This window comes from Stenotrophomonas sp. Marseille-Q5258 (assembly GCF_946900935.1).
GTDB classification, from domain to species: Bacteria; Pseudomonadota; Gammaproteobacteria; order Xanthomonadales; family Xanthomonadaceae; genus Stenotrophomonas; species Stenotrophomonas nematodicola.
Window position 1 is genome coordinate 56,379 of record NZ_CAMPPN010000002.1, and the last position, 114,212, is coordinate 170,590.

Consider the following 114,212-nt stretch of genomic DNA (forward strand, 5'->3'; position numbering starts at 1 on the left):
CGGCAGGAAGATGCCGAGGGTGAGGGCGCCCTCGCGGAACATGCGCTGGTAGCCGGCGTGGTGGACGAACGCAGGGGCGGAGGCGCCGGTCAGGGGCGCCGGCATCGCGGCGATATCGGTCAACAGCGTCATCGTTGGAACTCCTGGATCAAGGGCCGGTTGCCGGTTCGGGACGCTGTACGCCACGCTGCACCGCCGGCCGCTGCGACATGCGGTCATGCCACGCGCTCAGGTGCGGGTAGGCACTGAAATCCATGTCGATGATCCGCGCGATGTGGGTCCAGCCGTAGCCGGCGATATCGGCGATGGAGTACGTCTCGCCGGCCAGCCAGACATTGCCCGCAAGGCGTTGATCCAGCGTCGCGAAGAAGGCCGCGCTCAGGTTGCGGTAGCGCGCGATGGCAGCGGCGTTGGGCTGCGCGTCGAACATCTCGAAGTGCACGCGCTGGCCAAGGATCGGCCCGACGCTGGCGGACTGGAACATCAGCCAGGTGATGGCCGCCCAGCGCGCGGCGGGCGTGGGCGGCAGCAGGCGTCCGCTCTGCTCGGCCAGGTACAACAGGATGGCGGCGGACTCGAACACGGTGATGCCGGCCGCCTCGTCCACCAGCACGGGGATGCGGCCGTGTGGATGCAGTGCTAGGTAGTCGGGATGGCGATGCTCGCCCTCGGCAATGCGCACGTGGTGCAGCGTGTAGGGAATGCCGAGTTCTTCCAGCGCGATGGTGATCTTGAAGCCGTTGGGCGAACTGTCGGTGTACAGGTGCAGCGAAGCGGGGGACACGGCGGTCTCCTGTGGGGCAATGGACGGGGGCGGCGGCGTGCCGGGAAACGCAGCTGGACTAACTTCCCGCGTTTCAACATGATCGCGATGCTACGCAGCCCAATGCCTGCTGTAGAACGATTTATCCTGCCCACAAAAGAGAGAAAATCTAACGTCATGGGCGCTGTACTTCCGTTGCTGGCGCTGCGCGCCTTCGTCGAAACCGGCCGTCATGGCAGCCTCAAGGCGGCCGCCGCCGTCATGGGCGTCACCCCCGGTGCCATCAGCCAGCAGCTCAAGCTGCTGCAGGCGCGCACCGGCGTGGCGCTGTTCACGCGCACGCGCCAGGGAGTCGCGTTGACCCCGGCCGGCGCGCAGGTACATCCGGCGCTGCTGCGGGCGTTCGATCAGATCCAGGACAGCATGGCCGCGCTGGAGGCCATCCATGCGCGGCAGACACTGACCATCAGTACGGTGCCCGGTTTCGCTGCGTCGTGGCTGGTGCCGCGACTGGGGCGCTTCACCGAACGGCATCCGGACATCGAAGTGCGGGTGGAAGCCTCCTCGACCCTGGTGGACCTGCGTCGCGACCGCATCGACATTGCGATCCGTCACGGCCTTGGCGAGTATCCCGGGTTGGTCTCGCGACACCTGGCGGCCCCGGTGCTGCTGCCGGTGGCGTGCCCGACCCTGCTCGCCGCCGGGCCACCGATCCGCGCGGCAGTGGACTGCCTGCAGTACCCGCTGCTGCAGGACTCGGACCGCAGCGACTGGTCGCTCTGGTTCAGCGCGCTGGGGCTCCCGCCGGACCCACGCATCACGCGCGGGCCGGCCTTCGATGATGATGTGCTGCTGATCCGTGCCGCTGAAGCGGGCCAGGGCATCGCGCTGGTGCGCGACCTGTACGTGCAGGCCGACGTAGCCAGCGGGCGGCTGGCGATCGCGCTGGACCAGCCGTGGCCCACGCGGTTTGCGTACTACGCGGTCACCCTGCCCGGGGCCGAGGAGAACCCGGCCATCGCCGCGTTCCTGGGTTGGCTGCAGGAGGAAGTCGAGGCGCCGGCGAGCGCGCGCTGAACGCCGCCCCGCGCGCAAAAAAAAAACCCCGCCTTGCGGCGGGGTTTTTCCTGTTTCGTGGCGGATACGTGCCGACCGGGGGTCGGCACCTATCGGACCGATGCGGGCCAGCCAGCGGCCGGCCGTTGCATCAGAAGTCCATGCCGCCCATGCCACCCATGCCGCCCATGCCGGCGCCAGCTGCGCCAGCGCCGTCATCCTTCTTCGGGGCTTCGGCAACCATTGCTTCGGTGGTGATCATCAGGCCAGCGATCGAGGCAGCGTTCTGCAGCGCCGAACGGGTCACCTTGGTCGGGTCCAGGATGCCGAATTCCAGCATGTCGCCGAATTCGCCGGTGGCGGCGTTGTAGCCGTAGCTGCCGGTGCCTTCCTTGACCTTGTTGACGATCACGGACGGCTCTTCGCCGGCGTTGGCGACGATTTCACGCAGCGGGGCTTCCATCGCGCGCAGGGCGATCTGGATGCCGTGGTTCTGGTCTTCGTTGGCACCCTTCAGGCCAGCCAGCGCGGTGACCGCACGGACCAGGGCGACGCCGCCGCCCGGGACCACGCCTTCTTCAACGGCTGCACGGGTGGCGTGCAGGGCGTCGTCGACGCGATCCTTCTTTTCCTTCATTTCGATTTCGGTCGAGGCGCCGACCTTGATCACGGCCACGCCGCCGGCCAGCTTGGCCACGCGTTCCTGCAGCTTTTCGCGGTCGTAATCCGACGAGGTGTCTTCGATCTGGGTCTTGATCTGGGTCACGCGCGCTTCGATGTTGGCCTTCTCGCCGGCGCCATCGATGATCGTGGTGTTTTCCTTGGAGACCTGCACCTTCTTGGCGCGGCCCAGGTCCTTGATCGTCGCCTTTTCCAGCGACAGACCAATTTCCTCGGAGATCACGGTACCGCCGGTCAGCACGGCCATGTCTTCCAGCATCGCCTTGCGACGGTCGCCGAAGCCCGGTGCCTTGACGGCCACGACCTTGACGATGCCACGGATGGTGTTGACCACCAGGGTGGCCAGCGCTTCGCCTTCGATGTCTTCGGCGATGATCAGCAGCGGCTTGCCGGCCTTGGCGACGCCTTCCAGCACGGGCAGCAGGTCGCGCACGTTGGAGATCTTCTTGTCGTGCAGCAGCACGTACGGATCGTCCAGGTCAGCGGTCTGCGACTGCTGGTTGTTGATGAAGTACGGCGACAGGTAGCCGCGGTCGAACTGCATGCCTTCGACGACGTCCAGCTCGTTGTCCAGGCCCGAGCCTTCTTCAACGGTGATGACGCCTTCCTTGGTCACGCGGCGCATCGCTTCGGCGATGATGTTGCCGATCGACTCGTCCGAGTTGGCCGAGATCGTACCGACCTGGGCAATGGCCTTGTCGTCGGCGGTCGGCTTGGAGATGTTCTTCAGCTCGGCGACGGCGGCGATCACGGCCTTGTCGATACCGCGCTTGAGGTCCATCGGGTTCATGCCGGCAGCAACAGCCTTGGCGCCTTCGCGGATCAGGGCCTGGGCCAGCACGGTGGCGGTGGTGGTGCCGTCGCCGGCGTCGTCGTTGGTACGCGACGCGACTTCCTTCACCATCTGCGCGCCCATGTTCTCGAACTTGTCAGCCAGTTCGATTTCCTTGGCGACGGAGACGCCGTCCTTGGTGATGGTCGGGGCGCCGAAGCTCTTCTCGAGCACGACGTTGCGGCCCTTCGGGCCCAGGGTGGCCTTGACGGCATTGGCGAGCACGTTGACGCCGCGCACCATGCGCGAACGGGCGTCTTCACCGAAACGGATATCTTTGGCAGCCATTAGCTCTTACCTCGAATGATTGGGTTGGATCAGAAGGAACGGGCGCGACGCACTCAGCCAACGATGGCGAGGATGTCGTCTTCGCGCAGGACCTTGAATTCGACGCCTTCGGACTTGTAGCTGCTGCCGGCGTACTGGCCGTAGATGACCTTGTCGCCGACCTTCAGCGACGGCGCGCGGACGCTGCCGTTGTCCAGCGGCTTGCCCGGGCCCACGGCCACGACTTCACCCTTGGTGGACTTTTCCTTGGCGGAATCGGGAATCACAATGCCGCCGGCGGAGATTTCGTCGGCTTCGATCGGCTTGACCACAACGCGGTCGTGAAGCGGCTTGATGCTCATATGAGACCTCTTAAGTTATTGATTGGTCTGGAAAAGTCTGGCGATGTTAGCACTCGCACAAGGCGACTGCCAGCACCGCTCACGAAAAAACCCGACAGTGCGGGACAGGGCAGAGATGGTGCTGCCCACCGCCCTTTCAAGGGGGGTCGCACGTAAATTTCGATTCTTGACGCACGTCCCATAAGTGGGGGCCGAATGCGACACATTAGATAAATGTGTCATTTGGATTGGTTAGATTCGGCCAGCAATTCCCAATCACAAGGAGCCGTAGATGAGGTTGCTCACCCCGCTGTCCCTGGGCTGTCTGCTGGCGCTCGCCGCCGGCACCGCCCGGGCCGATGTGTTCATCAATGAACTGCATTACGACGACAGTACCCCCGCCGGCGATGTCGGCGAGGCCATCGAAGTCGTTGCCACCGCCGGGGAGAACCTGGCCGACTACCGGCTGTACCTGTACAACGGCAGCACCCCGTCGGCAGCCACGGTCTACGCCAACAATCCGGTACCGGCAGGCACCGCCGCCGGCTGCGGCAGCGCCACCCTGGCCACGGTCACCTACCCCAGCAACGGCCTGCAGAACGGCGCCAACGACGGGATCGCGCTGGTGGACGCCAGCGGCAAGGTGGTGCAGTTCATCAGCTACGAGGGCACCATCACCGCCTCCGGCGGCCCGGCGGCCGGCCTGACCAGTCAGAACATTCCGGTCAGCGAGACCAACAGCACCGCCCCCGGCACCTCCCTGCAGCTCACCGGCAGCGGCAGCCAGTACGCCCACTTCACCTGGGCCGCCTCGGCGACGCAGACCTTTGGCGCCTGCAACAACGGCCAGACCTTCAGCGGCGGCGGCAGCACCGGGCCGAACACCCCGCCGTCGGTACGCGCCACCACGCCGGAACAGGGCGCCAGCACCTTCCCGGCGGCCGCCGACCTCAGCGTGACGTTCAGCGAGCCGGTCACCCTGGCCAGCGGCGCGTTCGTGCTCAGCTGCGGCCAGTCCGGCACCGTGCCGTTGAGCCACGCCAGCAGCGGCTCGCGCTTCACGCTGTCCACCAACACGGCACTGGTGGCCGGCGAGGCGTGCCGCTTCGACATCCGCGCCACCCGCATCACCGATGCCCAGGGCGCCCGCCCGGCAGCGGACACCCGCATCGCGTTCACCGTTGCCACCACGACCGGCAACCCCGACCCGGGCAATCCGGACCCTGGCACGCCGGGCACGTACTACTCGCGGGTGAACACCTCCACCCCGAGCCAGCTGCGCTGCTCGCTGCATGAAACCATCAAGGGCCATACCGCCTATCCGTACAGCGGTTCAGGCACCAGCACCTGGACCATCCTGGAAATCGCCGACGAAGATCCCAACAACAGCGGCAGGATCCTGGACGCCTACCGCAACCGCAGCTACACCAAGGTCAGCGGCCGCGCGGGCACGGGCAGCGGGCTGACCTACAACCGCGAGCACACCTGGCCCAACTCGCTCGGCTTTGCCAGCACCACCGGTGACAAGGGGCTGCCGTATGCGCCCTACACCGACACCCACATGCTGTACCTGACCGATGCGCAGTGGAACGCCGACCGCGGCAACAAGCCGTTCGGCAAGTGCGACAGCAGCTGCGGCGAGCGCGCGACCGAGTCCAACAACGGCTTTGGCGGCGGCAGCGGCGGCTACCCGGGCAACTCCAACTGGGTGCGCACACCCGACGGCAATGGCGGCACCTTCGAGGTGTGGGGCCACCGCAAGGGCGACATGGCGCGGGCGGTGATGTACATGGCGATCCGCTATGAGGGTGGCAAGGACGCCAAGACCGGCCAGTCCGAGCCGGACCTGGAGCTGACCGACGACCGCAGCAGGATCGTCAAGACCTCCGCTTCGCCGGCGTACATGGGCCTGCTCTCGACCCTGATCGACTGGCACCTGTCCGACCCGCCGGATGCGGCCGAACGCGCCCGCAACGAGGTGATCTACAGCTTCCAGGGCAACCGCAACCCCTTCATCGACCACCCCGAGTGGGCCACCCCGGCCCTGTTCACCTCGGCCAGGCCGGCGACCTGCCAGCTGGCGAATTGACGTATCCGGCATTGCCGGCCAGCGGCCGGCACGACCGGGTTTGAGCGCTGCCGGCCGGTCCCGCCGGGACCGGCCGGTCACGGCCCTATACTTGCGGGTCATGTCGACCGCCGATCCCATCTTTCTGTTGTTCACCACCTGCCCCGACGTGGCCTGCGCCACGCGGCTGGCACACGCGTTGGTGGAGGAACGGCTGGCCGCCTGCGTGACCCGCCTGGAAGGCGCGCACTCGACGTACCGCTGGCAGGGCCGGATCAGCGAGGACCCCGAGGTCCAGCTGCTGATCAAAACCACCGGCGCCCGCCTGGACGCGACCATCGCCCGCGTGCAGGCCCTGCACCCGTATGAACTCCCCGAGTGCATTGCGGTCGAAACCCGCGCCGGTCTACCGGCGTACCTGGATTGGATTCGGGCGCAGACCCGTGAGGAAAGTGATTGATGACGCTGCTTTGTCGTGTTGCCGCGCTGTGCGCGCTGCTGGTGCTGTCCCTGCCCGCCTGGGCTGTCAGTGAGAAAGACCTGCTTCCGGTGGATGAGGCGTTCGGGCTGACCGCGCAGGCGCGTGACCGCGACCGCATCGAAGTGCGCTGGTCCATCGCCCCGGGCTACTACCTGTACCGCCACCGCACCACGGTCAAGCCGGAGGCCGGCTTCGTCGCCGATGCATTGCAGATGCCGGCCGGCAAGAAGCACCACGATGACTTCTTCGGTGAAGTGGAAACCTACCGCGAACGTCTGATTGCGGTGCTGCCCGGCAAGGCCGCCGATGGCGCCGATACCGTCACCCTGGAAGTGCGTTATCAGGGCTGCGCCGACGCCGGCGTCTGCTATCCGCCCCAGAAGCGCACGCTGCAGGTGAAGCTGCCGGGCGCCACAGCGACCCGCACCGATGCTCCGGCCGCGCTGCCTGCCGCCGCGCCAGCGGCGTCCTTCAACACCCCACTGTCCGGCGGCCTGCGCCTGCCCGGCATGGCCGCCAGCCAGGCGCTGCCGCTGCCCTCGGAAAAGGCCTTCGGCTTCGATGCGATCGTTGGCGACGGCAACACCGTGCTGCTGCGCTTCAGCCCCGCGCCGGGCTACTACCTGTATCGCGACCGCACCTCGCTGAAGCTCGAAGGCGCCGCCGGCATCCGTGCCGACAAGCCCCGGTGGCCGGCCGCCCGCTCGCACCGTGACGAGCATTTCGGCGACGTGGCGGTGTATTTCGACCAGATCGACGTGCCGCTGCCGCTGCACCGCAGCCGTCCCGACGCGGCCGATGCCACCCTGGTGATCACCTTCCAAGGCTGCCAGACCGACGGTATCTGCTACCCGCCGATGACGCGGCGGGTGAAGCTGTCGCTGCCGGCAGGCAAGGTCAACGGCACCAGCAGCGATGCCAGCGTCAAGCAGGAGGTGATCGCACCGCTGCCCAGCCGTGACAAGCGTGCGCAGGCGCGCGACCGTGCCGACAGCGGCATCGCCACCCAGCCGATGCTGATCCGCCCCAACGAACCGGTGCTGCCGGTGGCCGAGCAGGCCGCCCCCGACGCCAGTGCCGACAACGCGCTGCGCACGCCGCCGCCGGGCAGCAACGACACCACACCGACCAGCCTGGTGGTGGCGCTGCTGCTGTCCCTGCTGGGCGGACTGATCCTCAACCTGATGCCGTGTGTCCTGCCGATCCTGTCCTTGAAGGTGCTGGGCGTGGCGCAGAGCGGGGAAAGCCGCCAGCGCGCGCGCAGCCATGCGCTGTGGTACACCGCTGGCGTACTGGTCGCCTTCGCCGCGATCGGCGGACTGGTGCTGGCCCTGCGCGCGGCAGGCCAGGCCGCAGGCTGGGGCTTCCAGCTGCAGCATCCGTGGTTCATCGCCGCACTGGTCTACCTGATGTTCGCCGTTGGCCTGAGTCTGTCCGGGGTGTTCACCCTGGGCGGCAGCTTGGGCGGGATCGGCCAGTCGCTGGCCTCGCGCAGCGGGCCGGTGGGCGATTTCTTCACCGGCGTGCTGGCCTGCGTGGTCGCCAGCCCGTGCGTGGCCCCGTTCATGGGCCCGGCTCTGGGATTTGCCTTCACCGCGCCGGCACCGCAGGCGATGCTGGTGTTCCTGGCACTGGGCCTGGGTCTGGCGCTGCCGTTCCTGCTGATCGGCTTCGTGCCGTCGCTGGCACGTCGCCTGCCGCGCCCGGGGGCGTGGATGGAAACGCTCAAGCACGTGCTGGCCTTCCCGATGTACGGCACCGCGATCTGGCTGCTGTGGGTACTGGGCCAGCAGCGCGGCGTGGATGCGATGACCCTGGTGCTGGGCGGCCTGGTGGTACTGGCGTTGGCGCTGTGGTGGTTCGAGCGCAGCCGCTGGCGCAGCCAGCGCGTGGCCGGCCTGCTGGCCACGCTGCTGATCGTCGCCGCGCTCTATCCGGTGTGGGGCGTCACCCGCCTGGCGCCGCCGGCCAAGGCCGCGCAGGTGGCCAGCGACAACATGGTGGCCTACTCCCCGCAGATGCTCGACCGCCTGCGCCAGGACAACCGCGTGGTGTTCGTCAACATCACCGCCGACTGGTGCGTCACCTGCAAGGCCAACGAGCGCACGGTGCTGGCCACCCATGCGTTCGAGGACACCCTGCGCCGCACCAACGCGGTGTACATGCGCGGCGACTACACCAACGTGGACGAGCAGCTCACCGCCTTCCTCAACGAACACAAGGCCGTGGGCGTGCCGTTGTATGTGGTCTACGGCCCCGGCGCTCCGCCGACCGTGCTGCCGACCGTGCTGACCCAGGCCATCGTCGAAGAAGCCCTGCTGCGCACCGCGCGATGAGCATGCGGCTGCCACGCCGGTACCTGGTGGTGGCGGCCGTAGCCGCCGCGGCCGGCATTGCCGCCGGTACCTGGCTGCATGGCACGCCGCCGGACGCTGTTCCGGCCCCATCGCCGCCGGCGCCGGTGGCCGGCCCCGGCGATCGCCTGCCGGCGATCACCCTGCCGGATCTGGACGGACGCCCGGTGGACCTGTCGCAGTTTGCCGGGCGACCGCTGCTGATCAACGTATGGGCCAGCTGGTGCGGCCCCTGTGTGGAGGAAATGCCGGCGCTGGCGGCCTTTGCCGCCAGCCAACCCGCCGACGGCGTGCAGGTGCTGGGGCTGGCGCTGGATACCGTCGAGGGTGTGCGCGGGTTCCTGGCGCAGGTGCCGGTGGACTACCCGATCGTGCTCGATACCCCCGGCCCGGCCGACGCCAGCGTGCAGCTCGGCAATGCCAAGGGGCTGCTGCCCTACACGGTGCTGGTGGATGCACGCGGACGCATCGTCAAACAGAAGCTCGGACCCTTCGCCCCCGGCGAGATCGAGGGATGGGCCCAGCCTTGACCGGGCTGGCTGTTCATGGCCCTCCAGTCCGGTTGCATGGCCGCGGCGGCGGGCGGTGTGCCCGGATCACTCGAACCAGCGGCGCAGGTAGCGCGCGGTCGCACCGTGGCGGGCGCGACTGACCTGCGCGGGCGTGCCCTCGGCCACGATCGTGCCGCCCGCCTCGCCCGCCCCCGGGCCGATGTCGATCACCCAGTCGGCACCAGCGACCACGCGCAGGTCGTGTTCAACCACCACCACGGTGTTGCCTGCATCCACCAGCCCGTGCAGTTGCGCCATCAGCTTGTCCACATCGGCCGGATGCAGGCCGGTGGTCGGCTCATCGAGCACGTACAGCGTGCTGCCGCGCTGGCTGCGCTGCAGCTCGGTGGCCAGCTTGATGCGCTGCGCCTCGCCCCCGGACAGCTCGGTGGCGGGCTGGCCCAGGCGCAGGTAGCCCAACCCGATATCGCGCAGCAGCTGCAGCGGGCGCTGCACGGCTGGCTCATCGGCAAAGAACGCGAGCGCTTCCGCCACGGTCATCGCCAGTACCTGCGCGATGTTGCGGCCGTTCCACTGCACCTCCAGCGTGCGGGCGTTGTAACGCTGCCCGTGGCAGGTCGGGCACGGCGCATACACGCTGGGCATGAACAGCAGTTCCACATGCACGAACCCCTCGCCCTCGCAGGTGTCGCAGCGGCCCTGGGCGACGTTGAACGAGAAGCGCCCGGCACCGTAGCGGCGCGCCTTGGCCATGCGCGTCCCCGCGAACAGGCGGCGCACGTGGTCAAATAGGCCGGTGTAGGTGGCCAGGTTGGAGCGGGGCGTGCGCCCGATCGGCTTCTGGTCCACGTTGACCAGCCGGGTGACCGCATCGGTGTCACCCTGCAGCCGCCCGCGCGTGCGCACGAGCGCGCTCGGCTGGGGCAGATCGCCGTCGCTCTCCTCCACCGCCGGCTCATGGCCGAGGTGCTCGCCAACCAGCTCCACCAGCGCCTGGCTGACCAGGCTGGACTTGCCGGACCCGGACACGCCGGTCACTGCGGTGAACGCACCCAGCGGGAAACGCGCGTCCAGCCCATGCAGATTGTTGCGATGCAGCCCGCGCAGCGCCAGCCAGCCCGATGGTGGTCGCGGCGTGCGGCGTGGCGCCGCGCGATCCTCGAACAGGTACGCCGCCGTCACCGACGCGGCGACCGTGCGCAGCCCGTCCGGCGGCCCGCTGTACAGCACCTGCCCGCCCTGCTCGCCCGCGCCGGGGCCGACATCGACCAGCCAGTCGGCACGGCGCAGCATCTCCAGGTCGTGTTCCACCACGAACAACGTGTTGCCGGCGGCCTTGAGCTGGTCCAGCGCACGATGCAGCGCTTCCCCGTCCGCGGGGTGCAGGCCGGCGGTGGGCTCGTCGAGCACGTAGACCACGCCGAACAGGCTGGAGCGGATCTGCGTGGCCAGGCGCAGCCGCTGCAGCTCGCCCGGCGACAGCGTGGGCGTGGCGCGATCCATCGACAGATAGCCCAGGCCGAGATCCTCCAGGGTACCGATGCGATCGACCAGATCACGCGCGATGCGCTGGGCGGCGATGCGCTTTTCTTCCGACAGGTCAGGGGTGCGCCGCACATCGCTGCCGCCGGCATGTGCGTTGCCACCGGCAGCAACCCGCCGGGCCGTGGCCTTGCGGCCTGCCGCGCGGCTGCGCGTGGCGCTCGCCACCGGCACGTCGAAACGCCCCTCGGCGGCCGGACGCAGCACCTGCGCCATCGCCGCGAGCGACAGCTGCGACAGCGCGCCGATGTCCAGACCGGCGAAAGTGACCGACAGCGCCTCGCGTTTGAGGCGCTTGCCTTCGCACACCGGACAGGTCGCGCCGATCATGTAACGTGCCACGCGCTTCTTCATCATCGCGCTCTGCGTGGTGGCGAAGGTATGCAGCACGTAGCGGCGGGCACCGGTGAAAGTGCCCATGTAACTGGGCTCTTCCTTCCGGCGCAGCGCAGCGCGGGTTTCGGCCGGCGTGAAGCCCGCGTAGACCGGCGCCACCGGTTGCTCCTCAGTGAACAGAATCCAGTCGCGCTGCTTCTTCGGCAGCTCACGCCAGGGGATGTCCACGTCGTAGCCCAGCGTGACCAGGATGTCGCGCTGGTTCTGTCCGTGCCACGCCGGCGGCCACGCAGCTATCGCGCGCTCACGGATGCTCAGCGACGGATCGGGCACCATCGACTGCTCGGTCACTTCGTACACATACCCCAGCCCGTGGCAGTTCGGGCAGGCGCCCTGCGGTGTATTGGGCGAAAAGTCCTCGGCATACAGCATCGGCTGCGCGGCCGGATAGGTGCCGGCGCGCGAGTACAGCATGCGCAGCAGGCTGGACAGCGTGGTGACGCTGCCCACGCTGGACCGCACGCTGGCAGTGCCGCGCTGCTGCTGCAGCGCCACCGCCGGCGGCAGACCGTCGATCGCATCCACGTCCGGTACGCCGACCTGGTCGATCAGTCGCCGTGCGTAAGGTGACAACGACTCCAGGTAGCGCCGCTGCGCCTCGGCGTACAGCGTGCCGAAGGCCAGCGAGGACTTGCCCGAGCCGGAGATGCCCGAGAACACCACCAGCGCGTCGCGCGGCATGTCCACGTCGACATTCCTGAGATTGTGCTCGCGCGCGCCGCGTACACGGACGAATGCGCCGGGCTGCGCCGGTGCTGCCGGCTTCTTTCGTGTGCTCATGCCAGCAGGATAGAGACCACCCCCGCACGCGGCCAGTGAAGGCGCGTGCGGGAACGATCGGCCCGTGTCAGGCGTGCGCCAGACGGGCGCTGCGCGGGGCCTGCGGCGGCTCCACCTCGAAGGCGGCCACCGCCTGGGAGAGATGCCTGGCCTGGCGCTGCAGCGCCTGCGCCGACGCCGAGGCTTCTTCCACCAGTGTGGCGTTCTGCTGGGTGCTGCCGTCCATCTGCAGCAGCGTCCTGCCCACCAGCGCGATGCCCACGCTCTGCTGCTGCGACGCGGCCGAGATGCCCGCCATGATCGCGGTCACCTGCTGCACGCTGCCGACGATCTGCTGCATGGTCGCGCCGGCCTGATCCACCTGGCGCGTGCCCGCGGCGACGGTGTCCACCGAGGCCTCGATCAGACCCTTGATCTGGCGCGCGGCATCGGCACTGCGCTGGGCCAGCAGCCGCACCTCGCTGGCGACCACGGCGAAGCTGCGTCCCTGCTCGCCGGCACGCGCGGCCTCCACGGCGGCATTCAGCGCCAGGATGCTGGTCTGGAAGGCGATGCCGTCGATCACGCTGGTGATGTCGGCGATGCGATGCGATGCCTGGGCGATGTCGCGCATGCTCGCCACCACCTGCCCCACCGAATCGCCACCGCGGACGGCGATGTCGGCTGCCTCGATCGCCAGGCGGTTGGCCTCCTGGGCGGACTCGGCGTTCTGGTGCACCGTGGCGGTGAGTTCCTCCATCGACGATGCGGTCTCCTCCAGGTGCGCGGCCTGGCGCTCGGTACGATCGGCCAGGTCATGGTTGCCGCTGACGATCTCGCCGGCGGCGCCGTTGATCGCCACCGACGCCTGCTGGATCCGCGCGACGATGTCGGTGAGCTGCTGCACGGTGGCATTGGCGTCGTCGCGCATCTGCGCGAATACGCCCTGGAAGTCACCGCGCATGCGCACCCGCAGGTCGCCCTGGGCCAGCGCCGACAGCAGCGCCTGCAGACCGGAGAGATTGCCCTGGAAGGTATCCAGCAGGCGGTTGATGCTCACCGCCAGGGTCAGGACGAAGCCCTCTTTGCCGGCCACGTCGATGCGACCATTCAGGTCGCCCTGCGCGGCGGCATCGACCAGCGCGGCCACTTCGGTTTCCACCGTGGTCTCCAGCGCGCGGCTGCGCCACTCCACCGCCGCGCCCAGCAGTTGGCCGTGATCGGTGATCGGGTTGACCACCAGCTGGTATCGGGTACCGGCGTGCACGATCTCGTGGCAGGCGCTGTCGGGGCCGTGCAACGTCTGCACGACGGTGGCGAACACCGGGTGCAGCTCCTGCGCGGAACGTCCGCGCCAGGCCAGCTCGTCGGTGCCGAGTTCGGCCTGCAGCGCGCGGTTGAGCAGGCTCACCCCGCCATGCGGGTCCAGCACCATCAGGCCGGTCTGTGCGCTGTCCAGCGCCTGCCGCGCACGCGCATTGTCGCGCGCGGCTGCGCGTTCGGCCTCGATCCGTTCACGCAACCGCTGCTGCATGTGCACCAGGCGCTGCGCGAGCTGGCCGATCTCGTCGTACGGGTTGTGCACGGCCAGCACCGTGTCCAGGCGATCCTCGGCGATGTCCTCGGCAAAGCGCAGCGTATCGGCAATGGGCCGGCGCACGGCGCGCAGCACCAGCAGCAGCGTGGCGATCAGCACCAGTGCCACGAGCGCCAGCGTCAGCGCAAACCCCACCGTCATCGCGCGGTCCTGCGCCTGCTGACGCTGGCGGGCGGCATCCAGCGCCGCCCCCTGTGCCTGCTCCAGCTGCTGCAGCGCCGGCGCGATCTGCTCAGCGGTGTCGGCCAGCGACTGCGCTTCCACGTCCAGCCCGACCCGTGCGGCGGTGTAGGCCAGCAGCGCGCCCTGATAGGCGTCCATGCGTGCGCGCAGCGCATCCTGCGTGGCGCCGGGCAGGCCCGCGCCCGGCAGCGCCAGCTCGAACGGCAGGCGCGCTTCGCTGGCGCGGTCGGTATGGGTGGCATCGCCGCTGAGCAGCAGCAGCGCTTCTTCGCGGCGCATGCCCTGCCACTGCGCCTGCAGCAGCGGCGCCGCGGTGGTGTCCAGCACGGTGGCCACGGCCGCGGCCGCCGCTTCCAGCTGCGCGCGCAGGCCCGCGTCGCCGCGGCCCATTTCATCGGCACGGGCATTGAGTGCGGCAATGCCCTCGGCAAACTCGCCGGCGCGTGCGGCCAACGCATGCAGCGCCTCGGCCGTGCCCGGGTCGTGCGGGTCGCGCTGCAGTTGCGCCAGCGTTGCCTGCAGACGGTGCTGTGCCTGCTGCAGCGCGCTGCGGTCGGTGTCGTCGAACGTGAACGCGTAACGGGTCTGCAGCCGCCGTGCGTCGGCCACCTGCGCAGCCAGCGCGGCGGCCAGCGCGGCATCCTGCTGGTGCGCGGCGAACGTCGCCGCCGCCCGTTCGCTGCTGTAGCGGGTGCCGGCGTAGACCAGGGCCACCACCAGCAGGCCGATGCCGCAGACCACCAGGCTGGCCTTCAGTTTGCGTGCGACACTGAGCCGCTGCAGCAGCCCGCGGGCGTGGCCGATGGGAAAGAGGGGCGATGCGCGTCCGCCGGAACGGGCGAACGAGGGAAACAGGCGGCGGGGGATGGCCGACATCACGTACTCCAGGCGGAATGACGCATCGGTATCGGCCGCACGCCGGGAGACTGTAGGCTTTTTTTCATCCCGATCGGCCAGCGCTCGCCGCTGCGCCCGTTGTACCCGGCGCAGGCGACGCCAAGATGACGGCCGCACGCCGCCCACCACCGCGCGACGCAGCGTTCCAGGCGCGCCCGTACCGCCGGCTTGACCTCAACCACGGTTGAGCCGCGACAGTGGCGTCACCTTCCCCGGTGGTGGGCTGCCCATGACCCCGCACGACCTTCACGCGTACCTGCAACGACTCGGCGAACCCACGCCACCACCTCCCACGCTGGCGACACTGGCCCGGCTGCAGCAGCGGCACAACGCCACGTTCCCGTTCGAGACGCTCACCTGCCTGCTGCGCGATGCCGTCGCCATCGACCTCCCCAGCGTGGCGCACAAGCTGCTGCACGAAGGGCGCGGCGGGTACTGCTATGAGCTCAACGGCCTGTTCCTGGCGCTGCTGCAGCACCTCGGCTTCCAGGCCCGCGCGCTGGCCGCGCGGGTGGTGATGGACGCCAGCGACGATTCACCCACCGCGCGTACCCACATGCTGGTGCTGGTGGTCATTGACGGGGTGGCCTACAGCGTGGATGTCGGTTTCGGTGGCAATACGCCGACCGGGCCGCTGCGGCTGGACCAGCGCTTCCCGCAGGCAACGCCCCACGAGCGCTACCGGATGGACCGGTACGAGGATGCGTATCTACTGCGGGTAGACGTGGGGGGCGAGTGGCGACCGCTGTACCGCTTCGACCTGCAGGTGCAGGAAGCCGTGGATCACATCGTCGGCAACTGGTATGTCTGCACGCATCCGGCGTCGTCCTTCCCCGGCCAGCTGCGCGCGGCACTGAGCGGCCCCGGCTGGCGGCGCACCCTCGGCGCCGGCCGTTATGCAGTGCATCGCCACGGGCAGCCGAGTGAGCGGCGCGCGCTGGTCGATGTGGACGATGTGCTGCAGGTGCTGCGCGAGGACTTCGGCATCACCCCACCCACGCACCCACGCCTGCGCGACGCAATCGCCGCGTGGCTGCGCGGCGCGGCCTGACGATGCGGCACCGTCGACGTCAACGTTGTACCGGCAGGGCCAGCACGGCGGCGGTGGACAGGACGCTGCCGAACGCGTCGGCGATTCCGGTCAGCGCGGCGCGGTGCAGCGCGTCGGCGCCCACCACCCCGTTGCCGTCGTACGCCTGCACGCTGCGGGTGGCGACGGCATCGGACGGCACGATCACCTCATAGCCCAGCGGCACCGCATCGCGGGCAGTGGTGGCCACGCAGACATGCGTCATCAGCCCTGCGATGATCAGCGTGCGGATGCCACGGGCCTTCAACTGCGCGTCCAGGTCGGTGCTGGCGAACGAACTCACCGTGGTCTTCCTGACGAGCGCATGGTGGGCCGCCGGCTGCATGCCGGGAACCAGCTGCACGCCCACGCTGCCCTCGGCAAATACGGGTGCAGCAGCCGGGTTGACGTGCTGTACGTGGAACACGGCGATGCCGTTGGCGTCGGCCATGCGTACCAGCCGCTGGCTGTTGGCCAGCGCGGCGTCGCCGTCGGGGATCGGCAGCCGGCCGGTGTAATACTCATTCTGGAAATCGATCACCAGCAGCGCGGTGCTGTCGGCGTGCAGCTGCTGCGGTGCAGTGGCGCCCCCGAGGGTGCGCAGCGTGGGTGCATCGGCGGCCGTCGCAGCGCCGCTGGCAGCGGCCAGGGTCATACCGGCGACGAGGGGAAGAATGAGAGCTTTCATGTGGGGAACTCCGGGGCAGTGACGGGGGGTGGGCGGCGGTGCGCCGACGGCCACCATTGTTCCGCCCCCCTGTTCGCGCCAACAGTGGCCCGGATGCCATTCACTGCTAGGATCGGGCCATGTTGACCGACCCCGCTCCGCACCACGTCGCCGTGGTGGCCTACCAGCAGATCAGCCCTTTTCATCTCGCCGTGCCGTGCATGGTGTTCGGTGAGGACCTGCTCCGCCTCGGCGCGCCCCGCTACCGGTTGAGCGTGTGCGCCGCCGAGCCCGGGCCACTGCGGACCCCGGCCGGCTTCAGCATCGACGTTGCGCAGGGGCTGGAGGCGCTGGCCGACGCCGATACCATCGTGGTGCCGGCCTGGCGCGACCCGGCCGAGCCGGCACCGCCCGCGCTGCTGGACGCCCTGCGCGCGGCCCACGCGCGCGGCGCGCGCCTGGTCGGGCTGTGCTTGGGCGCGGTGGTGCTCGCCCAGGCCGGACTGCTCGACGGGCGCCGCGCCTCGACCCACTGGGTGTTCATGGACGATGTGGCCGCACTGCACCCGCAGGTGCAGCTGCAGCGCGATGTGCTCTACGTGCAGGACGGCACCCTGCTGACCTCGGCCGGTACTGCGGCGGCCATCGACTGCTGCCTGCATCTGTTGCGCCAGGACCACGGCGCAGAGATCGCCAGCCGCGTCGCAAGACGCATGGTGGTCGCCCCGCACCGCCAGGGCGGCCAGGCGCAGTACATCGAACAGCCGCTGCCGGCCACGTTCGGCGACGACCGTCTGGCCGGGGTGCTGGAATGGGCGCTGTTCCACCTCGCCGAGCCGATCGGGATCGATGCCCTGGCCGCGCGCGCCAGCATGAGCCGGCGCACCTTCACCCGGCACTTCCGCAGTCTGACCGGCACCACCTTCAACCAGTGGCTGCTCGACCAGCGCCTGGCCCGCGCACAACGCCTGCTGGAAACCAGTGACACCGCGCTGGAGCGCATCGCCGGCCAGGCCGGCTTCGGCTCGACGGCGTCCCTGCGCAGCCACTTCAGTGCCGCCTACGGCGTGTCGCCTGGCGCCTACCGGCGCACCTTCCTGGGCGCCAGTTCCTGATTGCCACGCGCTAGCGTTTGAGGTCGCGCTCCGGTGCCATCACGTGAACCACCTTGCCCGCCGCATCCAGAAACTCGATCGCACCGTAGCCTTCCGGGGTCACGGTCATCCGCACCCGCGGCTGATTGCCGGCATCGGCCAGCGCCACCATCGGCGTGCCGTCGGCGGCAACACTGAGCTTCACCCGCGTGGGCGCTTCCACACCGGGGACCAGGCGATTGCCGAGCCCGGCCTCGCGGATCAACGGTGGCGCCTGGTTGATCACGAACATCACCGAGCCGTCCGGCGACACCCGCCAGCCCGCCGCATCCATCGCCGGATGATCCAGCGCGAGCACCGCCGCGGTGCCAGCGGGCGTGTCGGCCACGCCGAATCCCCCGCGCTCGCTGCCCGTGTCGTCGTACAGGATCATCCCTGCCACATCGAAGGCGCGCTTGTACTGGATGCCATCGATGATCGGCGGCGGGGTGTTCGCCGACAGCGTCATGCGGATGGTGCCGTCCTCGCCCACGATGTCGATGCGCCTGGCCGTGATCCGCTCGTGATCGACCGCCTCCACCCGCGTCTGTGGCGCGCGGTCGGCGATGATGCGCTGCAGGGTCTCCAGCGACGGCCGTTTCGGCGGGGAACCGGCCTCGGCGGCGGCCAGCGGGGCGACCGGTGCCAGCGCGAGCGACAGAACGGCACGATGCAACGACGTCATCCGGGTCATCGACAACATCCATCAGAGGGGTGAACCCGCATGCTGTGCGCTGGGGGGCGCAACCTCAAGTGTCGGCGCAGCAAGAACGGCGAAACGCCGGGGATGCCCGTGCGCTACCCTCCGCACCGGACCATCACAAGGAGCCGTGCAGGCATGGGGGCGACCGCCAGGGCGCTGTGGTACATCGAAAGCCATTACGCCACCCCGCTGGCGCTGGCCGACATCGCGCACGCGGTGGGACTCTCGCCGTTCCACCTGTCGCGGCTGTTCCAGGCCGGCACCGGCACATCCATCGTGCGCTACCTGCGCGGACGCCGGCTGAGCGAGGCGGCGCGACAGCTCGCCCAAGGCGCCGGCGACATCCTCGCCGTCGCGCTGGCGGCCGGCTACGCCTCGCACGGCAGCTTCACCCGCGCCTTTGCCGAGCAGTTCGGGCAGACCCCGGAGCGGGTCCGTGCGTGTGGGCTGGACGGCATCGCGCTGGTGGACGCCATCAAGCTCGACGACACCGCTCTGCCCTGCGCGGTGCCGCCCCGGGTGATGCGGGCCGGTCCCCTGCGGGTCGCAGGCATCAACGCGCGCTACAGCACAGCGACCGTGGCCGGCATTCCGGCGCAGTGGCAGCGCCTGGCGCTGGCGCACCCTGTGCCGTCGGCGGTGAGCTTCGGCATCTGCCACAACGGCGACGCAGACGGCCACTTCGACTATCTGGCGGGCATCCCGTGCCAGCCCGGCCACCCGACGCCGCAGGGCTGGCACACGCTGGACATCGCCCCGCGCGACTATCTGGTCGCCTGGCACGCCGGGCACATCTCGACCATCCGCGCCACGTGGCGCTGGCTGCTGGACGTGCACCTGCCGGCCTCCGGCCTGCAGCTGGCCGACGCGCCTGACCTGGAACGCTACGATGCCCGCTTCAACGACCACACCGGCCACGGCGGCGTGGAAATCTGGCTGCCCCTGGACACGCTGAAGGAACGCCCCCCATGCGCATGATGCCCCTGCTCCTGTCACTGGCCCTGTGGTCGACGCCCGCGCTGGCCGAGGGTCCCGTCACGGCAGTCGGCGAGCGCCACGGCCAGGCCTTGCGCCCCGGCGCCGGCGTGCGCGACGCCGAGCAGCGCGAGCACGTGCGCTACACCGTGTGGTACCCGGCACAGGCCGGCAGCCACGAACGCGCCCTTCAGATCGGCCCTCCGCAGGCACCGCTGTTCGAGGTGGGCCGCGCCGCCGACGATGCCGTGCCGGCGGCGGGGACGTGGCCGGTGCTGCTGCTGTCGCACGGCAACGGTGGCAGCGCGCGGATGATGGGCTGGTTCGGCACCGCGATGGCACGTGCCGGCTTCCTGGTGATCGCCGTGGACCATCCCGGCAACAATGGCGTGGACGCCATGACCGTGGCCGGCAGCACGCTGACCTGGGAGCGCGCGGGCGACCTCAAGGCCGCGCTGGCCGCCGTGCACGCCGATCCGGCGCTGTCGGCACACCTGGACATGGCGCGCCTGGGCGTGGCCGGCTACTCCGCGGGCGGGTTCACCGCGCTGCTTGCCGCCGGCGCGCGCATGGATCTGCAACGCCTGCTCGACTTCTGCCGTGCCCAGCCGCAGGACGGCGTCTGCCAGCCGCAGGCCGAGTTCCCCACGCTCACTCTGCAGGCGCGCCTGGACGCCGCCGCCACCCCGGCCCTGCAGCCATACGTGCGCCAGGCCGGCGACGATCACGCCATCCCCGGCGTGCGCGCGGTGTTCCTGATGGCCCCCGCCATCGTGCAGGCATTTGCACCGGCCGAGCTGGAGCAGGTGGTGCAGCCGGTGGGCATCGTGGCCGGCGAGCGCGATACCGTTGCCGCGCCGCCCACCAATGCTGATGTCGCCGCCGCGTCGATCCCGCACGCGACGCGGCTGACGCTGCCCGGCGTGGGCCATTACGACTTCCTGTCCGACTGCACCCCGCTGGGCCGGCAGCGCCTCGGGCCGCTGTGCGAAGTGGCCGTGCCCAGGACGCAGACCCATGCGACCACCATCGACGCGGCCACGCGCTTCTTCCGCGACACACTGTGACCGGAGCTTTGCCGCGCCTCACCTGACCCTGCGATGCACCGCGCGCGCGGTCAGATCACCCGCAGCGTGATCGCCTTGAGCACGGCGCGGGTGCGGTCGCGCGTGCCCAGCTTGTCCAGAATGGTGGAGACGTAATTTTTCACCGTGCCCTCGGCCAGGAACAGGCTGCGCGCGATTTCCTTGTTCGAGTAGCCACCGGCCAGCAGGCGCAGAATCGCCACTTCCCTCTCGCCGAAGGTGTCGCTGGGCGGCGCCTCATCGTGGAAGCGGTAGCGTGCGCGCACAGGATCGGTGCTGACCGGCAGCAGCAGGGTGTCGCCCCGCGCTACCCGCGTGATCGCCTCGTACAGATCGTCGGGCGCGGCATCCTTGAGCATGAATCCCTGCGCGCCGGCCTCGCTGGCGCGCAGCAGCAGGTCGCTCTCATCGAAGGTGGTCAGCAGCAGCCACGGCGTACGGTCGCCACGTGCGCGCAGGTGCTGCAGCGCCTGGATGCCGTCCATGCCGGGCATGCGGATATCGCTGAGCACCACGTCCACCGGCTGGGTCTGCAGTCCGTCCAGCAACGCCTGGCCGTCCGCGGCTTCGAGCACCACCTGCACCCCCAGGCCCTGCAGCAGCGCACGCAGCCCGGCGCGGACCAGCGCCTGGTCGTCAGCCAAGGCCACACGCACCGCGATCGCGGCGCTCATGCCGGCAACCGCGCGGTGAGGTGCATGCCGCCGGCATCTGTCCGGGCCAGCTCCAGCTGCCCCTGCAGGTCCGCCAGACGCTCACGCATGCCGGTGATGCCATTGCCCTCGCGGATGCGCTCGGGGCGCTGGCCGTCGTCGCGGATGTCGATACGCACGCAGTGGTCTTCCTTGTTGATGTCCAGCCAGACGGTCGACGCATCGCCGTGACGGGCCGCATTGGTGAGCGCTTCCTGGGCCAACCGCACCACGGCGTCGGCCACCAGCGGGTTGGTGATGCGCACCTGCTCGGCGATGCGCAGGCGCAGGCCTGGGCGCGGGAACGGTGCCGCCAGCGCCTGCAACGCCGTGGCCAGATCCAGGCCACGATCATCGCGCATGGACTGCACCACCTGACGGATGTCGCCGAGCAGCTCGCCGGACAGGCGTTCGGCCAGCAGCAGCGGTTCGCGATGGGCCAGCAGCGGCTCGGTGGCCAGCGCGCGCAGGTTCAGCCGCATCGCCGTGAGCTTGTGTCCGGCGACATCGTGCAGCTCGCGTGCCAGCCGAAGCCGCTCGGCATCGCGGGCGCCATCGGCCAGCAGCGCACGCGTGGCGAGCAGGTCTGCGTTGACCCGGGCCAGCGCATCACGCGCCTGCCCGGCGCTGCGCGCGTAGTGCGCGGTCAGTGCGGCGAACGCCTGGAAACCGGCGTAGATCGTCACAATCAGCAGCGGGTGGCTGAAACCACTGTGGCGCAGCACCGCATACAGGCTGATGTTGAGCAGCAGCGTGGCGGCGAGCACCGGGCGCGGCGGCCAATGCTCGGCCAGGTGCGCCACCAGGACCACCAGCAGCACCGGCACGGTCCCCACGCGCGGCTCCAACCAGGCCAGCCAGAGTGCCAGCAGCGCCTGCAGCACATCGCTGGCCAGGCGCAGCGGCGAGCGCGCCGGCAGGTGGTCGTAGGCCAGGAACAGCGCGATGAACGCACCCAGCACCCCCCAGCGCAGCGCGCCGTTGGCGTCGGACGGGAGGCCCAGCGACAGCCCCACCCCCAGGAGGGTGAGCAAGCCGGCCAGAGACAGCGGGCTGACGAGGGTGCGCAGGAAAGCAGGCATGCCGCATGCTGCCGCCCAGCGCCCCGAACGGCAATGGGCCGCGCGCAGAAAGTGACTTCCGGCACTGCGGATCGATGACCACTGGGCATGGGGCGGCCGCCGTCCGCCCGGCAGACTGGCTCCACACCCACCGGAGCTGCCGCCATGATCCGCACCGCCCTGTTCTGCCTTCCGTTCGCCGCCCTGCTGCTGGCTACCTCCGCCTCGGCCGGCGACCTGCAGATCGACCTGCAGGGTATCCGTACCCACACCGGCACCGTCCGCCTGGCGCTGGTGGACAGCGCCGCCGGGTGGGACGGCAAGGCCGCCCCGGTACAGGGGCAGACTCTGGTGCCCGTCGCCGACGCTGCGCACGTGGTGTTCAAGAACCTGCCCGCAGGCGACTACGCGGTGCTGGTCACCCACGACGAGAACGACAACGGCAAGCTCGACACCAACGTGGTCGGCATCCCGGTGGAAGGCTATGGCTTCAGCAACAATCCCCAGGTGCAGCGCAAGCCCACCTTCGATGAGGCCCGCGTGCATGTGCCAGCCAACGGTGCATCCATCACCATCGCGCTGCGCTGATCCTTGACCCCGCCCTCGCCCGCCTACTGAACCTGAGGCCCCCGCATGGACCGCCGCCGCTTCCTCCGCTCGCTGCTCTCGGCCACCACCACTGCCGTGATCGGCGCCAGTGCACTGCGCAGCCTGCCCGCCTTCGCCGGCGATGCCGCGCAGTTCGCCGCCGCCCGCGACCAGCACCCGTGGCTGACCGGCTGGCGCAGTGTCACTACCGAAACGCTGGGTCCGGCCACGGTGCCGTTGCAGGGCCGCCTGCCGCAGGGGCTGGCCGGCACGCTGTACCGCAACGGCCCGGCCTGGACCGAGCGCGACGGCTTCCGCTACGACCACTGGTTCGACGGCGATGGCATGGTTCACGGCTGGCGGTTCAACGGCGACGGCACACTGACCCACCGTGCGCGCATGGTGGCCACACCCAAGTTCACCCGCGAGCAGAAGGCCGGGCGCTTCCTGTATCCGGCCGCCGGCACCGTGGTGCCGGACGTGCAGCCGGTACGCAACAACGACGATGCCAACGCCGCCAACACCTCGGTGATCCGCATCAACGGCCGTCTGTTCGCGCTGTGCGAGGCCGGCTCGGCGTTCGAGCTGGACCCGGATGATCTCACCACACTCGGCCCGACCACCTGGCGCGCCGATCTGGCCACCGTGCCGTTCTCGGCACACCCGCTGGTGGACCGCGACGGCACCGTGTGGAATTTCGGCTCGCTGTCGCTGCTGGGCGGTACCGGCCTGCTGATCTGGATGATCGGCGCGGACGGCCAGCTGCGCTCGGCCAGTGTGGTCGACACGCCGTTCATGGGCTACCTGCACGCCTTCGCCATGACCGACACGCATCTGGTGTTCATGCTGATGCCGTTCGACTACAAGGAAGACGGCGGCGCATTCTTCGAGCGCCTCCGCTTCGCCCCGGACCGCGCGTGCCGCATCGCGGTAGTGCCCAAGGCCGCTCCGGACACCGCGCAGTGGTTCGAGGCAGCGTTCACGGCCGCCTATCACTTCGGCGATGCCTTCCAGCGCAACGACCGCATCGTGATGCGTACCGTGCGCCACGACAACATCGACGAAGCGCGTTCGCCCATGCGTGAGGCAATGGCCGGCGATGCCGCGCACGCCGTCAACTCCAACGCATCGCTGCGCGAGCTGCACCTGGACCTGCGCACCGGCAAAGCGCATTGGGAAGACACCGGCATCCAGGGCATCGAGTTCCCGCTGTTCGACACCCGCAGTGCCGGCAACCGCGGCGCACGGCTGTACGCCCCGGCCATGCAGGGCGAGACGACTGCGCCGTACTTCAATGCGGTGGCCGGCTACGACGTGGCGCGGGGGCGCCGCGAGATACACCGCTATGGCCGCGATATCCTCGCCGAAGAACACGTGTTCGTGCCGCGCCCGGGCAGCCGCAACGCCGACGACGGCTGGCTGGTCGGCACGCTGCTCGACGCGGCCAACCAGCGCAGCGGCATCGCCGTGCTGGACGCCCAACGCATCGACGAGGGCCCGGTGGCGCAGGCGTGGCTGCCGTACGCAGTGCCGCTGGGCTTCCACGGCACGTTCGCCGCGCGGGGGTGAGCGCGTCGCTCAGCCGCCCGACGCCACCACCCACCGTGTGCCCTGGCGATCAAAGCGGATCACGCGCATGCCACCGCTGCGGTCGCAGTAGCGATCCAGCACCATCGCCAGCGCCGGGCCGTCTGGCGCCTGGACGACGCCGCGGCTGATGCGGATCAGGTGCCCCATGCGCGCAGAGGGCAGCGCGCACGCGTCGGCGAATGCACTGCCGGCCGTCGCGTCCAGGCGGGTGACGCCCGGGACATGCGGATCGCGGTTGTACGTGCGCTGTCGCGTCTGGCGATCGAGTGCCTGCTGCAGCGCCAGTGGCAGGCGAGGGTCGGCAGCATCCACCAGTGCGCCCTCCCGCTCCACGGCCAGATACTCCTGCGCATCGCACGGCCCGCCAGCGTCGATGGCGCAGAATGCGGCTGACAGAGTGTCGAAGTAGATCACCTCATCGACCGGGCGTCCGGCAATCGCCTGCGGCGTGCGACGCAGGACGTGCGCCAGATAAGTGCGGACCAGGTCGGCCTGCATCGCATCGTCAACCCCCCGCACCGACTGCCCCGCATCGTGATCGGGGATGCGCCCGGCAAGCAGCGGCCATGCCATTGCCACCGCACACGCCAGTGCCAGCGCGCAGACAGCCACGAGTACCCGTGCTGGCGCCACGCCTGCCAACCGCGCGCTATCGGCCGAGGGCTTCGGACGCGGGATCATAGCCACCGCCGCACCCGCCGGCAGTAGGACGCATAGTCCGGGAAGCGCTGCGCCAGCGCACGCTCCTCCGGCTGGATCTGGAAACGGGTCACGAACAGCACAAAGGCCGGCAGGGCGATCATGGCGAGCGCATTGCCGAGATGGAGCGTCCACCCGGCCAGGATCAATGCATGCCCCAGATACATCGGGTTGCGTGTGTAGCGGTAGATGCCCGAGGTCACCAGCTGCGTGGATGCGGCAGGACGCAGCGGGTTGACCGTGGTGCCAGCGCGCCGGAACGCGCGCTTGGGCAGCAGGTTCAGGACAAGGCCGAGCATGGCAACCCCGATGGCAAGCGCGGTCTGCAGCGGAACATCGACGGCGAATGCCGGCGCGCAGCGCGCCACACCCAACGCGGCCAGCCCGAGCAGCAGCATCACGATGGGCGGCGGGATACGGGTCTCAAGCCAGTGCATACCGCGCCCTATCGTCCGCACATCGGCTGTCCCTGTCCATTCGGTTGGCGCCCATCATGCGCATCGCACGGTGCCGGCGCCACTGTCCGGCCGTCGTCACGGCCGAACGGCACCACGGCACCGAACCCATCGGGTCCGGTGCCGTGGCAAGCCTCACGGTGTTGCGCCCGGCTTACCGGCGGCGCGGATCGACCATGTCGGCCGCGCTCCGGGCGAACGTCAGCGGCGTGGCGTCCACCACCGCATCGCCCACGGGGCGGCCCGCCAGGAAGTCGACGATGCTGCGGGCGATGGCCGGGTTGCCCACCCACATCTCATTGTCGTGCGCGGCGTTGCGCACCAGCAGCGAGCGGTGGTTGGACAGCCCGGGGCGCAGGGCCTCGGCATTGGCCAGCGGGGTGCGCCCGTCGAGCGTGCCGCTGATCAGCAGGACCGGCACGTCACTGCGCAGCGGTGCGCGGAACCCCTCGCCCAGATCGACCAGGCCCAGCCCATCGCCCAGCGACGGGAACGGAACGTTCATGGCATCGCCGAACAGACTCTGGCGCGCCTGTGCCTCGGCCAGTGCGCGGCGCTGCGGACTCTGCCCGGACGCCACGTCCATCGCCAGCGACATCGCGTTGGACGCGCCGTACTGGCTGCGCAGCAGCAGCACCAGGTCGGCCAGCGGATCGTAGTTGCCCTGCTCGGCCTCGCGCAGCACCATCGGCAACCATTGCTGGGTCATGCGCTGGCCCAGCGACAGAGCGATGGCCAGCTGGCCATCGAACGCGCCGATCATGACGGTGCGTCCGCCCTGCATGCGGCTGGTACCCTGGCGCGGCTGTTCGCGCAGCGCCGCCAGCACGCGCACCGCCGATCCCTGCAGATCCTCGACGCCGGCCGGCCTGGCCACCGTTGCCAGCTCACCGAGCAGTGCGTCGGCCGCCAGCGGCAGCTTCAACGTATCGTCCGGCCCTTCGACGCCCATCAGCACCACGCGCTCCAGTCCGTCGCCGTGCAGGCGCATCGTGGCCAACGCCAGATGGGTGCCATAGCTCATCCCCCACAGGCTGATCCGGGGTACGCCGAGTGCCTGGCGAAGCGCGTCCAGGTCGCCCGCGCTCTCCACGGTGGTGTACGCGGCCAGATCCACGCCGGCCTCGCGCCAGTACGCAACACAACGGGCGGTGGTGGCATGCAGCGTGGCCAGCATGGCCTCGCGCTGCAACGGCCTGGCATCGTCGAAGCGGTCCTGGTACGGGCACTCCGGCGGCGGCTCTGACGCCCCCGCGCCGCGCTGGTCGAGCAGCAGTACGTCGGCTTCGCGCCGCATCTGGTCGAACACCGGCCAGCGCGGCCCACGCGCGGTGCCGATCCCCGAGCCGCCGGGACCGCCGGCCAGGTACACCACCGGTGCGGCGCTGCCGTCGCCGCCGGTCGCGCGCAGCCGCACCACGCGCAGCCGCATGCGCGGTCCCTGCGGCTGATCGTGATGACGCGGCACCTCCAGGTAGGTGGCTTCGGCGGCGATGGTGCCATGCCCCTGGGTGACCAGTTCGTAGGGCTCGAACACCAGCGACGTCGGCGCATCTGCGGCCATTGCGGGCAGTGCGGCAGCGAGGGCCAGGCACAGCGCCGCCAGGCGGGCGGCCGGTGCCGCGGTGGCCGCGAACGGGGCACGGCGACGCAGGCAGGACAGGAACATCGGAACAGTACGCATGGCGGACTCCGGGATGGGTGGATGGGTTCGACGCCAGCATCGCGTCCCGGGTGCCGGTCCGGGCGGCACCGTCGGTCGAACGTCTCCAAACGGGGGCCCAGTGTCTCCACGCACCCGATACGATGGACGCATGCACATCGCCCGCACCCTGACCGCCTTCGTCGTCCTGCTCGCTGCCGTCGCCGCATGGTTGTCGGCCGCGGGCCCGCCGCCGCAGACCGTGTTCCTGCCGCCCGCCGCGATGGCACCGGCGACGGTGGTCGCGTCGGGACACATGCCGGCATCACCGCCGGATGGTCTGGACTGGCGCCCGCTCGATCAACGCGTACTGGCCGGCTGGCGCGGTCCGTACTGGCTGCGCTGGGACGTGCCGGCCACTGCGGCGGACGCCCCCGACCGGGCGCTGCGCCTGTCCCTGCGCGCCGCCAGCCAGCCGTACTGGAACGGACGGCCCCTGGCCGCCAATGGCGTGGTCGGGCGCACCGCCGCAGAAGAGCGGCCCGGCCGCGTCGACGTTCTGCGCGTGCTGCCGCCCGCCTCGGGCACCGGAGGCGACACGCTGGTGGTGCTCGCCTCCAGCCAGCGTCCCGGGTGGCGGCTGCACAGCGCCGATGCCTTCATTGCCGTGGGACCGGTCGCGTCGCTGTACGGCCATCCTGTTGCCCCGTGGCTGATCGCAGCACTGGCCACCGGCGCGCTCGCTGCGTCGTGCCTGTATTTTCTGGCGGCGCAGCGCGGACGGCCGCGCGTTCCCGGCGCCCGCCTGCTGCTCGCGCTTGGCTTGGTGGGACTGGCCTTGCCGGTGATCGAAGCCTGGCGCCCCCTGTTCGGTTACCCCTACCCGTGGCACGCGCCGCGTCTGCTGGCGCTGCAGGCGCTGCACCTGGCCGGCGCGGTCCTGCTGCCCGCCTACCTCGCACGGCGCTTCGCTGTGGCGGTACCGGTCGGCGTACGCCTCGCCTACCTGGCCACACTGGTGGCCGTGATCGCATTCGTGCCCGGCTTCGATGGCCGTGGAGCGGCGCTGTTGCTGCTGAGCCTGCTCAGCGCGACCGCCCTGCTGCTGCGCGCCCGTGGCGAGCCCGACGAACGCGGGCCGATCCTGACCCTGGTGCTGGCCGGCGCGCTGGCCATTCCGCTGCTGGGCGGCGCCTTCCTCGACGGGCCCTACTTCCTGTTCCTGGCGGTGCTGATGGGCTTCCTGCTGCTGCGCCATGCCGCCCAGCTGCGGACGCTGGACCAGCACAACGCACAGCTGCGCGAAGAGCGCGCGCGTCTGTCGCTGCAGCTGCTGCAGCGGGGCATCCAGCCGCACTGGCTGATGAACACCCTGACCTGCCTGCAGGAGTTGATCGAGCAGGCGCCGATGCGCGCCAGCCGGCTGGTCGAGTCGCTGGCCGAACAGTTCGATCGCCTGCGCGAGAGCAGCACCCGACAGACCGTGCCGCTGGAGGAGGAACTGGCGCTGTGCCGCAACCACCTGGACATCGTGGGGCAGGCGATGGACCGCCACATCCGCTTCGAGGTGGATGCCGGTCCGGGCACGCCGTGGCTCCCGCCCGGCGTACTGCATGCGCAGGTCGAGAACGCGCTGACCCATGCCGGTGCGGTTGCATGCGCGCAGCATCCGTTCCGCCTGCGCGTGCAGCGCGATGGCCAGCGCTGGACGCTGGATCTGCGCAGCGCGCGCGGTTCGGCCCCGCATCGCGGCCACGGCACCGGCACGCGCTACATCGAAGCCAGCCTCGCGGCCGCCTGCCCGGGCGGATGGCGCTTCGTGCAGGGTGCCGAGGGTGACGAGTGGTACGGCCGGATGGAGCTGACATGCGCATCCTGATCGTCGAGGACGAACTGCTGGTGCGCCAGCGCCTGCTGCGCCTGTGCACCGAGCTGGCCGGCGCACGGGCGCGGTTCGACGCGGTGGCCGATCTGGACGCGGCCGGCGACCGCCTCGCGCGCAGCGTCTACGACGGCCTGCTCCTGGACCTCAACCTCGGCGGCGAGGACGGCTTCGACCTGCTGCGCCGCGCGGTCGCCGGGCGATACCACTGCGTGGTGGTGTCGGCCCACCGCGACCGTGCGCTGCAGGCGTTCGAGCACGGTGTACTGGATTTCGTGCCCAAGCCGTTTTCACGCGAGCGCCTGGGCCAGTCGCTGGAACGCCTGCTGGACGTTGGCCGCTACCGCGCTGGCGGCGCCCGCTATCTCGGCATCTGGCGCGCACAGGGCACCGCACTGGTCGAGCTGGCCGAGGTGCAGTGGATCCGTGCCGATGGCGATTACAGCGAACTGCGCCTGGCCAACGGCCGCAGCGAACTGCACGACAAATCCCTGGCCAGCCTGACCGCCGTGCTGCCGCCGGATTTCGTGCGCTGCCACCGCTCCTATCTGGTCAATCTGCGTCACGTGCGCACGCTGCATGCCGGCTCGGGCAGCCGTTACTGGCTGGTGCTCAACGATGGTGCGGAACTCCCGGTAGGGCGCGCGCACGTGGCCACCCTGCGCGGAGAACTCGCGCTGGCGTGAGCGCCATCGCTCGTGCCCGCCCGGTCAACGCCGCGCGGGCGTTGTCCGGCCCAGGCCGATGCGCACCCCCAGCCAGGCGCCGGCCAGCGCGCTGAAGATCGAACAGGCCACCGGGGCAGCATTCCAGCGCACCAGCTCGCCCAGGGTCACTTCGGGCGACACGCGATGCAGGAAACCGAACGCTCCCCCCCAGTAGACGGCGTGGAGCGCCACCGCCACGCCCACGAACGCGTATCGGCGTGCGACTGCACCGCCGCACAGGTACAACGCGAACCCCAGCAGCCCCGCCCACAGATCGGCCATCTGCAGCGGCCCTCCGGTTCTGGCCTGCACGGAGATCCCAAAAAACTGCGCTGCCAGCAGCGTGGGCAACAGCACGATGCAGATCGCAATCATCAGTCGCATGTCATTCTCCGTCGCGTCCTTGCGTACCGCAGGGCAGTGCGGCCCCGGGCGTCAGCTGCCACCCCACCGCCTGCCGCTCCAGTCGCCAGCCTTCGTTGAGGGTGAGCGTCCAGCCCGGCCCCTTCCATGCGGTGCCACAGCCTTCCACCACGCCGCCCTGCACCCTGGCCAGCGACCACTCTTTCAACAGCAGTGCGCCGGCAGGCGCAGTCAGTTCACCCCACGCATCGCGCACGGTGATCGGCAGGTAGACCGTGCCGATGTCGTCCAGCGGGAACAGCGTGCGCGGATCGAACGACACCGACGGTGCACGCAGCGGCAGACGGACCGCATCGTCGGCCAGGAAGCGTGCGCGGTAGTCGGCGCTGCGCTGCTCACGCTGCAGCGCACGTACCCGCTCTTCTGCGCGCACGTCAGCCAATCCATACGTGCGCCCGGCCTGCTCGACACCCGACGGCGGCGCGCCGATCCGCCCGGCGAGCAACGTGGGCAGATCCGCATCGGCCGACAGCCCGCCGCGCCACTGTGGCGACCAGCGGTCCAGCAGCAGCCCGTACGCCGGCCCCGTTGCATACGCGGCGGAGCGGACGAAGCTCGCGGTTGTATCGGCCTTGCGCAATGCCGCCACCACGTCAGGAGCGGCATCGCCCTTGCCTGCCGCCGCAGCCAGCACGCGACCGGTGTACTCGGCCAGGCCCTCGTTGCGTTCCACGCGCGCCTCTTCAGCCCGCGCATCGCCGCCGGGCGCGGCCGCGCCCGAACGCTGGTCCCGGAATGCCACGGCAGCGGCCGCATGGCGCCGCGCATCCGCGTCGTCGGTCGTAGCGAGCGCCTGTGCCAGCGCGCGCAGTTCCAGACGCAGCCAGGTGCGGCCAGCCTCACTGTCCAGATGCGCCGTATCACCTTCGGACGACGGCAGCCCCAGCGCGGCCTGCACGCAATGCCACTGCTCGTGCCAGTAGAGCGTCGCCAGGCCGTCGCCGTCCGCCGGCAGCGGCAGAAGCAGCAGCACGGTCGGTGTGCCCTCGATCTCGATGCAGGTATTGGCCGGGGGTTGATCCCGGCGCAGCGCGATGGGCACGAGCGCGCCTGTCGCCGGGTCGCGACGCCAGCTCGTGGCCGAGATCCGGTCATGCACGATCACCGGCGCATCCAGCGGCACGCCCCACAGCCGCCGGGCGGCGCGCGCCGCTGCCGGTGCATCCGCGATCGCCGCGATACGTTGCACGGCCACCTCGATCCCGCTGGGTGGAACCTGTGCGCGGGCCGGGAACGCAGGCACGCCCAGCCCGGCAAGGACGGCGGCAGCGCATACCATGCCCGCATACCGATGACGCGCGCCCTTTCCTGACCGGCCTACGCTCGACATCCTTGCCATGATCCGCGCGCATCTCCCTGAAAACGTGATGGATGGTGCTGCGGCTCAGGGTAGTTCAGCGCGCGCGGGGGTGCCACACCGGCACAACGCGGCGCTAGCGCCCGCGTCGCACCGTGGCGACGATCAGATGCTCCAGCTCTGCTTCGGCGGCCGGCTGCGCCACCCGCCCGGCCACAACCGCGTCGGACAGCGACTCGGCGGCGCCCAGGATGGCCCAGAAACCGGCTTCCGGCACGCTCCCCTCGGGCGCGAAGCCGCCGAGCCACCCCGCGCACTTGGCAATGAAGTCCTGCTGGTAGCGCCGCTTCACCTGCAGCAGTTCCGGCGAGCCGGCCAGCGCGGCGAGAATGCCCTGGATTTCGCTGCCCTGTGACAGCACGCAATCGATGTAGCCACCCGCAATGGCATGCGCGCGGTCCTTCAACTGCACCTTCGCCGCGCCGATGCGCTCGTCGAAAACGGCGGTCTGGCGCACGTCGTAGTCCTGGTAGAGCGCGGCCAGCAGACCGTTGCGCGTCACGAAGTGGTCGTACGCCACCGGCTTGGTGACGCCCGCCGCCTCGGCCAACCGCCCCAGCGAGAGCGCATCGGTGCCTTCGGCGCCAACCAGTGCCCACGCCACGTCGAGCAGCTGGCGGGCGCGTTGTTCACGCGGCAGGCGGCGGCGGCGGGGCTCAGGGCGTGCAGGCATCGCGGTGGGGGTTCAGGCGGCGGCGGACACCCCAATGGTACGTCCGATGTCGGCCGCAGTACGCAGGTGCGCCTCGGCGGCGCCGCTGTCGGACTCGAGCAGCAGCGTGGACGACAGCACCTGCGCGCCGCAGTAGTCGAAGATGCCCATGTCGATCTGCGTCTTCATGGCCGCCCCGTAACCGCGTCGCTCGATCATCTCCGCACCGGCACCGCCCAGCCCCACCAGATGCACCTGCAGACGCTGCAGCTTCTTGGTCACCTTGCCATCGGGGGTGTCGGCGTAAGCCCAGCCCTGGGTGAACACACGGTCGACCCAGCCCTTCAGCAGCGCCGGGAACGACCACCAGTACAGCGGATAGACCAGCACCAGCACGTCGGCGCGATCAAGGCGCGCATGTTCGGCGGCCACATCGGCCGGCGCGGCCGCCGTCTGATGGAAGAGCGCGTTGTCGGCCGGATTGAAGCGGGGGTCGAAACCCTCCGCGGCAAGATCGGCGATTTCCACGGTATGGCCGGTGCCGGCTGCAAGAACGGCATCGCCGATGCGGCTGGCCACGGCATGGGTGAGTGAATGAGGGTTGGGGTGGGCGACGACGATAAGGCTGTGCATGGGAGTAATCCTTGGATGACGTTACCTACCAAACGTAACATCGGACCTGCACGGGACCAGTGCTGTCAGCGGAACGCTGTTTCCGTCGCGCGGCTTCATCCCCGCCACACATGCTCCCCATCGTGGCCTCATGCGCCGGGTGCAGTCTGGGCGCCTGCACCTCGGAGGGGTTTCTGTGTCTTCCATCGCGGGCCACGCGGCCGCCGGCATCACCGCCTATCTGTGCTGCAACCGCTGGGCGTGCGCGCCGTCGCGCTGGGCAGTGGTCCCGTTCGCTTTTCTGGCCGTCTGCCCCGATCTGGACTACCTGGCGGTGTGGCTCCTCGGCTACGCCGCCTCGCCACGGATCACGCACAGCCTGCTCTTCGCGCTGGTGGCCAGCCTGCTGGTGCACCGGCTCACGCGCCGGCCGCCATCCGCCCGCCTGCCCATCGCCTGGCTGCTGGCCGCCAGTCTGTCCCATCCGCTCATGGACCTGCTGGTCGGGGCGCACCCGGTGCCCCTGCTCTGGCCCATTGGCGCGCAGGTCGCCGTACCGGTTGGCGTGCTCCCCAGCGCCGGCGCACTGTCCGCGGGCAACTACTACCTGTGGCGCAACCTGATCATTGAACTGGGCGTGCTGCTGCCGCCATTCGCACTGGCGGTGGCGGCAAGCCGGCATGCCACGCCACGCCGGGTGCTGGCCTGGGCAGTCGGCATCGCCCCGGTCTGGGCGGCGTTCCTGATCGGCTCGCTGGCGCTGGCCCGTTGAGCCGGCCGTTGCCGTTTACCGCCTGCGGCCTGTCACGCGTTTCAAAAGGTTCAGGTGCCCGATCTCCCGCCGGCCAATCCTCTCCGCGTAATTCAAACGCTCGATTGAAACACGCGCAACTTCGCCGAACTGGACACGATCAGCCGGTTCCGCCAGACTGCCGCCCTTTCCCGTCGTTCGGCACTCATGGCGAAACTGCTGGTCCTGCATGGCCCCAACCTCAACCTGCTCGGTACCCGCGAGCCGGGGGTGTATGGGCACACCACGCTGGCGCAGATCGACCAGGCCCTGGTGGCCCAGGCGCAGGCCGCCGGGCACGCGCTGGATGCCCTGCAGTCCAATGCCGAGCACGTGCTGGTGGACCGGGTGCAGGCCGCCCGTACCGATGGCACCGCCTTCATCCTGATCAACCCGGCCGCGTTCACGCATACCTCGGTCGCCCTGCGCGATGCGCTGGCGGCGGTGGACGTGCCGTTCATCGAGATCCACCTGTCCAACCCGCATGCCCGCGAGCCGTTCCGCCAGCACAGCTATTTCAGCGACAAGGCGGTCGGGGTGATCTGCGGGTTCGGCGCGGACAGCTATCGCTATGCGATGGATGCGGCGCTGGTGCGGCTGCAGGACGCCGGCGCCTGATGTTGCCGCTGCGCGCTCTTGCCTGTGTGGCGCTGTCAGCCGGCCTGTGCGCCGGTGCCGCCGCCGCCGACCGCGAGGACGAAGGCATCGACTGCGCGCACCCGGTCACCACGATGGAGCACGACCTGTGCGCCTCGGACGTGGCGGCCGCCGCCGACGTCACGCTCAACTCGGTATACGCGCAGGCGCGCCGCCAGCTGCGCACCCCCGAAAACGGCGGCACCTGCAGCTACTGTGGCACCGCCGAGCAGCAACTGGTGGTGGCACAGCGGGCGTGGGTGCAGCTGCGCGACCACGACTGCCAGGCGGTGTACGCGCTCAATTCCGACGGCAGCGCCCGCAACGGTGCGCAGTTGCGCTGCCTGACCACTCACGCGCGCGACCGCACACGGCAGCTGCGCGACTTCTACGAACTGCTTTGACCCGAGCGCGCCGCGCTTCCCACTCCCCTGACATCAAGAACCAAGAGGCCCCTATGGATCTCCGCAAAATCAAAAAGCTGATCGACCTGCTGGAAGAGTCGAACCTCGCCGAAATCGAAATCAAGGAAGGCGAAGAGTCCGTGCGTCTGTCGCGCGCCCCGGTCTCCGGCTACGGCATGGTCCAGGCCCAGCCGCAGATGATGATGACGCCTGCCCAGGCCCCGGCCCAGCAGGCCGCGCCGGCCATGCCGATGCAGTCGCCCACCGAAGCCTCCACCGGCGGCACCGCCAAGCCGGGCAACGCCCTGCCGGACGGCCACGTGCTGCGCGCGCCGATGGTCGGCACCTTCTACGCCTCCTCGTCCCCGGACAAGCCGGCCTTCGTCACCGTCGGCCAGCAGGTCAAGGCCGGCGAAACGCTGGCCATCATCGAAGCGATGAAGATGTTCAACCCGATCGAGGCCGATGTCTCCGGCACCATCGTCGCCATCCTGGGCGAAAACGGCCAGCCGGTCGAATTCGACCAGCCGCTGTTCGTGATCGGCTAAGGATCCGTCCATGCTCGACAAAGTCGTTATTGCCAACAGAGGGGAGATCGCGCTGCGCATCCTGCGCGCGTGCCACACCCTGGGCATCCGCACGGTGGCCGTGCATTCCACGGTCGACCGCAATCTCAAGCACGTGGCGATGGCCGACGAGTCGGTCTGCATCGGTCCGGCGCCGTCCTCGGAGAGCTACCTCAACATCCCGGCCCTGATCGCCGCGGCGGAAGTCACCGATGCCCAGGCCATCCACCCGGGCTACGGCTTCCTGTCGGAGAACGCCGACTTTGCCGAGCGCGTGGAAGAGTCCGGTTTCATTTTCATCGGCCCCAAAGCCGACACCATCCGCCTGATGGGCGACAAGGTCGAAGCGATCCGCGCGATGAAGGCCGCCGGCGTGCCGTGCGTGCCCGGTTCGGGCGGCCCGCTGGGCGATGACATCGTGGCCAACACCAAGATTGCCCGTGAGATCGGCTACCCGGTCATCATCAAGGCAGCCGGTGGCGGTGGCGGTCGCGGCATGCGCGTGGTGCATGCCGAGGCCTCGTTGAAGGCCGCCATCGAGACCACCAAGTCCGAAGCCAAGGCCGCTTTCAGCAACGACCAGGTGTACATGGAGAAGTTCCTGGAGAATCCGCGCCACGTGGAGATCCAGGTGCTGGCCGATGGCCAGGGCAACGCCATCCACCTCGGCGAGCGCGACTGCTCGATGCAGCGCCGCCACCAGAAGGTGGTGGAAGAAGCACCGGCACCGGGCATCACCGCTGAACTGCGCGAGCAGATCGGCAAGGTCTGCGTGGAAGCCTGCATCCGTATCGGCTACCGCGGCGCGGGCACCTTCGAGTTCCTGTACGAAGACGGCCGTTTCTACTTCATCGAAATGAACACCCGCGTGCAGGTGGAACATCCGGTGACGGAGATGGTGACCGGCATCGACCTGGTCTGCGAGCAGCTGCGCATCGCCGCCGGCCAGAAGCTGAGCATCAAGCAGAGCGACGTGGTGCTGACCGGCCACGCGATCGAGTGCCGCATCAACGCCGAAGACGCCGAAACCTTCGTGCCGAGCCCGGGCCAGATCACCGCCTTCCATCCGCCGGGTGGCCCCGGCGTGCGCGTGGATACCCACATCTACAGTGGCTACCGCGTGCCGCCGAACTACGACTCGATGATCGGCAAGCTGATCGTGCACGGCCCGGATCGCGAGACCGCGATCGCGCGCATGCGCGTGGCGCTGAGCGAACTGGTCGTGGACGGCATCAAGACCAACGTCGCGCTGCAGCAGCGCATCATGCGCGACAAGGGCTTCCAGGCCGGTGGCCAGAACATCCACTATCTGGAAAAGCGCCTGGCCGAACGCAAGAACAAGTCGATCGCGTTGACCTGATCGACGGCGTCATGCAACACCACAGAAAGGCGGGGATCTCCCCGCCTTTTTGTTTGCCTGGTCTCCGGGCCGCCGCCACAGCGCGGCGTGCGCCGTCGCCTTGCAGGCATCGTCGGCGGCCTGCCCTGGCCTCTGCCTCGGCCTTCTCCAGTGCAGCGCGCAGACGGGTCTGCATATCGACCGGGTCCATGCGGTTGAACGTCCGGCAAAGATCGCCGCCCAGAACACCGCAGCCACCCCCGCAGGCGGCGCGTTGATGCGTCAGATACCCGAGCGCCGCGGGAGAACGTCGCGTCAGGACACGGTGGCGACGAACGTGGCGATCGCCTCGGCAGCGGCATCCGGGCGCGCCTGCAGCAGCAGGTGCGGGCCCTCCAGCCAGACGGTGTCCTGCGCCGGCAGCAGCGCGGACAGGTGGCGCTGGCAGCGTGACGGCAGCAGGCGGTCATCAACGGCATGCAGGCACAGCGCTGGTATGCGCAGTGCAGCAGCGCAGGCGCCGACATCGACCCCCAGGGCGGCCACCGCGCGCGTGCGCAGCACATCGGCCTGGACGCGGGACAGGGCAGCCCGCAGCGCTTCGCGCAGCGCGGCACTGCTCCAGCGCCCCAGCAGCAGCCAGGACAGCGCGCCCATCGGCAGCGTGCGTACCGGTGCCCAGTACAGAAGCGATTGCAGACGACGCCACGCATACCAGGGCGAGCGCGCGAACGTCGTGGAAAGAACCAGGCCGCGCAGACGCGCCGGATGGGCAGCGGCGAGCCTCAGGGCCAACGGGCCGGAGAACGACTCGCCGAGCAGCACATAGTCCTCGTCCCGGGGCAGAGCCGCCTGCACGATATCGGCCAGTACGTCGTAGCCCACCGCGCGATCCACCGGATAGGCGATCACCGTGGTGTCGATGCCGTGCCGCTGCATCGCAGCGGTGAACGCGCCGTGCTGGGTACCGGTGGCATCCAGGCCCGGCAGCACCACCAGGCGCGCGTGTACACGCTGGGCGCCCTGGCGTGGCGCGCCCTCGCCCTCAGGCATCAACGGCTGCGGTCTGCGGCCGTGATCTGGGTGTTCCTGACCGGTTCCACGCCCAACGAGGAGGTCGGGTCCATGATCACCATCGTTTCGGTGGAGCCGTCCGGCCACACCACCTGGAAGGTGCTGCCGGCCGGCAGCGACGCGAACGGCATGCCGCTCTGCGCGCGGTACACCGCGGCCACCTGGCTGGCACCGGCGCGACGCACGTCGGCGTCGGCCTTCACCGAGGTCAACTGCACCTTGGACAGGCTCCGGTATCGATCATCGTAGGTATCGATCATCACCAGGCCCACTGCGCCAGCCGAGTAGGCGACAAACAACACCACCCAGAACCAGAACTTGGCGCCATGCAGGAATCGACGGTAGTTCATCGCCCTTTCCTCTGCTTGATCAGCTGTTCCACCAACGCTTTCATTTTCCCCGCACCTTGCCGCGATACCGCGGCGTCATACACGAAAGTGGCAAAGTCCTGCCCACCGTCCTGCGAACAAATCCCTCCGTTCGCGCAGAAATTGTTCATCAACACACTGTCCGGCCCGCACGCCATGCCCAGCTCGCAGGCTGCCAGGCGCCAGGCCAGTTCGCTGAACTGGTCCCCGGCCACCAGGCCCTGCAGCGCCGCGTCGCCGCTGGCACGTTGGCCCATGCCCGAGGCCAGGGCCATGTAGGCTTCCGGGTCGCGCGAATCGAGCACCCGCTCGACCAGCCCGCGCCGATAGCCCGGCGAATCATCCAGCGCCTTGCCTTCGGAGAACAGCGAGGCTTCGGCAGCCAGGTTGCCGGCCTTGGCCGCCCGCATGCGCTGGGCAAGAATCAGCTGGCGCCCGAGATTGTCGCTGCTGACAAAGCCCGTGCAGCGGCGTGCCACGCGTTCGCGCGCCTGCACCATGCCGACAGAGGCCTTCATGCCCAGCCCGGACAGCACGGTGTTGTCCAGCTGGTAACCGCCGGGGTCCATCGCATACAGCGCGCAGTAGTCGTACACCCGGCTGACCATCCATGCCGCCTCGGCGTTGCCGTTGGCGGCCTGCAGCTGCAGGCGCTGGGCGTAGGCGTACAGATCGGTATCGCCTTCGATGTCGGCGCGGATGTCCAGCGGCAGCCCGGAGGCGATCGCGTTGCCGCGTTCGTTCACCAGCAAGCGGCGCGCCAGCTGCCGCGCTTCGACAGGGATCGACGGCGACGCCGATGCGGACGCATCGATCATGTCCGCGCCGGGACGGTCGGCATGCCGCACCCGATCGCCCGCGCGATAGCCCACCACCCCGAGCAGCGCCAGGGCAGGCACGACCAGCAGCCAGGTTTTCAGGGTAGGAACAAGCGCCATGAACGAACGCCGGGACTGCCAGTGGCCGACAACGGAATGCCCAGTTTAGCAAGCGCATTGGCGGCTGTCTGAACCGGCACCCGGCCAGCATCTCAGCCACTCGGGAGACGACGTCGCGATCGGCACGCCGGGACCGCCCGCGCGCAATGGTCTAGCATGCACGGTTTTCCGCAGGCCTCGCCCCCATGCCCTTCCTGGAACTCACCCTCCGCTGCACCGAAACCACGCAGCCCCGCTATGAGAATGCGCTGGACGACGTCGGTGCGCTGGCGGTGACCCTGCTCGATGCCGACGCCGACACCAGCAACGAGCAGGCCATCCTGGAACCCGGCGTGGGCGAGACCCCGCTGTGGAACGACCTGGTGCTGACCGCGCTGTTCCCGGCCGATACCAACGCGCTGGCCCTGCTGGCCGCGCTGGATGCGTTCGACCCGGGTCTGGACTGGGGCAACGCCAGCTTCCGTGCGGTCCAGGACGAAGACTGGGAACGCGCCTGGCTGGACCAGTTCCAGCCGATGGCGTTCGGCGAGCGCACCTGGATCGTGCCCTGGAACCATGACCTGCCCGAGGCCGCGCAGGCCGACGACGCGGCCGTGGTGCGGCTGGACCCGGGCCTGGCCTTCGGCTCGGGCACCCACCCGACCACCGCGCTGTGCCTGCGTTGGCTCGACGGTCTGGCCGCCGAGGGCGCGCTGGATGGCCAGACCGTGCTCGACTTCGGCTGCGGCTCGGGGATCCTGGCGCTGGCCGCACTGAAACTCGGCGCCGCCCGCGCCGTGGGCGTGGACAACGATCCGCAGGCCGTGATCGCCACCGGCGACAACGCCGAGCGCAACGGCCTCCAGGACCGCATCGCGGTGTACCTGCCGGCCGACGAACCGCCGGCCACCTACCCGGTGGTGGTGGCCAACATTCTGGCCTCGGCACTGGACGCCCTGGCCGAGGTGCTGGCTGCGCGCGTCGCGCCCGGTGGCTGCATTGCGCTGTCGGGCATCCTGCACGGCCAGGAAGGCGAACTGCTGGAGCGTTACGCGCCGTGGTTCGAGGCGCTGGAAGTGGCCCAGGACGAGGACTGGATGCGCATCACCGGCACCCGCCGTGCTTGAATAAGGCGTCCTTCGCCCGGTCCCGCGCCCATGTCCGAGCCCACGCAGCCTCCGCGACGTCCGCTTGCCACCTTCCTGCGCCCTGCGCAGGACGCCGCGCCCGTGGACGACGGCCTTCCGCCGGCGCCGGCTGATGGTCGTGCCGATGACGACACCGCCGCCAGCACCGGCGACACGCCGTGGGGCGACGCATTGCCGCAGATCGCGATACCGCCCGCCGAAGTCGATGCGGAGACCGACGCGGAGCCCGTTGTTGAGGCCGATGCAACGCCGGCTGACGACGCGCTGACGGCCGGTGCGAGCGCCGACGATGCGCCGCTCGCCACCGCACCGAGCTTCCTGCAGGCGCCCCGTGCGCGCCTGCGTACGCCGCGCTGGCAATGGGGCCTGGTCGCCGGCCTTGGTGTGATGCTGCTGTTGCAGATCGCGGTGGCCGACCGCGCCCGGTTGGCGGCCGATGCCGGTACGCGCCCGTGGATCGCCGGCCTGTGCAGCGTGCTGCGCTGTACGTTGCCGGCGTGGCGCGAACCGGCAGCGTTCAGCATGATCAGCCGCGATGTCCGCCCTGTACCCGGACAACCGGGTGCGCTGCAGGTGCAGGCCAGCTTCCGTAACGATGCACGTTGGGCACAGGCATGGCCTGCGCTGCGTCTGTCGCTGTCCGATGCCGATGGCCGCCTGATCGGCACCGGCGAGTTCGCGCCGGCCGACTACCTGGGCGCCGCCAACGCCAGCGGCCACGTGCTGGAGCCGGGACAGAGCGCGCGCATCGCCTTCCGTGTCCGCGAGCCTGCGGCATCGACCGTCGCATTCACATTCGAGTTCCTGTGACCCTGCCGTTCGTCCGGTTCGGCGTGGCAGCCTGCGGGCGCACACGGTAGACTGGCCCCATCATCATTCCGCCGAGGGCTGTTGTCCGCCCCGGCTCCTGCATCGGGATCCTCCTTGAACGCTGTCCTTCCTCGTCCTGACACCAGTCGTGGCGCTCCCAAGCCACCGCTGCGCGAACATGTAGCCCAGTCGGTGAGGCGGTACCTGCGGGACCTGGATGGCTGTGATGCCGACGATGTCTACGAGATCGTCCTGCGTGAAATGGAGATTCCGCTGTTCGTGGAGGTGCTCAACCACTGCGAAGGCAACCAGAGCCGCGCCGCTGCGATGCTGGGCATCCACCGCGCCACACTGCGCAAGAAGCTCAAGGAATACGGCATCACCACCTGAGCCGGTGTCGATCCGTCTCTCGCGGCGGATACCGACCCGTGGCCGGTACGCGGATCAACCGCTCCAGAAGTACCGCACCAGGTGGAAGAACACCGGCGCAGCGAAGCACACCGAATCCAGCCGGTCGAGCATGCCGCCGTGGCCCTCGATCATGTGGCCCCAGTCCTTGATGCCGCGGTCGCGTTTGATCGCCGACATCACCAGGCCGCCCCAGAAGCCCATCAGGTTGACCACCAGCGACATGCCGAACGCCTGCCACGGCGTGAACGGGGTCAGCCAGCACAGTGCCGCGCCCAGCGCGCTGGCCGACAGTACCCCGCCGATGAACCCCTCCACGGTCTTGGACGGCGACAGCTTCGGCGCGATCAACCGCCGCCCGATCAGCTTGCCCCACACGTACTGCAGCACATCCGAGGACTGCACCACGATCACCAGGAAGGCGAACAGCAGCAGGTTGCGCGCCGGTTCCACACCGGCCAGGCGCAGGTTCAGCAGCGCCGGCACGTGGGAAATGCAGAACACGCAGATCATCAGGCCCCACTGCACCTTGGACGTGCGCTCCAGGTAGTCGGTGGTGTCGCCACCGATGGTGGCCAGGATCGGCAGGAACAGGAACGCATAGACCGGGATCAGCAGCGTGTACAGGCCGTACCAGTCGGTCCACACCAGCCAGTACTGCCAGGGCAGCACGATGTAGAACGCCGCCAGCAGCGCGTAGTAGTCGCCGGCCCGGGTCGGCGTAAGGGTGATGAACTCGCGCAGGGCGAACAGCGACACCACCGCGAACAGCACCACCACGCCGGTACGCCCGAAGAAGAACGCCAGCGCCACCACGGCGGCCATCACCCACCAGGCGCGGATGCGCGAGACCAGGTTGGCCAGCACCGGGCTGGGCGCATGCCGCGCACGCCAGCGCAGGGTCTCGGCGATCACCGTGGCCACCACCAGCACGGCGGCGATGCCGGCAAACAGCAGCCGGGTCTGCGCGTGCGTGGACAGCTGGGCCACGTCGGTGGACAACACCTGGAACACGGTCATGCGCGGTGCCTGCGTGGCTGCGGGTCCAACGCGAGCAGCGACAGCCGGGCCCGCTCCAGGAAGCGGTCCTTGTCTTCGTCGGCCTTCAGCCGCAGCGGTTCGCCGAACGTAGTGGTGCACAGCAGCGGCAACGGCAGCCAGCGGCCCTTGGGCATCACCCGCTTGAGGTTGTCGATCCACACCGGCACGAACTCCAGCTCCGGGCGTTGCCGCGCCAGATGGTAGATGCCGCTCTTGAACGGCAGCACGCCCTCGTCGGTGTTGCGGGTACCCTCGGGGAACAGGATCAGCGAGTTGCCCTCGTCCACCGCCTGGCACAGACAGGCGATGGGGTCGTGCTCGCGCTTGGCCGCATCGCGCTCGATCAGCACGCCGTTGAACACGGCATGGATCAGGTAGCGGCGCAGGGCATCGCGCTGCCAGTAGTCGGCCGCGGCCACCGGCCGCACCTGGCGGCGCAGCGTGATCGGCAGCGCCGACCAGATCAGCACGAAGTCACCGTGACTGGCGTGGTTGCCGTAGTACACGCGGTGGTCGCTCGACGGCGCACAGCCCTGCCACAACGCCCGCGCGCCGGTCAGCGTGCGGATCGCGCCACTGCAGCCGCGGGCGATCAGGTCGGCGATCACCACGGCACCCACCGGCACAGGTGTGCCGCCAGCAGCAGCACCGCCTGCGCGCCGAGCGCGAGCAGCTGCCAGCGCATCAGCCGGCGCATGCCCTGCCAGCGTGCCTGCCAGCCGCGGCTGGTCGCCGACGCGTCACGCAGGCCCAGCTTCTGCAGGACATCGTCGATCACACCGGGGGCGGCATCCGGATGGCAGGCCTGCATGGCCTCCAGCAGCGCCGCATCGAAACCGACGCGGGCGGCGTAATACGCCTGCACCCCCGCAGCCAGCAGCGAGGCCAGCGCCAGTGTCATGGCCACCAGGCCAGGGGACGACACGCTTGCCAGCAGCAGCGCGGCGGCAGCCAGCAGGGTGGATATCACCGCCGCAAGGCGTGCCTGGCGCAGTACGGCGGTCATCACCCGCAGTTGGAACAGCATGCTCATGCATTCACCTGTGTCTGCCCATTGGCGGCGCCCTCGCGCACCGCCTGTTCAATCGCCCGGCGGTGGCGTGCGTGCAGCACGATCCGCGGGCAGTCCTGTGCCAGCAGGGTGATGGCGGCATCGGCGCTGGCGGTATGGCCGCTGCGGCACAGCCAGGTGGCCACGGCAGCGGCGCTGCGCGAATAGCCCAGTGCGCAGCACACCAGCACCTCGCCGCGCCGGCGGCCATGCGCGATGGCATCGGCGGCCTGACGCAGCGCGGCCGGCGATGGCGTGGCCAGATCGAGCATCGGCACGCTGCGGTAATGCCGCACCCGCGTGCGGAACGGCAGCTCGGCGCACACATCCACCACGGTTGCCACCGTCAGCGTGGCATCGGCGTCCGGCAGCCGGCCCAGCCACACCCCGTCGATCACCAGCTGTGGCTGCGGCGCGCGTCGTGTCCACCAGCGCGCATTGAGCCAGGCGGCACCCAGGTACGGCGCCAGCAGCCAGGTCGCGGCCATGCTCAGCCGCCCGTCCTCCTGCTTCTGGAACACGGCGATCCCCAGGCCGGCGTACGCCAGCGCCACCAGCAGCAGCGACAGGGCCGGCCACGCCAGCCACATCGCCCACCCGCCCACGGCCCACGCCAGGGCCGCACAGCCGGCGCTGCCGGCCAGGTACAGCACGGCCAGCCGCCAGCGCGTGGGCTCGCGTGCCCACTGCCAGTGCCGCAGCGGTGATGACCCCTGCAGCGGCCACAGCCACACGCACAGCCAGCCCACCGCCACGCCGGTGGGCACGTCGATGAAGTGATGCTGCCAGGTGGTCAGCACCGACAGCCCGATCAATGCGAACCAGACATGCAGCGCGGTCCGCCACAGACCGTGCAGGTGCTGCTGGAAGCGAACCCACAGCACCACCAGCAGCACGATGTGCAGCGACGGCGCCTGGTTGAACGGCTTGTCAAAGCCCAGCAGCACATCGAACAACCAGCCGAACACGCCACCGGTGTCGGGCCGCTCCAGGCTGAAGCGCAGGGGCCACAGCAGGAAGCACGCCACCGACAGCAGCTGCGCGGTCAGCAGCCGGCGCGCGTGCGCGTCCAGCTCGGCGCGCTGGGTGCAGACGAAGAAGGACGCCACGTAGAACAGGTCGATGGACCAGTAGGGCACGATGGTCCAGGCCTGAAACGGAATGCGCGCTTCCCAGTCGAACACGATCGACGGCACGAACGGCAGGCGCGCGGCCATCGCATTGGCGAAGCCATAGCTGAGGAAGAAGAACGGCCCCAGCAGGGCCAGCCACAGCAGCGCGCGCCGCCAGGGACGCCCGCCCTCAGTCATGGCCCACCCGGCGCGCCAGCGACACGGTGAAGATGCCGAAGCGGTCGATGCGCTGGGTGACCTTCTCGAATCCGGCCAGGCGCACCAGTTCGTCCATCTCCTGCTGGGTGCGGCGGCGCATCACCCAGGCCGCGCCTGCACGGTGGCTGGTCAGCGCGCGGGCGATGAACTCCAGTTGCGGGTGCCACGGCTGACCGGTGTACACGAGGTAGCCGCCCTCGCGCATGGCGGCAGCGATGCCCTGCAGCGAGCGCGCCACCGCGTCGTTGTCGGCGAACAGTTCATACAGGCCCGACACGATCGACAGCGTCGGCGTGTCCGGCATCGCGGCCAGCGCATCGGCATCGAAGGCATCGCCCTGCTCGAAGCGGGCGATGTCGGCCGCGCCGAACGCCTCGATCAGCGCGCGGCCTTCAACCACGTTTCGCTCGCTGAAATCGCGCAGCAGGATCGCATCGGCGCGCTGTTCGCCCTGGGCCAGTGCATCCAGATCATAGCGCCCGTGGCCGGCGGCCACGTCGAGCACGCGCACCGGCCGGCCTTCGCCACGCAGGCGCAGCGCCGCCAGCTGCAGCAGCTCGCGCACGTGGGTGCGGCGCACGCGGATGCCGCGCCAGCCGATGGCGTCGAGGTAGTTGCGATCAACGAACCGGCCCAGCGGACCGCGCCCGCGTGCCTGGTCGCGGTAGATGTAGTCCAGCGTGCTGCCCGAATCGAAGCCGGTCTCCAGGCCCAGCGCGATGCCCTCGGACAGGCGCCCGCCAACGCGCAGGCCGGCGCGGGTGAAGCGCCAGTACAGATCCTTCAGGCTGTTGCGCTGCGGGGGCCACGCCAGCACCTCGGCCTCATCGAAGGTGGGGCCGTGGCGATGCGCGTTGCGCAGGCTGGGCCGTACCAGCGGCGCGGCGAAGCGCTCGCCGATGAAGCGGCGGATGGCGGCCACGGCCGGGGCGCGGTCGCGCTCGCCAAGGGTGTCATGGAAGAAGCCGGGCAGCAGGTGGCGCTCTTTGATCGGTGAACGCAGGCGCTCGTAGAAGCGGTCCTGCGGCGCGCGATGGACCACGAAATCCGCGCCCGAAACCAGCAGCTGGGTCGGCACGGTGATTGCCTGTGCGTCGCCGACCACGCGGTCGGCCGCTTCGTAGAGCCCCAGCAGCACGCGCACCGAAATCGGCCGGGTGATCAGCGGGTCGGTGCGGTAGCTGGCCACCCGTTCCGCGTCGTGGGTGAGCCACTGCGGCTTGACGTAACTATTGACGAAGAAGTTGCCGCGCAGTTTCTGCATCAGCGCCAGCCCGGGGCGCGCGAACGGCACGTACAGCTTCACCTTGAATGCCGGCGAGGCGAGCACCAGCGCACGCAGCGGCGGCGCATAGTCATGAACCCAGGTCGCGGCGACGACCGCGCCCACGCTCTGGGCGATGATGGCGATGTCTTCCACGGCGATGCCGTGATGGTCGTGCAGGTGCGCGATGAAGCTGTCCAGGTCACGCACCAGCGCGTCGAAGCCGGGCGCATCGCCGCGTGCACCAGGCGACTGGCCGTTGCCGCGGGCATCCCAGGCGAACACGTCCATCCCGGGCAGGTCCAGCTCGTCCACCAGGTGCGCCACGCGCCCGGAATGCTCGTGCCCGCGATGCAGCAGCACCAGCGCGCGCCGGGGTGAGGCCGGAGTCGGGTCGGTGGCGGGCCAATGCCGGTAGAACAGCGGCTGTGCATCGAAACTGTGGAACTGCAGGTGTTGCTGTGCGCGCATGCATCACTCCGTTGTGCATCCGGCGGAATCCGCCGTTGATCGGCTGCCGGCTGGGTCAGCCGGCCTCCGCCAATCCTGTCCTTACCCGGCGCAGTGTGGTCCACGCGCACAAGGCGGCCGCTGCCCACGCGATCCAGGTCACCCCTGGCGCTGCGATCCAGCCCAGGGCCAACAACAATCCTGTCACGCCGATCACGAACGCGCGATCGCTTTTGCCCATTGGACCGTCATAGCGACGGCTTGCCCCCACCATCAGGCCCAGGACGCCAGCGTACTCGCAAACCGCCGCCAGCCACGCCAATGTCCACAGGGCAGCGGAGGCTACCCCGGGCAGACTCAGCAGCGACAGATACAGCGCCGCGTCGGCGATGACGTCGCAGAGTTCATTGAGATAGGCACCCAGCCGCGACTGCTGCCCGAATTCGCGGGCAAGCATGCCATCCACGGCATTGAGCGCCATGCGCAGCAGCATCCACACCGGCAGCGCCAGATACCCCATTGGCTGCGACGGGCCCCACACGTACACGGCGGCGGCCACGGCCAGCGAGACCACCGCCGCCGCCAGCGTGACCACGTTGGCGGTGACCCCGGCCCGGTACAGGCCGGCTACGGCGGGCCGCAGCAGGGCCTGGAAGCGTCCCTTCAACGCATAGATCGACACGATTCCCTGTCCTGTGGTTCATGGCGGATGCCGGGGAGCCTACAATATGCACCCGCTCCGCTTCGATCTCCTGCCCCCATGAGTTCCGATCTGCTGCCCGTGCGCCGGGCCCTGCTGTCCGTTTCCGACAAAACCGGCCTGATCGACCTGGCCCGCGCCCTCGCCGCCCGCAACGTCGAGCTGCTGTCGACCGGCGGCACCGCCAAGGCGATCCGCGACGCCGGCCTGGCCGTCAAGGACGTGGCCGATGTCACCGGCTTCCCGGAAATGATGGATGGCCGGGTCAAGACCCTGCATCCGCGGGTCCACGGCGGCCTGCTCGGCCGCGCCGGGCTGGACGAGGCCGTGATGGCCGAACACGGCATCGACGCGATCGACCTGCTGGTGTTGAATCTGTATCCGTTCGAGGCGGTGACCGCCAAAGCCGGCTGCACGCTCGACGAGGCGGTGGAGAACATCGACATCGGTGGCCCGGCGATGCTGCGTTCGGCAGCCAAGAACTTCGCGCGCGTCGCGGTGGCGACCGACCCGTCGCAGTACGCCGAGCTGCTCGCCGAGCTGGACGCCCACGAGGGCCGGTTGTCGGCCGGCAAGCGTTTTGCCTTGTCCGTAGCCGCGTTCAACCGCGTGGCCCAGTACGATGCGGCCATCAGCAACTATCTGTCCGCTGTGGCCAGCACCGAGGCGGCCGTGCCGGTGCGCACCGAGTTCCCGGCGCAGATGAACAGCAGTTTCGTGAAGGTGATGGACCTGCGCTACGGCGAGAATCCGCACCAGAGCGGCGCGTTCTACCGCGACCTGCACCCGGTGCCGGGCACGCTGGCCACCTTCCAGCAGCTGCAGGGCAAGGAACTGAGCTACAACAACCTGGCCGATGCCGATGCCGCGTGGGAATGCGTGCGTCAGTTCGACGCGCCGGCCTGCGTGATCGTCAAGCACGCCAACCCGTGCGGCGTGGCTGTGGGCGCCGGCAACGGCGATGCCTACGAGCTGGCCTACGCGACCGATCCGACCAGCGCGTTCGGCGGCATCATCGCCTTCAACCGACCGCTCGACGCTGCCACTGCCAAGGTGATCCTGGACCGCCAGTTCGTCGAAGTGCTGATCGCCCCGGACTACGAACCGGCCGCGCTCGAGTACGCGCAGAAGAAGGCCAACGTGCGCGTGCTGCGCATTCCGCATGGCGATGGCCGCAACAACTACGACACCAAGCGCATCGGCTCGGGCCTGCTGGTGCAGAGCGCCGACAACCGCGGCATGGCGCGCGATGAGCTGACCGTGGTCAGCAAGCTCGCGCCCACCGACAAGCAGTTTGCCGACCTGCTGTTTGCCTGGAAGGTGGCCAAGTTCGTCAAGTCCAACGCCATCGTCTACGCCAAGGACAACCGCACCATCGGTGTCGGCGCCGGCCAGATGAGCCGGGTCTACTCGGCCCGCATCGCCGGCATCAAGGCGGCCGATGCGAACCTGGCGGTGGACGGGTCGGTGATGGCCTCCGATGCCTTCTTCCCGTTCCGCGACGGCATCGATGCCGCTGCGGCCGCCGGCATCAAGGCGGTGATCCAGCCGGGCGGCTCGATGCGCGACAACGAGGTGATCGCCGCAGCCGACGAGCACGGCCTGGCGATGGTGTTCACCGGCGTGCGCCACTTCCGCCACTGACGTCACGATGACCACGACAGGGAATGTCGACCGCCGCGCCCCCCGCCCCTGGCTGGGTGCGGCGCTGACGGTACTGCTGGCCGGCTGTGGTGATGCCACGCCGGCCGATCCGGGCAAACCGGCGCGTCGGCTCGACAGCCACGCAGCGGCCACACCGGCGCCTGCCGAGCCGGTCGACGACGATCAACGCCTGCTCGCCTTCCTGCACGACCGCTACGGCGCCAAGGCCACGCTGGACACGGCGTGGAAGGACCAGTGGGACGACCCCGACCAGGACGCCACGCGCCCGGTGGAGCGTCGCCTGTGCGCCCGGCAGACGGTGGCAGTGACCGGGCAGCCGCATCATCTCGTGGCGGTCTGCCAGACCCTCGAAGACGCGGCCAGCGTCGAACCGGGACGGATCGACCTGTACGTCCTGCGCGATGGCGAGGCGGCGCCTGGTACCGCTTCCCGCCCGCTGGTGCGGGTGGCCGAGCACCTGTTGATGTACTCGGGCATGCGCGGCATGCCCGGCACCGTGGCGATCGATACGCTGGGGCCCGAGCGGCCGGCGTTCCGCATCACCGATGGCTGGTACGGGCAGGGCTATTCGCTGGTATCGCGCACCTACGTCGCCCTGCACGACACCCGCCTCACCCCGGTCGCCAGCTTCCGCGACCACATCGACAACGACAGCGCGTACGACTGCGACGAAGACCCGACCGCCTGCGGCAACCGGCTGTTCGACATCGATTTCAGCGTGACGGCGGACATGCAGGCACTGCAGGACGGCTACGCGGCGCTGGATGTGCGTGGCCAGGGACCCGAATGCACCGGCCCCACCGACGAGCACTACCGCCTGGTGTACGACCCGGCCAAAGGCGCCTACCCGATCCCGGACGCGTTGCTGCGCGAACACTGCCGCGAGTAGGTACTACGCTGCAGGGCAGCGCCCTCTCCTGATGACGTCACCATGACCATGACAACAACCGGCATCCACCGCACTGCTCCACCCGCCTGCATCGCGCTGGCGGTGGCCCTGCTGGCCGGGTGCGGCAAGGAGGTGCCGGCCGTGCAGGAAACGGCGAAACCCCGGCTGGATACCACCGCCCCGATCGTGGAGACGGTGATGGCCAGCGGCGATGCCGACGCGCGCCTGCTGACCTTCCTGCACCAGCGCTATGGCGCCAGGGCGCGCCTGGACGGCGCCTGGAAGGACCGCTGGGAAGACACCGAGGTGGTGGCGATGCGGCCGGTGGAGCGCGCGGTCTGCGCCCGCCGCAACGTGACGGTCGATGACCAGGCCCACACCCTGCTGGCGGTCTGCCAGACCATCGAGGATGCGGCGACCGTCGAACCGGGACGGGTCGACCTGTTCGTACTGCGCGACGGCGAGCGCGGCGTCGCCGGCGACAGCCAGCCGTGGCCGCTGCTGGTGGTGGACCAGCGCCTGCAGGTCAACGCCGGCAGCGATGGCGTTCCCGGTACGGTGCAGGTCGCAACGCTGGGGCCGCAGCGCCCCGCCTTCCACCTCACCCAGCGCTGGAATGGCCGCGGCGGTTCGCTGGTCGACCGCAGCTACGTCGCCCTGCACAGCAACCGCCTGCGCGAGGTGGCCCGCTACCGCGACCATCTCGACAACCTGACCCGCTACGACTGCGACAGCGATCCGGACGACTGCGACGGCACGGTCTTCAACATCGACTTCAACACGACGGTGGAGCAGCAGGCGCCCGTGGACGGCTACTGGCCGATCACCGTGCGTGGCCGCGGCCAGGACTGCGCCGGGGCGGCGCATGAGTTCCACCAGTTGATGTTCGACCCGGCAACGCGGGCCTACCAGGTGCCCGAGGCGCTGCAGCGGGACGACTGCGGCGGCAGCTGACCGGCGCGTGGCCGGGCGACCGTGCCATGCACCCGGCACCGGCACCGCGTAAAATCGCCGGTCTGCCCCCCCTTACGCGAGAAGTGCATTGAAGATCCTGGTCATCGGCGCTGGCGGCCGTGAACACGCCCTGGCCTGGAAGCTGGCCCAGTCGACGAAGGTGACCGAAGTGCTGGTCGCCCCCGGCAATGCCGGTACCGCCACCGAAACCAAGTGCCGCAACATGCCGGTCAAGATCACCGACCTGGACGGCCTGCTCGCGCTGGCCGCCGCCGAGGGCGTGGCGCTGACCGTGGTCGGCCCCGAAGTACCGCTCGTGGCCGGCGTGGTCGACCGCTTCCGCGCGGCGGGTCACCGCATCTTCGGGCCCACCGCCGCCGCCGCGCAGCTGGAAGGCAGCAAGGCGTACGCCAAGGACTTCCTGGCCCGCCACGGCATTCCGACCGCCTTCTATGCGGTGCACACCGAGGTGGAGCCGGCCCTGGCCTATCTCCGCGAAAAGGGCGCGCCGATCGTGGTCAAGGCCGATGGTCTGGCCGCCGGCAAGGGCGTGATCGTGGCGATGACCCTGGCCGAGGCCGAAGACGCGGTGCGCGACATGCTCTCGGGCAACGCCTTCGGCGATGCCGGTGCCCGCGTGGTGATCGAGGAGTTCCTCGATGGCGAGGAAGCCAGCTTCATCTCGATGGTGGACGGCCGCACCGCATTGCCGATGGCCACCTCGCAGGACCACAAGCGCGTGGGCGACGGCGATACCGGCCCGAACACCGGCGGCATGGGTGCCTATTCGCCGGCACCGGTGGTCACAGACGAGGTGCATGCGCGGGTGATGCGCGAGGTGGTCAACCCGACCGTACAGGGCATGATCACCGACGGCATTCCGTTCACCGGCTTCCTCTATGCCGGGCTGATGATCGATGCTGGCGGCGCGCCGAAGGTGATCGAATTCAACGTCCGCTTCGGCGATCCGGAAACGCAGCCGGTGATGCTGCGCCTGCAGTCGGACCTGGTGGATCTGGTCGAAGCGGCCATCGATGCGCGCCTGGACGCCGTGCAGGCCCAGTGGGACCCGCGCCCGTCGCTGGGCGTGGTGATGGCGGCTGCGCCCTACCCCGAGGCACCGATCACCGGCGATGTGATCCACGGGCTGGATCAGGTGCCTTCGACGGCCAAGGTGTTCCATGCCGGCACGACGCTTGACGCGCAGGGCCAGGTGCTCAGCGCGGGCGGCCGGGTGCTGTGCGTGGCGGCGCTGGGCGACAGCGTGGGCGACGCGCAGGCCAATGCCTACGCAGGTGTGGCGGCGGTGACGTGGGCCAACGAGTTCCATCGCAACGACATCGGCTGGCGCGCCGTGGTGCGCGAACGCGGTTGAGGCGCTCTGCGCTTTGATGCTGGAAAGGCCATTACACAAAAAAGCCCGGCATTGGCCGGGCTTTTCAATGCAACACCGTGCAGCCCGCGTTACGCGGTAAACAGCGCCTTCATCTTCTTCAGCGCGTTTGCTTCGACCTGACGGATACGTTCGGCGGAAACGCCGTATTCGTCAGCCAGTTCCTGCAGCGTCACCTTGCTGTCCGCGTCCAGCCAGCGACGGCGGATGATGTCGCGCGAACGTGCATCCAGCTCGGCCAGGCCTTCGCGCAGCAGCTGCAGCTGGTTGTCTTCGCTGTCGGCGCGCTCGTAGGCCATCGACGGATCTTCGTCATTGGCCATCAGATACGCGGCCGGCGACGGCGGCGCATGGTCGTCGTCGTCATCGCTGGACGCGTCGAAACCGATGTCGCGACCGGACAGGCGCGATTCCATTTCCAGCACTTCGCGCTCGGACACGTTCAGGTCCTTGGCGACCGCGCTGACTTCGGCCGCGTTCATCCAGCCCAGGCGCGTCTTGGACTTGCGCAGGTTGAAGAACAGCTTGCGCTGCGCCTTGGTCGTGGCGACCTTGACGATGCGCCAGTTCTTCAGGATGAACTCGTGCATTTCCGCACGGATCCAGTGCACCGCGAAGGACACCAGGCGCACGCCCATGTCCGGGTCGAAGCGCTTCACCGCCTTCATCAGGCCGATGTTGCCTTCCTGGATCAGGTCGCCCAGCGCCAGGCCGTAGCCGTTGTAGCCACGGGCCACGTGCACCACGAAGCGCAGATGGGAATGGACCAGCTCGCGCGCGGCGTCCAGGTCCTGCTCGTCGCGGAAGCGGCGGGCCAGGTCCTGCTCGTCATCGACCGACAGCACCGGAATCTGGTGCACGGCACCGATGTAGGCGTCCAGCGAACCGAGCGCACTGGGAATCGGGAGATTGTTTGCCACAAGGGCAGTAGACATGTTCTGGCTCATAAGGGGCATCTTAGCAGTCGGAAACTTGGACTGCTAAAGGAGAAAGAAGTTCCAGCGTTCCGTTCATGCAACGATGGCACCGATAACCCGGATAACGTACCGCGAAATGATGACAGTGGCGAGTGGCATCGAATCAACAGAATATTGCTTTTATTTCAACAAGTTGCCATGAAAACATCGGCAAACGGCGTCGTTTTTGCCTGAACGACCCGCGGGACCACGCCCATTCATCTGAAAAAAGGTTGCCCATCGTTCATCAACCGCCGGGCAGTGACCGGGGCGACCCGAGGACGGCACCGACCTGCCATTGGCCGCATCGCCTGCCGCTGATCCGGCGCGCTGCGCAGGAACCCGGGAGTCTGTCGTTGTGGCGTCGCATGCCCATGCGCAAACGCCAGGTGGCGCTCGCGATCATCGAAATGCTGAACGACTGGCTCAGTCCAGCCCGAGCTGCGCGCGCGGCGGCAGCGACCAGTCGATGGCACCGTGCCCGCGCCGGCGCAGGTACTCGTTGGCAGCCGAGAAATGCCGGCAGCCGAGGAAGCCACGGTGGGCCGACAGCGGCGAGGGGTGCGGTGCCTTGAGCACGCGGTGCCGGCCCGTGTCGATCACCTTGCCCTTCTGTTGCGCGTAGGCGCCCCACAGCACGAACACCAGACCCTCGCGCTCGCGGTTGAGCGTGTCCACCACATGGTCGGTGAAACCTTCCCAGCCACGTCGCTGGTGGGCGCCGGCATTGCCCTCCTCCACCGTCAGCACGGCGTTGAGCAGCAGCACGCCACGCTGCGCCCACGGCAGCAGGCAGCCGTGGTCCGGACGCGGCAGGCCGAGATCGGCCTCGATTTCCTTGTAGATGTTCAGCAGCGACGGCGGCACCGGCACCCCCGGCATCACCGAGAAGCTCAGGCCGTGCGCCTGCCCGGCGCCGTGGTACGGGTCCTGGCCGAGGATGACCACCTTGACCTGCTCGAACGGCGTGGCGTCAAACGCGGCGAAGATCTGCGGGCCGGGCGGGAACACCCGTGCCCCGGCGGCCTTGCGCTGGCGCAGGAAGCCGGACAGCTCGCGCATCTCCGGTCGCAGCAGCCACTCCCCGACCCGCGCCTTCCAGCTCGGCTCGAGCTGGATGCTCGGTTGTACGTCGTCGTTCATCGCACCAGGGGTTTTTCGTTGAGTCGGGCCAGCCGCAGCTGGAACAGCACCTTGGTGATCAGCAGCCGTTCTTCGATCGGCTTCTGCACCAGGTCGTTGGCACCGGCCTGGAGCAGGCCGGACTGGTTGAGCGGATTGCCATCGCCGGTCATCACCAGCACCGGCAGGCGGCGCTTGCCGTAGCCAAAGTCCACCCGCACGCGCTGCACCACATCGCGCCCGCTCAGTTCGCCCTTGAGGGTCACGTCGGTCAGCACCAGGTCGATGCGGTGGCTGCTGCGGCCCAGCGATTCGGCGGTGAGCAGCGCAAAGGCTTCCTCGGCGGTCAGCACGTGCAGTACGTTCAGGCCCTGCCGTTCCAGCATGCGCTTGGTCGCCTCGGCGACCACCCGGCTGTCTTCCACGTACAGGATCGTCGCGCCGGGAATCGTCTCCGGCTGCACGTAGCCACGGATGAAGGTGGCCAAGGCCTCATGGCCCAACGCCTTGTCGAAATAGTCGGTGACGTACTCGGTGAAGCGGCGCTGTTCCAGGTGCTGCTGCGCGTCACCGGACACCACGATCACCGGCACGTAGGCCTGGCCCGCGGTTTCGCGTACCAGCCGCGCCAGTGCCAGCCCATCGCCGTCGCTGAGCGTCAGCGAGGTGGTGACCAGACTGACCGGGCCGGCTGCCAATGCCGCGCGCGCCTCTTCGATGCTGGCGCAGCCCACCACGTCCACCGCCGGCAGCTCGCGCTGCAGCACATCGGCGATCAGTTTGCGGACCAGCTTGGAGCCGTCGACGACCATCACGCGCGGTGCGTCGTCGACCAGGTGCTTCAGGGCTTGCGGGCGCATGCGGGCCTCAGGTTTCGGTCGGACGGGTCTGGCGCAGGAAATGCCCCGTCACCAGCCACGCGCCCAGCCAGCCCAGCACCACGGTGCCGGCCAGCACGAGCGAAGAATGCAACAGGTCCAGCCCATGCAGCACAAACGGGCTGCCGTAGCTCTGCGACAGCGCGCTCAGCGGCGGGCGCAACGCCAGCCCGGCCACGCCGATCAGGCCGAGCGCGATCGCACCGGCGCCCAGGCCGTACCACGCGCCCAGGTACAGGAACGGGCGGCGGATGAAACCATCGCTTGCGCCCAGCAGCTGCAGCACGCCGATCTCGTCGCGGCGCGCCTGGATGTCCAGCCGCACCGTGTTGCCGACCACCAGCGCCGCGCCCAGCCCCAGCAGCACCGACAGCACCTGCACCAGGCGGGTGCCGAAGCCCAGCCACGCATCCAGGCGTTTGCGCCACAGCGCGTCGTGCTGCACCAGATCGGCCTGCGGCAGCCCTTCCAGCGACTGCGCCAGTCGCGCGTCATCGGCGCCTGCCACCGGCGTCACGATCAGCAGCGTCGGCAGCGGATTGTCGTTGAGCGCGTCGATCGCCTCGCCCAGCCCGGCGCTGTCGCGCAGCTCGGCGAGGCCATCGGCCGGGGTGCGCAGCGCCACGGCCGACACATCGGCGCGCCCGCGCAGCGACTCGGCCACCTGGCTGGCGCCGGCGGCATCCACGGACGTCTTCAGGAACAGATTGATGTCGCGCGACTGCTGCACGCTGCCGGCGAAGTGCTTGAGGTTGTCCAGCGCGATCGACAGGCCCAGCGGCAGTGCCAGGGCGAGCGCCATGACCATCACCGTGAGCAGCGTCGCCCACGGCTTGCGCCAGGCGCGGCCCAGGCTGAACACCACGCTGTGGCCGTGGTGATGCAGCCACACGCCGAGGCGCGACGGTGCCGCGGCTTCTTTGTTGGTCGGTGCGCTCATTCGGCCAGGTCCTGCGGTGAGATGTCGTCGATCAGCCGACCGTGGTCCAGGATCAGCACGCGCTTGCGCATGTGCCGCAGCAGGGCCAGATCGTGGCTGACCACCAGCACGCTGGTGCCGCGTTCGGGCAACTCGGCGAACAACGCCATGATTTCCGCAGCGAGGGTGGGATCGAGGTTGCCGGTCGGTTCGTCGGCGACCAGCAGCTTGGGCTCGCCAACGATGGCACGGGCAATGCCGACGCGCTGCTGCTCACCGGCCGACAGCTGCGACGGCAGCGCCTTCTCGCGATGGCCCAGGCCCATGCGTTCGAGCACCGAGCGCACCCGCTTGCCGATCTCGGCACGGCGTGTACCGCGCAGGATCAGCGGCAGCGCGACGTTCTCGGCGATGCTGCGGTCCATCAGCAGGCGGTGGTCCTGGTAGACCGCGCCCACCTCGCGGCGGTGCCGCGGGATGTTGCCGCCGCGCACCTTGAGCAGGTTGCGTTCGTCGAACAGCACCGCGCCGCGGCTGGGCCGCTCGTCGAGGTGGATCAACTTCAGCAGCGTGCTCTTGCCCGCACCGGAGTGACCGGTAACGAACAGCATCTCGCCGGGGGCGACATCGAAGCTGACGTCCACCAGTGCCTGGTGGCCGCCGGCATATTGTTTGCTGACATTGTCAAAACGCAGGACGCTCATCCCCTGATTATGCAGGACGAGGATGGCAGCGTGCAGGTGGGGGTAGAGGTCGGGAGCGCCGGCCAGTGGCCGGCCCTGTCACCGTCGCCGGGGCTTACGACCCCGACAGCATCCGGCGGATCTTGCGACCAATGCGGGTCAGGAACGACGCGCCCGCATCAGCGGCCGGTGCGGATGCGCGCATCGGCTTGGCAGTCACCTGCACCGGGGTCACCGGCTGGGCGGCGCTGCCTTCGGCAGTCCCTTCCACCGGGCGGCCATGACGGCGGCGACGGCGCTTGCGCGGTGCGCGCTCGCCTTCGACCGCCGGGCTGGTCGCCGCCGACGGGCCATCGGCCTGGACCGGGGCCTGCGCCGGACGCGGCGCGGCGGACACACCCTCGGCGGCCGGCTGCTCGCCTTCCACACGCGGCTTGCGTTCGCGGCGCGGCTTGCCATCGGCACTGCGCTCGCCCGGACCGCGGCGTTCGCCACGGCCACCGGACGGCTTGCCGCCGCGGCTGCTGCCACCGCCACGGCGCTGCTCTTCGGCGGCACGCGCTTCGCGCGCCTCGCGGAAGATCTGGCCGACGCTTTCATTCTCGTCGCCGTCCGCTTCGCCCTCGGGCAGCGGTGCGCGTTCCGGACGCGGCAGGGCGGTCAGGATCTCGCTGGTGACCGCTTCAACCGGAATCTTCTGCTCGATATAGGCTTCGATATCCGGCAGGCCCATCGCGTAGCGCTCGCAGGCGAAGCTGATCGCATCGCCTTCCTCGCCCAGGCGGGCGGTACGGCCGATGCGGTGCACGTAGTCTTCCGCGTCGAAGGGCAGATCGTAGTTGTAGACGTACTTGATGCCGTCGATGTGCAGGCCGCGCGCGGCCACATCGGTGGCCACCAGAATTTCCAGCTGACCCTTCTGGAAGCGGTTGAGCAGGCTTTCGCGCTTCTTCTGCGGCACGTCGCCGGACAGCACGCCGACGCGGTAGCCGGCGCGCTCCAGCGAACGCGCCACGCGCTCGACGAACACCTTGGTGTTGACGAAGACCATCGTGCGCGCGCCTTCGCTGCGCGAGAGCAGGCCCAGCAGCAGCGGAATCTTCTCTTCGTCGGCCGGGAAGTAGATGCGCTGGCGCACGCGCGCGGCGGTGATCGACTCGCTCTCCACCACCAGCTTCTGCGGCTCGTTCATGTGCTCATAGGCCAGCTCCAGCACGCGGTGGCTGAGCGTGGCGCTGAACAGCAGGGTCTGGCGCGTGGTGCGCTCGGGCATCCGGCGCAGCAGGAAGCGGATGTCCTTGATGAAGCCCAGGTCGAACATGCGGTCTGCTTCGTCGAGCACGCAGATTTCGCAGGCGTGCAGCGAGACCACCTTGTGCTGCTTGACGTAGTCGATCAGGCGGCCCGGGGTGGCGATGATCACGTCCACGCCCTGCTGCAGGATCTCGCGCTGCTTGTCGTAATCCACGCCGCCGTAGACCAGCGCGAAGCGCAGGCCCAGGTCCGAACCGAACTTGACCGCATCCTTGTGGATCTGGATGGCCAGCTCACGGGTCGGCGCCAGGATCAGCGCGCGGGGGTCTTCCGGCTTGCGGTCGGCCAGCGCCGGGCGGGTCAGCAGGCGGTTGACCACCGCGACCAGGAACGCCAGGGTCTTGCCGGTACCGGTCTGGGCCTGGCCGGCGACATCGCCACCGGGCAGAGCCACCGGCAGGGTCAGTGCCTGGATCGGGGTGCAGCGGGTGAAACCAGCGCCTTCAAGGCCAGCCTGCAGGGCCGGGTGCAGCTCGAAGGAGGAGAAGGTCAAATCGGTCAGCGGTTTGTCGCTCATGAGTCCGTCTTGGTAAGGCCAGCCGGCAGAGGTGCGGCTGGCTTGCAGCATTCTTGGAGGGCACCGTCGCCATTGCGGCCCCTGCGCCGGGAGGTGGCGGGGCCGGACCGGGGGTCCTGGGGCGCCGCACAATGGCGCAGTTTAGCGCAATGTCGGCGCCAAACCGGGCTCACCCGTCGCAGGCGCCTGCGAGACGCCAGAAAGGACACCGCCTTCATCGCCCCTGACGCCAGTTGAACAAGCCCCCCGGTGGGGGCTGGAAGGCGCCCTCCCGGCCCGCATATCTGAGAGGCCAGCCCCGGCAGAGTGAGATGACAGTCACGGGATGCTTCTTTCCAACCCGCGCCTGTCGGCTCGCGACGATAGGGGTACACTGCCCGCCGTGCGCGTCCAGGCAACCGGCCTGACGCACCGCTGGCCGCCCATGCGGCCACGAGGCAGCAGACGGGGAAGGCGCCCACCAGGCGTCGTCCAGGTTCAACCTCCTCCGGCCTGGCCGGGTGCATTTCCAGACGAGAAACCAAGATGAGCGACAAGGTTGTACATGTCGGCGACGCCGACTTCGATAGCACCGTGCTGAATTCCAAGGAGCCGGTCCTGGTCGATTTCTGGGCCGAGTGGTGTGGTCCCTGCAAGATGATCGCCCCCGCCCTGGACGAACTGGCCGACGCCTACAACGGCCGCGCCAAGATCGCCAAGGTCAATGTGGACCAGAACCGTGCGCTGGCCGCCAAGTACCACGTGCGCTCGATTCCGATGCTGCTGGTGTTCAAGGACGGCGAAGTCCAGGCCCAGCAGATCGGCGCGGTCGGCAAGGCCCAGCTGGCCGGCATGCTCGACAAGGCCCTGGCCTGATCGCAGCAGGCAGCCGGTCGATCCGGCTGCCCCGCGGGCCCGTCGCCCGCATGAATGACCCTGCCCCACCCGGCTTGCGCGCCGCCGCGAGCCGGTGTTAGTGTCGGCATATCCGGCCGCATTCGCGCGCCGCATCTTCTGGACGCGGTTTCTTCCAGATCCTTTCCCAACGTTCGCCGCCCTGCCGGGCGCTCGCACCTTCTAGCGAGGAATCCAGCACTTGTCCGATATCACTACTTCCGAACCCGGGAGCGCTGACGCGCCCGCCGAGAAGCGCGTGCGCAAGCCGCGTGTTGCCAAGGCCGCCACCGCGACCGACGCCGGTTCCCCCCCCGCACAACCCGTCCTGCCCCTGGCTGCCGCGCCTGACGCGCCGGCGCCGGCCGCTGCCGCTCCGGCAGCCCCGCAGGCATCGGCCCCGGCAGCGTCTGCCGGTGGCGACGCATCGCCCGCGCAGGGCGGTGGTCAGCAGGACACCGGCGACGGTGGCCAGCGCAATCAGAATGGCCGCCACCAGAACCAGCAGGGCGGGCAGAACCCGTACCAGCAGGGTCAGGGTCAGAACCAGGGCCAGAACCAGGGCCACGGTCAGGGCCAAGGCCAAGGCAACCGCCGCGACCGTTTCCGCAATCGCCGCGACCGCAACCGCGGTGGCGATCGCTACAACGATGACGGCATGCCGCAGGACAACAACGAACCGCAGCAGCCGTTCGTGCGCAGCCAGCAGGCCAACGTGCCCGAAGGCTTCCCGGTCTACTCGCTGAGCGACCTCAAGCGCATGCCGGCGCAGAAGCTGCTGGAGATTGCCGAGCAGCTGCAGATCTCCGAAGGCGTGGCACGTGCCCGCAAGCAGGACGTGATCTTCGCCCTGCTGAAGGTGCTGACCCGCCACGGCGACGGCGTTGCCGCCGACGGCGTGCTGGAAATCCTGCCGGACGGCTTCGGTTTCCTGCGTGCCGCCGAAGCCAGCTATCTGGCCGGCCCGGATGACACCTACATCTCGCCCAGCCAGATCCGCCGCTTCAACCTGCGCACCGGCGACCACCTGTCCGGCCGCATCCGCTTCCCGAAGGACGGCGAGCGCTACTTCGCGCTGTCGATCGTGGACACCATCAACGGTGAGCCGCTGGAAGCGTCCAAGAACAAGGTGCTGTTCGAGAACCTGACTCCCCTGTTCCCGCGCAAGCGCTTTACCCTGGAACGCGGCAACGGGTCGTCCGAAGACATCACCGGCCGCATCATGGATCTGATGGCGCCGCAGGGCAAAGGCCAGCGCGCGCTGATCGTCTCCCCCCCCAAGGCCGGCAAGACGATGCTGATGCAGCAGGTGGCCACGGCGATCACCACCAACCATCCGGACGTGCACATGATCGTGCTGCTCATCGACGAGCGTCCGGAAGAAGTGACTGAAATGCAGCGCACCGTGCGCGGCGAAGTCATCAGCTCCACCTTCGACGAACCGGCCGCGCGCCACGTCCAGGTTGCCGAAATGGTGATCGAACGGGCCAAGCGCCTGGTCGAGCACAAGAAGGACGTGGTGATCCTGCTCGACTCCATCACCCGCCTGGCACGCGCCTACAACAACGTGGTGCCCAGCTCCGGCAAAGTGCTCACCGGTGGTGTGGACGCCAACGCCCTGCACCGCCCGAAGCGCTTCTTCGGTGCCGCGCGCAACGTCGAGGAAGGCGGCAGCCTGACCATCATCGCCACGGCGCTGGTGGACACCGGCAGCAAGATGGACGAAGTGATCTACGAAGAGTTCAAGGGCACCGGCAACAGCGAAGTGCACCTGAACCGTCGTATCGCCGAAAAGCGCGTGTACCCGGCAATCGACATCAACCGCTCGGGCACCCGCCGCGAAGACCTGCTCATCGAACCGGAGCTGCTGCAGAAGATCTGGATCCTGCGCAAGCTGCTGCACCCGATGGACGAAATCGCCGCGATGGAGTTCCTGCTCGACAAGATGAAGAACACCAAGTCCAACGACGAGTTCTTCGGTTCGATGAAGCGCTGATCCGCGTTTCGGACGAACAGAAAAGGCCCCGCATCGCGGGGCCTTTTTTATTGGCGTCTTCAACGGCACCGCGACCACTACCCGGTAGTGCCGGCCGCCGGCCGGCTCCCGGCAATGCACGGGACCTTACGGGCAGCGCACCGCCCCGGCCGCCTTGGCCGCATCCACCGATACCCGCACCTGGGTGAAGGCCGCGGCGAACGGCCTGTCCGCACTCACCACCCACGGCGCTTCCACCGCGCCCAGGTCCACGCCCTGTCTGGCGAAGCAGGCCAGTGGCACGGTGATGGTCTGCTTCTGCCCCGGCGACATCCGGGCCAGGACCGGTGCGATATCCACGCCGCCTTCGCAGCCGGTGCCGCACTGCATGGTCACCTTCACCGCTGACGTCGGGCGCTGCACCAGCTGCACGTCGAACTGCAGCGCGCCGTCGGTACGCGCCAGCGCGCCGAGATTGCGGCGCGAGCTGCTGCGTGCGACCAGCTGTGCGGGAGCCAGCCAGGTCACCTCCTTGGCGTCCTGCTGGGTGTTCACCTGCACGGTGCGCACCTGGACCACCGGCGCGGTCGTGGGCCAACGCAGGGTGGCATTGAGGTCGTTGCCGAGCGGCTGGGTGGCGCCGGCAGCGGCCACGTGCAGTGCGAACGGCGGAGTATCGGCACGGTTGAAGATCGGCAGCGTGGTGACCGCGCCGCAGTTGTCCGGGTTGGCTTCGGGCAGGCGGCCCACGCTGCCCGGTGCCGCATAGCGCAGGCCATAGCCGAGCGCGAACAGCGGCGGACGCTTGGGGTCGGGCTGGTCGATCGGCGCCGGACACGGGATACCCGGCCACGGGAAGCTCAGGCGGCCGCGGAAATCGTGCGCGGGTTTGCCGTTCCTGCCCGCCACCAGCACGTCGGTGATGCCCTTGCCCTCGGTGCCCGGCAGCCACGCTGCCACGAACGCCTGCGACAGGTTGAGCAGGTCGTTGGTGTACATCGGCCGCCCGGAGAAGTACACCGTCACCACCGGTTTGCCGGTCGCGTGCGCCGCACGCAGCACCGCCAGGTCCTGCGGGTAGGTGCGACTGTGGCTGACGCTGTCCGAATGCAGAATGTCGCCGTTGGTTTCGGCGTACGGCGTTTCGCCGATCACGGCCACCACCACGTCGAACTGTCCCGCATCGACGCCGACGCCATCGGCGCTGTAGGTCACCTGCCGCGCCCCCAGTTCCGCGCGCAGCGCCCCCAGCACCGAGTCGGCCTGCGGGTAATCGGCATTGGTGTTGTCGGTGCCCTGCCACGTCAGCGACCAGCCACCGGCCTGGTCGGACAGGCTGTCGGCACTCTTGCCGACCACCAGCACCCGCGCATCGCGGCGCAGCGGCAGCACGCTGCTCTCGTTCTTCAGCAGCACCAGCGACTCGCGCACGGCGCGCCGGGCCAGGTCGCGATGCAGCACCGCCTTGCTGTCGCCAGCGTAACGGCTGTCGGAAGGTGCGTGGTTGAACAGGCCGGCACGCAGCTTGACCCGCAGGATGCGGGCAACCGCATCATCGATGCGCGCCATCGGGATCTCGCCGCTTTCCACCTGGGCGATGGTGTTGGCGATGAAAGCCTTCCAGTCATCGGGCACCATCACCATATCGATGCCGGCATTGATCGCCTGCGCACAGCTGTCGTTGCGGCAGCCGGGCACCTGCGCGATGCCGTTCCAGTCGGACACCACGAAGCCGTCGAAGCCCATTTTGTCCTTCAGCGCATCGGTCAGCAGCGCCTTGCTGCCGTGCATCTTGCCGTAATCCATGCCGGCGGTGCGGTCGTTCCAGCTGTTGAACGAGGCCATCACCGTCTGCACGCCCTCGCCCAGCGCACCGTAGTAGCCCTGGCCGTGCACGTTGATCATCGCGGCCTTGCCGACCAGCGCCTCGCCCTGGTCGCGGCCGTGCTCGGTGGCGCCATCGCCGATGTAGTGCTTGGCGGTGGCCACCACGTTGCCGTCGTCGGCAAAGCGGCCCTGCGCGCCCCTGACGTAGGCCCGCGCATACTCGCGCACGCGCGCCGGATCGGACGAGAAGCTCTCGTAGGTGCGGCCCCAGCGCGGGTCGTGGGCCACGGCCAGGGTCGGTGCAAACACCCAGTCGATGCCCGTCGCGCGGGTGGCGCGCGCGGTCGCCTCGCCGATGCGCTCGATCAGTTCGGCATCACCGGCCGCACCGAGGCCGATGTTGTGCGGGAACAGCGTGGCGCCGTAGACGTTGTTGTGCCCGTGCACCGCATCGGTGCCCCAGATCACCGGGATGGGGGTCTTCGCATCCGTGGCCAGCGACGCTGCGCGGTAGGCATCGGCAAGACGCAGCCAGTCCGCCACCGAGGCATGCTTGTCCATGCCCGGCCACGAGCCGCCGCCGTTGAGCACCGAGCCGATGTAGTACTGCCGCACCTGCTCGGGGCTGATCGTCTTGATCTCGGGCTGGGTCATCTGCCCGATCTTCTGCGCCAGCGTCATCTGCGCGAGGATCTGCTGGACCCGTGCTTCGAGGGCCGGGTCCGGCGCGATCGCGCTGGTCACACGCGGCCAATCCTTCAGCGTTTCACCCCTGGCAGGAGCGGCCAGCGCCGGGCTGGCCAGGGCCAGCAGCAGGCAGGTGCCGAGCAGGGTCTTGGTGGGGCTGTTCACGACATCTACCTCCAGTGGGAATGGCTCGAGATCGGTATGGGCACCGCCGTCACCGACGACCACGCGCGGTGCGCGTTGTCGTCGTTGCAGTGGAATCGTGCGGGTCAGCGCCCCTGTCTGACAGCGCTGTCATACAAAGCCGCGGCAACGCTGTCAACCGCCCGCGACGCGTTGCGCAGGGCCGCGCCTGCAGTGACGGGGATCGCGGTCCACCGTGCATGTTCCTCGCCCGCCCGGGGTGCTGCATTGCCGCACGGATTGACGGGGGCGCCAAACACCATCGCGTCGTGGCAACATCCGCCTGCATCAGCAACACGGTGGTCGCCCCGGCGCACTACCATCGGCATCCGTCGACCCGCCCCCCAACAGGATCTCCCGCACCATGCGTAGTCGTATCGAGGATGTCGCCGCGGTTGCGGGCGTTTCGATCAAGACCGTGTCCCGCGTGCTCAACAACGAGCCGAACGTGCGCGTGGAAACACGTGACCGCGTGCTGGCGGCCGTCGCGCGGCTGGGCTACAAGCCCAACCTGTCGGCGCGCAGCCTGGCGGGGCAGCGCTCGTATGCGCTGGCGCTGGTCTACAACAATCCGTCGCGCAACTACCTGATGGAGATCCAGAACGGCATGCTGGAGGCGTGCCACGCCCATCACTACAACCTGATCCTGGGGCCGGTCGGCACCGGCCGGACGACCCTGCCCGACCTCGCTGCGCTGTTCGAGAACTCGCGCCCGGATGGCGTGGTGCTGATTCCGCCACTGACCGACGACGCGGTAGTGCTGTCCTATCTGGAAGAGCACGAGATTCCCTTCACCAGCATCGCACCGCGCCACCCGGACGGCCGCATCGGCGTGCGCATGGACGAAACCACCGCCGTGGTCGAGCTGATCGGCCATCTGGTCGCACAGGGCCATCGGCGCATCGCGCACATCAAAGGGCCGCGCGCGCATGGCGCCTGCCAGTGGCGGCATGCCGGCTATCGCAAGGCGCTCAAGGATGCCGGCATCGCCTACGACCCCACGCTGGTGGTGAATGGCGAGTTCTCGTTCGAGTCTGGCGTGGTGGCGGCCAATGCGCTGCTTGATCTGGACCCGCCGCCCACCGCGATCTTCGCCGCCAACGACGACATGGCCGCTGCGGTGTTCCGTGTGGCCGGCCAGCGCGGCCTGCGCATTCCGCGCGACCTGTCGGTCTGCGGCTTCGACGACACGCCCATCGCTGGTCACATCTACCCGGCATTGACCACCGTGCGGCAGCCCACCTCGACGATGGGGCAGCTCGCCACCGAACAGCTCATCGAACGCATCCGCTCGCCCGAAGGCGGCCGCATGGTCACGGTGGACCATGCGGTGCTGATCCGCGAATCGACCCGTGCGCCGCGACGGCGCTGAGCGGGATCACGCGGTGAGCCGCGACCCACGCCAGGCGTAGAACAGGATGTACAGGTAGCACAGCAGCGGCAGCAGGAACGACAGCTGCAGGCCGTGGTGGTCGGCCACCCAGCCCACCGCGAGCGGCACCACCGCGCCGCCCACGATGGCCATCACCAGCAGGCTCGACCCCTGACCGGTCAATGCACCCAGGCGCGCGATGGCCAGCGCGAAGATGGTCGGGAACATGATCGAGTTGAACAGACCGATGCTCACCACCGCCCACTTGGCCAGCCCGCCGCCGGCCAGCATGGTGACTCCCAGCAGTCCCATCACCACGAGCGCGAACAGCCCCAGCAGGCGGCGCGGATCGATCTGCGCCAGCAGCACGGTGCCCACCAGCCGCCCGACCAGCGCACCGCCCCAGTACAGCGACACGTAACGGGTGGCTTCCTGCTCGGTCAGCCCTTCGCCGATGCCGGGCATGGACAGGAAGTTGACCAGCACGCTGCCGATGGAGACTTCGGCGCCGACGTAGAAGAAGATCGCCAGCACGCCGTAGCGCAGGTGCGGATGGCGCAGCGCATCGCGCAGCCGGCCCTGGCCCGCCCCCTCCTCCACACCGGGAATGGTGGGCAGTCGGAACATCCAGATGGCGGCGGCCAGGACGAACAGCGCCACCGCCAGCCCGAAGTACGGCACCTGCACCGACTGCGCCTCGGCAACGCGGTAGGCCAGTGCTTCGGCCTGCGGCAGCAGCGCCAGCTGCGCGTCGGTGCGCGGCTCGGCCGATAGGATCAGCAGCCCGCCAAACAGCGGCGCCAGCGTGGTGCCCAGCGCGTTCATCGATTGCGCCAGGGTCAGCCGGCTGGAACTGGTGCGTTCCGGGCCCAGCAGCGCCACGTACGGATTGGCCGCCACCTGCAGCACCGTGATGCCCGTGGCCAGAACGAACAGCGCCCCTAGGAACAGACCGTAGACGTGGGCATGCGCAGCCGGCCAGAACAGCAGGGCGCCCAGCCCGGCAATGGCCAGGCCAGCCACAATGCCGCGCTTGTAGCCGACGGCGGCCACCAGGCGGCCGGCTGGCAGCGACATCAGGAAGTACGCACCGAAGAAGGTGAACTGCACCAGCATCGCCTGCACCCAGGTCAGCGCGAAGGCGGCCTTGAGGTGCGGGATCAGGATGTCATTGAGGCAGGTGAGGAAACCCCACATGAAGAAGATGGCGGTCACGACCGCCAGTGCTACGCCATTGCGTTGCACATGTTGCCCACGAACGGCAGCAGAAGTGTCCATTGCATGTCCTTCCAGGTTGGGAACGCCGGCCACGCGGCGGCCACACATGGAACATGGTCCGGTCAAGGATGTCCAGCGCTGTCAGACAACCGGTCAGTCATCCGGCCGGACGTGCGATCAGCGGTCTGCGCGTGCCCCGCGCAGTTTCATTCTGCACTGCACCACAATCCGCTCCCGTTGAATCCAGCGCGACACGTCCTGCGAAATATGCAGCTATCGGCCTGCACTGCCATGTTTTACGCCCTTGCGTCGCGCTGAATGCAGCAAGCCCGGGAGCGGCACGGATGCGGCCGGCGGTGCGGCGGATGCGTCCGTTTGTTGACAACGCTGTCAACCGTGGCTCCAATCCGGCCGGGTGTGCCGTTGAACCGTGCAAGACGCCGTCAGACCGCCATTACCGATTCCCTGGGGAGGGAGCTTCCAATGAAGACGTACAAGGCCGTACCCCGCAAAGCGATGCTCACGTCCGCGCTGCTCGCGGCCCTGGCCGGCCCGGCTTGGGCGCAGGACCCGCCCGACCGCCAGCGCGCCGCCGCCGATGATGTGGATCCGACCACGCTGGACACCGTGCAGGTCACCGGCATCCGCGGCAGCCTCACCTCGTCGATGAATCTCAAACGTGACAGCCAGGGCGTGGTCGATGGCATCGTCGCAGAGGACATCGGCAAGTTCCCCGATACCAACCTGGCCGAATCGCTGCAGCGCATCAGCGGTGTGTCGATCGACCGCACTTCCAGCGGCGAGGGCTCCAAGGTGACCGTGCGCGGCATCGGGCCGGACTTCAATCTGGTGCTGCTCAACGGCCGCCAGATGCCGTCCTCCAACCTCGGCAACGGCGGCGGTGGTCTGTCCGGTTCGCGGTCGTTCGATTTCGCCAACATCGCCTCCGAGTCGATTTCGGCGGTGGAGGTCTACAAGACCACCCGCGCCGACAACCCGACCGGCGGCATCGGTGCCACCATCAACATCAAAACGATGCGCCCGCTCGAATCCGAGCCGGTGATCAGCCTGGGCCTGAAGGCCGTCAACGACAGCTCCAACGACAACCTGCCGCGCACCCTGCAGGGCGCCAACGTGACTGGCGAGCTGTCAGGCATCTTCAGCCAGACATACGCCGACGGGCGTTTCGGCGTGGCGCTGAGCGCCAGCCACCAGGAGCGCGATTCAGGCTTCAACCAGGCCACCGTGGCCGAGGGCTGGGCCACGTTCTACGGCAACGAGAGCACCGACTGGCGCGCATTGCCGCAGCCAGGCCAGGGCTATTCGGACCGCATCCAGAACCGGCCGGGCCCAACCGACGTGTATGCACGCCCGCAGAACACCGCCTACAACGTCAACGGGGTGCAGCGCCAGCGCACCAACGGGCAGGCCACCTTGCAGTGGAAACCGGCCGACAACATCACCACCACGCTGGACTACACCCATGTCGAGAACAAGGTGCAGCAGCAGCGCAGCGAGCTGTCGGTGTGGTTCAACTACGGGCCCGGCGACAGTACGTGGACCAATGGCCCGGTGTCGGCACCGATCATCTACAGCGAGGACATGGTCAACTCGGACGTGTCGATGGGCGGTATGAAGCTGGCCACGAAGAACGCGATGGATTCGCTCGGCTTCAACGTTGACTGGGCGGTCAACGACGCGCTGGACCTGTCCTTCGATGTCCACAACTCCACCGCCGAGTCCAAGCCCGACAGCCCCTACGGCTCGGCCGGCGTGCTCGGCGTGGCCGCTTTCGTGCGCGGCAAGACCACGGTGGACTACAGCGGTGATCTGCCGATCATCAACATCGCGCTGCCGCCTGGCGGCGTCCAGGCGTCCGACGCGCTGGTGACCGGCTCGGTGTTCCAGAACAGTTACAACAAGTCCAAGGTGCAGCAGTACCAGGGGCGCGGTACGTTCAGGTTCGCCGACTATTCCGCACTGGACTTCGGCGTGGGCCACACCCGGGTGGAGAACCGCTCGGCCTCGGCGATCATGCAGCGCGACAGCTGGGGTGGCCTGGGCAGCCCGGCCGACTACGACGACAGCATCTGGTACGCCGATGACATGGCCCGGTACTTCAATGCGTTCTCCGGCCACCGCGATCCGCGCCTGACCGGACAGTTCCTGGTGTTCGACTTCGATCGCCTCCGCGAGCGCGCCGGCCAGATCGCGGCCAACGGCGAGCCGCCCTGCCCCACCTGCTACCTGGCGCCCACCGAGTACACCGAAGACATCCGCACCACCGAAACCTCCAGGAGCACCTACCTGCAGTACCGCACCACCTTCGACGGGTCGATGCCGCTGCATGTGGCGGCCGGCGTACGTTACGAGCAGACCGAGGTGGAGTCGACCGCGCTGGTGCGCGTGCCGACCAGCATCAACTGGGGCTCGGCCAACGAGTTCAATCTGGGCTATGCCGCCGAAGGCACCTTCATCGGCGGCAAGGGCAAGTACGACTACGTGCTGCCCAATGTGGACCTCAAGCTGGACATGAGCGACACGTTGGCGCTGCGCGGCAGCTACAGCCGCAGCATCGGTCGCCCGGGCTGGACCCAGATCGACAGCGGCCGCCGCTTCGACAACATCGTGCGCACCCAGGGTGGCACCGGGTCGCGCGGCAATCCGGGCCTGGAACCGCTGCTGTCGGACAACTTCGACCTGTCGCTGGAGTGGTACTACGGCGAGTCCAGCTACGCCTCGCTCGGTTTCTTCCGCAAGAACATCAAGAACTTCATCAGCAACACCATCGTGCGCGACGACAGCGCGGGGCTGCACACGCCGGTCGGCGGCACCTACTGGAACGAGGCGCTGGCCGCGGGCTGCGGGGTCACCGACATGCCCTGCATCCGCGACTACATCTTCACCCACCACAACGGCGATCCCGGCGTGACCGCCACCGGCACCAACTCGGCCGGCCAGCTCACCGGCACCATCGTCGGCCAGCCCGGCGACCCGGTCGCCGGGTTCGACATCACCCTGCCGGCCAACCAGCGCTCGGACCATCTCGATGGCTGGGAACTGAGCGTGCAGCAGGTGTTCGGGCAGACCGGCTTCGGCCTGGCCGCCAACTACACCAAGGTCAGATCCGGCCTGACCTTCAACAACCTGAGTCTGGGTGACCAGTACCCGATGATCGGCCTGAGCGACTCGGCCAACCTGGTGCTGTTCTACGAGAAGTACAACTGGCAGGTGCGTGCGGCCTACAACTGGCGCGACACGTTCCTCAACGGCATCGGTGGGCAGGGCCCGAACCCGAACTACACCGACGCGTACGGGCAGCTCGACCTCAATATCAGCTACGCGCTCAGTGACCAGCTCACCCTGAGCCTGGAAGCGATCAACCTGACCGACGAAACCATGCGCACGTACTCGCGCCACACCAACATGCTGCGTTACGCCACCCAGACCGGCCCGCGCTACATGTTCGGGGTACGCTACAAGTTCTGACCCCGGACCCCCGCCGCGCATGCCCGTTGCCCACGGCCTGATCGAGGAACTGCACGATGTCGCGCCGGACCAGCTGCCGGCGCGGCTGGCCGGCTGGACCACGCCGAAGGTGCTGCGCGGACTGGTCGCGCACTGGCCGATGGTGGCCGCCGCACGTCAATCGGCAACGGCGGCGGTGGCCTACCTCAAGCGGTTCGACCACGGCCGGCTGGCAGTGACGGCCACCACCGCGGCACCGTCGGAAGGCGGCCGGATCTTCTACAACGCCGGCATGAGCGGCTTCAATTTCCGCCGCGAACAGATTCCCCTGCGCGTGGTGCTGGACACCCTGCTCAAGTACCTGCCTGATCCCGCGCCGCCGTCGATCTACGTCGCATCGACCACGCTGGATACCTTCCTGCCCGGCTTTGCCGCCGACAACCCGCTGGCACTGGGCGTGGACGATCCACTGGCCAGCATCTGGATCGGCAACCGCTCGCGCATCGCCGCCCACCAGGACGTGCCCGACAACCTGGCCTGCGTGGCCGCCGGCCGCCGTCGCGTTACTCTGTTCCCGCCTGACCAGGTAGACAATCTCTACATCGGCCCGCTGGATTTCACTCCCGCGGGCCAGGCGGTCAGCCTGGTGGATTTCGCCGCACCGGACCTGGGCCGCTTTCCGCGCTTCGCCGATGCAATGGCGCATGCCCAGGTCGCCGAACTGGCGCCGGGCGATGCGGTGTACATCCCCTCGCTGTGGTGGCACCACATGGAAGGGCTGGACGCGTTCAACGTGCTGGTCAACAGCTGGTGGCGGCCCGTACCGGCGTGGACGGATGCGCCGATGAACGCGCTGATGCTGGCGCTGCTGGCGGTGCGTCCACTGCCACCGGCGCAGCGCGCGCACTGGCGCGCTCTGTTCGACCACTACGTGTTCGATGCCGACGAAGCGACGACCGCCCACATCCCGGCGGCGGTACGCGGTGTGCTCGGCGAGCTCGATCCGGCCACCGCCGAGGCGGTGCGCAACGTGCTGCGTCGTCGTCTGGAGCGCTAGCAGCGCCTCAGGCGTTGCCCGCCACCTGCGTCAGGTCCAGCACCGCTTCACCCACATCGGCAGGGAATCCGTGATAATCCGCGCCGTGATCTGTTTGCCGCCCGGGGGCAGAGCTGCGCTCCTGACCGCTTCATCGTTGCCGTTCCTTCCGTAATCCGGGTAGGTGCAGCACCTGCCGGTTTCCATGTAACGAATGCGCCCGCTGTCCACCCGCCTGAACCTCGGCAAGCTGATCCTCGCCCTGGCCCTGCTCAGTGCGCTGATCGCGCTGGCCAATACCCTGCATGCCAGCTACCGCGTGCAGCGCGACCAGCTGATCGGCAATACCCTGGAGGCCAACCGGGTATATGCCAGCAAGCTGGCGGAAACCACCCAGAACTTCATCCAGTCCGCGCAGCAGCAGTTGGCCTACAGCGCCACCACGCTGGGCCAGCAACCGCACGACCGCAGCGCACTGGAAGCCGAAGCCGCACGGTTGCAGCTGCAGACCAATTCCTTCAACTCGGTGCTGATCGTCGACGCTGCCGGCACCGTGCTGGCCACCTCGCCGCAGAGCCTGGCGCTGCAGGGCGTGCTGCTGCGCAGTCCGGGCAACAAGGAAGCACTGGCGCGGCGCGAGCCCTTCATCAGTGATCCCTACCAGTCCGCCACCGGACGCCTGCTGGTCGCCATTTCCCACCCCATCTTCAACGCGCAGGGACACTACCAGGGCTACGTCAGCGGCACCATCTACCTGCGCCAGCGCAGCATCCTGCAGACTCTGCTGGGCAAGCACCACTACCGCGACGGCTCCTACCTGTATGTGGTCGATCGCAATGGCCGCATCCTGTACCACGTCGAACCCGGCCGGGTCGGCCAGTTCGCGCTGGAGAACCCGGTGGTGCACGCGGTGAGCAAGGGCCACTCGGGCGCGCAGCAGGTGCGCAACAGCCACGGTGTGGCGATGCTGGCCGGTTACGCGCCGGTCCCGATCGTGGGCTGGGGGGTGGTGGCGCAGCGGCCTGCCGAGGCCACCCTGGCACCGCTGTCGCGCCTGATGACCTCGGTGATCTGGAATGCGATCCCGCTGGGCGTGCTCTCACTGCTGATCACCTGGTGGTTCGCGCGGCGCATTTCGCTGCCGCTGTGGCAGCTCGCGCGCAACGTGCAGAACCGCGACACCGGCATCGCCATCCGCCACGTTACCGGCATCCGCGCCTGGTATTACGAGGTCGCGCAGCTCAAGGCCGCGCTGCTCTCCAGTTTCAACCTGCTGCAGGACCGCATCGGCAAGCTCAGCCGCGCCAGCATGACCGACCCGCTCACCGGCCTGCAGAACCGCCGTGGGCTGCAGCAGGGGCTGGAGGACTGGCAGCTGCGCGGGCAGTCGTTCGCGATCATCGCGATGGACATCGACCGCTTCAAGACGATCAACGACCGGTTCGGGCACGCGGCAGGCGATGCGGTGATCCTGCGCATCGCCCAGCTCATGCGCACCGATTCGCGCGAGACCGACCTGCTGTGCCGCAACGGCGGCGAGGAGTTCCTGATCCTGCTGCCGGGCATCGACACCGCTGCCGCCGCGCAGTTCGCCGAGCGCCTGCGTCGGCGGATTGCCGCCGAGGTGTTCGAGCACGTCGGCTCGGTGACCGTCTCGCTCGGGGTGGCCCATTACCCGACCTTCCACGAAGACCCGCTGCAGGCCCTGCGTCTGGCCGACAAGGCGCTGTACATGGCCAAGGAACAGGGCCGCGACCGTACCGTGGTGCACCCCGACGGCCGGGGTGCCTGAGGCTCCGCGGCGGCCTCAGCCGCCGCCCAGCGGCGTACGCAGCACCGGTCCGCGCTGGCCGGCCTGGTACAGGCTGCCATCGGCAGGCAACGCATCCGGGGCGTCGGCGGCCAGCAGCAGCGTGGCCGGATCGGTCCACGTGGGGCGGTGGCGCGGACCCGGCAGGTAGGGATACCAGCGTGCGAACTGCTCGCCTTCGCCCTTGACGTCGTAACGCACGCCCACCCGCACCAGCCAGTACGGCGCATCCCGGGATTCGCCCTCGGTAGGCACCCGGAACGACCAGGTGCGCGCGGCCACCAGCGCATTGCGCGAGAACTGCTTGCGGTAGGCGGCGAGGCGACGCGGCGAGGCTCGTACGCGCATGTTCACCTGCTCCACGATCGCGTCCTGGACGCGGCCGTCGCGCCCCACCCGCATCAGCACATACGCATCGCCATTGACGCCAAACATGCCGGCGCCGCCGGGATACAGCGGCGGAGCGGCGTTCTGCCACGTCAGCCGGGTCGGGTCGTTGGGGTCGTAGTTCTGGAAACTGGCGCTGCGCAGGGCGATCTGCAGGTTGCCGTCGTCCAGCGGCGTGCCGACCACCCGCAGGATCAGCGGTATCCGGATCGCACGGGGCTGGTCCTCCTGCAGATAGGGATCAAACCGCCAGCCGGCGACCGCACGGCGGACGAACCCGGCCACTACCGGCGGCACCTGGCGCTCATCGCCCAGGTGCAGTGCTTCCACCGCGCCGCTGGCGCTGACATCCAACGCGCCGCGCAGCAGCATGCTGACTTCCAGCTGTTCGCCCGCGGGTGGCGTCGACGGCGCGGCGGGTGCGGTACCCGTGCACAGCCCTCCCACCAGCAGTACCAGCCACAGCAGGCGCGGGCAGCGCCCTCCGCGATGCGGATTCCACATGCGCGCGACTCCCTGTCCCAGACATGGGCCGAAGCCTACCGCACCGCACACGGATGCGCACTGCGGCCCAGCCGATGCGCGCGGCAGCAATCTGCCCCTGCACGCCGCGTGGCCGGCAGCGCCGCCTTGGCGAACGTCTCGCGCACCTCGCGCATCTCCCGTTCGCCCCCGACCAGCCGCAGATTGACCTGCTCGACCATCGCCTCGCGCACCGTGCCATCCGGCTCAAGCAGCGGGGCGGAGGCAGCGCACCCTGCCCAGCACGGTCGGTGAGACCTTCTTCTCATCGTCGATCCGCAATCCGGCGATACGCCCATCGGCAGCGACATCGACCTCACCGTTGATGCGCATGCCCAGTTCCATCGGCGCGCTTCACTTGGCCGGGACAGCGCACCACGCGGAGGCGGGATAAGAGCCCTGCAACCCGTGCCGGCGTCTGGTGACACCGCCGCTCACGCCAGCCGCAATGCGGCCGCGTAGGGCGGTGTATCCGGATAGTCGTTCTGCGCGAAGCGCTGCTGCAGGCCCTGCCACCACGCCGGATCGAACAGGTGCGCATGGTGTTCGCGCACCGCCGCGAGCTCCGGGGCGGCCAGGCCCATGAACATCCAGAAGCGCTCGGGGAACACATCGTTGGGCGCGATGTGGAACCACGGTTCGTCCGCCATCGCCTCCTCGGCGTTGCGCGGCGCCGGCCAGTGGCGGAAGTGGCAGTCGCTGACCAGGCAGACCTCGTCGTAGTCGTAGAACACCGCGCGGCCATGCCGGGAAACGCCGAAGTTCTTCGGCAGCATGTCGCCGGGGAAGATGTTGTTGCGGGCCATGTCGGTGATGGCCTGCGCGTAGTCCAGTGCGGCGGCGCGACGCGCGTCGGCCGGCTGCTCGCGCAGGTACAGATTGAGCGGGCGGAAGCGCCGCTGTACGTAGCACAGCGCAATCACCAGCGCATCGCCGTCCTCGTGCACGCTGCCTGCGCACTGGGTGAGCAGTTCCTCGCGCAATGCCGGCGAGAACCGCGCGCGCGGGAAGCGCAGATGGCGGTAGGGTTGTGCGTCGAGCAGGCGCCCCACCCGGTCCAGGTTGAATACCAGCGCGTACTTCTCTTCAACCTGGTGCCGGGTGAGTGTTTTGGGCCAGGCAAAGCGGTCGCGGATCAGCTTGAACACCAGCGGATAGCTGGGCAGGGTGAACACCGACATGACCATGCCGGGGGTGCCATCGGCATGTACCAGGTACTCCTCCGGGTGCTCCTGGAAGTGCCGCTGGAAGGTCCGGTAACGCTCGGTCTTGCCCTGCTTGGCGCGGCCAAGCACGGTGTAGATCTCGTCGATGGGTTTGGCCGGCAGCAGGCTGCGCAGGAACACCACCGCATCGCCGACCGTGGCGAGATCGGCCTGGAAGTAGCTGCGCGAGACCCCGAACAGGTGGGCCACATCGCGCCGACGGGTAAGCACCGCTTCGGCACGCAGCCCCTGGCCGTCGTTGACCAGTGCGATCACGCAGGGCGAAAAGCGGTGCTCGCCGAACACACGGCCGACCAGATACGCGCGGCGCTCGCGGTAGAACACGGTGTCGAGCAGCTCGATGCTGCGCACCGGATAGTCACCCCAGTGGGCCAGGTCATCCTGCAGGCGCACCGCGATGGCCGCTGCACAGCGCAGCTGGTGCGCATAGGACACCTGGAAGGGGTAGTCGCCGAGCACCCGCAGGATCGCCTCGGCCGGACGCGTGGGCGACAGCGTGTAGCTGTGGCGCGCGACCGGATGGGTAATCGCGTCGGACGGCTCCACATCCATCGCCATGAACTCGATCGCCGCGTCCACGCCTTCGGTCGCGAACAGGCGCCGGGCCAGGGTGTTGTAGAAGGTCTTGTACAGCTCGGCGTCGATCAGCCCATCCACCAGCAGCGCATAGGCCTGCCGCACCTCCAGCCACACGGCCCGGGTCCCGACAGCCTCTCCGGCGGCACGTCGCAGTGCAGCCATCGTCTCGGCGATGCAGATGTCGTACAGGCCGATGCGTTCAACAGCGTCCTGGCGTGCGCCGGTCCAGTCGCGCTGCTCGAAGCGGCCGCGCGCGCGCCGGGTGATCGTCGCAAAGCGCGCGTGATAGGCCTCGAAGCCGTCGCGGATGAGGACAGCCAAGGCCGATGCCGGCACGTTCATCGGGACGCGGCAGGGCAAGGACGGACAGCGTTGCGCATGCAGGCACACCCCGGTGGTCTGCCGTCTACCTTACGGCAGGCCTGCGCGGAATGCATGGTGGGCGGCGAAGAAGCACGACACGCGGCGGGTGCGACGCGAAGCGCCGCCGGCCGCTGTACTGCCCCGGCCGGCGGCGGAGGGAACTCAGAGCGCGAGCTGGCTTTCCACGTCCTGTACCTTGCGCCGGGCCAGAGCCAGGTTGGATTTGCCGCGGTCGAGCACCAGGTAGATGAACAACCCCTGCTGCTTCGCGACCGGGCGCAGGATGTGATACGCGCGGCCCAGCGAGATCAGGATGTCCTCGATCGTGTCGTTGAGGTTGAGCGAGGCGGCGGTCTTCATCTTGGCGCGGATCACCTCGGTATTGCCGGCCGCTGCCACCTCCATGTCCACACCGGTGCCGGCCTCGCCCAGCAGCATGCCGCTTTCGTAGTCCACCAGTGCCACCGCCTGCGCGCCATCAATGGTCATCAGCGCGCTCAAGGTCTGATCGAGTCCTGCCATGTTGCACCCCGTTGGTTGTCGAGCCCCATGTGCCCCTGCGGATCGGCTCGTGATCCGCTGAGTTCGGCCACGATGTTGCGGCCACATTCCTTGGCGCGCCAAAGCACCTTGCCGACCACGCAGCGCTGGTCGCAGGCGGTCATCAGCAACAGGGGCGCCGGTTGGCTGGGCAGCGCCAGCATCAACACCTTGCCGCCACCCGCTTCAAGCATCAGCACTTCCAGTTCCCCCAGCGCCAGCTCGCGGCCCACCGCACCGGCCAGCGCCAGCATCGCGCTGGTCATGGCGGCCAGCCGTTCGCCGTTGCCGTGGGTGCCGGCGCCCGGAACCACGGCGAAGCCATCCACGCTGGCCAGCACCACACTGCGTACGCCGTCGATATCGTTGCAGAAGGCCTGCAGGTGGCAGCCGAGCGCCTCGCGCTGGCGTGCATCCACGGGGTGGACGTCGCGACCGTCAGGCATGCGCGGCCACCAGTTCGCAGGCTTCCATTTCGCTCATCAGCACATCCATCAGGCGCAGGCCGTCCTCGCGGTCGCGCGCGTCCACCGGCACCACCGGCAGGAGGCGTCCGCCGCGGCCGGCCTGCAGCGCGCAGGTGTCCAGCTCCCACGCCGGGGCCAGATCCAGGCGGGTCAGCCCGACCACTGCCGGGACCTGCGCGGCATGCTGCTGCAGCACGTCAAGATAGGCGCCCAGTGCGGTGGCGGCCGCCGGGTCGGTGGCGTCGAGCAGCAGCACCACGCCGCTGGCACCCTGCAGCAGGATCGGCCACAGGAAGTCGAACCGCTGCTGCCCCGGCGTACCGTACAGACGCAGGCGATCGCCGTTGGGCAGGTCGATGTCCGCATAGTCCATCGCGACCGTGGTGGACGCTTTGTCGGCACCGACGCGGTCGCTGTTGCGCACGTCGGTGTCCACCACCGCGCCGGCGGCGATGGCACGCACCAGAGTGGACTTGCCGCTGCCCATCGCCCCGAGCACCACGATCTTGTGTTCGCGCACCGTCAGCCTCCAGCGCGCTGGCGCACGCTGCGCCACATCCGGGCCAGCAGCGAGCCGCCGGGCGTGCCGGGCGCCCGCGTCGCGACGGGCTCGGCGGGGGCTGGCTCCAGCGCGGCATAGCCGCACAGATAGGCCGGGTGCACGAAGGCACGTACTGCCTCGGCCGGCATGTCCAGCAGGTGGCTGCACTCGTCCACGCTGCAGGCGCGCTTGAGCAGCAGCGAGCACAGCCGGAAGCTGTCGTGCTGGTGGCCGAGCACGCGGAAATCGGGCCAGCGCAGCAGCGTGACCCGCGCGTGCCGCTGCAGCCGTGCGTCCAGGTCCTGCCAGTGTGCAGGCTGCTGCCCCCACTGCCACAACAGCGGCCGCAACGGCTGCCGCGGCAGGTCGCCGGCCAACTGCTGGTAGCGCCGGGATGCGATGCCGTGCAGGGCAAGGCGCTCGAAGTTGTCCGACAGCCGCTGCGCCACGCTGGCGCCGCCGTCGGGAAGGACCATCTGATCCTGTTCGAAATCCAGCAGCAGCCAGGGCAGGCCATCGGCCACCAGCACGGCGTGCCCCTGACGGGACTGCAGGCGTTCGCGCAGGGCGCGGGTGATCGCCTTGGCCCCGCGCGCCGCACAGGGTTCATCGATTGGTGCCGGCGCGGCCGGCATGTGCCGCAGCGCGCGCTCGATCGCCTCGTCGTCCAGCACCGCATGATCGTGGCCCTGACCGGGGCGCAGGCGCCCCTGCTGGTCCTCGATCCAGAACTGGATCTGCGGCCGTTCGCGCACCATCCGCAGCGCCGCATTGCGCAGTGCGGGGGTGTCCTTGATCACCAGCAGATCGCACTCGTCAAGATCGCGGCAACTGCGCACGCTCTCACCCGGCAACGCGGCCGCCGAGCGCAGCCGCTGCAGCAGGGCGTGCTCCCCCTGGATATCCGATCCCACTACCAGCACCCGGGCCATCGCCTTCCCCTGCGTTCTGAAGGACCACCACTGCTGCGGATACGACCGTGGCTAGGCTATGCCATCGATATCGGGCCGATCGTGATGGATTGCACAGATTGAGGGGCGAGAGACGCCCTGCCCGTTGCACGGGACGCAGGCAAGTTTCATGCCCTCTTGACGGGATTGGACGCGGGCGCGGGATGAGAACGGCCGCCGACAGAGGTCACATTTCCATCGACACGGGGGTCACCTGTGACAGCGCCTTGCAGGCAGTGGCCTCCACAGAAAAAACCCGCACCGAGGTGCGGGTTTTCCGTTGAAGCGGTGTTGACGCCGAGCGTGGTTTACAGCGCGGCCAACGCGCCGTTGAAGGTGGCGCTCGGGCGCATCGCCTTGCTCGCCTTGGCCACGTCCGGACGGTAGTAGCCGCCGATATCGACCGGCTTGCCCTGCACGGCGATCAGCTCATCGACGATGGTCTGCTCGTTGTCGGCCAGTGCCTTGGCCAGCGGGGCGAAGCGGGCCTTCAGTGCGGCATCGTCGTTCTGCGCGGCCAGGGCCTGGGCCCAGTACAGCGCGATGTAGAAGTGGCTGCCACGGTTGTCGATGCCACCCAGCTTGCGCGACGGCGACTTGTCGTTGTCCAGGAACTGGCCGTTGGCCTGGTCCAGGGTCCTGGCCAGCACGGCAGCACCCGCGTTGTCGTAACGGTTGCCCAGGTGCTCCAGCGACGCGGCCAGGGCCAGGAACTCGCCGAGCGAATCCCAGCGCAGGTAGTCCTCTTCCACGAACTGCTGCACGTGCTTGGGCGCCGAACCGCCGGCACCGGTCTCGAACAGGCCGCCACCGGCCATCAGCGGCACGATGGAGAGCATCTTGGCGCTGGTGCCCAGCTCCATGATCGGGAACAGGTCGGTCAGGTAGTCGCGCAGCACGTTGCCGGTCACCGAGATGGTGTCCTCACCCTTGCGGATGCGGTCCAGCGAGAACGCGGTGGCTTCCACCGGGGCCAGGATGCGGATGTCCAGGCCGGTGGTGTCGTGGTCCTTGAGGTAGGTCTGGACCTTGGCGATCACCTGCGCGTCGTGCGCACGCGCAGCGTCCAGCCAGAACACGGCGGGGGTGCTGCTGAGGCGGGCGCGGTTGACGGCCAGCTTCACCCAGTCCTGGATCGGGGCATCCTTGGTCTGGCACATGCGCCAGATGTCGCCGGTCTGCACGGCATGCTCGAAGATCACCGCGCCGGCATCGTCGGTGACGCGCACCGTGCCGTCGGCCGGGATCTGGAAGGTCTTGTCGTGCGAGCCGTACTCCTCGGCCTTCTGCGCCATCAGACCGACGTTGGGCACCGAGCCCATCGTGGCCGGATCGAACGCACCGTGGGTACGGCAGTCATCGATGACGGCCTGGTACACACCGGCGTAGCAGCGGTCGGGGATGACGGCCTTGGTGTCCTGCAGCTTGCCCTCGGCGTTCCACATGCCGCCCGAGTCGCGGATCATGGCCGGCATCGAGGCGTCCACGATCACGTCGCTGGGCACGTGCAGGTTGGTGATGCCCTTGTCCGAGTTGACCATCGCCAGGCCCGGGCGCTTGCCGTACTCGGCAGCCAGGTCGGCCTTGATCGCCTCCTGGGTGGCTTCCGGCAGCTGCGGCAGGCGTGCGTACAGGTCGCCGATGCCGTTGTTGGGATCGAAGCCGGCCTGCTTGAGCACATCGGCGTGCTTGGCCAGCACGTCCTTGTAGAACTCTTCAACGACCACGCCGAACATGATCGGGTCGGAGACCTTCATCATGGTGGCCTTCAGATGCAGCGAGAACAGCACGCCCTTGGCCTTGGCATCGGCGATCTGGGCCTGCACGAAGGCCGCCAGCGCGCTGCGGCTCATCACGGCGGCATCGACGATCTCACCGGCCTTGACCGCGGTCTTGTCCTTCAGCACCACGGTGGTGCCGTCGGCCTGATGCAGTTCGATCTTCAGGCTGCCAGCCGTGGCCAGCGTGGCCGACTTTTCGCTGCCGTAGAAATCGCCGCCGTCCATGTGCGCCACATGCGACTTGGACTCGGTGGACCACTTGCCCATGCGGTGCGGGTGCTTGCGTGCATAGTTCTTGACCGACAGCGGCGCGCGACGGTCCGAGTTGCCTTCGCGCAGCACCGGGTTCACCGCGCTGCCCTTGACCTTGTCATAGCGCGCCTTGATGTCGCGCGAAACGTCGTCGGTCGGCACGTCGGGGTAGTTCGGCAGCGCATAGCCCTGGTCCTGCAGTTCCTTGATCGCGGCTTTCAGCTGCGGCACCGAGGCGCTGATGTTGGGCAGTTTGATGATGTTGGCATCCGGCGTGGTCGCCAGCTGGCCCAGTTCGGCCAGGTGGTCGGCTTCCTTCTGCGCGTCCTTCAGGTAATCCGGGAACAGCGCCAGGATGCGGCCGGAGAGCGAAATGTCGCGCGTTTCGACGGCGATGCCGGCGGTGGCGGTGTACGCCTCGACGATCGGCAGCAGCGACTGGGTGGCCAGGAACGGGGCTTCATCGGTGAGCGTGTAGAGAATCTTGGGCGTATTCGACATGGGGGACTGATGCTCTCTTGCGGATCTGAGGAGTGATGGCCGTCGGCAATGCCGGGCCGCGTGCAACCGTGTCGCGTGCAGGCCGCGCCGGGCGGGGTCCGCACTTTTCCCGTGGATCGCGCCGCATGGCGCGCGCTGCGGGAAACCTCCGCATTGTCGCGTTTTCAGCCCCCCGGAGCAAAGCGGCGCCATACGCAAACGTACTGGAACAGACGGTATCGATTGCAACCAGTCCGACGCGCGGGGGGCGACCTGCCATAAAAAAGACGCAGCCTCGCGGCTGCGTCCATCGTGAGCCTGTTGCCGGGAGAGAGTCGGCGTGGGCTTACTTGACCTCGAACTCCTGCGGCGTTCCTGCCGCCTTGCCATCTACCATGACTTCCGCACGGTACTTGCCCGCCGGCCAGCCATTGGCATTCGTGAATTTCAGGTTGGAGGTTTCAGCGCCGGTGGTGTTGAGCGTGTGGGTCTGCTCACCGGCCACCTGGCCGTCCTGGTAGGTCAGCTTGGCCGCCAGGGTGACGTTGTTGGCCGTGCCGTCGGTACGCACCGACACCAGGATTTCATCCTTCGGCGCGAACAGTGCCGCCGGGGCAACCGTCTTGTCGGCGGCGGCCGTCTTGCCCACGGTGACGCTGGAGACATTCACCGCCGCTGCGGCCGCCATCGGCTCGGGTGCCGGTGCCGGGGTCGGCGCGGGGGTCATCGCCGCCGGCTGGGCGTTGTTGTCGGCGGTGTCTTCTTTCTTCTTGCAGCCAGCCAGGGCCACAGTGGCCAGGAGACCGGCGAGTACAGCGGTGCTGATGGACGACTTCTTCATGGAATTCCTCCCTTGGAATGGGTAGTGACGGAGCGACTCAGCCTTTGGGCGGCAACTTCAGGACCTGTCCCGGGAAAATCTTGTCCGGGTCGTCCAGCACGTCGCGATTGGCGTCGAAAATCTTCTTCCAGGCGTTGGCATCGCCCAGTTCCTGCTTGGCGATCTTCGACAGCGAGTCGCCCTTCTGCACGGTGTAGCTGCCACCCACCACCTCGGCGGTGGTATCGATCGACGTGGACACGCCGGAGAAATCGGCCTTCTCGACCTTCTCGGCAGTGGTGTCGATGCTGGTTTTGACACCGGAGAAATCGGCTTTCTTATCGGTACTCATCCACACACTCCCGTCTTCATTGACGACATGGAACGCACGGTGTCACAGCCCTTGTTAATGGCGCATGGCGTGGATGTGAAGACGGGGCCGGACCCCGGCGTGCCGACCCACGGTCGGCACGCACCGGGCAGGGCGGCCGCAGCCGCCAGCCTGGTTACTGGCGCAGGTCGCGCACGGTGCGCGCGGGCTGCGCGATGCCCGGGCTGGCGCGCCACGGGTTGATGTCCAGCCCGCCGCGACGGGTGTAGCGGGCCTCCACCTCGAGCCACTCGGGCCGGCAGCGCTGGCTGATCTCGCTGAAGATGCGCTCCACGCACTGCTCGTGGAACTCGGCATGCTCCCGGTAGCTGACCAGGTATCTGAGCAGACCGTCGCGGTCGATCTTCGGACCGTGGTAACGGATGCTCACGCTGGCCCAGTCCGGCTGGCCGGTGACCGGGCAGTTGGATTTGAGCAGGGCCGAGCCCAGGGTTTCGGTGACCACCGCGTCCGCATCGGCGGACAGGTACTCCGGGGCCGGCGGACCATAGCGGTCGATCGCGACATCACGTTCGTCCAGCGACTCGCCCTCGCCCTCCTCCACCAACGGCGGCACGCCGAACTGCACGGTCACCCCCGCGCCGGCGCAGGCCGACAGATCGGTGACCATGCGCTGCCGCGCGGCCTCGTCGTCGTCGAAGCGGGTGCTGTTGAGCGAATTGAGGTACAGCTTGAACGACTTGGATTCGATCAGGTTCGGCGAGGTGCACGGAACGCCGATGGTGGCCACCGCGATCCGCGGCTTGCCGCGCCGGTCCAGCCAGCTCAGCTCATAGGCCTGCCAGCGGTCATGGCCGACGAACGGCAGCGCCGCCTCGTCCAGGCCGATCTCCTCGCGCGCGCCACGGCGCGGAATGGCAAACAGCAGCGCGGGATCGTACTGCGACGGGTAAGCAACCTCACGACCGAGGCTGGAGTCCTGGGGGGTATTCATCCGGCCATTTTACGCCGGCGGGCGTCGCTCGTCCCCGTTCCGCAGGCCTGGGGAACCGGGCGGGGTGGGCAGAACGGCCGGACGCCACGGAGGGCGTCCGGCATCCGGCAGAGCCCGGCCTCAGCCCGCCGGGGCCTTCGCCCCGTTGAGGTAGTCCAGGCTGACCTGCAGCAGCGCGCGCAGGCCCACGTCCAGCGCCTTCTCGTCGAGCAGGAATTTCGGCGAGTGGTTGGCCGGCGCGGTGGCCGGATCGATCCCCTCGCCGGTGGCGCCAACGAAGAAGAACAGGCCCGGTACCTCCTTGGCATACAGCGAGAAGTCCTCCGCGCCCATCTGCAGCGGCGGCTCGTAGACATTCGCTTCGCCCACCACCGCCTGCAGGCTGGGCAGCATGCGCGCGGTCAGCGCCGGATCGTTGACCGTGGCCGGGTTGCCTTCCGACTCGTAGATCTCGGTCTGCGCCTTGGCCCCGTGCGCGGCGGCGGTGTGTTCGGCCACGTTGCGCAGGTCCGCGAAGATCTGCTGGCGCATGCCCTCGTCAAAGGTGCGGATGGTGCCCACCATCTCCACCTCGTCGGGAATGATGTTGTAGCGGATGCCGCCCTTGATCGCGCCGAAGGTCAGCACCGCCGGCTGCTTGGACAGGTTGGCGCGTCGGCTGACGATGGTCTGCGCGGTGCCGACCAGGTCGGCGGTGGCCACGATCGGATCGACCCCGTTCCACGGCGCCGAACCGTGCGTCTGGCGGCCGATCACCTTGATCCCGAAACGGTCCGACGCCGCCATCAACGGTCCCCCCCGTACCGCGATCTGGCCGGCAGGCACGCTGGAAAACACATGCAGCCCGAACACCGCCTCCGGCTTGAAGTCCGCGAACAGGCCTTCCTTGAGCATCAGCGCGGCACCGCCCTCCTCCGGCGGCGGCGCGCCTTCTTCGGCAGGCTGGAAGATCAGCATCACTTCACCGGGCAGGTTCTCGCGCATCTTCACCAGCGCGTCGGCCACACCGAGCAGCGTGGCGGTGTGGGCGTCGTGGCCGCAGGCATGCATCACCCCCACCGTCTCGCCGCGGTAGGTGCTGGTGGCCTTGGAGGCGAACGGCAAGCCGGTCTGCTCGGTCACCGGCAGCGCATCCATGTCCGCGCGCAGTGCGATCCGCGGGCCGGGCTTGGCGCCCTTGATGATCGCCACCACCCCGTGGTGGGCGATCCCGGTTTTCGGCTTCAGGCCCATCGCGCGCAGCTGCTCGGCCACCTTGGCGGCGGTGCGCTCCTCGCGGTTGGACAGCTCCGGGTGCTGGTGGAAGTCGCGCCGCCAGTCGATCACCCTGGCGTTCAGGCGGGTCGCCGCGGCGGTCACTTCCGGGCGTTCGGCGGGCGTGGCGGCGGCCAGCGCGGGGCAGGCCAGCAGCAGGGCGGACAACAGCAGCGACAGACGGGGCATTGCGGATCTCCACGAGGGGCAAGGGACGGACGAACCTGAATGTAGGCCATCAGCGGGCCCGGCGCTGTAACTTTCTGCCCCCGCAGGCGTTGATTCACGGAACCCGGTCGGTCACGTCCGGTCTGATCGCCCGTCCCATCCGTCATGGATGAAAGCGCGCAGGCGACGGGTATGCTTTGCGCCTAGCCAACCGGGCCCCCCGCCCTCCGCCAGCCTCAGGAGTTTTGAATGTCGCGTTTCTGGAAGATCGTGCTGCTGGTGGTCGCAGTGCTGGTGGTGGCCTTCATCGGCATGCGCATGCTCGGCGGCGGCAAACCCAAGGGCGAGGCGGGCAAGCCCGCCGCCGCCGCCGGACGGGGCGGCGGGGAAGAGCGCAATGCCGGGCCGGTGCCGGTGACCGTGGTCGAGGCGGCCCGCCAGGACGTGCCGGTCTATGCCAGCGCGCTGGGCACGGTGGCCGCGATGAACACCGTAACCGTCAGCCCGCAGGTCGGCGGCCAGCTGATCAGCCTGAACTTCAAGGAAGGCCAGGAAGTGAAGAAGGGCGACCTGCTGGCGCAGATCGATCCGCGCACCCTGCAGGCCAGTTACGACGAGGCCGCCGCGGCCAAGCGCCAGAACCAGGCGCAGCTGGCCACCGCACGCTCGAACTTCCAGCGCTCCAACTCGCCCGAGTACCGCCAGTACGTGGCCAAAACCGACCTGGACACCCAGCGCAACCAGGTGGCGCAGTATGAAAGTGCGGTGGCCGCCAACGAAGCCAGCATGCGCGCGGCCCAGGTGCAGCTGCAGTACACCCGCGTCACCGCCCCGATTTCCGGTATCGCCGGTATCCGCGCGGTGGATGCCGGCAACGTGGTCAGCGCCGGCACCGCGCTGGTCACCCTGACCCAGATCCACCCGATCCACGTGGTGTTCAACCTGCCCGAGCGCCAGCTGCCCGACGTGCGCCAGGCCCAGCAGGCCGGCCCGGTGACGATCGCCGCACTGGACCGCAACGATTCGCATGTACTCACCGATGGCGGCAGGCTGGACGTGGTCGACAACCAGATCAGCAGCGACAGCGGCACCTTCCGCGCCCGCGCCGTGTTCGACAACGCCGACAACCTGCTGTGGCCAGGCCAGTTCGTCAACGTGCGGATGCAGCTGCGCACCATTGCCGGTGGCGTGGTGATCCCCACCCAGGCGGTGATGCGCGGCCCGGACGGCGAGTACGTCTATATCGTCAAGCCGGACAACACCGTGGCCATGCAGACGGTCAAGAGCGGCGTGGAAGTGGGCGACAGCAACGTGCAGATCACCGAAGGCCTCAAGGGCGGCGAGCGCGTGGTCAGCGAAGGCCAGTTCCGGCTCAAGCCTGGCAGCAAGGTCACCGCACTCAAGCCGGGTGAAACCCCGGCCCCGCCGACCGACGCCGAACTCAAGGCTGCCGCCCAGCAGCAGGGCGGCGGTGGCCGCCGCGGTGGCGGCCCGCGCTGATCGCGGCCGTCTCCCGTTCCTGACGCCGGCCGCTTGGCCGGCGTTCGCCCGCTTCAACGCCGCATGACGTAACAGCAAGGATCTGCCCGTGGGCTTTTCGACGATCTTCATCCGCCGCCCGATCGCCACCTCGCTGCTGATGGCGGGCCTGCTGCTGCTCGGCATCCTCGGCTACCGCCAGTTGCCGGTGTCGGCGCTGCCGGAGATCGACGCGCCCAGCCTGGTGGTCACCACCCAGTACCCGGGTGCCAACGCGACCACGATGGCCTCCCTGGTCACCACCCCGCTGGAGCGCCAGTTCGGGCAGATTTCCGGGCTGGAGATCATGACCTCCGACTCCTCGGCCGGCCTGTCCACGATCATCCTGCAGTTCTCGATGGACCGCGACATCGACATCGCCGCACAGGACGTGCAGGCCGCGATCCGCCAGGCCACCCTGCCCTCCTCGCTGCCCTACCAGCCGGTCTACAACCGGGTGAACCCGGCCGACGCGGCCATCGTCACCCTCAAGCTCACCTCCGACACGCGCCCGCTGCGCGAGGTCAACAACTACGCCGACTCGATCCTGGCCCAGCGCCTGTCACAGGTGCAGGGTGTGGGCCTGGTCTCCATCGCCGGCAACGTGCGCCCGGCCGTGCGCATCCAGGTCAACCCGGCGCAGCTGTCCAACATGGGCCTGACCCTGGAAGAACTGCGCAGCGCGCTGACCCAGGCCAACGTCAATGCGCCCAAGGGCTCGCTCAACGGCAAGACCCAGTCCTACTCGATCGGCACCAATGACCAGCTGACCAGCGCCGCCGAGTACCGCGACACCATCATCAGCTACAGGAACGGCCGCCCGGTCCGCCTCTCGGACGTCGCCAACGTGGTCGACGGGGTGGAAAACGACCAGCTCGCCGCCTGGGCCGATGGCAAGCCGGCGGTGCTGCTGGAAGTGCGCCGCCAGCCGGGCGCCAACATCGTGCAGACCGTGGAGCGCATCCGCAGCCTGCTGCCGCAGCTGCAGAACGTGCTGCCGGCCGACGTGCACCTGGAGATCTTCTCCGACCGTACCGAAACCATCCGCGCCTCGGTGCACGAAGTGCAGTTCACCCTGATCCTGACCATCGGTCTGGTGGTGGCGGTGATCTTCGTGTTCCTGCGCCGCCTGTGGGCGACCATCATTCCCTCGGTGGCCGTACCGCTGTCGCTGGCCGGCACCTTCGGGGTCATGGCCTTTGCCGGGATGTCGCTGGACAACCTGTCGCTGATGGCGCTGGTGGTGGCCACCGGCTTCGTGGTCGACGATGCGATCGTGATGATCGAGAACATCGTGCGCTACATCGAACAGGGCAAGAGCGGCCCGGAAGCGGCCGAGATCGGCGCGCGCCAGATCGGCTTCACGGTGCTGTCGCTGACCATCTCGCTGGTGGCGGTATTCCTGCCGCTGCTGCTGATGCCCGGCGTCACCGGCCGCCTGTTCCATGAGTTCGCCTGGGTGCTGAGCATCGCAGTGGTGCTGTCGATGCTGATCTCGCTGACGCTCACCCCGATGATGTGCGCCTACCTGCTCAAGCCTGACGCCCTGCCCGAAGGCGAGGACGCGCACGAGCGCGCCGCGGCGGCTGGCAAGGAGAACCTGTGGACGCGCACCGTGGGGGCGTACGAGCGCAGCCTGGACTGGGTGCTGGACCACCAGCGCATGACGCTTGCCGTGGCCGCCGGCGCGCTGGTGCTGACCGTGGTGCTGTACATCGTCATCCCCAAGGGCCTGCTGCCAGAACAGGACACCGGCCTGATCACCGGCGTGGTCCAGGCCGACCAGAACATCGCCTTCCCGCAGATGGAAGAGCGCACCAAGGCCGTGGCCGAAGCGCTGCGCAAGGACCCGGCGGTGACCGGCGTGTCGGCCTTCATCGGCGCCGGCAGCATGAATCCCACCCTCAACCAGGGCCAGCTGTCGATCGTGCTCAAGGCCCGCGGCGACCGCGACGGGCTCGATGAGATCCTGCCGCGCCTGCAGGACGCCGTGGCCGGCATTCCCGGCGTGGCGCTGTACCTCAAGCCGGTGCAGGATGTGACCCTGGATACGCGCGTGGCGGCTACCGAGTACCAGTACTCGCTGTCGGACGTGGACGGCGCCCAGGTCGCGCTGCAGGCCACGCGCCTGACCGAAGCGCTGCGCCAGCGCCCGGAACTGGCCGACGTGGACAACAACCTGTCCAACCAGGGCCGCGCACTGGAGCTGACCATCGACCGCGACAAGGCCAGCGTGCTCGGCGTACCGATGCAGACCATCGACGACACCCTGTACGACGCCTTCGGCCAGCGCCAGATCTCCACCATCTTCACCGAGCTCAACCAGTACCGGGTCGTGCTGGAAGTGGCGCCGGAGTTCCGCACCAGCACCGCGCTGATGAACCAGCTGGCGGTGGCCTCCAATGGCGCCGGTGCGCTGACCGGCAGCAACGCCACCAACTTCGGCCAGGTCTCCTCGTCCAACTCCTCCACCGCCACCGGCATCGGCGCGCAGAACACCGGCATTACGGTCGGCGCCGGCAACATCATCCCGCTCGCCGCGCTGGCCGAAGGCCGCATCACCAGCACCCCGCTGGTGGTCAGCCACCAGCAGCAGCTGCCGGCGGTGACCGTCTCGTTCAACATCGCGCCGGGCTATTCGCTGTCCGATGCGGTCAAGGCGATCGAAGAGACCAGGGACAGCCTGGACATGCCCTCGCAGGTGCATGCCCAGTTCATCGGCAAGGCCGCCGAGTTCACCGGCAGCCAGACCGACGTGATCTGGCTGCTGCTGGCCTCGCTGGTGCTGATCTACATCGTGCTGGGCGTGCTGTACGAAAGCTACATCCACCCCATCACCATCATCTCGACCCTGCCGCCGGCCGGCGTCGGCGCGCTGCTGGCGCTGATGGTGTGTGGCCTGAGCCTGTCGGTGGATGGCATCGTCGGCATCGTGCTGCTGATCGGCATCGTCAAGAAGAACGGCATCATGATGGTGGACTTCGCCATCGAGGCCCGCCGTGCCGGGGCCAACGCCCACGACGCGATCCGCCGCGCCTGCCTGCTGCGCTTCCGCCCGATCATGATGACCACCGCCGCCGCCATGCTCGGCGCGCTGCCGCTGGCGCTGGGCACCGGCATCGGCTCGGAGCTGCGCCGCCCGCTGGGCATCGCCATCGTCGGTGGCCTGCTGCTGTCCCAGCTGGTCACGCTGTACACCACGCCGGTGATCTACCTGTACATGGAACGCTTCTCCGAATGGCTGCGCGAGCGCCGCGAACAGCGCGCGCTGCGCCACGCCAGCGCCCGGGACCGCGCATGAGCCGCCTGCCGTCCGACGCTCTGGAGGGGCGCGCATGAACATCTCCGGGCCGTTCATCCGTCGCCCGATCGGCACCGCGCTGCTGGCCATCGGCCTGTTCGTGGTCGGGTTGTTCTGCTACCTGAAGCTGGGCGTGTCGGCGCTGCCGAACATCCAGATTCCGGTGATCTTCGTCCACGCCAGCCAGTCCGGCGCGGACGCGACCACGATGGCCTCGACGGTCACCGCGCCGCTGGAGCGGCACCTCGGCCAGCTGCCGGGCGTGGACCAGATGCGCTCATCGAGTTCGGAAGGCAGCTCGCTGGTCTTCATGATCTTCCAGAGTGGCGTGGACATCGACTCGGCGGCACTGGACGTGCAGACCGCCATCAACTCGGCCCAGTCCGACCTGCCCTCCGGGTTGGGTTCGCCGATGTTCCAGAAGGCCAACCCGAACGACGATCCGGTGATCGCCATCGCGCTGACCTCGCAGACCCAGTCGGCCGACGAGCTGTATAACGTGGCCGATACGCTGCTGGCCCAGCGGCTGCGTCAGATCGGCGGGGTGTCCTCGGTCGACATCGCCGGTGCCTCCACCCCGGCGGTGCGCGTGGACGTCAACCTGCGCCTGCTCAACGCACTCAACCTGACCCCGGACGACCTGCGCAACGCCGTGCGCGCGGCCAATGTGACCTCCCCGACCGGCTTCCTCACCGACGGCAACACCACCACCGCGATCATCGCCAACGACTCGGTGGCGCGTGCCGCCGACTTTGCCAACCTGGTCATCAAGACCCAGGACGATGGCCGCGTGATCCGGCTCAAGGACGTGGCCAACGTCTACGATGGCCAGCAGGATGCCTACCAGGCCGCCTGGTTCGACCACAAACCGGCGGTGGTGATGTACGTGTTCACCCGTGCCGGCGCCAACATCGTGGAGACGGTGGACCGGGTCAAGGCGCAGATCCCGATGCTGCGCGACTACCTGCAGCCGGGCACCACGATGACCCCGTACTTCGACCGGACGCCGACCATCCGGTCGTCGCTGCATGAAGTGCAGATCACCCTGCTGATCAGCCTGGCGATGGTGATCCTGACGATGGCGCTGTTCCTGCGCCGGCTGGCACCGACCCTGATCGCCGCGGTGACCGTGCCGCTGTCGCTGGCCGGTGCGGCGCTGGTGATGTACGTGTTCGGCTTCACCCTGAACAACCTCAGCCTGCTGGCGCTGGTGATCGCGATCGGCTTTGTGGTCGACGATGCGATCGTGGTGATCGAGAACGTCATGCGCCATCTCGACGAGGGCATGCCCCGCATGCAGGCGGCGTTGACCGGCGCGCACGAGATCGGCTTCACCATCGTCTCCATCACCGCCTCGCTGGTCGCGGTGTTCATCCCGCTGCTGTTCGCCAGCGGCATGGTCGGGGCGTTCTTCCGCGAATTCACCATCACCCTGGTGGCGGCGATCGTGGTCTCGATGATCGTCTCGCTGACCCTCACCCCCGCGCTGTGCAGCCGCTTCCTGAGCGCGCACGCCGCGCCGGAGACGCCGTCGCGGGTCGGCCGCTTCCTGGATGGCATGCACGACCGCATGCTGCGCCTCTACACCGTCTGCCTGGACTTCTCGCTGCGGCACGCGCTGCTGCTGGCGCTGACCCCGATCCTGCTGATCGTGGCCACCGTCATGCTTGGCGGCGCGGTCAAGAAGGGCTCGTTCCCGGCGCAGGACACCGGCCTGATCTGGGGCCGCGCCAACTCCAGCGCCACGGTTTCCTTCGAGGACATGGTCAACCGCCAGCGCCGCATCACCGACATGCTGATGGCCGATCCGGCAGTGAAGACCGTCGGCGTGCGCCTGGGCAGCGGCCGCCAGGGCTCCAGCGCGCAGTTCAACATCGAACTGAAAACGCGCAAGGAAGGCCGCAAGGAAACCACGGCCGTGGCACTGGCGCGGTTGAGCGCCAAGGCCGACCGCTATCCGGACCTGCAGCTGCGCCTGCGCGCCATCCAGGACCTGCCCAGCGACGGCGGCGGCGGCAACAGCCAGGGCGCGCAGTACCGCGTGTCCCTGCAGGGCAACGACCTGGCCCAGCTGCAGGAATGGCTGCCCAAGGTGCAGGCCGCGCTGAAGAAGAACCCCAAGCTGCGCGACGTTGGAACCGATGTGGATACGGCTGGCCTGCGCCAGAACATCCAGATCGACCGCGCCAAGGCCGCGCGCCTGGGCGTGTCGGTGGGCGCGATCGATGGCGCGTTGTACGGCGCGTTCGGCCAGCGCCAGATCTCGACCATCTACTCGGACATCAACCAGTACAGCGTGGTGGTCAACGCGCTGCCCGAGCAGACGGCCACCCCGCGGGCTCTGGACGAAATCCACGTGCGCGCCGGCAATGGCGAGATGATTCCGCTGACCGCAGTGGCGCACCAGGTCCCGGGGCTGGCACCGCCGCAGATCACCCACCAGAACCAGTACACCACGATGGACCTGAGCTACAACCTCGCACCGGGCGTCAGCACCGGCGAGGGCGAGGCGATCGTCAAGGCCACCGTGGACGGGCTGCGCCTGCCCGGCGACATCCGCATCAGCGACGGGGGCGGCTTCAACGTGCAGCTCAACCCCAACTCGATGCTGATCCTCGTGCTGGCCGCGATCATCACCGTGTATCTGGTGCTGGGCATGCTGTACGAAAGCCTGGTGCATCCGGTGACGATCCTGTCCACCCTGCCGGCGGCGGGCGTGGGTGCGCTGCTGGCGCTGTTTGTGACCAACACCGAGCTGTCGGTGATCTCGATGATCGCGCTGGTGCTGTTGATCGGCATCGTCAAGAAAAACGCGATCATGATGATCGACTTCGCCGTGGTGGCCCAGCGCGAACGCGGGATGAGCCCGCGCGATGCGGTGCGCGAGGCCAGCATCGTGCGCTTCCGGCCGATCATGATGACCACGATGGTGGCCATCCTGGCCGCCGTACCGCTGGCGATCGGGCTGGGCGAAGGTTCCGAACTGCGACGCCCGCTGGGCATCGCCATGATCGGCGGCCTGTTGTTCTCGCAGAGCCTGACCCTGCTCAGCACGCCGGCGCTGTACGTGATCTTCTCGTGCCTGCGCGAGCGCTGGGTCGCGCGCCGCGAACGCCGCCGCGAGAAGAAGCTGCTCAAGCGGGCCAGACCCGCCTGACCCGCTGCCGGCCTCGGGCCGGCAGCGCTGCATGAACCCTGGTGGTTTGACGCCGGGGTAGCCAAACAACAACAATTCGCCTCCAGCCACGGTCCTGCATCCCTCGGCGATGCACCCGCTGCCCCTCTGCGGCCAGCCTGCGCGATCCAGCCATCGACCCCTCTCCTGCCATCCCATGATCGCGGACGGTCCTGTGCTGTCCGCCAAGGAAAAAACGATGCTGTCCGCTCCCCTGCCCCGTCTGGCCGCCCTGGCCGTGGCCCTGTCCGCTGCCTGCGCCGCCCACGCGCAATCCACTCCCGACAGCGCTCCGCGCGTACGCTCGGCCACCGACCTGGACGCGATCAGGGTCACCGCCGAGCGCACCCACACCGCCACCGGCGCACTGGGCGACCGCCCCGTGCGCGATACCCCCTTTGCGATCTCGGTTGTGGGCCGCGACGACCTCGAGAAGCGTCAGGTTGTCGCGCTCGGCGAAGCTTTCCTGACCGATCCGTCCGTGGTCACCCAGGTCAGCGCCTATGCCAGCGGCTGGAGCTCGCCGGTCCGCAACCGTGGCATCGACCTCAGCTACGACAGCTACCGGGTCAACGGCCTGCAGGTCTCGTCGTGGGGCACGGAGTGGCCGCTGGAAGTGATGGACCAGGTCGAACTGCTCAAGGGTCCGGGCGGTTTCATGTACGGCTTCGGCCAGCCAGGCGGCATCGTCAACTATGTGACCAAAAAGCCCACCGATACCCCGACCTTCGCCGCCCAGTTGGGGTGGCGTGAGCAGGGCATCGTCAGCGGGCAGATCGATATCGGCGGCCGCGGTGGCAACGACGACATGTTCGGCTATCGCTTCAATGCCTACCAGGAGAAGGGCGAAACCTTCAACGGTGGCGAGGTGGACCGCAAGGTCGGTGCAGTGTCGCTGGATGCCCGCCTGAGCGACCGGCTCACCTGGACCTTCGACGGCGTGTTCCAGCAGCGCGACCTCGGCAACGAATCGCCGCAGTACTACTTCATCGGCTTGACCACCCTGCCGCGCCCGATCGCCGGCGACGTCGACAACAGCATCGACGGGACCTACTACGACACCCGCTCCAGCCTGCTGTCGACCGGCCTGGACTGGCAGATCAACAGCGACTGGAAGGCCAGCCTGAATTACGGCGTGACCACCTCCTGGAACGACGTCAACAAGGTCTTCGCCTACATCGACGACGTGAACGGTGACTACAACGTCAACACCTACGAGCTTGGCGGCAGGAGCGAGTGGAAACAGGCCCAGGCGATCGTGCAGGGCCGCTTCCGCACGGGACCGCTGTCGCACCAGCTGGTGGCCGGTATGTCGCACCAGACCAGCCTGGGCTGGGATCGCCCGTACGAATGGAACACCATTGGCCGCGGCAACCTCTACCAGCGCCCCACCCTGCGCCATGACCCGGTCGGCTCGCGCGTGCTGACCCGCGGCAGCGAAACCGTGCAGCAGGCCGTGTTCGTCAGCGACACCGTGGCACTCGGCCGCGGCTGGTCGGTGCTGGCCGGTGCGCGCTACAACGACTTCCACAACAAGGGCGCCTACCACACCTACCCGGTCACCCCGACCTACGCGGTGATGTACAAGCCGGCCGACGCCGTCACCCTGTACGCCAGCTACGTGGAATCGCTGGAAGCAGGCAGCCGGGTCGGTTCGGACTACATCAACGCCGGCGAGGTGCTCGACCCCACCCTCAGCAGGCAGTTCGAGATCGGCGCCAAGATCGAGACCCCGCGCTGGAACGCAAACGCAGCGGCCTTCCGCCTTGAGCGCGGCGCCACCATCGACCGGCTCACCGGCGCCGGCAAGCAGCTGGTGCAGGACGGCGTCACCCTGTACGAAGGGGTGGAAGTGAGCGGCACCGTGCGCCTGAGCGATGCCCTCACCGTCGGCGGCGGCGTCACGTGGCTCGACCCGATCTACGACAGGCTCTCGCCCGACAATGCCGCCAACCAAGGCAACCGTGCCAGTGGTGCGGCACGCTGGAACGGCGTCGTGCACGCCGACTACAGCGTGCCGCAGATCGATGGCCTGAGCCTGTACGCACTGGCCCGCTACTACGGCGATGTCTACTACAACGTCGAGAACACCTTGAAGCTGCCCGACTACACCCTGTTCAATGCCGGTATCGGCTACCGCATGCAGGCCAACGGACATCCGGTCACCTGGCGCGCGGGCGTGGAAAACCTGACCAACAGGACGTACTGGTCCAACGCCGGTGTCGGGTTGCCGCGCAGCGTCGCCGTCAGCGTGCGGTTCGATCTGTAATCGAAGGGCGTGACGGCGCCGGGATGCAGCATTCACTGCAATGACGCAATAATGAGGCGCCCCCGCGCCACGAGTCCGCATGTCCGTCCGAGAATCCCGCCTCAGCCGCCTCTGGGCCCATGAGAAAGCCAGCTATGGGCTGCGGGTATTCATCGCGCTGTCGGCGGCGATGGGGCTCTGCTGGTCTCTGGACCAGCTGCCCGCGCTGCCCGGCGTGTTCCTGGGCATCATCGCCAGCGCCATTGCCGAAACCGACGACAACTGGTGGGGCCGCACCAAATCGGTCGCGCTCTCGCTGCTCTGCTTCGTCATCGCCGCCGCCGCGGTGGTGGAACTGTTCCCGTGGCCGTGGCTGTTCATCACTGCCCTGGCCATCTCCACCTTCGGGCTGACCCTGCTCGGCGCACTGGGGGAGCGCTACGCCTCCATCGCGCAGGCCACCGTCACCCTGGCCATCTACACCATGATCGGCCTGGAACAGCATGGCGCCAGCGACCGTGCCCAGGCCATCGCCGCCGTCAGCCACCTGCTCGCCGGTGCCCTCTGGTATGGCCTGCTGTCCATCCTGTGGACCGCCCTGTTCGCCAACCGTCCGGTGCGCGAACGCCTGGCCCGCCTGTTCGTCGAACTCGGCCGCTACCTGCAGCTCAAGGCCGACCTGTTCGAACCCGTGCGCGATGCCGACCTGCAGCAGCGCCAGCTTGCCCTGGCCGAACAGAACCGGCGCGTGGTCGAAGCGCTGAACATCGCCAAGGTCGCCATCCTTGCGCGGTTTGGCCGCTCCGGCCGGCCCGGCGTGCAGTCGGGACTGTACCTGCGCCTGTACTACATGGCGCAGGATTTCCACGAGCGCGCCAGCTCCTCCCACTACCCCTATGGCGCGCTCACCGACGCCTTCTTCCACAGCGATGTCCTATACCGCTGCCAGCGCCTGCTGGCGCTGCAGGGCGAAGCCTGCGCCCAGCTTGGCCAGGCCATCCGCATGCGCCGCCCGTTCGAGTATGGCGAGCGGACCCGCCAGGCCAATGCCGACCTCACCGATTCGCTTGCCTGGCTGCGGGCGCAGCACAACCCTCAGTGGCAGCGCCTGCTGTCCTCGCTGGACCTGCTTGGCCACAACCTGCAGAGCATCGAGCGCCGGCTGTCGGAAGCGGCGCAGTCCGAATCCACGCTGGACAACGTCGACACCCGCCTGCGCGACACCAACCCGCATACGTTGCGCGAAATGCTCGTGCGCATCCGCCAGCAGCTCACGCCGGGGTCGGTGCTGTTCCGTCACGGCCTGCGCATGGCCCTGGCGCTGGTGGTGGGCTTTGCCGCCATCCGCCTGTTCAACGCGCAGAACGGCTCGTGGGTGCTGCTCACCATCGTGTTCGTGTGCCGCCCGCATTTCGGCGCGACCCGCCAGCGGCTGGCCCAGCGTATCGCCGGCACACTGATCGGGCTGGTGCTGACCTGGGCGCTGATGCAGCTTTTCCAGGACCTGCGCATCGAACTGCTGATCGCCCTGCTGTCGGCGCTGCTGTTCTTCTTTACCCGCAGCGATCGCTACCTGGTGGCCTCGGCGGCGATCACCGTCATGGCCCTGACCTGCTTCAACCTGATTGGCGACGGCTTCCTGCTGATCTGGCCGCGCCTGGTGGATACCCTGATCGGCTGCGGCATTGCCGCGGCGGCCGCGTTCCTGATCCTGCCCGACTGGCAGGGCCGGCGCCTCAACGAAGTGATGGCGCGGGTGCTGTCCAACTGCGCACGCTACCTGCATGCCGTGCTCGGCCAGTACGGCAGTGGCATGCAGGACGACCTGGCGTACCGGATCGCACGGCGTGACATGCACAACGCCGATGCCGCCCTGTCCACCGCGCTGTCGAACATGCTGCGCGAGCCCGGCCACGTCCGCCGCAACCTGGATGCGGGTTTCCGCTTCCTGGCGCTGTCCAACACCCTGCTCGGCCATCTCTCGGCGCTGGGCGCGCACCGCGCGCAGTTGGACAGCTACGGGCAGGACCCGCTGGCCCTGGCCGGCGGCGAGCGCGTGGAGCAGGCCATGCAGCAGATCGCTGCCGCGCTCGAGCAGCGCCAGCCGGTGGCCGAGAACGACAACGACGGCGACCGCGCCCTGGCCGAACAGCTGGAGCAGATCGGCGAGGAGATGCCGCCCAAGCTGCAGCTCATCCGCACCCAGATGGGATTGATGCTGCGCCTGCTCCCCAAGCTGCGTGGCGCCGCCAACGAGGCCGAACGCACGCTGCGCTGAGCGCGGCGGCGGCACATGGACCGGCGCCGTGCCGATGTCATGGCTGCGCCGTGGAATGGTAGTCTGCCGGTTCGCAAGGAGTCCCCATGTCCGGCCATAGCCAGTTCGCCCTGCTCCGGCAGCGTCGTTTCCTGCCGTTCTTCATCGTCCAGTCGCTGGGCGCATTCAACGACAACGTGTACCGGCAGGCCATCATCGGCCTGTTGTTCTACCTCGGCGTCAGCCAGGCCGAACAGTCGCTGTACACCACGCTGGCGCCGGCCATCTTCATCCTGCCCTACTTCCTGTTCTCGGCGCTGGCCGGCCAGATCGCGGAAAAGCTGGAGAAGTCGCGCCTGATCGTGATCACCACCACGATGGAGATCGCGATCATGTCGCTGGCGGCGGTCGGGTTCCTGACCCAGAGCATGCCGGTGCTGCTGGTGGCGCTGTTCTGCACCGGCCTGCAGTCCACGCTGTTCGGGCCGGTGAAGTACTCGGTGCTGCCGTCCGTGCTCAGGCCCGAGGAGCTCACCGGTGGCAACGGGCTGGTCGAGATGGGCACCTCGATGTCGATCCTGACCGGCATGATCAGCGGCGGCATCATCTTCACCCTGGCCGGCAGCTACGGGCCGGTAGTGGCGGCCACCGCGGTGATCGCGCTGGCGGTGGCAGGAAACGTCACCGCACGGATGATCCCCAAGGTCGATGCCGGCGCTCCCGACCTCAGGATCAACTGGAACCCACTGCCCGAATCACTGGCCGTGCTGCGTCTGGCCAGGAAGCAGAAGGCCGTGCGCAACGCCATTCTCGGGGTGTCGTGGTTCTGGTTCGTGGGCACCATGCTCACTTCGCAACTGCCCACCTACGCGGTGGTCAACCTGGGCGGCGAGCCGACCCTGTACATCTTCGCGCTGGCACTGTTCTCGGTGGGCACCGGCGCAGGCTCGCTGCTGTGCGAGAAGCTGTCCGGCCGCACAGTGGAGATCGGCCTGGTGCCGCTCGGCGCGTTCGGCATGACCGCTTTCATGCTCGACCTGTACTTCGCCCGTGCCGGCACCGCCACGGCGGCGGGCCTCGGGGTGGCTGAGTTCGCCGCGCAACCGGGCAGTGTGCGCATCATCATCGACCTGATCGGCATCGGCCTGTTCACCGGTTTCTTTGTGGTGCCGCTGTTCGCCCTGATCCAGAGCCGCACGCCGAAGTCGGAGATGTCGCGCGTGTTCGCGGCGCTGAACATCCAGAACTCCGGGTTCATCGTGGCGGCGGCGATGATCGCGCTGGTCACGCAGAAGTTCCTGCACTGGACCATTCCGCAACTGTTCCTGGCCCTGGCAATCGCCAATGCCGTGGTGGCGATCTACATCTTCACCATCGTCCCCGAATTCCTGATGCGCTTCCTCAGCTGGGTCATGGTGCGCACCCTGTACCGGCTGCGCCTGCACGGCATCGAGGCCAACGTCCCCGACGACGGCGCGGCACTGATCGTGTGCAACCACGTCAGCTACATGGACGCGCTGATCCTGTCGGCGACGATTCCGCGTCCGGTGCGTTTCGTCATGTACTACAGGATCTTCAACATTCCGGTCATGCGCTGGATCTTCCGGACCGCCAAAGCGATTCCGATTGCCGGCGCCCGCGAAGATCCCGCGCTGATGCAGGCGGCCTTCGACGAGGTGGACAACGCGCTGGCCGGGGGCGAGCTGGTCTGCATCTTCCCCGAAGGGGCGCTGACCCGGGACGGGGAGATGGCCGCGTTCAAATCCGGCGTCGAGAAGATCCTCGAACGGCGCCCGGTGCCGGTGGTGCCGATGGCGTTGCGGGGCATGTGGGCCAGCATGTGGAGCCGTCGCGACACGCGGCTTGGCCGGATGCGGGTGCCGCGCCGGTTCCGCGCCCATGTCGAGGTCGTTGCCGGCCCCCCGGTAGACGGCGCCAGCGCCAGCGCCGAACAGCTGGAAGCGCAGGTGCGTGTCCTGCGCGCCAACCAGGGCTGACGACCGGCCGCCGGGACGTGCGCAACGCGCCCGGATCGCGACGCAAATGCCGGCAAAATCCGCGAGCGTGCCGTCTGCGGCGCGGCCCCGGTCGACGTGCCGCGCATCGGCGTCGCTGTAAACGCATACATCGCGTCGCAACATCGGGTAGATTACCCCCCTATAGGGGGTGTCCGGACGGCATTTGGTGATGTTGCCGGACTACCAAAGGAATGGAGTAGCACTTGAACCACCCGCCACCACTGACCCCACCGGCCGTCGTGGTCCCCAACTATCTGGTCTGGGCGATCCTGACGACGCTGTTCTGCTGCCTGCCGTTGGGTGTGGTGTCGATCGTGTACGCCTCACAGGTGGACGGCCGTCGTGCGGTCGGCGATCTGGAAGGCGCCTACGACGCATCCCGCAAGGCGGGGTGGTGGGCATTGGCGTCCGCACTTGTCGCGCCGGTACTGCTGTTGTTGTGGTTCGGGCTGTTCGGCGGCATGGCCGCGCTGGGCGCTCTTTCCGACCTGTGATCCACCCTCGCTCAACCCACCCAAGAAAAATGGAGTTTCACCCATGAATGCCACCTCACCCCAAGTACCCAACAACCTCGTCTGGGCCATCCTGACCACGCTGTTCTGCTGCCTGCCGGCCGGCATTGTGTCGATCGTGTATGCCGCCCAGGTCAACGGCAAACTGGCCGCTGGCGACATCGCCGGTGCCCGTGAATCGTCGGACAAGGCCAAGAAGTGGGCCATGTGGTCGGCCATCATCGCCGTCGTCGGCATGGTGCTGTACTTCGGCTTCATCATGGCGATGGGCGGCCTGGGCGCGCTGAGCGGCTCGAGCTACTGATCGTGGTCGCAACGGCCCGGTTCCGTGCACCGCAGGGTGCCCGGACCGGGCCGTTCGTCTTTGCAGGATGCCGTTTCCGATGTCCCCATCCCTTTCCCGGTCCCGCCTGACCCGCTGGGCGCCGCTGGCGATCTCCGCCAGCCTGGCCACCGGTGCGGCCGTCGTGCTGCGCCACGTCAGCCCGTACGCGAGCAACAGCCCGCTGCCCGGTTGCCCGCTGTACGCGTTGACCGGCCTGTACTGCCCGGGCTGCGGCAGTACCCGCTGCCTCTATTCGCTGGTGCACCTGGATTGGCAGGGCGCGATGGCAATGAATCCCCTGCTGGTGATTTCGCTGCCGTTCCTGCTGCTGATGCTGCTCAACGGTGCCGGTGTGCGCATGCGTGCGCTGGACCCGCTGATGCGCGTCCTCGCCAGCCCGATGTTCTGGCTGGTGCTGCTGATCGGCTATGCCGTGCTGCGCAACCTGCCGTGGGCACCGTTCACCGCGCTTGCGCCGATCAGCTAGCCGGGCAGAGCCCGGCGCTACGGTGGGTACGGCTCATGTCACCCAGCCGGCCATCACCAGCAGCGCCAGCACAACCATCCACAGCAGCAGCATCCGCCACACCAGGCTCATCGCATCGCGCAGCTCCGGCAGGCGGCGCCAGACCGGCACCATGCCCGCATCGCTGTAGTCATGCGCATCCTCGCGCAGCTCGGCACTGACGCTGGCGCGCGCCACCGCACCGAGGAACACGGTGGACAGCGTCCATTGATGGCCGTGCGCGCTGCGCCAGGCCTTGAAGGCGGTATCGAAGTTGCCGACCAGCGCCATCGACAGCGACATCAGCTGCGCCACCGGCCATTCCAGCCACGACAGCGCCACGCGCGCGCCGGCCACGCTCTCGGCACTGGCCAGCGACCGCATCGGCCCCACCGCGATCAGGGCCAGCAGGCGATACAGCAGTGGCCCGACCGGCCCCAGCAGCAGGAACCAGAACAGCACCGCAAACCAGCGCCGCAGCGCGTTCACCACGGTCGCTTCGACCAGCGAAGACACATCCTCCTGCAGGCTGCCTCCGGCGGCCTGCAACTGCGCGATCGCCGCATGGCGGGTGTGCGCATCGTCTGCGTCGATCACCGCTTCCACGTCCCGGTCCAGGTCACGCGGGCCCCAGCACACCACCAGGACCAGCACCCCCAACAGCAGCGAGGGCAGGCCGAACAGGCGGTCGTGCAGCAGCCACTGCAGCAGCCCCAACGCCAGCAAGAACGGCAGCAGCGCGACGATGGCGCCGTAGCGGCCACGCCAGACGCCGCCGTCGGCGGCATGCGCATCCAGCCATTGCAGCCAGCGCCGGAACAGGCCGAACCGGCGCAGCGCAACCGCCGCCGAAGGCGCGACGTGGCCCAGCGCCAACGCAACCAGCACGGCTACCAGGGTGGTGAACATGTAAGCCTCCGGCTCGGGTTCTGGAACGCGCCGCTACTATGCCCTGCGCCCGGGGAATTCCCCGGGCCGTTGGTAATGTACGCCGGCACGTGTTCAGCCAGCGGCAACGCCCGGCGGGATCAGGCCACCTGCTGCCGGTACCAGTGCTCGATCAGACTGCGCGAAATGGAAATCGGCGGCGACAGGCGGATGCCCTCGCCAACGTCGTGCACGTCGCGCGCCAGGGCCGCCCCCACCTCCTCGGCCGTGAACCAGCGCGCGTCCTCCAGCTCGCCGTCCACGGTCGGTACGTCGTCCTCGGCGGTTGCGCTGAAGCCCAGCATCAAGGCGCCGGGGAACGGCCACGGCTGGGTGCCCAGGTAACGGCAGTCGCGCACGCGCACGCGGCTTTCCTCGAACACTTCGCGCACCACCGTCTGCTCCAGCGACTCGCCCGGCTCGACGAAGCCGGCCAGCACCGAATAGCGGCGCGGCGCCCAGTTGGCCTGCCGGCCCAACAGCAGGCGGCCCTGGTTTTCCACCGCCACGATCACCGCCGGGTCCACCCGCGGGTAATGCTCAGTGCTGCATTGGCCGCAACGGCCGATGAAGCCGCTGCGCGAGAAGGTGATGCCGCCGCCGCACACGCCGCAGAAGCGCGTGCGCGACTGCCAATAGGACATGCCGCGGGCATAGCAGAACGCGCTGGCATCGGCGGCCGACCAGGTCACGGCCGACTGGCGCAGGTCCACGCGCTGCGGCGCGGTGACATCCACCGCCGCCGCTTCCATCGAGAACCAGGCCTGTTGCCCGCGCAGGCCGAGGAAGATCGCCGTGCCGGGGCCACCACCGACCTGCGCACCGGTCAGCGCGAGGGGTTGGCCGTCATCGCCGGCCAGCGCGGTGCCGTCCTGGTCGAGCACGAGAATGCGCGCGTCCGGCCACAGCCGCGACAACGCATCGGCGTCATCGCGCAGCGGATCGGCGCGCTCCAACGGTTCGCTCACAAAGGCGAAACCGGAAAGCTGCGAAGGAAGTCTGGACATCCGAAGAGCCTGCCCACATTCGCCGATACTGGCAAGCGGCATCGGCACCCGGGCGCGGATTACATGCTGAAGCTGCTGCCGCACCCGCAGGTGGTTTTCGCGTTCGGATTGCGGATAACGAACTGCGCACCGGTGAGGCTTTCGGTGTAGTCCACCTCGGCGCCCATCAGATACTGCAGGCTCAACGGATCCACCAGCAGCGTAACGCCGTTGGTCTGCACGGCCAGATCGTCGTCGGCGCGGTTCTCGTCGAACTCGAACCCGTACTGGAACCCGGAACAGCCGCCGCCCTGGATGTACACCCGCAGGGCCAACGATGCGTTGTCCTCGTCCTGGATGAGTTCCTTGACCTTGGCCGCGGCGGCTTCGGTGAAGTTCATCGGACGGTCCAGCGACTGGTAGTTCGGCGCGGCGGCGGGGGCGCCGGGCAGGGAAACAAGCGTGCTCATGCCACCAGCATGGGGGTGCATGAGCACGGTTTCAAGCGCAGGCCCTTCAGGCCATCGCCTCGGCCAGCTTCCTGCGGGCGCTGCCGTCCTTGCCGTTGCCGGCCGGGGCCTCGTCGGCCGGGGGCGGCAGGGCCATCTGCGGCGCGCTGGCGTGGATCAGGCGGCCGGTCAGCTGCGCGCCGGCGTTCATTTCCACCACCTGATAGTGGATGTTGCCGGTGACCCGGGCGGTCGGGGTCAGCTCGACCCGCTCGGTGGCATGCACATCGCCGTCCAGGCGGCCGCTGATGACCACCACCTGGGCGCGGATCTCGCCCTCGATCGTGCCGTGCTCGGCCACGGTCAGGGTGGCGTTGGCCGCGCCGTCCTGGGCGATCACCTTGCCCAGGATGGTGCCTTCCACATACAGGCCACCGCTGAACTCGACGTCACCGCGGATCACCACCTGGGCGCCGATCAGGGCGTCCACCACCAGATGACCATCGCGGTTGGATTTGTTGCTTCCGAACATGAATGCTTACTCCCCTTTCGCCGGCGTCCCCGCCTGCTTCCAATCGAATACCTGGGTAACGCCCCCCGCGCTGCCCAGCGTGACCCGCACACGTTGCGGGGTGAAGTCCTTCGGCAGGATCACACTGCCGGTGAGCTGCTGGAAGTACCGGAAGGAATAGTCCTGGCCCGGCACCTTGGTGCGCTGGTGCAGCTCGTCCCAGCTGACCGTGGTCAGCTTTCCGCCCTTCACGCCTTCCACCGAGAACCGCATCTGGCCCTGGCTGATGGCGCCCCGGTTGAGGTTCTGGGTCAGCACCACGGCGTACTGCCAGGTGCCGCCGGCTTCCGGGGAGAATTCAATGGAGTGGGTGTTCAGGCCCTTGCGCTGGCTGGTGGCGCCCACCAGGCGCTCGTAGAACGCCACATCGGCGCGCAGGCCGGCAATCTCTTCGTCGCGCTCGGCCAGCGAGGCCTGTACTTCGGTGTTGGCCGCGCGGCTGATGCGGTCGGACGCCTGCAGCGTGGCCTGCCGCTGCTGCAGCTCCACCACCTGCTTCTGCAGCGTCTCGGCTCGCGCCTCGGCGGCATCGAGCTGACGACCGGGATCGCCATGCGGCGCGCCCAGCCAGCGGCCGGCCAGCACGGCCAGGACCAGGCTGAGCAGCCAGATGCCGCCCAGCACCAGCAGGCGCTTGCGGTCCTGCACGGGCGGACGGCCCGGCAGTCGGATCTGGATACGGGAAGGTGTGCGGTTGTTCATGGCTGTTTCCGCTGCGCCGCCTGTCCGGCGACACCGCCACGGCCCCTGTTGGAACGATCGACGGGCTAGTGTAAGTCAGGACGCCGCCAATTCCCCCACCCGGCGGGACAGGCGGCGGTGGCGTTCATCGTCGTCATCCCCGATAGTGTGGCCCTGTGCACATTTCGCAGCGGGAGCACGTGCCGTGACCGACGCCCATCTGTTTGTGATCGGCATCCTGCTGGCCTGGCTGGCCGGCATCCGGGTGTACCTGACCGTGTTCGGCGTCGGCCTGGCCGGGCTGCTCGGGTGGGTGGAACTGCCCCCCGCGCTGCAGGCCACCGAGTCGTACTGGGTGCTGGGGACCTCGGCGACCCTGGCCATCGCCGAGTTCTTCGCCGACAAGATTCCCGGGGTGGATTCGGCCTGGGACCTGGTCCAGACCCTGGCCAGGGTGCCGGCGGGCGCCTTCCTGGCCGCCGCGACGCTCTCGCCCAACGGTGAGCTGAGCGGCACCGCCCTGGCCGCCGGTGCCGGGGTCGCGCTGGCCAGCCACGGCCTGAAGGCCGGCACCCGCGCCCTGCTGAACACCTCGCCCGAGCCGGCCAGCAACTGGATCGCCTCGGCGGCAGAAGACACCGTGGTGGTGGGCGGCCTTGCACTGGCCCTGGCGCATCCTTGGCTGGCGCTGATCGTGGTGATCGCCTGCAGTCTGATCGGGGCGCTGATCGTGTGGTGGGTGTGGCGCGCCCTGTGGCGTGGCATGCGCTGGCTGCTCGGTCAGCCCGCCGACAAAACGGGCAGCAGCGCACATCCCGGCGTTTTGCCCCCGGGGCCAGGTGGCTGACGGCCAGGGCGACGCGCAACCAACGCGATGGTTCGTCGCATAATTGCGACGCACACTGGGAGTACCGATGGCCGTCAACGACAACGCTGCATCCGCCCGCGCCACGCGCGCCGAAACCCCGCCCGCCGATCACTGGCAGCGCTGGGTCGATGCGCCGGGCGCTTCGGCACCCCCACCGTTGCCCAGCAACGTGGTGCCGTTGATGCCTGCCGGCGGGCCGGGCGCAGCGACGCCGCCGCTGCACCCGGTCGAACCCGACGCACTGCCGCTGGCCGCCGAGGCTCCCTACCGCGTGCTGATTGTCGAGGACGACCGTTCGCAGGCGCTGTTCGCGCAGAGCGTGCTGCATGGCGCGGGCATGGAAGCACTGGTCCACGCCGATGCGGAAGGCGTGCAGCAGGCCATCGCCGAACACCGCCCCGACCTGATCCTGATGGACCTCCACCTGCCCGGCCTGGACGGCATGCGCCTGACCGCGCTGATCCGCCAGCAGCCTGGCCAGCAGCTGCTGCCGATCGTCTTCCTCAGTGGCGATCCCGACCCGGAGCGCCAGTTCGAGGTGCTGGACAGCGGCGCCGACGATTTCCTCAGCAAGCCGATCCGGCCACGTCATCTGATCGCGGCGGTATCCAACCGCATCCGCCGCGCGAGGGCACAGGCCGCCACGCTGCCGGGTGCGCACGGCGCGCCGGCCATGAACAACCCCGAGACCGGCCTGCCCACGCGCCACCACGTGATGCAGCAGTTGGCGGCGTCGCTGTCGCACCGCGACCGTGGCGGCCTGTACTTCATTGAAATCGCCAGCGCGCTGGGCCTGCGCGAGCGCTATGGCTATGCCGCGTTCGAGCGCCTGATGGTGCAGGCCGGACAACGCCTGGCCGATGCCGCCCAACCGCACCTGCTGGCACGCCTGAACGACAACAGCTTCCTGGTCCTCGCACGCGGCATCGATGAAGACGATCTGGACAGCCTGGCCCACGCGTTGCGCGAGCAGTTGTCGGCCCGCGCGTTCGTGATCCGCGACGACGAGTCGGTGCACCTGCGCGGCGTGGTCGGCCACGCCCAGCTCTCGCCCGGTTTCGCCGATGCGGGCAGCGCACTGGAAGCGGTCGAGCGCACCACGCTGCAGGCCCGCCTGCTCAGCGCCGGCATCGCCGCCTACGTGCGTCGCGAGGACGTTGCCGCACAGGAGCACCTTGCCCTGCTCGAGGGCCAGCTGGAACTGGCCTACCAGCCGATCGTGGCCGTGGCCGGGGGCAACACCGCGCAGTACCAGGTGCTGCTGCGCCTGCGCCAGGCCGACGGCACCGTTCTGGCCGCCGGCCAGGTGATCCCGGCGGCCGAAGCGGCCGGGCGCATCGCCGACCTCGACCAGCAGGTGCTCGACCATGCGCTGGGCCTGCTCGATCTGTACCGCCATGCCACCCAGCCGCTGCACCTGTTCGTGTCGCAGTCGCTGCGTACGCTGGCGCGCGACGCCTTCGCCGACTGGCTGCTCGAATCGCTGGCGCAGCGCCAGCTCCCGGGCCATGCGGTGGTGATCGATGTGCGCCTGCCCGATGCCCTGATCCACACCGTCACCCTGCAGCAGTTCTGCCTGCGCCTGAGCGCGGCCGGCGTGCGCTTCTGCCTGAGCCAGTTCGAGCCTGGCAGCGAGGCCAATGCGCTGCTTACCCAGCTGCCGATCGCGTTCGTGCGCATGGCCGCGCGCTTCTCCAGCAGCCACGCCAACCAGACGACCCGTGACGAACTGCGGGCGGCGATCGAGATGGCGCACCGTGCCGGCCTGCAGATCATCGGCCAGCAGATCGAAGACCCGCAGGCCGCCGCTGCGATGTGGATGGGCGGCGTGGACTTCATCCAGGGCAACATGGTGCAGTCGGCGGGCAGCGACCTGAACTTCGACTTCCACAACGCGGCGTTGTGATCATGGCGCCCCACGGACGGGCAACGCCATTGCAGGTGCCGGTGGCCCTGTGGATCGCCGCGATGTCCGCGGCCCTGTCGGCCACCGCCAGTGCGATGACCGTGGCCGGTGCCAACGGCCCGTGGGCCGCCATCGCAGCCGCCACCGCCGCGCTGACGCTGGGTGCGGCCATCGTCGGCGTCCATCGCTGGCGCGATGCGCAGGACCGCCTTGCCCGGTTGCAGCGCCAGAGCGACGCACTGGGCGAGGAGCGCGACCGTATCCAGCAGCGGATGCAGCAGCAGGAGCTGCTGGAGCAGGAGCTGCTCGCCGCCAAACAGGCCGCCGAAGCCGCCGCCCTGGCCAAGGGCGAGTTCCTGGCCACGATGAGCCATGAGATCCGCACCCCGCTCAACGGCATTCTGCCGATGCTGGACCTGATCGCGCGTGGCCAGCTCGGCAGCGACCAGCGGCAGATGCTGCAGACCGCCACGGCCAGCTCACAGCAGCTGCTGCGCATCGTCGACGACATCCTCGATTACTCCCGGCTGGAGGCCAACGGCCTGGACCTGGAGATCACCACCTTCAACCTGCGCGAGCTGCTGGACGGGCTGGTGCAGCTGATGCAGCGCGCGGCCGAGCCCAAAGGCCTGCGCGTCTCGCTGGAGCTGGACCCGGCAGTGCGCCTGTCGGTACGCGGCGATCCGGTGCGGCTGCGGCAGGTGCTGAGCAATCTGCTGGTCAACGCCATCAAGTTCACCGAGCGCGGCCAGATCCGGCTGCGCGTCCTGCGGCAGGGCGAAACCAACGCCCAGCACCAGTTGCGCTTCGAGGTCGTGGACAGCGGCATCGGCATCGACGAAGCCCTGCAGGCTCGCCTGTTCCAGTCCTTCAGCCAGGCCGATGCCTCCACCACCCGTCTGTACGGCGGCACCGGATTGGGGCTGGCGATCTGCAAGCGCATCATCGACCTGATGCACGGCCGCATCGGGGTCAGCTCGACGCCCGGGCGCGGCGCCACGTTCTGGTGCGAGATTCCCCTGCTCAAGGTGCTGGGCGACCTGCCCGCCGCAGGCATCACCGTCACCCGTGCCCTGCTGGTCGGTCGCGACCCGCTGCAGCGCCAGCGGCTGGAGCGCGTGCTCGAGCACCACGACATCCGCCTGCACGCGATGGAATCAGCCGCCGATGCAGTGGACGCATTGCGCGCGCCGCAGCGCCCGGGCATCGACCCGACCCTCGCATGGGTAATCGCCGATCTCGACGCGGTGCGCCACAGTGCGGCGGCGCTGCATCGCGAAGTGGTCCACGGTGTGCGTACGCCCCCCGTGAAGCTGCTGTGGTTGCACGGTCAGGAGCCACCCGGCGCCGCGTTGATGGCCCAGGCACACGCCCTGCCACGTGAGGCCGCCGACACCGCCCTGCATGCGCTGCTGCGCCCCCAGGCCGCCTCGGCACGCCCGGCGCCGCTGCTGGCCGATGCCGCGCCGGCCCCGGCCACGCCCAGCGAGTCGCCGCTCGGCCTGCGCGTGCTGCTGGTGGAGGACAACACGGTCAACCTGCTGGTCGCGCAGCGATTGTTGCAGGTGCTGGGCTGCGAAGTCAGCACCGCCCAGGACGGCGAACAGGCGCTGCGCCACCTGCACGCGCATGCCGTGGATATCGTGCTGATGGATTGCCAGATGCCGGTGCTGGACGGGTACACCGCAACCCGGCGCTGGCGCGAACATGAAGCCGGCAGCCATGCCGCGCGCCTGCCGATCGTGGCGATGACCGCCAACGCGATGGCCGGCGACCGCGAGCGCTGCCTGCAGGCCGGGATGGATGACTATCTCTCCAAGCCCATCCAGCGCGAGTCATTGCAGGCCTGCCTGCTGCGCTGGCACGCGCCGCGTGCATCGCTCGGGGACGCCGTCGTCGCCATCGCGCCGCCGGCCGACGTGCCCCAGGCCTGGGAAGATGACGCGGCGCTGTTGTCGGCCATCGCGGCCGATCCGGCCGAAGAGTCCGCCGCCCTGCCCGTCCTTGATGCTCAGGTGCTGGATGAGTTGTTGGAGGTGATCGGCGCCGGCACCGCGCAGATCATCGGCGTCTTCCTCGACGATACGCCGCCACTGATCCGCCAGTTGCAGGAAGCCTCGGTGGCAGCCGACCTGCCCGAACTGCGCGCGCTCGCGCACAGCCTCAAGTCGGCCAGCGCCAATGTGGGTGCACTGGCGCTGTCGGCGGCCGCGCGCCGGATCGAACACGACGCACGCGCCGGCACGCTGGAGCGCCCGGCCGTGGCCGTGGCGCTGCTCATCGCGGAATTCGCCCGCGCCCGCATCGCGCTGGGCGGGTATCTGGCCCGCCTGCACGCTCCCCAGGGTCACTGAGGCGCGTGCCGCCGGCAGCTCAGTCCTCGATCTTGGTCAGCAGGTAGTTCGGCTCACCAATGCGGTCGATCAGATCCAGCTGGGTTTCCAGCCAGTCGATGTGCTCTTCCTCGGATTCGAGGATCTTCACGAACAGCTGGCGGCTCACGTAGTCGGCGATCGAATCGGCATACGCCACCGCCTCGCGCAGCGTGACCACGCCATCGCGCTCCAGCGCCAGGTCGCACTGCAGGATCTCGCGCGGGTTCTCGCCGATGCGCAGCTTGCCCAGCGCCTGGAAGTTCGGCAGCCCTTCGAGGAAGAGGATGCGGTCGGACAGGATGTCCGCGTGCTTCATCTCTTCGATCGATTCCTTGTACTCGTGGTCGGCCAGCTCCTTCAGGCCCCAGTTCTTCAGCATCTTGGCGTGCAGAAAGTACTGGTTGATCGCGGTCAGCTCGTTGTAGAGGACCTTGTTGAGGAATTCGATGACCTTGGCGTCGCCCTTCATGAGCGTGCTCCTGCTACGTGGAAACGCGCGCACTGTAGCGCTTCGCGGCGACTCATGAAGGAACGCGAATCAACCCCAGTTGCGCGGGCGTGGGTGCGGCGTGGAGAAGGTGCGTGAGGAGCCAGGCCTCGGCCTGGCGGACGCGGTCAGGCGACCTGCGCCAGACCCAGTACCGGCAGCGGCAGGTCGTGGGTGGCCCGGGCCTTGGCCAGCAGGTCCGCCGCCATGTCCAGGCAGGAACCGCAGGTGGCGCCGCAGCCAGTGCGCATGGTCAGTTCGGACACGCTGGCGACACCGCTATGGGCGGCTTCGCGGATCTGGTGGTCGGTTACCCCATTGCAGATGCAGACGTACACGTGCGGACTCGGCAGGCAGGCCGGGATGGCCTGCCGCCATTCCAATCGAAACGAGAATGGTTGTCAATTTCGAAGCTGAATCATTCTCGATACGGTTCAGTGTACCGGGTCAGGCCCCGGGCTCGCCCTTGGCCTTGCGCGGCCAGTAGCCCCGCTTCGGCAACCGCTTGCGGGGCCGGTCATGGCCCGCCGCATTGCCCGGCATCCAGGCCTCCTGTGCGGTCTTGGGCATCGATTCCACCCCGGTCCCTGCCACTCCCCGCGCGAGGGGCGCCAGGTGCCGCAGCGCGCGCGCATAGACGCCCCGCTTGAACATCACCACGTGCTCGACCGGGTACCAGAAATCCACCCACCGCCACTGATCGAACTCGGGGCTGTCGGTGTGGTCCAGCTTCACATGGGATTCGTCGCCGGCCAGGCGCAGCAGGAACCAGACCTGCTTCTGGCCGATGCAGACCTGACGTTCATTGCGGCGGATGGCCCGTGCCGGCAACCGATAGCGAAGCCACCCTGGCGTGGCACCAAGCACTTCGACGTGCTCGGGCAACAACCCGGTTTCTTCCTGCAACTCGCGATACATGGCTTCCACCGGCGTCTCATCGGTATTCATGCCGCCCTGCGGGAACTGCCAGCCATCCCGGCGCACACGTCGTGCCCAGAACACCTGCCCGTCCTGCCGCATCAGCACGATGCCGACGTTCGGTCGATAGCCGTCCGGATCGATCACGATGCGGACTCCTAGAAAAATCTACTGGCCGGGACTGTGCCACGGCGGCTGCCCACTCACAAGCACGGTGAAAAAGTGTTGACAGATTCCGAATACATCTCCAGAATTACCGGCTCCCTAGGCTATGTAGCTCAGCCGGTTAGAGCACAGCACTCATAATGCTGGGGTCGGTGGTTCGAGTCCACCCATAGCCACCAAGCTCTGCTTGGTTTTGTAGGGAAAAAGTGCAATACTTGCACGCACATATTGCCCCGTCGCCAAGCGGTAAGGCACCTGACTCTGACTCAGGCATTCGGTGGTTCGAATCCATCCGGGGCAGCCAAATATGACAAAAGGCCTGATCGAAAGATCAGGCCTTTTGTTTTGTGCGCATTGAATGGGCAATATCGGCAGCACGTTCCGGTTGCCGCCCGCGACCGGCGCATCATGGACATCGAAGGCAACCCCTGGCGGCTGGCCAGCGACCCGCACCCCCCGTCATCCAGAACGACAAAAGCCCGGCCGAAGCCGGGCTTTTGCTTTTCCCAGGGGGATCCCGAGGGATCCCACACCAGGCGCGATGGATCAGCGCTTGGAGAACTGGGTGGCGCGACGTGCCTTGTGCAGGCCGACCTTCTTACGCTCGACTTCACGGGCGTCACGGGTCATGAAGCCAGCCTTGCGCAGCTCGGACTTCAGGGTTTCGTCGTACTCGACCAGCGCGCGGGCGATGCCCAGGCGGATCGCACCGGCCTGGCCGGTGGTGCCGCCGCCAGCGGCGGTGACCATGATGTCGAACGATTCGGTGTTCTTGGTCAGTTCCAGCGGCTGACGCACGATCATGCGTGCAGTCTCACGGCCAAAGAACTCGTCCAGCGGACGGCCATTGACGGTGATGTTGCCGGCGCCCTTGCGCAGGAACACGCGGGCGGTGGAGGACTTGCGGCGGCCGGTGCCGTAGTTTTGCGTGATAGCCATGATTAGATATCCAGAACCTGAGGCTGCTGAGCGGCGTGCGGGTGCTCGGAACCCGAGTACACCTTGAGCTTGCGGTACATGGCGCGGCCCAGCGGGCCCTTCGGCAGCATGCCCTTGACGGCGGTCTCGATGACACGCTCCGGGTGGCGCTCCAGCGCCTGGGCCAGAGTTTCGGTCTTCAGGTTGCCGATGTAGCCAGTGAAGCGGTGGTACAGCTTGTCCTGCAGCTTGTTGCCGGTGACGGCAATCTTTTCTGCATTGATGACAACCAGGTAATCACCGGTATCAACGTGAGGGGTGTAAACCGGCTTGTGCTTGCCGCGCAGACGGCGGGCCAGTTCGGTGGACAGACGGCCAAGCGTCTTGCCGGAAGCGTCGACGAGATACCAGTCGCGCTGGACGGTCTCGGACTTTGCAGTGAAAGTGCTCATGAAAGAACTCAAGTAGGTCGGGCTCATTGCGGCGCTGAACGGCCGGAACTCTGCCACGCGTTGTGAAGAGGCGGGATTGTACTGGCCCTTCCTGCCACATGCAAGCCGCCCCGCCACGCGGCTTGGCACATCGGCCCCAGGGGGCGAGAATCAACCACCCCCGCCGCGACGCCTCTCCCCCGCATGACCGCGATCCGCCAGACCACCCCGCTCGACCACCTGCTCACCGAAGCCCAACGCGCGCTGGACACGGTGTTCGGCAATCCGCCGGCCAGCCGCCCGTATCCGGCCGCGGCGACCCCGGACGTGCAGATGGACGACCGCGAGCGCCGGCATGCCGCCGGCCTGATGCGGATCAACCATGTCGGCGAGGTCTGCGCCCAGGGCCTGTATTTCGGCCAGGCGGCCGTCGCCCGCGAGGCGCAGACCCGCGCCCACCTGCTGGACGCCGCCCAGGAAGAGACCGACCACCTGGCCTGGTGCGCGCAGCGCCTGCGCGAGCTGGACAGTCGTCCCAGCCTGTTCAACCCGATCTGGTACGCCGGCAGCTACACCATCGGCACCCTGGCCGGCCTGCGTGGGGACGGCTGGAACCTGGGCTTCGTGGTGGAGACCGAGCGCCAGGTGGAAGCGCACCTGGACGAACACCTGGACACCCTGCCGCCGGCAGACCTGCGCAGCCGCGAGATCCTCAAGGTGATGAAAATCGACGAGGCCCGCCATGCCGACCACGCCGAGCATGCCGGCGCCCGCACGCTGCCCCCGCCGATTCCGGGCGTGATGGCGCTGGCATCCAAGGTCATGAAGACCATCGCCTACCGGCTGTAAGGCCCCTCGGCAGCGGCCTGGCGCCGGTGGGGCGACCTCAGCCGGAAACGAGCTTCAGGCCGATCACGCCGGCCACGATCAGGCCGATGCAGGCCAGGCGCGGCAGCGACGCGCTGTCGCCGAACAGGAAAATACCCAGCGTGGCCACGCCCAGCGCGCCGATGCCGGTCCAGATCGCATAGCCGGTGCCGACCGGGATGGTCCGCAGCGCCTGGGTCAGCAGATACAGGCTGATCGCCGCCGAAATGATGGTGGCCACGGTCGGCCAGGGCTTGGTGAAGCCATCGCTGTACTTCAGGCCCAGGGCGAACCCGATTTCAAACAGGCCGGCCAGCAGCAGATAGATCCAGGGCATGGGGGTACTCCTCATCATGAACAGAACAGATACCGGTCGCCCCGCGAGGCGGCCGTAAAAACGCACAACGGCCCGGTGTTTTCACACCGGACCGTCGTCGGGTTGCATCCGTGGAACACGAATCTGCGCAGATCCGGATGTTCCACAGGGCGGGCCGTCCCGCCTTCTGCGGCGCGTCCGGGGACTCCCCGGACGCGGTCGCTGGGTCTTACTCGGACAGATTGCGGCCGTGGAACAGCTCTTCGATCTCGCGCTTGAGCAGCGCTTCGATCTTCATGCGTTCCTTGAACGAGATGTTCTTGGCCTTTTCCTCGAACAGGTACTGGTCCAGGTCGAAGTCCTTCAGGTGCATCTTCGTGTGGAAGATGTTTTCCTGGTAGACGTTGACGTCGAACATCTCGTAACGCGACTTGATGTTCTTGGCCAGGAAGTTCTGGATCGAGTTGATCTTGTGATCGATGTAGTGCTTCTTGCCCTTCACGTCACGGGTGAAGCCACGCACGCGGTAGTCCATGATCACGATGTCCGATTCCAGACTCTCGATCAGGTAGTTCAGCGCCTTCAGCGGCGAAATGACGCCACAGGTAGCCACATCGATGTCCGCGCGGAACGTGGCGATGCCCTCCTGCGGATGCGTTTCCGGGTACGTATGGACGGTGATGTGGCTCTTGTCCATATGCGCGACCACGGCGTCGGAGATCAGCTCCTTGCCGGCCAGCTTCTTGTCGATCACCGGTTCTTCGGAGATCAGGATCGTCACCGACGCGCCCTGCGGATCGTAGTCCTGGCGCGCGACGTTGAGGATGTTGGCGCCGATGATCTCGGCGACATCGGTCAAGATCTGAGTAAGCCTATCGGCGTTGTACTCTTCATCAATGTATTCGATGTAACGCTGACGCTCTTCTTCGGTGCGCGCGTAACACACGTCATAGATGTTGAAGCTCAGCGCCTTGGTGAGGTTGTTGAAACCCTGCAACCTCAGGCGAGGCAACGGCTTGACCACGGCGGTCGATCCTGTGTGTGGTGGGAAAGGGACAATTATGGGGCAAAGTGAT

Annotated in this window: 103 protein-coding genes and 2 tRNA genes (1 of these 105 only partly in view); 46 read left to right on the forward strand and 59 right to left on the reverse strand. The window is 68.5% G+C overall.

The window, feature by feature from the left end; translation table 11 throughout:
* Nucleotides 1–132 carry the beginning of an LLM class oxidoreductase gene (locus tag OC534_RS01485; RefSeq protein WP_206147326.1) on the reverse strand. 918 nt of this gene lie to the left of the window's left edge, so only the first 132 of its 1,050 coding nucleotides appear in the window; its start codon is at nt 130–132; the stop codon falls past the left edge of the window.
* Between the two features lie 16 nt (nt 133–148).
* Nucleotides 149–784 carry a glutathione S-transferase family protein gene (locus OC534_RS01490; RefSeq protein ID WP_136004512.1) on the reverse strand — a complete coding sequence of 212 codons (636 nt, stop codon included), beginning with the start codon at nt 782–784 and terminating at the stop codon, nt 149–151.
* Nucleotides 785–940: 156 nt separating this feature from the next.
* Here OC534_RS01490 and OC534_RS01495 point away from each other — a divergent pair, with 156 nt between their 5' ends.
* Nucleotides 941–1,840: a LysR substrate-binding domain-containing protein gene (locus tag OC534_RS01495; RefSeq protein WP_017356758.1), complete on the forward strand. Its 900-nt coding sequence runs from the start codon at nt 941–943 to the stop codon at nt 1,838–1,840.
* Nucleotides 1,841–1,970: 130 nt separating this feature from the next.
* Here OC534_RS01495 and groL read toward each other — a convergent pair whose 3' ends face one another.
* The gene (gene groL, locus OC534_RS01500; protein WP_262071253.1) at nt 1,971–3,620 is read right to left on the reverse strand and encodes a chaperonin GroEL; all 1,650 of its coding nucleotides are present in this window, start codon (nt 3,618–3,620) and stop codon (nt 1,971–1,973) included.
* A 53-nt stretch (nt 3,621–3,673) separates the two neighbouring features.
* Nucleotides 3,674–3,961, reverse strand: a complete 288-nt coding sequence (locus OC534_RS01505) for a co-chaperone GroES (protein ID WP_017356760.1) — start codon at nt 3,959–3,961, stop codon at nt 3,674–3,676.
* A 271-nt stretch (nt 3,962–4,232) separates the two neighbouring features.
* Here OC534_RS01505 and OC534_RS01510 point away from each other — a divergent pair, with 271 nt between their 5' ends.
* The 4 genes from OC534_RS01510 to OC534_RS01525 all read left to right on the forward strand — a co-directional run bounded on the left by OC534_RS01510 (nt 4,233) and on the right by OC534_RS01525 (nt 9,373).
* Complete coding sequence (locus OC534_RS01510) at nt 4,233–6,029, forward strand: endonuclease (protein ID WP_017356761.1); 1,797 nt, start codon at nt 4,233–4,235, stop codon at nt 6,027–6,029.
* Nucleotides 6,030–6,129: 100 nt separating this feature from the next.
* Nucleotides 6,130–6,468 carry a divalent-cation tolerance protein CutA gene (gene cutA, locus OC534_RS01515; protein ID WP_017356762.1) on the forward strand — a complete coding sequence of 113 codons (339 nt, stop codon included), beginning with the start codon at nt 6,130–6,132 and terminating at the stop codon, nt 6,466–6,468.
* Entirely contained in the window at nt 6,468–8,825 is a 2,358-nt protein-coding gene (locus OC534_RS01520; RefSeq protein ID WP_262071254.1) for a protein-disulfide reductase DsbD, read from the forward strand. The genes cutA and OC534_RS01520 overlap by 1 nt, the downstream gene beginning before the upstream one ends.
* Before the next feature lie 2 nt (nt 8,826–8,827).
* Nucleotides 8,828–9,373 carry a TlpA disulfide reductase family protein gene (locus OC534_RS01525; protein WP_262071305.1) on the forward strand — a complete coding sequence of 182 codons (546 nt, stop codon included), beginning with the start codon at nt 8,828–8,830 and terminating at the stop codon, nt 9,371–9,373.
* 66 nt (nt 9,374–9,439) lie between these two features.
* Here the strand turns inward: OC534_RS01525 and OC534_RS01530 are convergent, their stop codons facing one another.
* Both OC534_RS01530 and OC534_RS01535 read right to left on the reverse strand, forming a co-directional pair.
* The gene (locus OC534_RS01530; protein ID WP_136004516.1) at nt 9,440–12,073 is read right to left on the reverse strand and encodes an excinuclease ABC subunit UvrA; all 2,634 of its coding nucleotides are present in this window, start codon (nt 12,071–12,073) and stop codon (nt 9,440–9,442) included.
* A gap of 67 nt (nt 12,074–12,140) precedes the next feature.
* A complete protein-coding gene (locus OC534_RS01535; RefSeq protein ID WP_136004518.1) occupies nt 12,141–14,708 on the reverse strand; it encodes a methyl-accepting chemotaxis protein in 2,568 nt (855 codons plus the stop codon).
* A gap of 250 nt (nt 14,709–14,958) precedes the next feature.
* Between OC534_RS01535 and OC534_RS01540 the strand changes: the two genes are divergently transcribed.
* Entirely contained in the window at nt 14,959–15,780 is an 822-nt protein-coding gene (locus OC534_RS01540) for an arylamine N-acetyltransferase (protein ID WP_136004520.1), read from the forward strand.
* 19 nt (nt 15,781–15,799) lie between these two features.
* On the opposite strand, the gene OC534_RS01545 is transcribed toward OC534_RS01540, so the two are convergent.
* A complete protein-coding gene (locus tag OC534_RS01545) occupies nt 15,800–16,486 on the reverse strand; it encodes a cysteine hydrolase family protein (protein WP_136004522.1) in 687 nt (228 codons plus the stop codon).
* A 119-nt stretch (nt 16,487–16,605) separates the two neighbouring features.
* Here OC534_RS01545 and OC534_RS01550 point away from each other — a divergent pair, with 119 nt between their 5' ends.
* Complete coding sequence (locus OC534_RS01550) at nt 16,606–17,580, forward strand: helix-turn-helix domain-containing protein (protein WP_166473496.1); 975 nt, start codon at nt 16,606–16,608, stop codon at nt 17,578–17,580.
* 10 nt (nt 17,581–17,590) lie between these two features.
* On the opposite strand, the gene OC534_RS01555 is transcribed toward OC534_RS01550, so the two are convergent.
* Complete coding sequence (locus OC534_RS01555; RefSeq protein ID WP_262071255.1) at nt 17,591–18,292, reverse strand: hypothetical protein; 702 nt, start codon at nt 18,290–18,292, stop codon at nt 17,591–17,593.
* Nucleotides 18,293–18,436: 144 nt separating this feature from the next.
* Between OC534_RS01555 and OC534_RS01560 the strand changes: the two genes are divergently transcribed.
* Both OC534_RS01560 and OC534_RS01565 read left to right on the forward strand, forming a co-directional pair.
* On the forward strand, nt 18,437–19,279 hold the full coding sequence (locus OC534_RS01560) for an AraC family transcriptional regulator (RefSeq protein WP_153164847.1): 843 nt from the start codon (nt 18,437–18,439) through the stop codon (nt 19,277–19,279).
* Nucleotides 19,270–20,343, forward strand: coding sequence for a hypothetical protein (locus OC534_RS01565; protein ID WP_153164848.1), 1,074 nt, complete (start codon nt 19,270–19,272; stop codon nt 20,341–20,343). The genes OC534_RS01560 and OC534_RS01565 overlap by 10 nt, the downstream gene beginning before the upstream one ends.
* Before the next feature lie 50 nt (nt 20,344–20,393).
* On the opposite strand, the gene OC534_RS01570 is transcribed toward OC534_RS01565, so the two are convergent.
* Entirely contained in the window at nt 20,394–21,035 is a 642-nt protein-coding gene (locus tag OC534_RS01570; RefSeq protein WP_136004530.1) for a response regulator transcription factor, read from the reverse strand.
* Nucleotides 21,032–22,135, reverse strand: a complete 1,104-nt coding sequence (locus tag OC534_RS01575; protein ID WP_136004531.1) for a histidine kinase — start codon at nt 22,133–22,135, stop codon at nt 21,032–21,034. Before OC534_RS01575 ends, OC534_RS01570 begins: the two co-directional genes overlap by 4 nt.
* A gap of 144 nt (nt 22,136–22,279) precedes the next feature.
* Here OC534_RS01575 and OC534_RS01580 point away from each other — a divergent pair, with 144 nt between their 5' ends.
* Together OC534_RS01580 and OC534_RS01585 are read left to right on the forward strand one after the other, a co-directional pair.
* On the forward strand, nt 22,280–22,702 hold the full coding sequence (locus tag OC534_RS01580) for a DUF2141 domain-containing protein (RefSeq protein ID WP_166473499.1): 423 nt from the start codon (nt 22,280–22,282) through the stop codon (nt 22,700–22,702).
* A 45-nt stretch (nt 22,703–22,747) separates the two neighbouring features.
* Nucleotides 22,748–24,271: a carotenoid oxygenase family protein gene (locus OC534_RS01585; RefSeq protein WP_262071256.1), complete on the forward strand. Its 1,524-nt coding sequence runs from the start codon at nt 22,748–22,750 to the stop codon at nt 24,269–24,271.
* 9 nt (nt 24,272–24,280) lie between these two features.
* On the opposite strand, the gene OC534_RS01590 is transcribed toward OC534_RS01585, so the two are convergent.
* From OC534_RS01590 to OC534_RS01600, 3 genes are all read right to left on the reverse strand, one after another.
* Complete coding sequence (locus tag OC534_RS01590) at nt 24,281–24,973, reverse strand: hypothetical protein (protein ID WP_262071257.1); 693 nt, start codon at nt 24,971–24,973, stop codon at nt 24,281–24,283.
* Nucleotides 24,970–25,428: an isoprenylcysteine carboxylmethyltransferase family protein gene (locus OC534_RS01595; protein WP_262071258.1), complete on the reverse strand. Its 459-nt coding sequence runs from the start codon at nt 25,426–25,428 to the stop codon at nt 24,970–24,972. Before OC534_RS01595 ends, OC534_RS01590 begins: the two co-directional genes overlap by 4 nt.
* A 172-nt stretch (nt 25,429–25,600) precedes the next feature.
* The gene (locus tag OC534_RS01600) at nt 25,601–27,130 is read right to left on the reverse strand and encodes an alpha/beta hydrolase (protein WP_262071259.1); all 1,530 of its coding nucleotides are present in this window, start codon (nt 27,128–27,130) and stop codon (nt 25,601–25,603) included.
* A 130-nt stretch (nt 27,131–27,260) separates the two neighbouring features.
* On the opposite strand from OC534_RS01600, the gene OC534_RS01605 reads away from it, so the two are divergent.
* Both OC534_RS01605 and OC534_RS01610 read left to right on the forward strand, forming a co-directional pair.
* Complete coding sequence (locus tag OC534_RS01605) at nt 27,261–28,967, forward strand: histidine kinase (RefSeq protein WP_136004537.1); 1,707 nt, start codon at nt 27,261–27,263, stop codon at nt 28,965–28,967.
* Nucleotides 28,955–29,656: a LytTR family DNA-binding domain-containing protein gene (locus OC534_RS01610; RefSeq protein ID WP_136004538.1), complete on the forward strand. Its 702-nt coding sequence runs from the start codon at nt 28,955–28,957 to the stop codon at nt 29,654–29,656. The genes OC534_RS01605 and OC534_RS01610 overlap by 13 nt, the downstream gene beginning before the upstream one ends.
* Before the next feature lie 24 nt (nt 29,657–29,680).
* On the opposite strand, the gene OC534_RS01615 is transcribed toward OC534_RS01610, so the two are convergent.
* The 4 genes from OC534_RS01615 to OC534_RS01630 all read right to left on the reverse strand — a co-directional run bounded on the left by OC534_RS01615 (nt 29,681) and on the right by OC534_RS01630 (nt 32,742).
* On the reverse strand, nt 29,681–30,061 hold the full coding sequence (locus OC534_RS01615) for a hypothetical protein (RefSeq protein WP_262071260.1): 381 nt from the start codon (nt 30,059–30,061) through the stop codon (nt 29,681–29,683).
* Between the two features lies 1 nt (nt 30,062).
* A complete protein-coding gene (locus OC534_RS01620) occupies nt 30,063–31,379 on the reverse strand; it encodes a hypothetical protein (RefSeq protein ID WP_262071261.1) in 1,317 nt (438 codons plus the stop codon).
* Nucleotides 31,380–31,533: 154 nt separating this feature from the next.
* Nucleotides 31,534–32,130: a TetR/AcrR family transcriptional regulator gene (locus OC534_RS01625; RefSeq protein WP_136004541.1), complete on the reverse strand. Its 597-nt coding sequence runs from the start codon at nt 32,128–32,130 to the stop codon at nt 31,534–31,536.
* Nucleotides 32,131–32,142: 12 nt separating this feature from the next.
* Nucleotides 32,143–32,742 carry an NAD(P)H-dependent oxidoreductase gene (locus OC534_RS01630; RefSeq protein ID WP_153164858.1) on the reverse strand — a complete coding sequence of 200 codons (600 nt, stop codon included), beginning with the start codon at nt 32,740–32,742 and terminating at the stop codon, nt 32,143–32,145.
* 175 nt (nt 32,743–32,917) lie between these two features.
* On the opposite strand from OC534_RS01630, the gene OC534_RS01635 reads away from it, so the two are divergent.
* The 5 genes from OC534_RS01635 (at nt 32,918) to accC (ending at nt 36,477) form a co-directional block, all read left to right on the forward strand.
* On the forward strand, nt 32,918–33,493 hold the full coding sequence (locus OC534_RS01635) for a metal-dependent hydrolase (protein WP_017356883.1): 576 nt from the start codon (nt 32,918–32,920) through the stop codon (nt 33,491–33,493).
* A 186-nt stretch (nt 33,494–33,679) separates the two neighbouring features.
* Nucleotides 33,680–34,129: a type II 3-dehydroquinate dehydratase gene (gene aroQ / locus OC534_RS01640; RefSeq protein ID WP_153165024.1), complete on the forward strand. Its 450-nt coding sequence runs from the start codon at nt 33,680–33,682 to the stop codon at nt 34,127–34,129.
* The gene (locus OC534_RS01645; RefSeq protein WP_017356885.1) at nt 34,129–34,551 is read left to right on the forward strand and encodes a lysozyme inhibitor LprI family protein; all 423 of its coding nucleotides are present in this window, start codon (nt 34,129–34,131) and stop codon (nt 34,549–34,551) included. The genes aroQ and OC534_RS01645 overlap by 1 nt, the downstream gene beginning before the upstream one ends.
* Nucleotides 34,552–34,604: 53 nt before the next feature.
* Nucleotides 34,605–35,099, forward strand: a complete 495-nt coding sequence (gene accB, locus OC534_RS01650) for an acetyl-CoA carboxylase biotin carboxyl carrier protein (protein ID WP_262071262.1) — start codon at nt 34,605–34,607, stop codon at nt 35,097–35,099.
* Nucleotides 35,100–35,109: 10 nt separating this feature from the next.
* Complete coding sequence (gene accC / locus OC534_RS01655) at nt 35,110–36,477, forward strand: acetyl-CoA carboxylase biotin carboxylase subunit (protein ID WP_017356887.1); 1,368 nt, start codon at nt 35,110–35,112, stop codon at nt 36,475–36,477.
* A gap of 294 nt (nt 36,478–36,771) precedes the next feature.
* Here the strand turns inward: accC and OC534_RS01660 are convergent, their stop codons facing one another.
* From OC534_RS01660 to OC534_RS01670, 3 genes are read right to left on the reverse strand one after another with little or no spacing between them, the layout of a single operon-like run.
* Nucleotides 36,772–37,509, reverse strand: coding sequence for an alpha/beta hydrolase (locus OC534_RS01660; RefSeq protein WP_166473508.1), 738 nt, complete (start codon nt 37,507–37,509; stop codon nt 36,772–36,774).
* Nucleotides 37,509–37,880 (reverse strand): hypothetical protein, encoded by a 372-nt coding sequence (locus OC534_RS01665; RefSeq protein ID WP_017356889.1) that lies wholly within the window; start codon nt 37,878–37,880, stop codon nt 37,509–37,511. The genes OC534_RS01660 and OC534_RS01665 overlap by 1 nt, the downstream gene beginning before the upstream one ends.
* Entirely contained in the window at nt 37,877–38,836 is a 960-nt protein-coding gene (locus OC534_RS01670) for a hypothetical protein (RefSeq protein ID WP_136004549.1), read from the reverse strand. Before OC534_RS01670 ends, OC534_RS01665 begins: the two co-directional genes overlap by 4 nt.
* A gap of 185 nt (nt 38,837–39,021) precedes the next feature.
* On the opposite strand from OC534_RS01670, the gene prmA reads away from it, so the two are divergent.
* From prmA to fis, 3 genes are all read left to right on the forward strand, one after another.
* Complete coding sequence (gene prmA / locus OC534_RS01675) at nt 39,022–39,942, forward strand: 50S ribosomal protein L11 methyltransferase (RefSeq protein ID WP_262071263.1); 921 nt, start codon at nt 39,022–39,024, stop codon at nt 39,940–39,942.
* A gap of 30 nt (nt 39,943–39,972) precedes the next feature.
* Nucleotides 39,973–40,773, forward strand: a complete 801-nt coding sequence (locus tag OC534_RS01680) for a DUF3426 domain-containing protein (RefSeq protein ID WP_262071264.1) — start codon at nt 39,973–39,975, stop codon at nt 40,771–40,773.
* Nucleotides 40,774–40,887: 114 nt separating this feature from the next.
* Nucleotides 40,888–41,163, forward strand: a complete 276-nt coding sequence (gene fis / locus OC534_RS01685) for a DNA-binding transcriptional regulator Fis (RefSeq protein ID WP_026071038.1) — start codon at nt 40,888–40,890, stop codon at nt 41,161–41,163.
* A 54-nt stretch (nt 41,164–41,217) separates the two neighbouring features.
* Here fis and OC534_RS01690 read toward each other — a convergent pair whose 3' ends face one another.
* The 6 genes from OC534_RS01690 to OC534_RS01715 are packed head-to-tail and all read right to left on the reverse strand — an operon-like array spanning nt 41,218 to nt 47,003.
* On the reverse strand, nt 41,218–42,201 hold the full coding sequence (locus OC534_RS01690; RefSeq protein WP_017357620.1) for a phosphatidate cytidylyltransferase: 984 nt from the start codon (nt 42,199–42,201) through the stop codon (nt 41,218–41,220).
* Nucleotides 42,198–42,830, reverse strand: a complete 633-nt coding sequence (locus tag OC534_RS01695; RefSeq protein WP_026071037.1) for a lysophospholipid acyltransferase family protein — start codon at nt 42,828–42,830, stop codon at nt 42,198–42,200. Before OC534_RS01695 ends, OC534_RS01690 begins: the two co-directional genes overlap by 4 nt.
* A complete protein-coding gene (locus OC534_RS01700; RefSeq protein WP_153165028.1) occupies nt 42,827–43,255 on the reverse strand; it encodes a hypothetical protein in 429 nt (142 codons plus the stop codon). Before OC534_RS01700 ends, OC534_RS01695 begins: the two co-directional genes overlap by 4 nt.
* A complete protein-coding gene (locus OC534_RS01705) occupies nt 43,252–44,583 on the reverse strand; it encodes a phosphatase PAP2/dual specificity phosphatase family protein (RefSeq protein ID WP_153165029.1) in 1,332 nt (443 codons plus the stop codon). The genes OC534_RS01700 and OC534_RS01705 overlap by 4 nt, the downstream gene beginning before the upstream one ends.
* Nucleotides 44,576–46,339, reverse strand: a complete 1,764-nt coding sequence (locus OC534_RS01710; protein WP_262071265.1) for a bifunctional alpha/beta hydrolase/class I SAM-dependent methyltransferase — start codon at nt 46,337–46,339, stop codon at nt 44,576–44,578. The genes OC534_RS01705 and OC534_RS01710 overlap by 8 nt, the downstream gene beginning before the upstream one ends.
* A 55-nt stretch (nt 46,340–46,394) precedes the next feature.
* Nucleotides 46,395–47,003 carry a CDP-alcohol phosphatidyltransferase family protein gene (locus OC534_RS01715; RefSeq protein WP_026070539.1) on the reverse strand — a complete coding sequence of 203 codons (609 nt, stop codon included), beginning with the start codon at nt 47,001–47,003 and terminating at the stop codon, nt 46,395–46,397.
* Nucleotides 47,004–47,078: 75 nt separating this feature from the next.
* Between OC534_RS01715 and purH the strand changes: the two genes are divergently transcribed.
* The 4 genes from purH (at nt 47,079) to purD (ending at nt 51,901) form a co-directional block, all read left to right on the forward strand.
* A complete protein-coding gene (gene purH / locus OC534_RS01720; protein ID WP_166473512.1) occupies nt 47,079–48,662 on the forward strand; it encodes a bifunctional phosphoribosylaminoimidazolecarboxamide formyltransferase/IMP cyclohydrolase in 1,584 nt (527 codons plus the stop codon).
* 7 nt (nt 48,663–48,669) lie between these two features.
* Nucleotides 48,670–49,572: a hypothetical protein gene (locus OC534_RS01725; protein ID WP_262071266.1), complete on the forward strand. Its 903-nt coding sequence runs from the start codon at nt 48,670–48,672 to the stop codon at nt 49,570–49,572.
* A 42-nt stretch (nt 49,573–49,614) separates the two neighbouring features.
* Entirely contained in the window at nt 49,615–50,526 is a 912-nt protein-coding gene (locus OC534_RS01730) for a hypothetical protein (RefSeq protein ID WP_262071267.1), read from the forward strand.
* A gap of 88 nt (nt 50,527–50,614) precedes the next feature.
* Nucleotides 50,615–51,901, forward strand: a complete 1,287-nt coding sequence (gene purD / locus OC534_RS01735) for a phosphoribosylamine--glycine ligase (RefSeq protein ID WP_262071268.1) — start codon at nt 50,615–50,617, stop codon at nt 51,899–51,901.
* An 89-nt stretch (nt 51,902–51,990) separates the two neighbouring features.
* On the opposite strand, the gene rpoH is transcribed toward purD, so the two are convergent.
* The 6 genes from rpoH to rhlB all read right to left on the reverse strand — a co-directional run bounded on the left by rpoH (nt 51,991) and on the right by rhlB (nt 58,308).
* Nucleotides 51,991–52,866, reverse strand: coding sequence for an RNA polymerase sigma factor RpoH (rpoH, locus tag OC534_RS01740; protein WP_017354635.1), 876 nt, complete (start codon nt 52,864–52,866; stop codon nt 51,991–51,993).
* A 435-nt stretch (nt 52,867–53,301) separates the two neighbouring features.
* On the reverse strand, nt 53,302–54,018 hold the full coding sequence (ung, locus tag OC534_RS01745) for a uracil-DNA glycosylase (RefSeq protein WP_017354634.1): 717 nt from the start codon (nt 54,016–54,018) through the stop codon (nt 53,302–53,304).
* The gene (locus tag OC534_RS01750) at nt 54,015–54,857 is read right to left on the reverse strand and encodes a response regulator (protein WP_017354633.1); all 843 of its coding nucleotides are present in this window, start codon (nt 54,855–54,857) and stop codon (nt 54,015–54,017) included. The genes ung and OC534_RS01750 overlap by 4 nt, the downstream gene beginning before the upstream one ends.
* 7 nt (nt 54,858–54,864) lie before the next feature.
* The gene (gene ftsX, locus OC534_RS01755) at nt 54,865–55,815 is read right to left on the reverse strand and encodes a permease-like cell division protein FtsX (RefSeq protein WP_136004569.1); all 951 of its coding nucleotides are present in this window, start codon (nt 55,813–55,815) and stop codon (nt 54,865–54,867) included.
* Nucleotides 55,812–56,498 (reverse strand): cell division ATP-binding protein FtsE, encoded by a 687-nt coding sequence (gene ftsE / locus OC534_RS01760; protein WP_017354631.1) that lies wholly within the window; start codon nt 56,496–56,498, stop codon nt 55,812–55,814. Before ftsE ends, ftsX begins: the two co-directional genes overlap by 4 nt.
* Nucleotides 56,499–56,592: 94 nt before the next feature.
* Nucleotides 56,593–58,308 carry an ATP-dependent RNA helicase RhlB gene (gene rhlB, locus OC534_RS01765; protein WP_136004571.1) on the reverse strand — a complete coding sequence of 572 codons (1,716 nt, stop codon included), beginning with the start codon at nt 58,306–58,308 and terminating at the stop codon, nt 56,593–56,595.
* Nucleotides 58,309–58,833: 525 nt separating this feature from the next.
* On the opposite strand from rhlB, the gene trxA reads away from it, so the two are divergent.
* Nucleotides 58,834–59,163 carry a thioredoxin TrxA gene (trxA, locus tag OC534_RS01770; RefSeq protein WP_136004572.1) on the forward strand — a complete coding sequence of 110 codons (330 nt, stop codon included), beginning with the start codon at nt 58,834–58,836 and terminating at the stop codon, nt 59,161–59,163.
* 220 nt (nt 59,164–59,383) lie between these two features.
* Nucleotides 59,384–61,177: a transcription termination factor Rho gene (gene rho, locus OC534_RS01775; RefSeq protein WP_262071269.1), complete on the forward strand. Its 1,794-nt coding sequence runs from the start codon at nt 59,384–59,386 to the stop codon at nt 61,175–61,177.
* 126 nt (nt 61,178–61,303) lie between these two features.
* Here the strand turns inward: rho and OC534_RS01780 are convergent, their stop codons facing one another.
* Nucleotides 61,304–63,835, reverse strand: a complete 2,532-nt coding sequence (locus OC534_RS01780; protein WP_262071270.1) for a glycoside hydrolase family 3 protein — start codon at nt 63,833–63,835, stop codon at nt 61,304–61,306.
* Between the two features lie 382 nt (nt 63,836–64,217).
* On the opposite strand from OC534_RS01780, the gene OC534_RS01785 reads away from it, so the two are divergent.
* Nucleotides 64,218–65,225 carry a LacI family DNA-binding transcriptional regulator gene (locus tag OC534_RS01785; RefSeq protein WP_136004578.1) on the forward strand — a complete coding sequence of 336 codons (1,008 nt, stop codon included), beginning with the start codon at nt 64,218–64,220 and terminating at the stop codon, nt 65,223–65,225.
* Nucleotides 65,226–65,231: 6 nt separating this feature from the next.
* On the opposite strand, the gene OC534_RS01790 is transcribed toward OC534_RS01785, so the two are convergent.
* Nucleotides 65,232–66,503 carry a sugar MFS transporter gene (locus tag OC534_RS01790; RefSeq protein ID WP_051008551.1) on the reverse strand — a complete coding sequence of 424 codons (1,272 nt, stop codon included), beginning with the start codon at nt 66,501–66,503 and terminating at the stop codon, nt 65,232–65,234.
* Nucleotides 66,504–66,926: 423 nt separating this feature from the next.
* Between OC534_RS01790 and OC534_RS01795 the strand changes: the two genes are divergently transcribed.
* From OC534_RS01795 to OC534_RS01805, 3 genes are all read left to right on the forward strand, one after another.
* Nucleotides 66,927–69,932, forward strand: coding sequence for a TonB-dependent receptor (locus OC534_RS01795; protein ID WP_262071271.1), 3,006 nt, complete (start codon nt 66,927–66,929; stop codon nt 69,930–69,932).
* Nucleotides 69,933–69,951: 19 nt separating this feature from the next.
* Nucleotides 69,952–70,968: a cupin-like domain-containing protein gene (locus OC534_RS01800; protein ID WP_262071272.1), complete on the forward strand. Its 1,017-nt coding sequence runs from the start codon at nt 69,952–69,954 to the stop codon at nt 70,966–70,968.
* A 193-nt stretch (nt 70,969–71,161) separates the two neighbouring features.
* Nucleotides 71,162–72,739 carry a sensor domain-containing diguanylate cyclase gene (locus tag OC534_RS01805; RefSeq protein WP_136004584.1) on the forward strand — a complete coding sequence of 526 codons (1,578 nt, stop codon included), beginning with the start codon at nt 71,162–71,164 and terminating at the stop codon, nt 72,737–72,739.
* Nucleotides 72,740–72,754: 15 nt separating this feature from the next.
* Here the strand turns inward: OC534_RS01805 and OC534_RS01810 are convergent, their stop codons facing one another.
* The 13 genes from OC534_RS01810 to OC534_RS01870 all read right to left on the reverse strand — a co-directional run bounded on the left by OC534_RS01810 (nt 72,755) and on the right by OC534_RS01870 (nt 84,433).
* Nucleotides 72,755–73,648: a protein tonB gene (locus OC534_RS01810; protein WP_262071273.1), complete on the reverse strand. Its 894-nt coding sequence runs from the start codon at nt 73,646–73,648 to the stop codon at nt 72,755–72,757.
* A 35-nt stretch (nt 73,649–73,683) separates the two neighbouring features.
* Nucleotides 73,684–73,860, reverse strand: a complete 177-nt coding sequence (locus tag OC534_RS01815; RefSeq protein WP_262071274.1) for a hypothetical protein — start codon at nt 73,858–73,860, stop codon at nt 73,684–73,686.
* Nucleotides 73,861–73,873: 13 nt separating this feature from the next.
* Nucleotides 73,874–74,011, reverse strand: coding sequence for a hypothetical protein (locus OC534_RS01820; protein ID WP_262071275.1), 138 nt, complete (start codon nt 74,009–74,011; stop codon nt 73,874–73,876).
* 89 nt (nt 74,012–74,100) lie between these two features.
* Entirely contained in the window at nt 74,101–75,813 is a 1,713-nt protein-coding gene (aceK, locus tag OC534_RS01825; RefSeq protein ID WP_262071276.1) for a bifunctional isocitrate dehydrogenase kinase/phosphatase, read from the reverse strand.
* 183 nt (nt 75,814–75,996) lie between these two features.
* Nucleotides 75,997–76,356, reverse strand: a complete 360-nt coding sequence (locus OC534_RS01830) for a hypothetical protein (RefSeq protein ID WP_017354579.1) — start codon at nt 76,354–76,356, stop codon at nt 75,997–75,999.
* On the reverse strand, nt 76,332–76,820 hold the full coding sequence (locus OC534_RS01835; protein ID WP_037590732.1) for a roadblock/LC7 domain-containing protein: 489 nt from the start codon (nt 76,818–76,820) through the stop codon (nt 76,332–76,334). Before OC534_RS01835 ends, OC534_RS01830 begins: the two co-directional genes overlap by 25 nt.
* Nucleotides 76,813–77,361 (reverse strand): ATP/GTP-binding protein, encoded by a 549-nt coding sequence (locus OC534_RS01840; protein ID WP_262071277.1) that lies wholly within the window; start codon nt 77,359–77,361, stop codon nt 76,813–76,815. Before OC534_RS01840 ends, OC534_RS01835 begins: the two co-directional genes overlap by 8 nt.
* A gap of 2 nt (nt 77,362–77,363) precedes the next feature.
* Nucleotides 77,364–78,314: a hypothetical protein gene (locus OC534_RS01845; RefSeq protein ID WP_017354576.1), complete on the reverse strand. Its 951-nt coding sequence runs from the start codon at nt 78,312–78,314 to the stop codon at nt 77,364–77,366.
* A gap of 326 nt (nt 78,315–78,640) precedes the next feature.
* The gene (locus OC534_RS01850) at nt 78,641–80,866 is read right to left on the reverse strand and encodes an NADP-dependent isocitrate dehydrogenase (protein ID WP_017354575.1); all 2,226 of its coding nucleotides are present in this window, start codon (nt 80,864–80,866) and stop codon (nt 78,641–78,643) included.
* A 325-nt stretch (nt 80,867–81,191) separates the two neighbouring features.
* Nucleotides 81,192–81,686 (reverse strand): hypothetical protein, encoded by a 495-nt coding sequence (locus OC534_RS01855; protein ID WP_017354573.1) that lies wholly within the window; start codon nt 81,684–81,686, stop codon nt 81,192–81,194.
* 37 nt (nt 81,687–81,723) lie between these two features.
* Complete coding sequence (locus tag OC534_RS01860) at nt 81,724–82,017, reverse strand: LysM peptidoglycan-binding domain-containing protein (protein WP_017354572.1); 294 nt, start codon at nt 82,015–82,017, stop codon at nt 81,724–81,726.
* Between the two features lie 154 nt (nt 82,018–82,171).
* Nucleotides 82,172–82,990 (reverse strand): NADPH-dependent 7-cyano-7-deazaguanine reductase QueF, encoded by an 819-nt coding sequence (queF, locus tag OC534_RS01865; protein WP_262071278.1) that lies wholly within the window; start codon nt 82,988–82,990, stop codon nt 82,172–82,174.
* A 120-nt stretch (nt 82,991–83,110) separates the two neighbouring features.
* Complete coding sequence (locus tag OC534_RS01870) at nt 83,111–84,433, reverse strand: M20 family metallopeptidase (protein WP_017354570.1); 1,323 nt, start codon at nt 84,431–84,433, stop codon at nt 83,111–83,113.
* A gap of 228 nt (nt 84,434–84,661) precedes the next feature.
* Here OC534_RS01870 and OC534_RS01875 point away from each other — a divergent pair, with 228 nt between their 5' ends.
* From OC534_RS01875 to OC534_RS01915, 9 genes are all read left to right on the forward strand, one after another.
* Nucleotides 84,662–85,912, forward strand: coding sequence for an efflux RND transporter periplasmic adaptor subunit (locus tag OC534_RS01875; protein WP_136004593.1), 1,251 nt, complete (start codon nt 84,662–84,664; stop codon nt 85,910–85,912).
* A gap of 88 nt (nt 85,913–86,000) precedes the next feature.
* Entirely contained in the window at nt 86,001–89,231 is a 3,231-nt protein-coding gene (locus tag OC534_RS01880; RefSeq protein ID WP_136004595.1) for an efflux RND transporter permease subunit, read from the forward strand.
* A gap of 34 nt (nt 89,232–89,265) precedes the next feature.
* Nucleotides 89,266–92,388, forward strand: coding sequence for an efflux RND transporter permease subunit (locus OC534_RS01885; protein ID WP_017354567.1), 3,123 nt, complete (start codon nt 89,266–89,268; stop codon nt 92,386–92,388).
* A 217-nt stretch (nt 92,389–92,605) separates the two neighbouring features.
* Nucleotides 92,606–94,675, forward strand: coding sequence for a TonB-dependent receptor (locus OC534_RS01890; RefSeq protein ID WP_136004597.1), 2,070 nt, complete (start codon nt 92,606–92,608; stop codon nt 94,673–94,675).
* A 79-nt stretch (nt 94,676–94,754) separates the two neighbouring features.
* Entirely contained in the window at nt 94,755–96,932 is a 2,178-nt protein-coding gene (gene yccS, locus OC534_RS01895) for a YccS family putative transporter (RefSeq protein WP_017354565.1), read from the forward strand.
* Between the two features lie 86 nt (nt 96,933–97,018).
* Nucleotides 97,019–98,908 carry an MFS transporter gene (locus tag OC534_RS01900; protein ID WP_017354564.1) on the forward strand — a complete coding sequence of 630 codons (1,890 nt, stop codon included), beginning with the start codon at nt 97,019–97,021 and terminating at the stop codon, nt 98,906–98,908.
* Nucleotides 98,909–99,132: 224 nt separating this feature from the next.
* Nucleotides 99,133–99,423, forward strand: coding sequence for a CD225/dispanin family protein (locus OC534_RS01905; RefSeq protein WP_026070528.1), 291 nt, complete (start codon nt 99,133–99,135; stop codon nt 99,421–99,423).
* Nucleotides 99,424–99,466: 43 nt separating this feature from the next.
* Nucleotides 99,467–99,745 (forward strand): CD225/dispanin family protein, encoded by a 279-nt coding sequence (locus OC534_RS01910; protein WP_017354562.1) that lies wholly within the window; start codon nt 99,467–99,469, stop codon nt 99,743–99,745.
* Nucleotides 99,746–99,824: 79 nt separating this feature from the next.
* A complete protein-coding gene (locus OC534_RS01915; protein WP_026070527.1) occupies nt 99,825–100,253 on the forward strand; it encodes a DUF2752 domain-containing protein in 429 nt (142 codons plus the stop codon).
* 33 nt (nt 100,254–100,286) lie between these two features.
* Here OC534_RS01915 and ampE read toward each other — a convergent pair whose 3' ends face one another.
* The 5 genes from ampE to OC534_RS01940 all read right to left on the reverse strand — a co-directional run bounded on the left by ampE (nt 100,287) and on the right by OC534_RS01940 (nt 103,906).
* Nucleotides 100,287–101,180, reverse strand: a complete 894-nt coding sequence (ampE, locus tag OC534_RS01920; RefSeq protein ID WP_262071282.1) for a regulatory signaling modulator protein AmpE — start codon at nt 101,178–101,180, stop codon at nt 100,287–100,289.
* Nucleotides 101,181–101,299: 119 nt separating this feature from the next.
* A complete protein-coding gene (nudC, locus tag OC534_RS01925; RefSeq protein WP_262071283.1) occupies nt 101,300–102,205 on the reverse strand; it encodes an NAD(+) diphosphatase in 906 nt (301 codons plus the stop codon).
* A 59-nt stretch (nt 102,206–102,264) separates the two neighbouring features.
* Nucleotides 102,265–102,654: an iron-sulfur cluster insertion protein ErpA gene (erpA, locus tag OC534_RS01930; protein ID WP_017354558.1), complete on the reverse strand. Its 390-nt coding sequence runs from the start codon at nt 102,652–102,654 to the stop codon at nt 102,265–102,267.
* A 46-nt stretch (nt 102,655–102,700) separates the two neighbouring features.
* On the reverse strand, nt 102,701–103,165 hold the full coding sequence (locus OC534_RS01935) for a polymer-forming cytoskeletal protein (protein WP_017354557.1): 465 nt from the start codon (nt 103,163–103,165) through the stop codon (nt 102,701–102,703).
* A 6-nt stretch (nt 103,166–103,171) separates the two neighbouring features.
* Nucleotides 103,172–103,906 carry a DUF6776 family protein gene (locus OC534_RS01940; protein WP_017354556.1) on the reverse strand — a complete coding sequence of 245 codons (735 nt, stop codon included), beginning with the start codon at nt 103,904–103,906 and terminating at the stop codon, nt 103,172–103,174.
* A gap of 184 nt (nt 103,907–104,090) precedes the next feature.
* Here OC534_RS01940 and OC534_RS01945 point away from each other — a divergent pair, with 184 nt between their 5' ends.
* From OC534_RS01945 to OC534_RS01955, 3 genes are all read left to right on the forward strand, one after another.
* A complete protein-coding gene (locus OC534_RS01945; protein ID WP_017354555.1) occupies nt 104,091–104,732 on the forward strand; it encodes a DUF4126 domain-containing protein in 642 nt (213 codons plus the stop codon).
* Between the two features lie 67 nt (nt 104,733–104,799).
* Nucleotides 104,800–106,659, forward strand: coding sequence for an EAL domain-containing response regulator (locus OC534_RS01950; protein WP_017354554.1), 1,860 nt, complete (start codon nt 104,800–104,802; stop codon nt 106,657–106,659).
* A gap of 2 nt (nt 106,660–106,661) precedes the next feature.
* A complete protein-coding gene (locus tag OC534_RS01955) occupies nt 106,662–109,013 on the forward strand; it encodes an ATP-binding protein (protein WP_206147353.1) in 2,352 nt (783 codons plus the stop codon).
* Between the two features lie 19 nt (nt 109,014–109,032).
* Here OC534_RS01955 and bfr read toward each other — a convergent pair whose 3' ends face one another.
* The 3 genes from bfr to OC534_RS01970 form a co-directional block, all read right to left on the reverse strand.
* Nucleotides 109,033–109,503, reverse strand: a complete 471-nt coding sequence (gene bfr / locus OC534_RS01960; RefSeq protein ID WP_017354552.1) for a bacterioferritin — start codon at nt 109,501–109,503, stop codon at nt 109,033–109,035.
* Nucleotides 109,504–109,649: 146 nt separating this feature from the next.
* The gene (locus tag OC534_RS01965; RefSeq protein WP_026070525.1) at nt 109,650–109,859 is read right to left on the reverse strand and encodes a bacterioferritin-associated ferredoxin; all 210 of its coding nucleotides are present in this window, start codon (nt 109,857–109,859) and stop codon (nt 109,650–109,652) included.
* A 109-nt stretch (nt 109,860–109,968) separates the two neighbouring features.
* Nucleotides 109,969–110,586 (reverse strand): RNA pyrophosphohydrolase, encoded by a 618-nt coding sequence (locus OC534_RS01970; protein ID WP_017354550.1) that lies wholly within the window; start codon nt 110,584–110,586, stop codon nt 109,969–109,971.
* 120 nt (nt 110,587–110,706) lie between these two features.
* Here OC534_RS01970 and OC534_RS01975 point away from each other — a divergent pair.
* A tRNA-Met gene (locus OC534_RS01975) sits at nt 110,707–110,783 on the forward strand.
* A 50-nt stretch (nt 110,784–110,833) separates the two neighbouring features.
* Nucleotides 110,834–110,908: transfer RNA gene (locus OC534_RS01980), tRNA-Gln, on the forward strand.
* Nucleotides 110,909–111,150: 242 nt separating this feature from the next.
* Here the strand turns inward: OC534_RS01980 and rpsI are convergent.
* Together rpsI and rplM are read right to left on the reverse strand one after the other, a co-directional pair.
* Entirely contained in the window at nt 111,151–111,543 is a 393-nt protein-coding gene (gene rpsI / locus OC534_RS01985; protein WP_017354549.1) for a 30S ribosomal protein S9, read from the reverse strand.
* 2 nt (nt 111,544–111,545) lie between these two features.
* Nucleotides 111,546–111,974 carry a 50S ribosomal protein L13 gene (rplM, locus tag OC534_RS01990; RefSeq protein WP_017354548.1) on the reverse strand — a complete coding sequence of 143 codons (429 nt, stop codon included), beginning with the start codon at nt 111,972–111,974 and terminating at the stop codon, nt 111,546–111,548.
* A 183-nt stretch (nt 111,975–112,157) separates the two neighbouring features.
* Between rplM and coq7 the strand changes: the two genes are divergently transcribed.
* Nucleotides 112,158–112,802 (forward strand): 2-polyprenyl-3-methyl-6-methoxy-1,4-benzoquinone monooxygenase, encoded by a 645-nt coding sequence (coq7, locus tag OC534_RS01995; RefSeq protein ID WP_017354547.1) that lies wholly within the window; start codon nt 112,158–112,160, stop codon nt 112,800–112,802.
* Between the two features lie 37 nt (nt 112,803–112,839).
* Here the strand turns inward: coq7 and OC534_RS02000 are convergent, their stop codons facing one another.
* Both OC534_RS02000 and speD read right to left on the reverse strand, forming a co-directional pair.
* The gene (locus OC534_RS02000) at nt 112,840–113,157 is read right to left on the reverse strand and encodes a multidrug efflux SMR transporter (protein WP_136004601.1); all 318 of its coding nucleotides are present in this window, start codon (nt 113,155–113,157) and stop codon (nt 112,840–112,842) included.
* A 208-nt stretch (nt 113,158–113,365) separates the two neighbouring features.
* A complete protein-coding gene (speD, locus tag OC534_RS02005) occupies nt 113,366–114,160 on the reverse strand; it encodes an adenosylmethionine decarboxylase (RefSeq protein WP_017354544.1) in 795 nt (264 codons plus the stop codon).
* Nucleotides 114,161–114,212: the final 52 nt, after the last annotated feature.

Bases quoted from the DNA above. Each gene is read 5' to 3' on its own strand.
- prmA (WP_262071263.1), top strand. From the start codon at position 39,022: ATGCCCTTCCTGGAACTCACCCTCCGCTGCACCGAAACCACGCAGCCC.
- bfr (WP_017354552.1), bottom strand. From the start codon at position 109,503: ATGAAGGGCGACGCCAAGGTCATCGAATTCCTCAACAAGGTCCTCTAC.
- OC534_RS01600 (WP_262071259.1), bottom strand. From the start codon at position 27,130: ATGCGTACTGTTCCGATGTTCCTGTCCTGCCTGCGTCGCCGTGCCCCG.
- OC534_RS01690 (WP_017357620.1), bottom strand. From the start codon at position 42,201: ATGACCGTGTTCCAGGTGTTGTCCACCGACGTGGCCCAGCTGTCCACG.
- OC534_RS01910 (WP_017354562.1), top strand. From the start codon at position 99,467: ATGAATGCCACCTCACCCCAAGTACCCAACAACCTCGTCTGGGCCATC.
- OC534_RS01870 (WP_017354570.1), bottom strand. From the start codon at position 84,433: ATGCCCCGTCTGTCGCTGCTGTTGTCCGCCCTGCTGCTGGCCTGCCCC.
- OC534_RS01525 (WP_262071305.1), top strand. From the start codon at position 8,828: ATGCGGCTGCCACGCCGGTACCTGGTGGTGGCGGCCGTAGCCGCCGCG.
- OC534_RS01510 (WP_017356761.1), top strand. From the start codon at position 4,233: ATGAGGTTGCTCACCCCGCTGTCCCTGGGCTGTCTGCTGGCGCTCGCC.
- rhlB (WP_136004571.1), bottom strand. From the start codon at position 58,308: ATGAGCGACAAACCGCTGACCGATTTGACCTTCTCCTCCTTCGAGCTG.
- OC534_RS01625 (WP_136004541.1), bottom strand. From the start codon at position 32,130: ATGCCTGCACGCCCTGAGCCCCGCCGCCGCCGCCTGCCGCGTGAACAA.
- OC534_RS01935 (WP_017354557.1), bottom strand. From the start codon at position 103,165: ATGTTCGGAAGCAACAAATCCAACCGCGATGGTCATCTGGTGGTGGAC.
- OC534_RS01820 (WP_262071275.1), bottom strand. From the start codon at position 74,011: ATGGAACTGGGCATGCGCATCAACGGTGAGGTCGATGTCGCTGCCGAT.
- erpA (WP_017354558.1), bottom strand. From the start codon at position 102,654: ATGAGCACGCTTGTTTCCCTGCCCGGCGCCCCCGCCGCCGCGCCGAAC.
- OC534_RS01700 (WP_153165028.1), bottom strand. From the start codon at position 43,255: ATGAGCATGCTGTTCCAACTGCGGGTGATGACCGCCGTACTGCGCCAG.
- OC534_RS01645 (WP_017356885.1), top strand. From the start codon at position 34,129: ATGTTGCCGCTGCGCGCTCTTGCCTGTGTGGCGCTGTCAGCCGGCCTG.
- OC534_RS01950 (WP_017354554.1), top strand. From the start codon at position 104,800: ATGGCCGTCAACGACAACGCTGCATCCGCCCGCGCCACGCGCGCCGAA.
- OC534_RS01630 (WP_153164858.1), bottom strand. From the start codon at position 32,742: ATGCACAGCCTTATCGTCGTCGCCCACCCCAACCCTCATTCACTCACC.
- cutA (WP_017356762.1), top strand. From the start codon at position 6,130: ATGTCGACCGCCGATCCCATCTTTCTGTTGTTCACCACCTGCCCCGAC.
- OC534_RS01610 (WP_136004538.1), top strand. From the start codon at position 28,955: ATGCGCATCCTGATCGTCGAGGACGAACTGCTGGTGCGCCAGCGCCTG.
- nudC (WP_262071283.1), bottom strand. From the start codon at position 102,205: ATGTCCAGACTTCCTTCGCAGCTTTCCGGTTTCGCCTTTGTGAGCGAA.
- OC534_RS01795 (WP_262071271.1), top strand. From the start codon at position 66,927: ATGAAGACGTACAAGGCCGTACCCCGCAAAGCGATGCTCACGTCCGCG.
- coq7 (WP_017354547.1), top strand. From the start codon at position 112,158: ATGACCGCGATCCGCCAGACCACCCCGCTCGACCACCTGCTCACCGAA.
- aceK (WP_262071276.1), bottom strand. From the start codon at position 75,813: ATGAACGTGCCGGCATCGGCCTTGGCTGTCCTCATCCGCGACGGCTTC.
- OC534_RS01800 (WP_262071272.1), top strand. From the start codon at position 69,952: ATGCCCGTTGCCCACGGCCTGATCGAGGAACTGCACGATGTCGCGCCG.
- yccS (WP_017354565.1), top strand. From the start codon at position 94,755: ATGTCCGTCCGAGAATCCCGCCTCAGCCGCCTCTGGGCCCATGAGAAA.
- trxA (WP_136004572.1), top strand. From the start codon at position 58,834: ATGAGCGACAAGGTTGTACATGTCGGCGACGCCGACTTCGATAGCACC.
- OC534_RS01615 (WP_262071260.1), bottom strand. From the start codon at position 30,061: ATGCGACTGATGATTGCGATCTGCATCGTGCTGTTGCCCACGCTGCTG.
- OC534_RS01550 (WP_166473496.1), top strand. From the start codon at position 16,606: ATGTTGACCGACCCCGCTCCGCACCACGTCGCCGTGGTGGCCTACCAG.
- rpsI (WP_017354549.1), bottom strand. From the start codon at position 111,543: ATGGCTATCACGCAAAACTACGGCACCGGCCGCCGCAAGTCCTCCACC.
- OC534_RS01595 (WP_262071258.1), bottom strand. From the start codon at position 25,428: ATGCACTGGCTTGAGACCCGTATCCCGCCGCCCATCGTGATGCTGCTG.
- OC534_RS01750 (WP_017354633.1), bottom strand. From the start codon at position 54,857: ATGCGCCCGCAAGCCCTGAAGCACCTGGTCGACGACGCACCGCGCGTG.
- OC534_RS01730 (WP_262071267.1), top strand. From the start codon at position 49,615: ATGACCATGACAACAACCGGCATCCACCGCACTGCTCCACCCGCCTGC.
- OC534_RS01605 (WP_136004537.1), top strand. From the start codon at position 27,261: ATGCACATCGCCCGCACCCTGACCGCCTTCGTCGTCCTGCTCGCTGCC.
- OC534_RS01955 (WP_206147353.1), top strand. From the start codon at position 106,662: ATGGCGCCCCACGGACGGGCAACGCCATTGCAGGTGCCGGTGGCCCTG.
- OC534_RS01585 (WP_262071256.1), top strand. From the start codon at position 22,748: ATGGACCGCCGCCGCTTCCTCCGCTCGCTGCTCTCGGCCACCACCACT.
- groL (WP_262071253.1), bottom strand. From the start codon at position 3,620: ATGGCTGCCAAAGATATCCGTTTCGGTGAAGACGCCCGTTCGCGCATG.
- OC534_RS01855 (WP_017354573.1), bottom strand. From the start codon at position 81,686: ATGAAGAAGTCGTCCATCAGCACCGCTGTACTCGCCGGTCTCCTGGCC.
- OC534_RS01560 (WP_153164847.1), top strand. From the start codon at position 18,437: ATGGGGGCGACCGCCAGGGCGCTGTGGTACATCGAAAGCCATTACGCC.
- ung (WP_017354634.1), bottom strand. From the start codon at position 54,018: ATGAACGACGACGTACAACCGAGCATCCAGCTCGAGCCGAGCTGGAAG.
- OC534_RS01835 (WP_037590732.1), bottom strand. From the start codon at position 76,820: ATGCCTGACGGTCGCGACGTCCACCCCGTGGATGCACGCCAGCGCGAG.
- OC534_RS01860 (WP_017354572.1), bottom strand. From the start codon at position 82,017: ATGAGTACCGATAAGAAAGCCGATTTCTCCGGTGTCAAAACCAGCATC.
- OC534_RS01940 (WP_017354556.1), bottom strand. From the start codon at position 103,906: ATGAACAACCGCACACCTTCCCGTATCCAGATCCGACTGCCGGGCCGT.
- OC534_RS01805 (WP_136004584.1), top strand. From the start codon at position 71,162: ATGCGCCCGCTGTCCACCCGCCTGAACCTCGGCAAGCTGATCCTCGCC.
- accB (WP_262071262.1), top strand. From the start codon at position 34,605: ATGGATCTCCGCAAAATCAAAAAGCTGATCGACCTGCTGGAAGAGTCG.
- OC534_RS01875 (WP_136004593.1), top strand. From the start codon at position 84,662: ATGTCGCGTTTCTGGAAGATCGTGCTGCTGGTGGTCGCAGTGCTGGTG.
- OC534_RS01725 (WP_262071266.1), top strand. From the start codon at position 48,670: ATGACCACGACAGGGAATGTCGACCGCCGCGCCCCCCGCCCCTGGCTG.
- OC534_RS01495 (WP_017356758.1), top strand. From the start codon at position 941: ATGGGCGCTGTACTTCCGTTGCTGGCGCTGCGCGCCTTCGTCGAAACC.
- OC534_RS01555 (WP_262071255.1), bottom strand. From the start codon at position 18,292: ATGACCCGGATGACGTCGTTGCATCGTGCCGTTCTGTCGCTCGCGCTG.
- OC534_RS01670 (WP_136004549.1), bottom strand. From the start codon at position 38,836: ATGGCGCTTGTTCCTACCCTGAAAACCTGGCTGCTGGTCGTGCCTGCC.
- OC534_RS01580 (WP_166473499.1), top strand. From the start codon at position 22,280: ATGATCCGCACCGCCCTGTTCTGCCTTCCGTTCGCCGCCCTGCTGCTG.
- OC534_RS01790 (WP_051008551.1), bottom strand. From the start codon at position 66,503: ATGGACACTTCTGCTGCCGTTCGTGGGCAACATGTGCAACGCAATGGC.
- OC534_RS01590 (WP_262071257.1), bottom strand. From the start codon at position 24,973: ATGATCCCGCGTCCGAAGCCCTCGGCCGATAGCGCGCGGTTGGCAGGC.
- OC534_RS01850 (WP_017354575.1), bottom strand. From the start codon at position 80,866: ATGTCGAATACGCCCAAGATTCTCTACACGCTCACCGATGAAGCCCCG.
- OC534_RS01620 (WP_262071261.1), bottom strand. From the start codon at position 31,379: ATGGTATGCGCTGCCGCCGTCCTTGCCGGGCTGGGCGTGCCTGCGTTC.
- OC534_RS01545 (WP_136004522.1), bottom strand. From the start codon at position 16,486: ATGAAAGCTCTCATTCTTCCCCTCGTCGCCGGTATGACCCTGGCCGCT.
- OC534_RS01785 (WP_136004578.1), top strand. From the start codon at position 64,218: ATGCGTAGTCGTATCGAGGATGTCGCCGCGGTTGCGGGCGTTTCGATC.
- ampE (WP_262071282.1), bottom strand. From the start codon at position 101,180: ATGTTCACCACCCTGGTAGCCGTGCTGGTTGCGTTGGCGCTGGGCCAC.
- queF (WP_262071278.1), bottom strand. From the start codon at position 82,990: ATGAATACCCCCCAGGACTCCAGCCTCGGTCGTGAGGTTGCTTACCCG.
- OC534_RS01570 (WP_136004530.1), bottom strand. From the start codon at position 21,035: ATGAGCGCCGCGATCGCGGTGCGTGTGGCCTTGGCTGACGACCAGGCG.
- OC534_RS01680 (WP_262071264.1), top strand. From the start codon at position 39,973: ATGTCCGAGCCCACGCAGCCTCCGCGACGTCCGCTTGCCACCTTCCTG.
- OC534_RS01710 (WP_262071265.1), bottom strand. From the start codon at position 46,339: ATGCGCGCACAGCAACACCTGCAGTTCCACAGTTTCGATGCACAGCCG.
- rplM (WP_017354548.1), bottom strand. From the start codon at position 111,974: ATGAGCACTTTCACTGCAAAGTCCGAGACCGTCCAGCGCGACTGGTAT.
- ftsE (WP_017354631.1), bottom strand. From the start codon at position 56,498: ATGAGCGTCCTGCGTTTTGACAATGTCAGCAAACAATATGCCGGCGGC.
- OC534_RS01575 (WP_136004531.1), bottom strand. From the start codon at position 22,135: ATGCCTGCTTTCCTGCGCACCCTCGTCAGCCCGCTGTCTCTGGCCGGC.
- OC534_RS01520 (WP_262071254.1), top strand. From the start codon at position 6,468: ATGACGCTGCTTTGTCGTGTTGCCGCGCTGTGCGCGCTGCTGGTGCTG.
- OC534_RS02000 (WP_136004601.1), bottom strand. From the start codon at position 113,157: ATGCCCTGGATCTATCTGCTGCTGGCCGGCCTGTTTGAAATCGGGTTC.
- OC534_RS01505 (WP_017356760.1), bottom strand. From the start codon at position 3,961: ATGAGCATCAAGCCGCTTCACGACCGCGTTGTGGTCAAGCCGATCGAA.
- OC534_RS01660 (WP_166473508.1), bottom strand. From the start codon at position 37,509: ATGCCTGAGGGCGAGGGCGCGCCACGCCAGGGCGCCCAGCGTGTACAC.
- OC534_RS01845 (WP_017354576.1), bottom strand. From the start codon at position 78,314: ATGGCCCGGGTGCTGGTAGTGGGATCGGATATCCAGGGGGAGCACGCC.
- OC534_RS01915 (WP_026070527.1), top strand. From the start codon at position 99,825: ATGTCCCCATCCCTTTCCCGGTCCCGCCTGACCCGCTGGGCGCCGCTG.
- accC (WP_017356887.1), top strand. From the start codon at position 35,110: ATGCTCGACAAAGTCGTTATTGCCAACAGAGGGGAGATCGCGCTGCGC.
- rpoH (WP_017354635.1), bottom strand. From the start codon at position 52,866: ATGAGCCAGAACATGTCTACTGCCCTTGTGGCAAACAATCTCCCGATT.
- OC534_RS01565 (WP_153164848.1), top strand. From the start codon at position 19,270: ATGCGCATGATGCCCCTGCTCCTGTCACTGGCCCTGTGGTCGACGCCC.
- ftsX (WP_136004569.1), bottom strand. From the start codon at position 55,815: ATGAGCGCACCGACCAACAAAGAAGCCGCGGCACCGTCGCGCCTCGGC.
- OC534_RS01900 (WP_017354564.1), top strand. From the start codon at position 97,019: ATGTCCGGCCATAGCCAGTTCGCCCTGCTCCGGCAGCGTCGTTTCCTG.
- OC534_RS01535 (WP_136004518.1), bottom strand. From the start codon at position 14,708: ATGTCGGCCATCCCCCGCCGCCTGTTTCCCTCGTTCGCCCGTTCCGGC.
- aroQ (WP_153165024.1), top strand. From the start codon at position 33,680: ATGGCGAAACTGCTGGTCCTGCATGGCCCCAACCTCAACCTGCTCGGT.
- OC534_RS01885 (WP_017354567.1), top strand. From the start codon at position 89,266: ATGAACATCTCCGGGCCGTTCATCCGTCGCCCGATCGGCACCGCGCTG.
- OC534_RS01540 (WP_136004520.1), top strand. From the start codon at position 14,959: ATGACCCCGCACGACCTTCACGCGTACCTGCAACGACTCGGCGAACCC.
- OC534_RS01810 (WP_262071273.1), bottom strand. From the start codon at position 73,648: ATGTGGAATCCGCATCGCGGAGGGCGCTGCCCGCGCCTGCTGTGGCTG.
- OC534_RS01665 (WP_017356889.1), bottom strand. From the start codon at position 37,880: ATGAACTACCGTCGATTCCTGCATGGCGCCAAGTTCTGGTTCTGGGTG.
- OC534_RS01530 (WP_136004516.1), bottom strand. From the start codon at position 12,073: ATGAGCACACGAAAGAAGCCGGCAGCACCGGCGCAGCCCGGCGCATTC.
- OC534_RS01705 (WP_153165029.1), bottom strand. From the start codon at position 44,583: ATGACTGAGGGCGGGCGTCCCTGGCGGCGCGCGCTGCTGTGGCTGGCC.
- purH (WP_166473512.1), top strand. From the start codon at position 47,079: ATGAGTTCCGATCTGCTGCCCGTGCGCCGGGCCCTGCTGTCCGTTTCC.
- OC534_RS01890 (WP_136004597.1), top strand. From the start codon at position 92,606: ATGCTGTCCGCTCCCCTGCCCCGTCTGGCCGCCCTGGCCGTGGCCCTG.
- OC534_RS01830 (WP_017354579.1), bottom strand. From the start codon at position 76,356: ATGGCAGGACTCGATCAGACCTTGAGCGCGCTGATGACCATTGATGGC.